Genomic DNA, 111,646 nt, shown 5'->3' on the forward strand with positions numbered 1-111,646 from the left:
GGCAGCTTTTCACACAGCACGGTTGACAGCTCGTCATGCAGTTTTTTCTCCACCTCGGGATAGGTAGCCAGCAAATAAAAAATCCACGACATGGTATTCGCAGTCGTCTCATGACCAGCTACAAAAATGGTCATGACCTCGTCGCGCACCTGCTCATCTGTCATTCCTTCCCCATCATCTTCATCACGCGCAGCCAAAAGCATCCCCAACAAGTCCTTGTGCTCTTCTCCTTCGCTATTACGACGAGCTTCGATCAAGGAGTAGATCGTTTTGTCCAGCAGCTCACTCGACTCCAGGAACTCCCGATTGCTTTTAGTAGGTACGGACAAAGGAATGTCGATAAAAGAGGAACCTTTATTGGCCACGTATTTCAAACCGACATCGATGGCATGCCCAATCTGATCCGCACCTTCCTTGACGGTTTTGCCAAACATAGTCTCCGTAATGATCGCAAGGGTTACTTTCATCATGTCCGAGTGAATATCGCGCAGCTCCCCGGTTTTCCAATCCGACATAAGATCAACTGCTTGCCGGACCATCACCTCTCCGTAGCTGGCGATACGTTCTCGATGAAAAGCTGGCTGCATAAGCCGTCGTTGTCGTAGATGCTTTTTTCCTTCACTGGTGAGAATTCCATCCCCTACGACAGGTCGTGCGGACTGCAATGCTTTTCCTTTTCGAAAATGCGCCTGCTTGCTGACCAAAACCTCTTTGATATGATCCGGATTCGTTAACAGGTAAACATGGCGGGAAGGACCGAAGCGAAAATGGACGACCTCTCCATGCTCTTCTACAGCGTCGCGGATGAACTGAAGCGGCGATCGGCGAAATGCCATCAAGTTCCCTGAGATCGGAAGGCCTTTTGGGCCGGTGATCGTGATATTCATGTGTCTCCTCCTTTTTACATGCAAAATCCTACCGATAGTATCCGGCACGATAAGGAGATTATGCGAAAAAAAGCCACCCGAACTTCGGATGGCTTACGAAATCATTTTGTTTATCGTGTAACAGGTTGATCTGTACGCAACAGACGAGAAGCAATCAGTCGCTCGCGTACCTTGATGCCAATCAGAGAAGCCAGAACTGCTTTGACAACGCCTACAATGAGGAAAGGTGTTGCACCAAATGCGACAGCTTTATCCCATGGAATGTCCATGACGTATTTGAGTTGTACTGTACCAAAAGCGAGTGTGACAAACATGCCAATGATATTGGCGATAATGGCGTTTTTCAGGTTGAATCTTGTTTTCTCCAGGTAGAGTCCGGTCACATAAGCGGTTGCAATAAACCCAAATATGTACCCGCCTGATTTGCCGACCAATATTTGCAATCCACCTTTTGCCTCGCTGAATACAGGCAATCCGACTGCACCGAGCAAAACGTAAATAACCAAAGCCAGTGTCCCGTATCGTCTTCCCAAAATGGTCGCCGTCAGCCCTACTGCTAACGTCTGCGCGGTAATCGGAATCAATGGCAAGGGAATAGTCACCTGCGACAATACCGCTGTCATTGCAGCAAAGATGGCAGAGAGCAACAGCCATCTCAAGCGTTCGTTTCTCATGCGTACTAGCCTCCGTTTTGTTAACTAAAAATATTATAAGGTTAACAAAATAATAATACGCATCTGCCCTTTTGTAAATCCCCGTTCTGTCCGCTTACCTTTTTGCTTGTTGATCCATGTATAGCTGCAGCTTTTGAAGGGACTGAACCGTATAATCGATTAATTCGTTCAGGTCATCGATATTACCTTCATCAATTTTCCGATGAAAGTCCAGCGTCACCTGGTTGGTTATTTGCTTCGGTGGCCAATCGATTCGATGCTCCTCTAGCTTAGCCGATACTTTCTGTGTAATATACGGACGCTGCCCCCAGATGTCATTGAGAATCGATGTGATTTCTCTCGCTTCTGCGGGCACATCTCTGTAATTTTCCATCTGCAAGTAAAAATGGATGCAAATCGTACATCCGATATGATCTGTCAACGGCTGTTCTAGCTGCTCGGCTGCAATATCAGCTAACTGAGTACGAAGCTGCATCTCAGCACGGACAGCTGCGGTATGATCATGTTGATCAGCCAGCTTGAACTGGATCTGAAACTGTCGATGGAATGTAGCCATATCCATGACATCCGAACGGTTCGTAATCGTAATTGCCCCTTCGAAGTCCCGGTCGTATACCGCACCTTCCAACACAACCCTGATATTGTCAAAAACAAGCGGATGAAACATCTCGCGCCCTCCTTATCCCAAGCAATCGGGCCCTTTCTATTTACAGTATATAGCATGCCTGCTTTCTACTTGTTTTGCAAGCAGACCGACTTCCCCATGGCGGCGTCTCCAGGAGAGTGGTACCATGAGAGTGATCCAACCTTTGAGGTGACAGCCATGTTTTTAATCGGAATTCTAATCGTTGTTGCAATTCTTGGTGAAATTATTCATCGTTTGAATCCATGGAAAAAGCCGGAACCAGCCTATGAGGATCTCGTCGCCCAAATCAAGCAGTCAGACTGGTACCAGGAGTTGTCTCGTGATCAGGCGTGTCGCTACGTTTTGGACAACGATCCGCATGTCCAAGCCTACTATGCGAGTACGTATGAAGCCAAACGACTCCTTACACAGGAAGGCTTTCAATTGGGGCTGATTGATTACGTCAAGCAGGAAGCTGCAAAACAGGCCGAGAAACCGCGCTGACATGCGAAAAAGCCGTTGTTATGGAACAGCGGCTTTTTCTTTGAATCAAAAAAAAGGTATACCTGCCATGGCTCATGCCCTGTGGTACACCTGTTTTATCCAGTATTCATGTTCGACTTAGCGTTTTTGATGATAGTACTTGTAAGCGTCAAAGGATGCTTGCTCTTGACATGGTGTGCATTCTGTTGCATACGATTCCGCTTGTTCGTGGATCATCTGACCGCAAGCAGCACAGCATTTTGCTTCGAGATTGCGAAAGAAAGTAGTGATCGGCGTCATGATTAAAACCCCCCGTGTGTTATTATCTGTATTGTATTACAACAGCATCTGTTTTATAAAAGTTTGTTATAATACATTACGCCGATTTATCTTTCTCTCTCGCTCATTCTCTCTTCATTGCTCCTTTTTTCGCTGTATTCATACATTTTTGCAAATTTCGCATCTGTTGTAACACAAGGACCTAAATCAGCAGATTGAACAAATACGGATCATGTGTAATCTCTACATAGCGGATACCGTGCTGCTTCATCCGGCTGATTAATGGCTGATAGTCATCTTTACATTTCATTTCAATCCCAACCAGCGCAGGACCATTTTCTTTGTTGTTCTTTTTCGTATACTCAAAGCGTGTGATATCATCGTGCGGCCCCAGTACTTTTTCCATAAACTCTCGCAAGGCTCCGGCACGCTGTGGGAAATTGATCACAAAATAATGCTTCAAGCCCTCATGCAGCAGGGAGCGTTCCTTGATCTCTTGCATCCGGTCAATGTCGTTGTTTCCACCGCTGATGACACACACTACGTTTTTCCCAGCGATTTGATCCCGGTAGTAATCAAGAGCCGCAATCGACAGGGCACCTGCAGGCTCTACGACGATGGCATTGCTGTTATACAGCTCCAAAATGGTTGTGCACACCTTGCCTTCTGGCACCAGCACGATGTCATCCAGCAGCTCCTGACAAATACTCATCGTTAGCTCCCCCACTTGCTTGACAGCTGCACCATCGACAAACTTGTCAATTTCATCTAAGGTGACAACGTCGCGTTGTTCCAAAGCGGCTTGCATCGAAGCTGCTCCGGCTGGTTCCACACCAATGATCTGTGTGTTTGGGCTGATGCCTTTTACGTACGTTCCCACACCCGCTGCCAATCCACCTCCACCGATACTCATAAAGACGAAATCAGCTGGTTCTTCCATGTCATTCATAATCTCGAGTCCGACTGTTCCTTGTCCGGCTACCACCAATGGATCGTCAAACGGGTGGACAAAGGTCCGATCTTCCTGAATGCAATACTTCATCGCCTCTGCGAATGAATCATCGAAGGTGTCACCGATCAATACAACTTCTACATAGGAGCCACCAAACAACTTGACCTGCGATATTTTTTGACGTGGGGTGGTCGCTGGCATAAAGATCGTGCCTTTGATTTGCAAATGGTTACACGAGTAGGCTACACCCTGCGCATGATTGCCCGCACTTGCACAAACGACACCACGCTCTCGCTCCATTGTCGAAAGATTCCGCATAAAATGATAAGCACCGCGAATTTTGAAGGAACGAACCACCTGCAAGTCTTCTCTTTTCAAATACACGTTGCAGCCGTAGCGCTCAGACAGTACTTTGTTTTTTTGCAAGGGAGTCTTCTCCACCACGTCTTTCAATGCATGATTGGCTACTACGATGTCTTCCACTCTGACCGTATGCATATATATGTTCCTCCTAAGTACCTTCTCTTTTGTAGTAGGGACCAGACCAAACCAAAAAGCCCCCGCCCCAAACCAGCTACGCACAATTTGCGCACGGCTGGCTGAGGCGAGGGCATCGCGGTACCACTCAGCATCTCTGTCTTCCTCACGAAAAACAGACTTAGGAAGTTCACTATGAAACTCCCGTCCGATAACGAGGACGAATTCGTTGTCCTATACTCACTGGCTAAACAAGCTGTTTTTCCAGGACAATGCTCCAAGGTGATTTTCAAAACAGGCTGGCGGCCATTCTTTCAGCACGGGGAACGGCTCTCTGCACGCTGCTTACTGTTTCTACTCTTCCTTTTCAACGCTCATACATACGAACTATTCGAATTAGTTAAACATTCTACGCCAAAACCCACAAGTTGTCAATCTTCTTGTTATTTGGCAGGAAAGCCATGACAAAAAAACGGGTTACCTTTCGAGCTATTACACTCAAAACGGTACCCGTTTTTCTATTCGCTACATCCTATACTGCTTCGTAAATCGCTTCGTAACGCTTGCCGATTTCTTCATCCGTCAAACCAGCTTCACGCAGACGGCCGATCAGTGCATTTGCCCAAATCTCAGTGCGCTGCGCCATTTTTGCGTATTTTTTCGCTTCCTTGATTTTGCGCTTGGAACGTTCTTCACCGTTCGACTTGAGGTTGTCGAGGATGAACAGCATGAGCATGGTATCTTCCTCGTTCAACGTCTCCCAGCTATCGTTTAGAAACGCGGTTACCTTTTTGTAGTAGCCATCAAACTCGTCAAAAGAAATCTCAGTATCCATGTTGAGATATTCTTTCATTTTTTCAAATAGATCTTGCATCTAGCGTCACAACTCCCTCATTATTCTCCGCACTATTTAATACGAGTTCAAAAAGTCGTCTTTTCAGCACCGAGAAAGTGGCGAGAACCTGAAGAAGGAGGAGCGGAGTGTAGGGGAACCTACATGAGCACCGGACTTCGAAGGTGAACGCCTCTTTCGATGTCGCATTAGCCCTCAGAACTACTTCGTGATCAAAAGACGACTTTTTGAACAACCTCTATTATAACAAAAACAAAGCTGGACAGGAAGTTGCCATTATCTGTGAGACCTTCTCGCATACATGCAACGTCTCTCGTAATGCTCTATAATAGGGAAATACTGAATTGCTTGAGGAGAACGGAACAGATGACAATGCAAAAAAAAGAACAAGACGCCAGCATCCGTGTCGGCCAGCAAATGACGCTCACGATCAAGAGCTTGGGCATTAATGGCGAAGGGATCGGCTATTTTAAAAGAAAAATCGTTTTTGTAGAGGGTGCTCTCCCTGGTGAGGTCGTCCATGCAGAGGTGACCGAGGCAAGAGAAAAATACGCGACCGCGCGTCTTTTACGCGTCGTTGAAAAATCAGCCTCTCGCACGAAGCCGCCCTGTCCAGTCTATGCGGAGTGTGGCGGATGCAGCTTGCAGCACATGGATTATGCCGCACAGCTCGCGAGCAAGCAGGAAATCGTCATCGAGTCACTGCGCAAGTACGCTCGAATGAATCAGCCACCAGTCTCCCCTACGATTGGTATGGATAATCCGTGGTCGTATCGAAATAAAGCACAGTTTCAGGTGGGCAAGGAAAATGGCAAGCTCATCGCTGGACTGTATCAAACAGGTAGCCACAAGCTCGTCAATTTGGAAGGCTGTCAGGTGCAGCATGAAGCGACAACGAAAATCGTCCAAACCGCGAAACAAATCATCGAAGAGCTCGGGATTCCGATCTACGACGAGAAAAAACGGACGGGCGTCATCCGCACGATCGTCGCTCGTGTCGCTTTTGCCACGGGTGAAACGCAATTAACGCTTGTAACGGCTACCCCAGAAATCCCACGAGTGAAGGAGCTACTTTTGGAGCTCCGTACGAGACTGCCTGAGCTGGTAGGAATCGCGCAAAACGTAAACACGCAAAAAACATCGCTTGTTTTCGGTGACAAGACATTATCCTTATGGGGCAGGGCTTCCATTGCTGAAAAGCTGGGTGAGCTATCCTTCGACTTGTCTGCTCGTGCCTTCTTCCAATTGAATCCCGAGCAGACGCAAAAGCTGTACAATCAGGTGAAAACGGCTGCTGGACTGATCGGAAAAGAGCTCGTGCTCGATTTGTATTGTGGTACAGGGACGATTGGCTTGTGGCTCGCTCCTTATGCCCGTGAGGTTCGCGGGATCGAGCTGATTCCTGAGGCTGTAGAGGATGCCAATCGCAATGCACAGCGTAACCAAGCAGCGAATGCCAGCTTTCACGTGGGTCGTGCGGAGGTCTTGATGCCGAAATGGGCCAAGCAAGGGACTCGACCGGATGTCGTCGTAGTCGACCCGCCGCGGACTGGGCTGGATGATGCGCTGATTCGTTCCCTGTTGGATGTGCAGCCGAAGAAGATCGTGTATGTGTCTTGTAATCCTTCTACGCTGGCGAAGGATGTTGGGAAGCTGATGCAGCGGTATGAGTTGAAGAGCGTGCAGCCAGTGGATATGTTCCCGCATACGGCGCATGTGGAGTCGGTTTCACTACTCGTAAGGAAAGATAAATAAAATATGTAGCAGTGAGAAAAGCCCCCTTTTCCTAATCAAGGGGGCTAAAATTTAGGGTAATCGAAAAATAGTGTGGAATTGTTTTCTGATAACTCTTTTTCAACAAAAGCGCCTATTAACAGAAGATCATATAACAGTATGAAGAACCTATTGCAATATCTATGATCAATTACCACCAATTACATTTCAGAAACTTTCTTCATCTATGCTTCCTTTAAGTTAGTATGGAAAGGTATCTTCTATTATTGTTTTGGTATTGTTCTCCCAGTCTTCTCTTATCATTGCATACCCAACAGAATCAAATAATTGTCTGCTTTGTCTCCATGATCTACGATTATAAGATTCTTTTACAAATCCGCTATTAAAGAACGTTTTTCTCATCGCAAAATTATCATATCTGGTATGACCTTGGATTCTAATAATATGAGTGTAATTATTGAATATATAAGTACTCAACCAATTAAGGACATCCTTTGCTATTCCTTTGCCTCTAAACTTTTCTTTCAATCGCAAATCGAATAAACATATGGGATCTTCTAAATCAAAAACTCTTATTAAACCAATTTTTGTATGATTATCCATGATCCAAAATGTTTGGTTCCCATTTTCGTTATAATATCCGTTGGCTAAATTTTCTCTTATAGACTCCTCAGTAGGATTCCCCTGTCCATGAAAACTCCATGTTTCTGATGTTAAAAATTCTACTAATTCATCAACCATTTTATTTTCAAACTCTAAATATATGTACATCGTTCTCCCCCTTGAATGGCTACCTTTAATTAATGAAATCCACATATATGAAATTCTTTCACCTGTTAATAGTTAACTAGATGTTTTTTTCGATGAACGTCAGACTATAATTAAAAAGCTTAGCTAGTAACATTAACTTTGTCGATTGGGAAATGGTGATGAAGATAAAGGAAGTGAAGATTACCCAGATTATATAGTACAAGTCCGATTTATAAAGACATCCAATAGAGCTGATAGCATAGACACATATGAAGACAACATAAACTTTCAAGTGAGCAGCGAGGTTTGCGGTGGTATGTTACTTTGTGCTACTTACGGAACAATCTATGCCAATAATGAGCTAGAAGTTACGCATAATTGTTAATAAAAGAGTAACTGCCGCAAATACTCGTAGAAGGCCTTGAGAACTTAGGAGGATACATGTCCTGGAGCAAAGTGAAGAAACAACTGGAGAGCTTTCTCTGTCCTGCGTTAGATGGAAGGGTCGAATACCGTGCAACCGGTTACCGTTATTTACCTGATAAATCCGGAATTTGTTATATTGCCGTAGATAAAAAGAACGTACTTAATATGAGTGATATAACTAGCTCAATCAGATGGTATCAGACGGAGCAGGAAATTAAGAATGATTCAGATATCCAAATTCCTATCAACAATGAAGAAATTGAAGCGGTCAGAAAAGATACCAAGGGGATCGTTCCGGAGGATCGTCTAATAGTAATTGCAAGAAGTAGAAAAATATCAGAATATGCAAAGGAGCTTTTGTCAGCACAGGCATCATTAAGTAAATCAAATTTTATGGTTGTGGCTAATAGATTTTTATCTATTTCTATAGAGGAAAGCATAGAGAGCAATGATATCTTATTGAATATTCTAGCCTTGGTGGACAGAAGAGTTGGAAAAAAGAGGATTTTAAATATGGCCGAGAAGATGACGTTAAAGCATCCAATTGTGCAGTATTTTTATGAATTACGGCTTAGTACATTATGAAAATAAATATCGTGTAAATGGGTATCTGAATAAAATAGGAAAGCACCCAAGCGTGTATGCTTTCGTGCTTTCCTATCAAACCAATCTGTTAGGAGGGAAAGTATCCCTTTTTAAATAATTCGTACCATTGATTCAATTCATCGCCTTCTAATACACCCAATCTCTCCAAGATATGTCTTGAAAACTCCAATGCACCGCTTCCATTCGCAGTGATGAGATTCTCGTCACGGATTGACTGACCGTCTACATAATGTTGATCTCCTCTGTAGTTCGGAGCTCCTTCCTTCAAATAAGGTAACGTATTGCCTGTATGTCTATGATTGTCCAAAAATCCGTGATTCCCTAAAAAAGTCGTAGCGTCACAGATGGCAGCGACAGGAATATCCTTGCTCACACAATACTCAACCACTACTTTTGCTTGCTGATTCTTTTCTTCTCTCCATCCCGTTCCACCAGGTATGATTAACATGGCGATATCAACATCCCGATTGAATTCGCTTACGCTATAATCTGGAAGGACCGTTAAACCACCCATCGAAACTTTCGGTTCCTGATCAATGGCGATTGTCTTTACACGATATCCTGTGCCTGGCTTGTTTAGCTCAGAACTGACGTAACTTGCCTCCCAATCAGCAAAGCCATCCGTAATAAAAATGAACACTTCCTTCAAAGTGATTCCCTCCTTGTCATGTTTTTACAAATCAATTATAAAACAACTTCACTGACAGTTATGGTCAGGAAAGAAAACGGAATTACATGAACATCTTGTAGCGATCAAGATGAAAACAAAAAACGTAAAACCATCACGACAATAATGCCTACGAGTACAGTTACCAATAAACTACGTGTTTTTATCGCAATGAAAAAGGTTGGTATGGCTGCTAAAAGTTCAACGTTATTAGTGGAAAAAGAAATTTTTTCATCATGTTTAAATATCTCTTGAGCTACTAGAGCAGCCATAACAGATATGGGGACATAGCTTAACCATCGTGTTGCCCACTCTGGTAATTGAAAACGACTCAGTACCATAAGAGGAAGGACTCTAGGGATGAATGTAACAATAGCTGTTCCTACAATCACCAAAAAAACATCCCATCTTACTTCCATTTTTCCATCACCATCCCTATTGTTGAAGCAAAAATTGTAGCAACAATAACTCCCATACTGCCAGACAACACTGAACTGGCTCCCACAGCAATAACAACTGCGATTATCGCAACAACCACATCACGTTTCATTTTCCTTCGACTTAACATCGAAAGTACCAAAAGTCCAATAAACATCGCTGTCAAAGCAAAATCCAAACCAAATTTTTCAGGATTTGAAATCCATTGTCCGAAGAATGCTCCGGCTATATTAGCTGCGCACCAGTTTAGATAAGCCGTTATATTTAGACCGTGTATCCATTTTTCACTAATGTAATTCTTTTTTGCAGCTTCGTTGATAGCCACACCAAATGACTCATCGGTAAGTAGAGACCCTACTAGCATGTTCCTAAGCGGAGAAAGATGCCGAAAATATGGTGCTAGGGCCGCACTAAGTAAAAGATGCCGAAGATTAACAAAGAAAATCGTAATAATAATGGTGGTAATCGAACTGCTTGCTGCCATCATACCAGCAGCGATAAATTGGGCTGAACCAGCATAAAGAATTAAACACATCAGGGCTATCTCAGCTATACTAAGACCCGCTGTCCTTTCTATAACACCAGCAGCAAATCCAATACTTAAATACCCCAACAACGTAGGGACACAATCCTTTATACCTTGGCGAAAAGTATCCTTATCTCTTACATCTGCCACCGTTTCGATTCGGTCATTCGCTAAACCCATTTTATCCCTCCTTAATCTCACTCACATTGCAGGAGTTATCATCATAACTACTATGAAAAAGTGAAAGAAAATACGGTTCAAATTACTTGAACCGTTTTCCTGTGACCACATGGAACAGGTCAGGATGGTTAATCCAGACAGCTTCGGCTTTCTCGGGGCCAATTTCCTTAACTAATTGTGCAAACATGATGTCGTGCCTGATGTACTCCATTGCTACTAATACTAGTGCTGGGTCTTGTGTTTTTATAGCCCATGCAGCGGTATTTGGAGCGAAATTGGCTATTAATACTTCTTCATTGTCCCGGGAGACAATGGTTAAACGACCACTCATACGTTCCTCTGCTACTTTAGGAGACATGTAATCATGATGAGTGGTTGCACCTATCTCGGTATCGGGTGCTCCAAATAAAATGGAAAATACAGGGACCCCCTCTTTTACCCGCTTATCTGCATCCTGTTTTATAAAAGAAATCTGTGGTTGCCAAATCGATAACCATAGTTCTTCTCTGGCTTTATTTATCATGTCAACCATTTCTGTGATAACCAGTTCATCACTACTAATGCGTCGAACCACGTCTACTTGCTGTTCACTTTCTAATGCAGATAGATTTTTTTCAAGATAATCAAATGATTGCTCGAAGGAATTACGCAATCGCGTGATTAATTCTTTAGCTGGCAAAGGTGAGTAGGTCAGAGGTTCAGAAGGTACCGTATAAACTGCTCCTTTATCTAACAATTTCCCTAATACTTCATAAATCATGGAACGAGGTACACCTGATCTTTTACTAATCTCATATCCAGTTATAGGAGACTGCTTTAAAAGCCCGATATATGCTTTGCATTCATATTGTGAAAATCCTAATTTCTGAAGTTCTTTATAAATTTCATCCAAAGAAAACCACCACCTTGCATACTTATCTTTAGTGATTATTGCAATAACCTCTAAGTTCTATGGTGGTTATTATAATAATCACTAATAATATAGTCAATAGGTGACATGAGTCATGGATTGGATGGTTATAATCTTAAGGGAACACCCGCCAATGAAAGAAGTGATATACGATGGATTTAGAAACGATCATGCAAGAGCTGGAAGCTCTCGGCAAGGAACGAACCAAGAAAATTTATCTGTCCAATGGTGCTCACGAACCACTTTTTGGCGTGGCTACAGGCGCTATGAAGCCCATGGCGAGAAAAATCAAGATCAGTCAACCCTTGGCTGAGCAGCTTTACGCTACCGGGAACTACGACGCCATGTACTTTGCCGGAGTGATCGCAGACCCAAAAGCAATGACCAAGGCAGACTTTGATCGGTGGATGGATTCAGCTTATTTTTATATGCTGTCCGATTATGTGGTTGCCGTAACCTTATCTGAAGCAGATATTGCCCAAGAAGTTGCCGATCAATGGATCACAAGCGGCGAAGAGCTCAGAATGTCTGCGGGCTGGAGTTGTTACTGCTGGCTTTTGGGTAATCGCCCAGATCGTGAATTTTCCGAAAGCAAAATTGCCAATATGCTAGATACTGTGAAAAATACGATCAACGCTTCTCCCGAACGAACAAAATACGCGATGAATAATTTCATTTACACGGTGGGGACTTCCTATTTACCACTCCACGATAAGGCGATCGAAATCGCAAAGGCAGTAGGTCCTGTAGAAGTCCAAAAAGACAAAGCAAAAAGCAAGTTCCTAAACGCTTTCGATAATATTCAAAAGGCAGTAAGTAAAGGTCAGCTTGGCTTCAAACGGAAACATGTGAGGTGTTAATCACGTTGGTTTAGTCATGATTCAAACGGAGTAGCCCTTCAGAGGGTGCTCCGTTTTTTTGCGAGCAAGTCGAAGCCCTCCTATTTGTAATAGTAGGCGAATGTAAAGGCGATACTGGTCGTGTAGAGGCTTTTTTCTTACAAGCGAGATCAAACTCCTTCTCGAGACCTAGGTCAAAATACATCGACTGCGGGATGTAACTACTCTCCATTGGGATATTATGGTATCTAAGTCTCGAAAATACGGTACGAGGAGATGTAATCAGTGAAGGCATTAATCGAATTCAAAAAAGTAACGAAAGAATACAAAATCGGAGAAGTGCCAATCAAGGCGCTTAATGGTGTTGATTTTTCCATAGCAGAAGGAGAATTCGTCGTTATTTTGGGTGCAAGCGGCGCTGGTAAAAGTACGATTTTGAATTTGCTTGGCGGAATGGATACGGCTACCTCAGGTCAAGTATTTGTTGGCGATCAAGAAATCACCAGATTCAACGAAAAAAAATTAACGCAATACCGCAGTGAAAAAGTCGGCTTTGTCTTTCAGTTCTATAACTTAATTCCGAATTTAAACGCTCTCGAAAATGTTGAGTTTGCTACGGAAGTATGTAAAAACCATCTGGATGCGAAAGAGATTTTACATAAAGTTGGATTACAAAATCGAATGAAAAACTTCCCTTCCCAGCTCTCTGGTGGCGAACAACAAAGAGTTGCAATCGCGAGAGCTGTTGCCAAAAATCCATTGCTTCTACTTTGTGACGAGCCAACCGGAGCATTGGATTATGTGACAGGTAAGTCGGTCTTAAAGCTTCTCCAAGATTTGAACAAAGAAACGAAAAAGTGCGTCGTATTGGTCACACATAATTCCGCCATTGCTCCTATGGCTGACAAAATTATTAAGGTAAAAAGCGGAATGATTGAAAGCGTTACCATGAATCGTGAAAAACAAAGTGTGGAAGGGATTGAGTGGTGATAATGAAATTATTTTTAAAATTAGTAAGGGATATCAAACAATCGATCGGGCAATTTATCGCCTTTGTTTTGGTTATCGCAGTAGGAGCCTTTTTCTACGGGGGGCTAGTAACTTATAGCAATAATCTTAGTACTTATACAGAAGGTTATTTTAAAGAACATAACGTAAGCGACCTACATGTATTTTACAAGCAAATTTCCAAAAATGATGTCGCTGCTTTAAGTGAAATAGAAGGCATTAAAAAAATAGAAGGACGTTATACCTTTGATGCCACGCAAGCCTTTGAAGGTGATAAAGCTTTTTTGAAAATTCATTCCATCCCTGTCAAAAACGAAATAAACACGATTGCTATGATTGAGGGTAGAATCCCGTCAAGAAAGAATGAGATAGTAGTAGATTCCCGTTATGCGAAAGAACATCTTTTTCAAGTCGGTGATGAAATCAGTATTCGTGCGAATGAAAGAAATTTTACATTTACCATTAGCGGCTTCGGTGAGAATGTCGAACATGCAAAAAAGAACGAAATACAAGACCATAAAACCTACGGAGTCGCTTATATTGCCGAAGAGACAATCTCTGAAATCTTAGGTGGCACCTCCTATAATGAAATCATGATCGATGCTACAGAAGGTTACGATATGGACAAATTAGGTCAATCCATTGAAGCACAATCTAAAAGCCTTCCTTATGTAAACCAAGTAAGTAAAGAACGGACTTTCAGCTATTCAAAAATAAAGGAAACGATCCATAATAATAAATTGATGAGTATGGTTATCCCTTTCGTTCTCTTTTTGATAGTAGCCATTATCCTGTTTCTTACCATGTCGAGAATGATTGATTCTCAAAGAAACCAAGTAGGGATTATGAAGGCTTTAGGTGTCAAAAACAGAACCATCATGCTTCATTACATGGGATACCCTGTGCTGGCAGGTATCATAGGCTCAATCATTGGGTGTGCTATTGCCGCTCTCGTATTTGTTCCATTCGTAACGGCATCAAGTGCAAGAGCCTACTCTCTGCCTGGCATTACCTACTCCCTTTCTTTTTATTCTTTCATCCCTCCCATTATTTTCTCCAGTGCTTTTGGAATCCTAGCGTGTTACTTAAGTGGTAGAACCCTATTAAAAGAACGTGCGGCTCAAGCTATGCGTCCTAAACCGCCAAAGCAGATGAAAACGCTATTGATAGAAAGAATTCCGGGTATTTGGAGTCATCTTTCCTATAGCTACAAACTCATTTTGAGAAATATTTTCCTAAATAAACCAAAAGCTATAGCGAGCTCAATTGGCGTTGTTGTAAGCACGGTCTTATTGATAACTGCTTTTGGCACTCAATCTGCCTTGCAACAAGTAGCTAGCCAAATCGAAGATGTTTATACGTATGATTTACGAGTAGATTATACGATCGGAACATCTACTGATACGGTAAAGCTCCCCTCCGTTATGAAAAATCGTTATTCTCTATCCACCTTTCCTGTTGAATTCATAAAAGGTGATGAAAAAGATAATGCCACTCTCGTTGTTACGGAAAGAGAAAACTCTCTCATTCATTTCTTTGACGAAAATGATAATCGGATCACCTTAGAAAATAATGGTGTGCTGGTACCAAAATCCTATGCTGACAAATATCATATTTCAGCAGGAGATATCATCCATATAACGTTCAAAGCACCAGAGCTTACAAATAAATCTGTAGATATGAAGGTTTTACATATATCTACGCAGTATTCGAATCCTTCGTTTTATATCACACCAGACTATTTAAAGAGCTTTGGCATAGACTACAGTCCAACCTCACTTTTAGTTGAAGCAAATAGCTCTGTAGATCTTAATAGCGTTCGTACCTTCTTTGAACAAGATCCTCAAGTAGAAACCATCGCTGATAGAGATGATTTAAAGAAAACCGCTGAATATATTTTGAAACAAAACAGCTTTGTATTTATCATGTTTATCGTATGCGCCGTCATCCTCTCCTTTGGCGCCATCTATACGATCTCTTCCATAAACATTTATGAAAGGAATCGTGAGCTTGCAACCCTTAAAGTATTAGGCTACCAAAAACATAAAATAAACAGACTTATCTTTTTTGAAAACATCCTACTCACTACATTTGCGGTCATTGTCGCTTTACCGATAAGTGGCTATGTTTATGCCATGATTGTCAAAGCACTGTCTAGCACCCATCAACAGATCCCGGATCAGTTACATATTTATATCCTATTGGTTTCTGTTATTCTTGCCTACTTGCTTACGATTCTCTCTAACTTGCTACTTCGGCGAAAAGTAACCAACCTCAATATGATTGAGTCTTTAAAAAGTGTAGAATGAGCTGAGCTGTTTCATCCCCATCCCCCAGCAGAATAGGTCATCATCCGTTTCCATCCTATCCCTGTCTTCATACGATAAACAAAAACAGGGAGGAAACGAGGAATGCCCAAAAAAGTCTCGCTTTGTGAGCAGTTCTCCAGAATTATCAGGGGGCAATCCGGTTTTGCCGGCGGAAAATGCGTCGCGACCATCAATCGAAATCAAATAAAAGCGACCATTTTGGGGAAAAGATTTCGTGTGACGTCTTCTTTTTCATTCGAATCCTTCAATCAAAAAACGGGCAAAGCGCTCTGTTTAGGCAGAGCGGCATTCCTACAGAAAGAGGTCAATCCGTTCATTGCAGCCATTCGGAATCAAGGCATAGAAGTCTCTTCTATCCATAATGAATGGTTATTCGATCGTCCCCGCCTGATATATGTAAATATTGAAGCGGTTGATAAACCTCTTGCTTTCGCAAGAAAAGTAAGGCGAGCATTAGATGCCATTCCTTCATGAGAATAGAAAGAAGCGAGTCCTCTCTGTCACCGCAGGGAGGATTTTTTCGTCTCTAGAACATAACAACTCGATACGCTATAATGAAAAACAACCAAAAATAGGAATTATAGTGAAAATTAGTTCTTACTCACACCTCTTACTAGGAAGGATTGATTCTCTTGAATACACAGATCATCGATATAGGCGTAAACCTGATGCACCGTTCCTTTCAGCAAGATCGCGATGAGGTCGTTACCAGAGCAGAGAAACAAGGAATTTACCCATTAATTTTGACAGGGACAAGCTTGAGAAACAGTATGGATGCCTCCCGATATGCAAGTCGCTTCAAAGGAAAGCTGTACGCTACGGCAGGTATTCATCCTCACGATGCAAAAAGCTGTGATGAATCGACGATCAAGAAATTAAGAGAACTGGCATCTCTTCCCCATGTGGTAGCGATTGGAGAGTGCGGGTTAGATTATAACCGTGACTTCTCCCCACGTGATATTCAAAGAAAGTGGTTCATTGAACAAATTTCCCTAGCCACAGAGCTTCAACTGCCGTTGTTTTTGCATGAACGCGATGCTCATCTTGATTTTGTCTCGATTCTGAAAGAGCATCGTCAAAATGTCAATCGTGCGGTTGTGCACTGTTTTACCGGAACCTCCAAGGAATTGGATACTTATTTAGAAATGGACTTTCATATCGGGATTACGGGATGGATTTGTGATGAAAGACGTGGGAAACATCTTCGGGAGCTTGTCCAAAAGATTCCCTTGAATCGCTTGATGATTGAGACGGACGCGCCATTTTTAACCCCTCGTGATTTGAAAGAAAAGCCTGTGGATGGTCGGAATGAGCCAATGTATTTGAGACATATCTTACACGCGGTCGCACAATGTATGGGGTTGAGCCCTGAGGAAGTGGCTAGCGCTACTACCAAGACTGCGAAAGAATTTTTTAACGTATAGGTAGTTTTCGCAAGAGGGACTCGTGCCCTCAAAATGTGGATCAAGAACAATCAACTGGTCCCACAAGGCTGGGTCATTACCGACAGTACTAGTACTCAATTCGAAATTACATGCGTGATTGGAGCTACGTACAGATCGACACTCTGGATCAAGTACAACCAACGGATTCACGATGGATGGGCTGTTATAGATGGAAGTGGTACTTCTCTGCAAATTATTTATACACAAGGCGCAGGTTACGGAGATAAACTGTGGATGCGGAACAATCAAATCGTGCCGCAAGGATGGGTCATTACAGATAGTACGACGGATAAATTTGAAATTACGAGTATTCAAAGAGCTCCAAAGGGAGCGAAACTATGGATCAGGTATAATCAACAGATTCCAGCAGGCTGGGTTGTTACCGATCGCTTTAACACGCAAATTCAAATCACTTTTATGGGCTAGAGACCGCTACTAGAGTGGGACGCGACTAATCTGCGTCCCGCTTTTTCATTGCGGCTGTTTTTTGACTCATCTATTTTTTTACAACTCGATTACATCCCCATGCTATGCTTTACGGGAGGTGATCCAAAGTGGCAACCATCCTAATTGTCGAGGATGAGATTCCAATCAATGAGCTCATCAAAAGAAACCTGCAAGCAGTGGGACATAGATGTATTTCGGTAATGGACGGAAAAGCGGCACTGGAGGAGATGGACAAGCACGAGGTGGATGAACCGGGGAAAGGGACAATAGCCAAACTGATCTTCCCCGCCAACTAGATCTATGCGAGAGAACAAAGACACCTGACTGATCATCTGAGGTGTCTCATTTTTTTATTTTGAAAGTGAAAGATTGTCAGCAGCTTTTCCGTCTATACAGTGACAAGGAGGTGTAACACCAGTGGAGGATCATAGTGGCGCACGAATCGAGCAATGGTTTCACTCATACAGCCAGGATGTATATCGATTTCTCGTCTATTACACGGGACGAACCGATATCGACGATCTTGTTCAAGAGACCTTTATTCGTGCCCTGAAAGCCATACACGACACAGAGGTTGAGAATCCCAAAACGTGGCTGTTTGCCATAGCACGAAACGTAGCCATCGATGAAAGGCGCAAGACAAAACTGATTAGCTGGTTGCCAGATATCTTCTTGCAGCATCTCGTTTCGCACGACAAAACACCGGAAGAGTCGCTGGAGTTAAGTGAAAACAAGCGTCTGCTTTATGAAATGATCAATCAGTTAAAGTCTTCTTATCGGGACGTGTTGATACTCAGAGGGATCAAGGGATTATCGAGCAAGGAGACTGCGGAGGTTTTGGGATGGACGGAAGCCAAGGTCAATCTCACAATGCATCGAGCGATAAAGTCGATTCAAAACAAACGAAATGTTTCGATTGCGGAGGTGATGAACGATGCCGTCACGTGATGAACAGATTGTTCTGGAAGAATTGAATCAATTCCCTGAGCAACTCCTTTCACGGGAACGAAGCCAAGCAATATTAGAGGGTGTGCGAAAAGAAGGAGGTAGACTTCAAAAAGTGAACAAACGAAGAGTGTACTACGGATGGATGGCAAAAGGATTGATCACCTGCGGCTTGTTGCTCGGTTTTTTCTGGATGAAACCATTTTCTGACCCGGTTGAATCAACCAGCGGTGCAGCTTTAACTCCCGAAGAGCAAAAGTATTTTGCGGCTGCCCAGCAGGCAATCACTACGGCGAGCGGCATTGAGAAGAATTTTACTTTTGCAGAGATCGAGAAAAACGAGGAGTCCTTTGTTGTACTGACAAAGGATGAAGAAGCCTGGGTATATTTTAAGGCCGATACGACAGAGGTGATTGCCGTCAAAGCAACTTTTGCCATCCAAGAATTGACGGAACCTTATCAAAAATATGTAGAGACTGCACGTGAAGCCTATAGGGTTACGAAACAACCGGTTAACTTCGAAACAACAGAATTTTATAAAAGAAAAGACATAGCTATTCTAAGCTTTGACTTGGATCAAGATCAGGATGTTGATGTTGATTTATCTACAAACAAAGTCATTGATTATACCTTGAATTACAACCCTAAGGATGCAGATCAAAAGTCTCTGGACATCGCGCAAAAAGCTTTGACGCGCTTCACCAATAAAAATGATCTCTCCTTCACCCTAGCCGTAAAATCATCAGATGAGAAAGAGGATAGGTGGACGTTTCACAACGAGCAAGAAAGATATGAGGTGGAAGTCGGAGCAAAAACAGGCCAAGTATATGATGTGCAGCATGTAACGGAACACAAGCATATTATCATCAAATCAATCGATGAAGCGATTCCCGTCACGAAGCCGCTTATTCAAGATATTTTTGGCATAGACACTACTGGGTACAAGGCTTATGGCGGCAAGGATTGGGGCGGCTATATATTGAGAAGTGACACTCCTGGGAAACCACGTTTATCCATAAAGCTTTTTGATAGGGATGTTGGAACGATTTATGGGATCGGTATAGAAAGAGACTGACTTTGAGTTCGGAGGTCACAGCAAAGGAGCAACGGGTTCTATATCGAATATGGAACCCGTTTTGTTACACGCTCATGCTTTCATATATTTTTACTTGCACGTATTTCTTCTATTCGGATTCAAAATCAGCGCATCATCTTCCAGCTCAAACAATTTATCCAACAGCGCATCCAAGCCATGCTCCAATTTATATTCCATCTCTTCTTTATACAAAGGAATCAAGAAATAGGCATGAACCTTGTTCCCATCCTTGGTGGGAATGACGCTGATCTCTTCGGATAGCTGAAACAGAACGACTCCATTTAAGCCAGTGCCATCCGCATACGGTACATAGTCCTCATAATTCGGTATCGTATGTCCGTATCCCAACCACGTATTGTACTGGTGAGGAAAACGAGCCATTTGCTTCATCAGCCTGATCGGCCAGTAGTTGTTTTCATCCTGAAGCGATTCTTGTGTCAGCTCCCAGGAAGCCGGCAAAAATATCATCACTTCTGCTCGATCGAAATTCTCTTCCATCTGCTCCTGTATTTCATCCGGGATCGTCATCGGTAAATCACTCATCCCAGTCGTATACAGAACCCAAAATGGTTCTTCTTCTGTAGGGCTCATTACATTCACATCAATATGTATCATATCAGAAATAATTTCGTGAAAAACACTGCTTTCTCTTCCCGCAAATACCGTCTCAAAGTGGGCAACAATTTCTTCTACATATTCCATGGGAGCTGCAGGTTCATAATCAGCTTGTTCGTTATATGTGTAAATCGCAGTGCCGTCCCCTGACTTTTCTCCGTTGTTCGTACCGCCGAATAGCTTCTTGAAAAAATTCATCGCAAATCCTCACCTTCTCATATTTAGACGCTGGGTCCTCTCTATTGTATCGGCAAGAGATACACCCAACATTTACCTTATCTTTGTAATTCTTGCAAGAGAATTTCGAATCAACTTGCACAAAAAAGAGGGGCGCCACTCTAGCGCTCCTCCCATGTCCTTCTTATTTCAGCACAATATAGTACCTGATCTCCTCTTTATCTACCTCGAATCCAACCGATTTGTATAGAGACAAAGCAGATTCATTCGTCGTTTCCACCATGAGATACGCGGATTTCAGTTCATGCGATTTTAGATATCCCAATGCTTGTGTCAGTAAAAACTTCGCAAGCCCACGCTTTCTCCAAGGTTCCTGTACGAAAACATCCTCGACTACTCCTTCGTTTTCCTCCTGCCATGCCATCAAGCTGGCAGCAATCGTGTCGTTTTGACGAATCACCATGGATGTCCAGAGCGCCTTGTTCTTGTATTCAGAAAGTCTTTCAAACCCTAAAGGAGCGTCCGGCCAAATCGTGGCTTCCAGATCCAAGTAATCTTTTTCATCCTGTGCGCTCTCCATTTTCCAATACGAAAAGTGAAAGTTTTCATTCAGCGTTAACGCGGGGATAGGTTCTAGTAAATCACGCTTCATCTGAAACAAGCTATTCCAATGGGTATAGCCCTTTTGGATAAAAAAGCGGTTGTTTTCTAGTTCGGATGAATCGTTACCGACACACAGCATCGTTTGGTATTCACTTGGCAACGTTTCTTTTACTTGCAAGGCTCTTAGAAATAGGTGCTGATACACGTTTTCTAGCAAATCGAAGTCATTGTCTCTTTCCGGTAGCGTCTTCAGATTCAGGTAGATCGAATGCTTATTTGCTGCTGAACGTCCAGGAGGGATAATCGTAATAATACTGACTTGACCCTTCGCCACCATCTTTCCATTTTCAAATGCACAATAGACATTACTCCAGTTTGCTTCTTCACCGACCCACCAAAACGTGGCGTTTTCTTTTGAGGTAACGGCTTGATATAGCTCGCCAAGTAACGAGAAGTCTTCCTTTTGAAAATTCCGAATAATCATGTCAGTTGATAATTGACTCACAATAGTACCCCTTTCATCCTCGGGGAATATCGCGGGTTTGCGGGCTACTTACGCGAGTTCCCCATCAAAAATTTGCCCTTTGTTAGCATGTACCCAATCACAATAAACGCCTCCTTTAACAATTGTTACCATCCGAATTATCATACCGTGTCCCTCCTTGGCTATCAAACCATTTTTCTATCAGGTAAGAATTCATCTTGCGAGAAAATTAAAAACCAAGTAAACTTTATCTCATTTACTGGTGGTATGAAAATTATGGAAGTGATCAATTTCACAGGCGACTTCGAAAAAGTTGGGGAGAAGGAGTTTCCTTATGGACAAGAGAATCCCAGAAAGTGTTAGACCTTTCTTACACGACTATACGCAACGACTCATAGCAGAACTGCCTGATGTCATCTACGGTGTGTATTTGTATGGCTCTATTGCACTGTCAGGTTTCGAGGAAGATAACAGCGATATTGATTTTGTAACGATCTTGCATAGTGGGTTAACGAATGCAGAAATAAAAACGCTCAAGAACATTCATTATGCTCTCCAAAACGCCAACCCACTCGCTAAAAGAATGGACGGCATGTATATCAAGCTGGATGACATCGGAAAAACCAATCCATCCTTGGAGCCTTATCCTTACGTTGACAATGGGACATTCAAATCATCCGGCCACTATGATGTTAATCATGTGACGTGGTGGATCCTCAAGCAACAGGGCATTACCGTTATGGGGAAAAGTATTGAAGCATTACACATCCCTACCCAGTGGTTTGATGTCGGGGAAACGATGAAATACAATGTCCATGATTATTGGTCACCGAAAGGAAAAAGCATGCGGAAATTCTTGCTCGATGGATGGGTAGACTTCGCCGTTTTCACCTTATGTCGAATCTATTACGCGCTCATCCATGAGGACATTATTCCGAAGAGAAAAGCCGTAGAACATGCTCTGCAAGAACTCCCAAATGAATGGCATCTTTTACTGAAAGAATCCTTGCGAATACGCTACCAACCGAACGAACCATCTTTATTTTCGAACAGAATCAAGCGAGCAAAGGAAACCCAGCGCTTTATACACTATATCTGCGAGCTGTCGCCTAGTAAGATGGAATAACACCACACAAAGCATGGCGCACAGATCATCCCAAGACTCCACCTTGAACCAAAGAAAGCGTACAGCGAGCCGAAGCTCTCCGGCAAAGCCGCTTTGCGTAAAGAAGGAGATTTGCTTGTGAAGATCATGGAACATTTGCACCTTGAGCATTTTAGACAGATGGAACAACTCGAGCTTCAATACTATGATGCTGAATTTATTACACCTTATGAAGAGAGCTACAATTGGTATTTGTTTCGTCCCGATTCGGTCGTTGCGATTGAAGAGAATGGGCGCATCATCGCTTTTATGAACCTACTTCCCGTCAAGCCGCATATCTACCTGCAAATTGCGCAAGGGACGTTTAAAGACAGCCTGATGACGACAGCGGATATCGAAGATTTAACTACTTCTCCCGAGCAAGTCTATTATTTTCTGTCCTGTGTCGTTGTCGATCAATCTTATCGGAAAAGCCCTGCCTTGCGCATGATGCTGCATCATTATCTCGATGTACTGGCTCATGTCGAACAGAGTGGCTGCCGCATCCAATCGATCATCATGGATAATATCACAGAAGCTGGCAATCGGTTCGCTCAGCGCCTTTGCATGAAGCATGTCTGTATAAGCGACCACGACTCTCATATACATGCCTCGGACTATGAAGGCTTCAAACAGCATGTGCATGCGAGTTATCCCATGCTTTCCCGCTAAAGGCTTCGCACCGACTTGGTGCGAAGCCTTTTGGCGTATGCTACTTATAGAGTGCCATCCTTTCTCGCAGCCTCTCTTTTGCAAAAGCTCTTAATTCCGCTGGCTCCACTACCTCCATATGTCCGATCATATCCAAAATATCGCGACATGCTCTTTCATAACTGTACAAATTAACCGTCAATTGCTCGTAATCTCCCTGCTGCACAGCGGAAATCACCTCCAGCCTCTCTCGCATGGCCAGCTTTTCAGCATGCAATCTGATCACTACAGGAAAATATTCGACTTCACGACAAGCCTGCTTGAACGCCGCCTCCTGATTCGTCCAATAACCTGCCAACGAAAAGCTCTCCGGAATCTCGCATGCCTCCTCCAGTACATGAACAGAAGGAATCCGCTCGCACTTGAATGTTCGAATCTCCTGGGCGTTTTCACAGAAAGCAACGAGATACCACTCCGTTTTTTTCACGACGAGACCGTAGGGACATACGGTACGTGACGAGCTGCTCCCATCCATTTTGCGGTAGGCAATGACGACTTTGCTTGATCGCCAAACCGCTGCCCGCAAAACCTCCAGATGCGGTATGACTACTCTCTCTTCCCACCACGGCGTCTCATCGAAATAGAAACGCTTCTTCGCTTTCTCGATATCCGGCCGATAAGTCTGCGGCAATGTCTTTTCCAATTTGAGCAAAGCAGACGTTAATTTGTGTCCAGTCTCGGTATCCTGTCCAACATGAATCCCCATCCCGGTCAAATACAAGTGCACGACATCATCGACGTACAGCTGTTTCAGATTGACCGTATATCCTTCCATCAAATAAATTCCACCGCTAGGTCCCGAAGTTGCCGCGATCGGAATCCCTGCCTGGGACAGTGCGTCAATATCCCGATAAATCGAGCGAACAGACGTCTCCAGTGCTATAGCGAGTTCTTTTGCTTTCATTTTTCCTCTTGATTCGATCAGCAGCAAGATCGCAATCAATCGATGCAGTCTCATCCCCAGCCTCCATGACAAAGCGACTACTCTATTTTTCAACGCAGTCAAATTGATGACACAATGCTGTCAACAATACAAAGATATCATAGAGCTATCATTATGGGAGGGATCCAAGATGAACATTGCGGTATTAGGAACCGGCTTTGGTGCGTATCATGCGCATCTACTGAAAAAAATGAATGGTGTAGATAGATTAGTAGTTTTCGGTCGAAATGAATCGAAGCTGCAAAAGTTGAAGGAAGAGCTGCATGTGGAAATTACGAAGCATATGGACGAGATCATGTGCGATCCTACGATCGATGTCGTAGATATATGCTTGCCTTCGCAGCTGCATCGGCAATTCGCAGTAGAAGCACTCGAAAACGGAAAGCATGTATTCTGTGAAACACCGGTTTGCTATACGCTAGACGATGCACAAGCCATGAAGCATGCAAGGGACCGGTCGGGGAAAAAGCTGTTGGTAAATCAGTTTATCAAATTTGATCCGGCGTACGCCTACCTTCGCAGCGCTCAGACAGAAAACAAGTACGGACAGCTCCTCTCCCTCTCGCTCAAAAGAGAAACAGCTCCTTTATGGGGGGATCTAGGCTTGTCCTCCATTACAACCAATCTGATGATCCACGAGCTGGACTTCGTAACATGGCTGTTCGGTCGCAATGCCAATATGAGCGCATGGGGGACAGAATCATCGGATAAAAAACAGTCCATCGTCCACTCGCACTTTCATTACCCTGATGGGCATGCTGAAATAGTCGCCTCCTCGCAGATGCCGACCTCGTACCCATTCACTGTCGGTTACGAGGCGTACTTTGAGAAGGCAAAGCTCGTCTTTCAGGAAGCCGACAGCCATGGTCAGACGGAAACTTTTTTATGGGAATACACGTCCTCAGGCAAGAATGAGCTCGTTCTAGAACCTGTCAATTCGTATGAAGAGAGCTTGCGTCATGCCATTCAATGCTTTGCGGACCATACACAATCGATTATCGATGTTGATCATGCAGTTGTGTCTTTGGAGCTCGCGCTTGCACTACAGAAACAGCTTGCGCGCCAGTAAAGAAAAAAACCGACTCCTTATTAGGAATCGGTTGTAGCCTAACTAAACCTTATATTTTGCAGGAACCATCCACGCAATTGTCGCCGGATTGCTCGTCTTTTTTCTCGTCGTTCTGTACGAATTTCAGCGCAGGAGCGGCGCTTTCTTCTTCCCATACCTGGTTCAATGCACCTAAAAAGACTTCTCCTGGCTGCGCGCCAGAGACTGCATATTTGTTATTAATGACAAAGAACGGTACACCTGTGACACCCAAATCGTTGCCTCTTTGTTTGTCCTCTTGTACTTGCTCTCTGTATTCGTCTCCTGCCAGCATGGCGAGCGTCGCTTCCTTGTCCAAGCCTACCTCAGAAGCAAGCTGTGCCAGCACCTCATGGTCACCGAGATGGAGCGATTCCGTAAAGTACGCCTTCAGCATTCGCTCCTTCATTTCCTTCATTTTTCCATGGGCATGAGCAAAGTGCGTCAAGCGATGCGCATCGAATGTATTGGTCGGAATCATCGTGTCAAAATGATAGTCGAGACCGACGCCTTTTGCCATCTGGGTTACTTGGTCATTCATGCCCTTCGCCTGTGCGAGCGGAATACTATACTTGGCTGCCAGTACTTCATGCATGTCCATATCGGTATCGCGTTCCATCTGCGGGTCGAGCTGGAAACTGCGATATACCACCTCTACTTGATCCTTATGCGGAAATTGAGACAGCGCTCCTTCCAGACGGCGCTTTCCGATATAGCAAAACGGGCAGGCAAAATCAGACCAGATTTCAATTTTCATGTTCCATCCTCCTCTATTTGAACGGTGCTGACCAAAAGACAGCAGACCGCACACTACAAAATTCGTCGTATGCACATTATACAACAACGTACGGTACGACTATGCACTTTGGAGGCTGAAAGCTGCACTTTGCCCTTAGCGAGTCATTCGAATGATACGATCACATATTGTTTCCGCATCTGCTTTGTCATGCGTGACCAGGATCGACGTCATCTTGGCAGCTCGGAGCATTCGCTTCAAGTCATCGCGTATTTTCGTTTTCAGCTCGGCATCCAGATTACTGAACGGCTCATCCATCAACAAGATAGCCGGTCTAGGTGCCAGTGCACGCGCAAATGCGACACGCTGCTGCTGTCCCCCGCTCAGTTCATGTGGATATCGCTTGCCATATCCTTCGAGCTGTACGAGCGCCAACATCTCTTTCAAACGAACCAGACGCTCTGCTTTGGATAAGCGATGCAGACCGAACAAGATGTTTTGCTCGACAGTTAAATGAGGAAACAGCGCATAATCCTGAAAAATCATACCGATCCCGCGTTGCTCTGGCTCCACAAACTGCCCCTGATCGACCAACACTTTCCCATCGATCTGGATGCGTCCGCTCTTGGGCGACTCCAGTCCGGCTATCAATCGAAGCAATGTACTTTTTCCGCAACCGCTATTCCCGAGCAGCCCGACAACTTCCCCCTGCTCCATCTGCAAAGAAAAATCCCAGATGACGCTGCCGTTCCCGCTTGCATAACCAAACGTCAGGTTTTTCACTTCAAAAAAAGTCATTTTGCCTGTCTCTCTCCTAACCAGTGATAGAAAATAACGGAGACGATCCCCACCGCAATAATACAGAGCGACGGAATCGCGGCCTGATGAATTTGTTCATCGCTTGCATATTGATACGCCTTTGTTGCCAGCGTCTCGAAGTTATAGGGACGAAGGAGCAAGGTAAGCGGCAATTCCTTCACAATTTCCATGAACACCAAGATAAAACCAGTGAGCACAGCCCCTTTGATTAATGGTAAATCCACCTTAAAAAAAGTCCGTGTCATGCTCATCCCGAGCATACGTGCCGCTTCTGAATAGCGGTTTCCCGTCTTCTCAAATCCTGCCTCGACTGCATTGAATCCAACTGCAAGAAAGCGGATGATGTAGGCAAACGTCAGCATGAACAAGGACATGCTGAGTACCAGCTTGTTGGCGCCCAAGCCCAGCCAGCTATAGAAGGAACTCAGTTCTTTATCTACGGACATCACCACCGCCATCACACCGATGGACAAGACTGCGCCCGGAATAGAATAGCCCATGGAAATCAAGCGCGTCAGTGCCACTGCGAATATCGAGCCTCGGGAGAATCGGATGACATTCGCTACGATTACCGCAAGCAGCATCAAGATGGTGATGGAGATACAGGAAATGAACAGCGTATTGCTCAAGAGCTTCCAGAAGGTCTCGTTCAACACTTCCCCATACGTCCACGTCGCCCAGACACTCAACTGCGCTACAGGGATCACAAACGAAAACGAAACAATAACCAATCCGAAGATGACGGCAGTGTACATCGGGATTCCGCGCAATTTTCTGCGTGTGAGCGGCGTGCTCCTGTTCGTAGGCGAGCTGTATTTTTTCCGTTTACGCACGAGACGTTCGACGATAAAGATCCCGATGATCAACATCATGAGCCAGGCGGACAAACGGATGGCCGATTCTACGTCATACATGCCAAACCACGTCTTGAAAATCGCCGCTGTAAAAGACTGAATCCCAAAATGCTTCGTCACTCCAAAATCATTGAGCACTTCAAAGGCCACAAGACTGGCCCCACCGACGATGGCTGCCTGCGACATAGGCAGGACGATGCGAAAAAAGATATGCGTTTGGTTTTTTCCGAGCAATCTGGCATTTTCAATGAACACAGCACTCTGCTTTTCGAGAAAGGTTTTCGTAATCAAATAAACGTACGGGAACAAAAACAGAGTAAAAATAAAAATAGCGCCCTTCATCGACATAATGTCAAAGTAGCGTTGATCGAGCGTCAGCCCGAATGTATCACGCAAAATCGTCTGAATGCTCCCCGTGTAGCTGAGCATGGAGCCGTATGTGTATGCCGCGATATACGGAGGAATTGCCAGCGGCAGTACAAAAGCAAATGAAAAAAAGCGACGCAATGGAAAATCGTAGGCAGCGACCAGCCAAGCTAGCGTCACACCTACGATGATCGTACAGGCTCCAGTACCGAGCACGAGCCATAACGATTGCAACGCGTAATCCAGCAGCATGTACTCTTGGATATGCTGCCAGTTTTCATTCTGTTTTTGAAAGAGTCCGAAAAAAATATAAAGAGACGGGAGAAGGGCCAAAAAGGCCCCTATCACGCTCAGCGTTACCCACCCGTTCAGTTTTCGTCTCAGGCTTCTACGCAAAAGTGCTCCCGTCATGCTTATTTCCAACCTGCTTGATTCAGCAGTTCTACCGCTTTTTTGTTATACTCGCCGAGCTTAGCAAAGTCGAGCTTTTGCGTTTTAAATTCTCCCCACTCTTTCAAAAGAGCAGGCTTGTCAGCCTCTGCATTGACAGGGAACTCGTAGCTTCCGCTTGTCAGCATCGTTTGAGCCTCTTTCCCTGTAACGAACTCAATCAATTTCACGGCATTGTCCTTGTTTTTCGCGTGCTTGGTCAAACCAATACCGCTGATGTTCAAGTGTGTGCCTGTCGTTTCTTGGTTCGGGAAGAAAACGCCGATGTTTTGCGCGACTTTTACTTCCTCTGCATCTTTAGAGTTCAGCATTTGTCCAACATAGTAGGTGTTCATGATCGCAACGTCACCGACTTTGGCAACGACAGCTTTTGCCTGATCACGGTCTCCACCTTCAGGCTTGCGCGCGAAATTGTTTACAAGACCCTTTGCCCAATCCAATGCAGCCTGCTCGCCATTCAGCTCAATAAAAGAAGCAACGAGTGACTGGTTGTATAGGTTGGAAGAAGAGCGTACCAATACTTTGCCTTTCCATTTATCTGTAGCCAAATCTTCATACGTAGACAGCTGCTCTGGCTTCACGCGATCCTTCGCATACACGATTACACGTGCACGGGTAGCCATACCGATCCATTGGTTGTCAGGATCACGCAGTTCTTTCGGTACGTTTTTCTCTACTTCGGCAGATTGAATCGGTTGCAGAACGCCATTTTGCTTCGCGTAGTTCAGAACACCACCGTCAACCGTGATGAACAAATCTGCTTCGGAGCTCTCTCCTTCACGCTTCAAGCGCTCAACCAGCTCTTCTGCTGTACCCTTCACTTCATTTACCTTGATGCCTGTTTGCTTCGTGAATTCTGCGAACAGTTTGCTATCAATATCGTAATGGCGCGCAGTAAATACGTTAACGACTTGCTCTGTGGCAGCCGGTTCCTGTGCCTTTGGTGCTTCTGTTTGTGGCTGGGCAGTATTCGCACCGTTTCCGCATGCAGCAAGCAAAGGCAGCGTCAGCATTGTACTCAGCATGACCGCCAGCATCGATTTTTTTCTCATTTTGATTCTCCCTCTCTATCGCACTGATTATTGATAATGAATATCATTGCCAATTGACAAGGCTAATTGTAACGAACAAAAATGAGAAAATGCTGTGAAAATAAAAAACATCCCTAATTATTTTTCGTGATAGGTGGATCAGGTGAAACTCACTGACGAAGCCGTACAAAAACAGTCACAGTCGTTCCTTTCTGTTCCACACTTTGAATTGTTATGCTACCGTTGTAACGCGCAAGCAATCGTTTGGCAATCGCCAGTCCGAGTCCGTGTCCGCTTTCCCCGCTATTTCTCGCTTTGTCTACCCGATACAATCGGTCCAAGACATACGGCAAATCCTGCTCGGGTATGCCGATTCCTTCATCTATGATTTCCATACAGACTACATTTTCTTGCACCTTGGCCCTCACGCAGATTCTTCTGCTCTCCCCGGAATACTTGACCGCATTATCCAAAAGGATCAGTAATACTTGCTCCAGGTGTTCTTCTGATATGGCAAGGATTTTTCCAACGAAAGGCGCAAGTTCTTGCTCGATCGTAAATGTCGGCTGAATCATGGCGAATTTCTTGATCATGTGACAGATAGCCCGATCCGGATCACGGAGCGCGACATCCTCTTCTATCTCCACATGCTCCGCTCTCGTCAAAGCGAGCAGTTCCTGCACCAGTCCTTTTAGTCTGGCGAGCTCTTGAATCGATGTCTGCAAGGATTCCTCCAAAACAGCTGGATCATTTTTGCCCCAGCGCCGTAGCATTCCCAGATGCCCTTCGATAATCGCAATCGGCGTGCGCAGCTCATGTGAGGCATCTTCGACGAATTGTCTCTGCTGCAAAAAGGACCGCTCTACCTGATCCATCATTTTATTGAACATTTTCATCAAGGTCGCAATCTCATCCTGATTATCGTGAAACTGCACACGTTCATGGAATCCTTTTTGCCGGACGTTGCTCATCGTTTCATTCATCGATTGCAGGGGCCTAAGCAACTGTCGCGCGAGCAATCTGCCCCCCAAACCACTTATGATCACAGCGGTCAAGCACCCAATTGCCATGACCTGAAAAAGCGCACCACTCAACTGCTCAAACTCTTTCATATTCTTCAGAATCATGACGGTCCCGTTAAATTGAAAGATCGTAAGCGGACTGCTCATGATCAACAGGTCATCACGCACTTCTTGGGTCTGGGTGCGAATCGACTGAACAGGCGGAAGCGCTGGCAGTGGGATATCTTGAAAGTTTTCCGAGACCACGACAATCGGATTACCCTCTTCGTCCAGAATGCGAATCATCTGGTTTCGTTGATTGATTTTCTCCAGGAAGCTGCGCAATTCTGCGAGGTCCTCTCCCTCAAAAGATTGCTCTTTTTCCAGCGCGTAGTTCAGGAACTCTCGCATCGTCTGTTGCACAACCTGCTGCTCATTATTAAACATCCACTTCTCTACAAAAAAATATTGGAAGCTATTATAGCCAATGAATACGAGAAAAAGCAGAAGTGACGACCAGAGTGTCAGCTTCCATTTAATCGGGAGCTTTAAGAATCTCGATGGTCCTCTCATTTTCTCATTACGTAGCCAATCCCGCGTACAGTCGAGATATAGCTGTCCTCATTGGGAGAATCGATTTTATTGCGCAAATACCGAACGTACACATCGACAACATTGGTCTCGACAGCCGCCTCGAATCCCCATACGGTATCGAGTAGCACCTCGCGAGGCAGGACTCGATTGATGTTTTTCATGAACGTCACGAGCAAATCGTATTCTCTTTTGGTCAACTCAACAGGTTGATTATTTTTGGTGACGATACGCCCCTCCATTTGGACCACCAGTCCTCGGTGCGCAAGCAAGGTTTGGGGGACATTCTCCTTCTGTTCCTGACGGCGAAACACAACGCGTATGCGTGCCAACAACTCCTCGATCGCGAATGGTTTCGGAATATAATCATCGGCACCACTATCCAAGCCTGAGACGCGGTCCGTAATACTGTCTCTGGCTGTCAGCATAATAATCGGCGTTTTTTTCACGCTCCGTATTTTTTGACAAACCGCTATACCATCGAGCCCCGGAAGCATGACGTCCAATAAGATGACATCCCATTCTTCCTGTAAAGCGAGCTCGAGTCCTTTATGTCCATCATGCGCGACTGTAATCGCAAACGATTCATAGCGCAGCTCCAGTTCAATAAATCGGGCCATATTGATCTCATCTTCTATCAGCAGCACTCTTTTCACGTTTTGCCCACCCTTTTGCCCATGCCGGGGAATTCCACCTGATTGTAGATGAAAATAATTATCAGCGTCAATGTTCTCCTACGCAGCCCAGTAACCATGTGCCCATCCCTTACATAAGATATGGCAAACTGGATAAATGTAAGGTGGTGTGTAACATGTACGGATATCAGCCTTATGAATACCCATATGAGCGTGACTTACGAGCCGTATCCTCACAACATGGACGGAGAACAGGACAATCTTTTGCCGAAATTCAGGGTGGTCCACTGGCACCGAACCTGCACGGCTACGTTGTGTTTACCGATGTCCCCTACGGCACCGAAGTGTTCGTGGAAGTCAGCGGTCTTCCCAATTTCCAGCCTGCTTCCGGCAATCACCTGCAAATCGGGCCATTTGGTTTTCATTTACATGAGCATGGCGTCTGTACAGTAGGAAATCCGGAAGATCCCTTTACCGCAGCAGGCAGTCACTGGAACCCCACGCATCAGCCACATGGCAACCACGTAGGCGACTTCCCTGTGCTGTTTTCCAATGACGGCTATGCACGAATGACTTTTTTCACAAACAAAATCAGTGCAGCAGATGTGGTCGGCAGAAGCGTGATCATTCATCAAAGTCCCGATGACTTCCATTCGCAGCCGGCAGGAAATAGCGGAAAACGACTGGCATGTGGATTGATCTACGCTGGATAACGCTTTACTCGAACAGGAAAAGGGGGCAACTCTGCAAGCTGCCCCCTCCGATTATTGAATCAGTTATCGCCGTAATGTCGACAAATCAAATGCTGGTACAAGCCCTTCCTCGGCTGCACGACCGAGCAAAGCCTCGACTGCTGCATAACCATCGTTACCCAAATTTCTCGTAAACTCATTCACGTACAAGTTAATATGTGCTTGCGCTACCTCCAGGGACAGCTCTTGGGCATGGGACATGACATATTGTTGTGATGCGGTCGGATTCGCCCAAGCATATTCCACAGAGGAGCGCGTCCAATTGGTCAGAGCCTCGATGTCCATTGATTTTTTCGCGATGATGGCCCCCAACGGAATCGGCAAATTCGTATCAGACTCCCACCAGTTGCCCAAGTCAGTCATAAGAGACAGCCCGTAGTTTTGATACGTGAAACGCGCCTCGTGGATCACGAGTCCCGCATCGATCTTGCCGTCACGTACAGCAGGCATAATCTCATGAAACGGCATGACGACGATCTCCCCTACACCACCCGGGACATTTTGTGCAGCCCAGAGCCGGAACAGTAAATAAGCTGTGGAGCGCTCACTCGGAACTGCTACAAGTTTGTTGGACAGACGTGCTGGATCGTTCGCACTCTCGCCAGAATTTCCTTGGGTCAAAACGAGTGGCCCGCATCCTCTGCCCAGTGCACCGCCGCAAGGGAGCAACGAGTAGTTGTCCATCACCCAAGGCAATGCCGCATAGGAGATTTTCATTACTTCTGGGCCTTCCCCCTGTGCAGCAAGCGTATTCGTAATATCGATATCTGCGTACATAATATCGAGCTTTGGCGCTCCCGGAATTAAATCATGTGCCCAGGCATGAAAAACAAAAGTGTCATTCGGACATGGTGAAAACGCAATTTTCATGATAGTACCTCCCGTAGTACAGAGCTTCCCTTTTCCAGAGATTCCAACGCATCTTTTATCCGCCAAGCGGATTTATCCCGCGGTCCAATTGCATTCGATACCGTGCGAATTTCCAGAACAGGTCGTCTGGCAGCCTGGGCAGCAGTCGCAACCCCATACCCCTCCATCGCTTCAGCTAGCGCGTCTGGCATCCGCTGTGCCAAAGCCGCCGCTGTTTCCGCTGTTCCCGTCACGGTTGATAGTGTGAGTACAATGCCTTTTTTGGCGACCAAGCCTGCCACCTTCATTGCTTCCGTTACCCGTTCGACCATCTCTTGATCGGCACTTACCCGAGCTGATCCAAATCCCAGCTCGTCCACACTGCAAAAGCCCTCAGGCGTTTCTGCCCCCAAATCCGCACAAATAATCTCTGTCGCGACAACCAGCGACCCAATCTCTGCTTCTCCCACGAATCCACCGCATATTCCTGCACAAATGACCAGATCGTAGTCCGCGCAAGCAAGCGCTCTGGCTGTACTCGCTGCGGCTGCCGCTGGCCCTACTCCCCCAGCGATGACTGTGAAACGCTCATCCCCTTGAATGCCGCGCATTACTGCATCCCGTTCCGCGTCAACGGAGGTCACGATCAGAATGCTTCTATATTGTTGTGACAAAATCATTTGCCCTGGCTCCTTTCAACCGCTTTCCATCTTCCACGTTATCGCTACTTTTCGTTCGTGTAAAGCCGTTTAAAGAGTTTGTCAAAAGACAGGGGAATTATTACAATGATACCTGTTGTGCATTTTCGTTAGATGAGAGGTGACCGATCATGCTTCATCCACCGAATCCAAACACCCATCCCGACTGGCTCGCCCCCCACTCTTTGGCCTGGTACACTCAACTGGGCGAAATGACTGGTGAATACGTATACCCGTGGCGCTCTACCATTACGGAACCGAATGGCGAGTCGCTTTTTATGGAAGAAATTAGTCGCATGGTTCCGAATCAATCCGTTCTCGACATCGGCTGCGGACATGGTGCATTCACACTGCACTGGACCCGTTCTGTCAAAGAAATTGTCGGCTTGGATGTGACAGAAAACTTTGTGCAAAAGGCCCGCACGCAAACACCCGAAAACGTCTCCTTCGTTGTCACCAATACGAAATATACTCTCCCCTTCCATGACGATACGTTCGATTGCGCCTACAATCGCAAGGGACCTACCTCCGCCTATCCAGATATAGCACGCGTCGTTAAAAGAGGAGGCTCCTTCATCGGATTACATCCGGGCGATCAGTTGTCCGCCGAATTATTCGAATGGTTTCCTCATTTATTTGGTTCACGTCCAGTGGACACTCCGATCCTGCAAAATTTGCAAGAGAGACTCAGACAAGCTGCTTTTCAGCGAGTGGATATTCAGACAGTGATCGCCACCGAGTATCTTCAGACCCCGCTCGATGTCATTCGCATGCGTTGCTTCGGACAAAGTCCCACTATTCTCTCGTCCGCCATCGAACAGCACATGAAGAGTGTTATGCCGATTTTTGACCACTATGCGACGTCTGATGGTCTACCAACCACGCACATGTATTACCTCGTTCGCGCGATTGTTTGATTCGTCCTATAAAAAAACCTCCAGCCGCATTTGGCCAGAGGTCTTCACTCCGCTTATCCTTTTAGCAAATAGCTGTTGCCATCTTCATCCTGAAAAGTCGCATAGGTCCCCCACTGCATCTTGTTCAGTTCTCCTTGAAAAACAACACCGTTTGTGCGCATCGTTTCGTACGTCTTTTCAATTTCTGTACATTCAAAAACGATCGAGGCTATTTGTTCCTGCCAGTTGCTCATCATACTTTTCGGATAGAGTACCAAAGCAGTCTGTGCACCTGCTGGTCCTACCTCCAGCCAACTGCTGTTTGGTCCCATCGGGTGCTCTTGCTTGACTTCAAATCCAACCTTTTCTGTCCAGAACACTTTTGCGCGTTGTTGATCTTCTACGTAAACAGCTACCGTTGCCATTTTGGTAATCATCATTTCCTCCTTACTAACTCGAACCTTATCATCCCATTCTAACCGAAAAAAAGTTTACTTATCGCTATCAGCACACCCAAATGTTGACAGCAGCTGCACAAGAATTTATATTTAATTACGAAATGTAAGAAACCATGCATTGAATAAGCTTCTCCCTTTCAATGCATCATGTTAGTGTAAAAACAAGTTGCAGGAGGAATGCAGAGTGGGTAAGGATTTTATTGCAGCCGTAAAAGATAGAAGAACGTACTATGGGATCAGCAAGGAAAATGTTGTATCTGATGAGCGTATTAAAGAAATCGTGCAGGAAGCAGTAAAGTACACACCATCCTCATTCAACTCCCAAAGCGCTCGCGTTGTTGTCCTCTTGGGTGCGGAGCACGATAAGCTGTGGAACATTACCAAAGAAACACTGCGTAAAATCGTTCCCGCTGAAAATTTCGGGGCCACGGAAGAAAAAATGAACGCTTTCGGTAGCGGCTACGGCACTGTTCTTTTCTTTGAAGACCAGAGCGTCGTCGAAAACCTCATGCAGCAATTCGGAGCGTACAAAGATAATTTCCCGATTTGGTCCGAGCAATCTTCCGGTATGCTTCAATATGTTGTGTGGACTGCGCTGGAAATCGAGGGCTTCGGTGCTTCCTTGCAGCATTACAATCCACTCATCGATGAAGAAGTCCAACAAACGTGGAACCTCCCGAGCGAATGGAAGCTGCGAGCACAAATGCCTTTTGGCAAACCAACCGCTCAACCAGGTGAAAAACAATTCCAGCCTTTGGATGAGAGAGTGAAGTTCTTTTCCTAAGTAACAGTTTGTTCAATGTTCGTAATGGACGGCTCTGATTATTTCGTACTCGGGCCGTCCTTTCGTTTATTGAGCGATTGCTTTCCTCTTTCTTCTGTGATAGTATTAGCTTAAACAAAAGATTCTTATTTAAAGCGTTCACATATTGTAAAGGGTTTACACTTATGTTTGAACCTTTTACAATGTGTGAATTTTATTTTATCCATAAATAAAAGTTACATATTCATTTTATTTTGTTGGAGGTAACACCCATGCAAACAGGTACAGTTAAATGGTTCAATGCAGAAAAAGGTTATGGCTTCATCGCAGTTGAAGGCGGAAACGATGTATTCGTTCACTTCAGCGCAATCCAAGGCGACGGTTTCAAAACCCTCGAAGAAGGCCAACGCGTTGAATTCAACGTGGTTGAAGGCAACCGTGGACCACAAGCTGAGAACGTAACAAAACTGTAAATTACACATAAAGCTGCCCTTGCGAATAACAAGGGCGGCTTTTTTTTCCAACTTTTTTTCTTCGCAAAATTCGTTCTTTGTTCCTAAAGAGCAGTTGACAATAGCCATGCCTCCCCATATAATCACTTTATAATGCAGAGTAAAGCAACGGCGCTTTCTAGCATAAGTTTCTAAAATGACACAATAAAATAAACACCATTTGTATTTTTTGTTTATTTTTAGCGAGCTATGAAAGCGGTTCCAGCTGGTTGTTATTGCCATTACCTGTAAACAAGTTCATACAAAGTAAGCAAAGGCGCTTAGGGTCTATCTCATTCATTGATGAGATCCTAAGTGCTTTTATTGTTTACATCCGCAAAAAGGTGGGATATCCATGGAGCACATTGGAAGCGTCATTATTTACATCATCATGTTATGTGCAGTGATTGGTGCCATTGCCGCGATTCGCAACGCCGATGAGGGTCTCGGTAAGGAGTTCATGGAAGGGATTCACTCAACAGGTTACATCTTCGTTCCTGCTGCCGGTATTATGGCATCCCTACCGTACATCTCTTGGTTCGTAGAAAAAGCGGTATCACCCATCTTCAACAAAATTGGAGCAGATCCTGCGATTGCGGCAACTGCGATTCTCGCATCTGACATGGGTGGCTATCAGTTGGCAAACCTCCTGAAGACCTCCACAGAAGGATGGGTTATGGCGATGATCGTCGGTCTGATGGCCGGTGCTACGATCGTGTTCTCCATCCCAATGGGACTTGCTATGTTGGACAAGCGCGACCATAAATACATGGCGCTTGGCGTAATGTCCGGTATTTTGACTGTTCCGATTGGTGCTTTTATCTCTAGTGCCATTCTTGTTTTGACAAATGCAGAGGTTCGTGCTGAAATCTCGACGAACGCTGAATCGACTTATGCTTTTGCCATTGGCTTCGGACAGGTACTTCTGAACCTTTCACCGATTTTGTTCTTCGTACTAGCGATTGCTGCTGGTCTGCGTTTCCTGCCAGACTTGATGATTAAAGGCTTCATGATTTTCGGGAAGACAATGGATGCAGCTATCAAGCTCGTTCTCGTATTCTCGATCGTGCAACACTTTACTGGCATCTTTACAAAGATTTTCGGAGCTTGGGGCTTCGATCCAATCATCGCAGATCCAACCGATCAATACCGTGCGTTGGAGACCGCTGGTTACATCGGTATCATGCTCGCAGGTGCGTTCCCAATGGTTTACATGCTGCGTAAATATGCAGCGAAGCCACTCGAAGCATTGGGTAATAAGCTGGGCATGAGCCCTTCTGGTAGTGCAGGCTTGCTCGCAACTAGCGCGAACATCCTGGCTATGTTCCGTCTCATTCGTTCCATGCCGCCAAAAGACAAAGTTATCAACATTTCCTTCGGGGTTTGTTCCGCTTTCTTGCTGGGTGACCACTTGTCCTTCTCGGCAAACTTCCAACCGAACATTATCTTGCCGGTTATGATTGGTAAATTGGGTGCAGGTATTATCGGGATTGCTTTTGCTTACTGGCTCTCCGTTCCGAAAGCACTTGAACTAGAAAAACAAGATCGTGCTGCGGGAATTATCGGTCCAGATGAGTACTTGGATCATCATAATAGCGCTCAAGCTGAAGTTGCAGCAACCAAACAATAAAAGCAAAAGAGCGGTCCTTCGTGGGCCGCTCTTTTTTCCTTTACACAACCTTCTGGTTCATCTCCCAAATTTCCCATGCAGGTACCGGCCTTTTTGAGCACCCCTCCATCGTTAATTCACGCGCTTCTTTTGACCACAAAAAAGGATAGATCGCGAACATTTCATCCCCTTTTAGCTTGGAAACGTCCTTCTCCCAATCCTTCCAGAAAAATGTCGCATAAAACGTATGGATATCCCCCGTCATTGCCCAGTGCAAAAAGTCGGTATAGCCAATCTCAAGATCCTCCCATGTGAGACTGTCCGGCGCGAAATACCATATGCCGCCTACCGAATCTGGAAACATTCCACCATTAATCGCAAAGAATCCCCCTATGACATCGTCTGCTACCAACAGCATCTGATTCATGGCACATTGCTGATTCCAAGAAGTGATGGAACGGGGTAAATGAGGATGGCCGGACCCTAGAATCCGGAGCCAGCCTTGATGAATCAGAATCCCGCCTGTTTCAAAAGCAACAGCCCCTAGAGTTGACCTCGTCGTTACTTGTAAATCAACAAGCTGTTTTTTCCCTTTCTCCTGTTCAGATGGGAGAAGGGTAATCTTTCGGTCTGATGCTGACTGCCATTTTTTTATCTCTTCGATCGCTGAATCCTTTTCGCAGTACAATTCCTCGAAGCTTTTCATTTCAGCCTCCACTCCAAAGTTATTGGTGCGGCGCCCATAAGATGACGCTCACTCCGATCAGGCAGATAATAGCGCCTACCCAGTCATACAAATCAGGTGTCTTTTTATCCACCAGCCATCCCCAAAAAACAGCAAGAATGATAAAGACCCCTCCATAGGCGGCATATACCCGCCCGAAGGAAGGGAAGCTTTGAAGCGTAGGAATGATTCCGTACAACACCAGGATCAGCGCCCCGACGATACCGTACCAGTATGGCTTGGACTCCTTTAGCCAAAGCCATACCAAATATCCCCCGCCGATTTCGGCCAATCCCGCTAAAATAAACAATAGTATCGATACCGTCATCCATGTTTCCTCTTTTCCTATCAAAACGAGTAAGTGCAAAGATCACGTCTATTATCTGATTGTCCCTCATAGTCTGTATATGTAATCATCACATTGGCTCGCCATGACGGACGAATCTTCAAAATCTACCCTTGATGGGCAGCCTGTGGAGAGCAGCACAGATCTCCTTTGCCCGATTCAAGTGCAGATTTCAGGCTCCCCAAAACATGAGACCAAGCCATTTCGTGCCAGCCCCGAGCCTTTTCCCACTCCTCTCCCTCTTTCCAACCGAAATGCTCGACCAATACTTGCGTTTTCCCCTCTGCTTCAGACAAGGTGACAAGCACGTAAGTCAAGGCATCCTCGTGATTCATGGTATCTGCGAATTCATCCGGTCCCTTCCATGTAAAGCCCAAACGCTCCTTTGGTTCAAAATGGGTAATGATGCACCCTTTCGTCCCCATTTGGTCGCGATTGGCTGGATTGAAGTATAATTCGTACGTTCCGCCCAGATACGGCTCAATCGTTGCATCAGGCGCAAACCACTGAACAAGCCGTTCCTTTCGTGTCCATGCCCACCAAACCAGCTCTATGGATGATGATACTTCTATCTCCGTTTTGAAGAAACCCATTAAACTTCCCCCCAACTATTTTCCTAACAGTTTGAAAATAGCAATTTCTGTATAACCAGTCAATACAAACACTCGCTATCTCCACTTTCACGCCTGAACGAGATTTTAAGCGTATAAATGAGTCTGAACAAGTCTGAATGGAATATTTTTTACTAAAAAGTGTAATTGTGCAGTAATCGCATAAGAATGAATGCTATAATAGCTAAGTAAGTAAAAAATTTCACAATGGGGAGAGGAACGATGGAACAACCACTTGCAAAATCGACTCATCAGAAATTACCCATTGGAAAATTGCTCAAGAGGGTCTTCGGTATCCTGATTGGTGCTTCCCTGTTCTCGGTAGCACTCGAGATTTTTCTCGTACCGAACAATATTATCGACGGTGGAATCGTAGGTATCTCGATTATTACCTCGCATCTGTCTGGATTGCCTCTTGGCGTTTTCCTTTTCGTGCTTAACTTGCCCTTCTTAATCATAGGGTACAAGCAAATCGGAAAAACGTTTGCACTCTCGACCCTCTTTGGGGTTACGATCATGTCAATTGGAACGACACTCCTTCACCCTGTCCCAGGGCTAACGGATGATCCCCTGCTTGCAGCTGTATTTGGCGGCATACTTCTCGGGATTGGTGTAGGACTTGTTCTTCGCTATGGAGGCTCTCTGGATGGTACAGAGATCGTCGCTGTACTACTTAACAAGAAATCTCCGTTCTCCGTTGGTGAGATCGTTATGTTCATGAACTTATTCATTTTGAGCAGTGCCGGATTTGTATTCGGTTGGGATCGCGCGATGTACTCGCTGATCGCCTACTACATTGCATTCAAAATGATCGATCTGACCATCGAAGGCTTCCAGGAGTCGAAAGCGGTATGGATCATTAGCGACAATCACAAGGATTTGGGAGATGCGATTGTTGCTCGTCTGGGCCGTGGTGTGACCTATTTAAATGGTGAAGGCGGCTATACTGGAGACGACAAGAAAGTAATTTTCTGCATTATTACACGATTAGAAGAAGCCAAGCTGAAGCTGATCGTGGAAGAAGTTGACGAGAATGCCTTCTTGGCTGTCGGCAATATTCACGATGTGCGCGGTGGGCAGTTTAAGAAGAAAGCGATTCATTAGAGGGAAAAAAGTGTACCCTATAGAGCAGACTTTTGAAAAAGTCGTTCTATAGGGTATTTTTGTAATTACGTTCTATAAAGAAATGTCTACCATTTGTTTCCACAAGCTGATAAATAGAGTACGATATTCGTATCACTCATGGATGAAGGAGGTTTTCTCAGTGAATCACGCATTCTCGATAGAACGAGTTCCTTTTGAACAGAAGCACGCTCTCAAGCAACTGTTGGAGCTGTATACGTACGATTTCACTGAGTTTGAGCCTTTCGAAGTAGATGACAACGGCTTGTTTGGCTATGACTACTTTGAGAAGTATTGGGTAGAACCAGAACGCCATCCCTTTTTTATCAAGGTAAATGGTAAGCTGGCCGGGTTTGTCCTTGTCCGCATGCTCACAAGCTCTGGTCCAAATTTGCCATCGATCCACTCCATTGCCGAGTTTTTTATCATGAAACGCTACCGTCGGCTGGGGATCGGAAAAACGGCCTCCCATCAAATCTTCAAAATGTTCCCAGGTGCCTGGGAAGTCTTTCAATTGGAAAACAACATGCCTGCTATCGGCTTTTGGCGTGCCAGCATCCGCGATTACACAGCCAATCACTATCAAGAGCGTCAAGAGGATGGCAAAGTCATTCAAACGTTTATTTCGAAACCGTAATACTAGAAAAAGCCAAGGGACAATGCGAATCCCTTGGCTTTCCTTATAGAAACCAGCTAGCTGGTGACCGCAGGAAACGTCATTACGACAACAGTTCCGCTACCTAGCTTGCTGTCCACCGTAATCTCTCCCCCGTGAGCCAAGACGAGCTGCTTGGCTATCGCCATCCCCAGCCCCGTTCCACTGGTATTCTCTCCTGTATGCCCACCTCGGTAGTATCTTTCGAACAGATTGGCCAGTGTCGTCTCATCCATCCCCGGACCATCGTCGGCAATTTTGACCACAAATTGATCTGCTGCAATTGACTGTACCTCTACGAGCACGTGTGTACCTGTCGGAGTATACTTGATCGCGTTTGTCAAAATGTTGACGATGATGCGGCGAAACCAGATTGGATCGACCTCGGCTGTTATCGATTGGACATTCGCCGAAAATTCGATGTCATGCAAAGAAGAGCTCGGATCGTTCACCATATCCACCACAATCCTGCGAATGGTTTCTACGATCGCGACAGGTTGTTTGACCATCGGCAAAGCTTGGTTCTTAAGTCGATAGGTCAAATTCAAATCCTCAATCAGCCCGTTCATGTAGTCTGACTTTTCCCGTATCGTTTTCCCAAATTCGCTGACTTCTTTTCTGTCCCACTCATACTGTTCGGACTCCAAAAAGGTAGCATAACCGTAAATCGAGCTCAGCGGTGTCTTAAGATCATGGGAGAGCCCAGTAATCCATTCCTCTCGCGTCTGCTCGATCTCTCGTTGAAGCTTTTCATTGGAACGCAAGGTTTCACTCAGATGCCGGAGAGCGTCAAACACATCCTTGAACACACGAAATGACTTCTTTTCTTTCCCACGCCAATTCCTTCCGATTGGTTTTCCTTTTTTCCCGATGGGCTCCTCATAGCGACCTTGGGCCAGTCTTTCCAGCCAATTCACCATATGCAAGAGCGGCTTACCTACCCGCCAAGCATACCAGCTGCCTGCGAATAAAACGACCAGGATCAAAACAATACCGATCTGAAGGAACGTTTCCTTGACCATGGCATCCTCAGACGTCTCTTGGACACCAGACTGATAGGTTGGATTCGGAATGCCCACTACGTATGTCAAATCGCTATTTTTGTCATATCTGCTAGTGATATGAACAGGAACATTTTTGGCTGTCTCACCATTCTGAAGAACTTCCGTCATGTCTAACTGGGCGGAAGCGTTCGGGTGATTCCATTGATGGATGAGTTTCCCCGCACGATCGTATACCAAGTACCATGCCTTTTCTTGGGAAAAGCTTTTGTTCAACTCGTTCCATGTCTCCTTGCTCTTTCCCGTTTTTGCTGCGATCAGGCGCTTCATCATTTCTTTTTCGGGAGCGGGTGTTCCATAAAGGATGATAATGTTCTCGTCAAATTGGTTAATGACCCAATGTGTGATGTGATAATGAGAAGCATCACGATTTTCTACATAAGCGATCCACTCCCCTGGCCCAAATTGACTGGGAACATCAGCAGGTGTCCGATAGTTGTACAGAATTTTGCCGTGCTTGTCGATGATCTGCAACCAGCCTTGATGTCTCGCCACGCTCTTCTCGATTTCCGGCTCGACGTGAATACGCTCCCCCTCATAATCAATCTTCAACGTCAAATCAGACGCATCCAGCCTGGACAAATCGATGGACAATTGCTCGTTCATGATCCGCCAGCCTAACCCCAGCATCGCGATAATCAGAAATAGCAGTAAAACGAGGAGAAATCCGAACAGCTGCCGGACATATTGAAAGATCAGCTTATTCCGCAAATTCATGACTGTCTTGCCGGGCTAACCAGCTTGTAGCCCAGCCCTCTCACCGTGACCAGGAGCTTTGGCTGTCCCGGATTTTCTTCTATGCGCTGGCGCAGCTTGTGAATGTGCACCATGACTGTATTTTCATCAAACATCCCGTACTCGTCTTTCCATACATGATCGTATATTTGTTCTTTCGTAAATACTCGGTTTGGATTCTGGCAGAAGAAGACGAGCAAGGAAAATACTTGCGCCGGGCAGTCTACTCGCTCTCCGTTCACGAACAGCTCGGCTGCCTCCGCATTTACGTGAAAACGTCCAAAATCAAAGCGTTTTTCTTCCGTCGATGGAGCAGATCCCCCCAAGGTTCTGCGCAGATGAGCCTTCATCCGGGCAACCACCTCTAACGGATGAAACGGCTTCGTAATATAATCGTCCGCTCCATAAGCGAATCCACTTAATTTATCAAAATCCGTGCCCTTTGCTGTCAGAAAAAAGATTGGTGCCTTTGTTCGCTGGCGCACTGCTCCGCACAGCTCAAAGCCATTTTTATCAGGCAGCATCACATCCAGAATCAACAAGTCGTATGTCTTCTCCTCCACAAGACGAATCGCCTCTGCTGCTGTCGTACATGTATCGATCTGGACAAAGCCTTCCTTTTTCAGCACTGTTTGGAGCATCTGCAAAATCGCTTCTTCATCATCTACCAGCAAGATTCTTGCTTCTTTCTCCATATCCGTTCCCTCCCCTGCTGTCATTCATTCTACCATGAGAAACGACGCCAACAAAAAAGATAAGGAAATGGTAAGGTAGCGTTTTAGTAGGGGAAAGGTCTGGCCATTATGATGAAGGAGAAAGGAGCGGATTCACCTATGTGGGCTATTTGCCAACACGAATTTTTTCGGTTGTTTAAAAGTATCAAATCGTTAATTACCGTTGCCTTTATCGTAGGCATCTCGTACTTGGTTTCTGACCTCGTCAATCAGGCAGCAAGCTTTCTGCCACAACAGGAGCTGGCGCAGGGACATGCGCTTGGTATCTTTGTACTTATCATGCTGTTTGGGCCGTTGTTTGTATTCAGCCTGTCCCATGATGTCATAAATCGTGAGCTAGCGGGCAGGACGATTCGCTTTCTCGTCACCCGGACTTCACGCAATCAGATCATTTTAGGGAAATTTCTCGGAGTGGCGTTCTTCTGGCTAACCTGCATGCTTATTACGTTTGGCGTAGTTTTAGCCACCGTGCAAACGTTTGACGCCAAGACCTTTTACCTCTGCGTATCCCTGCTTATCTATTGCATCTCGCTGGCACTGCTGCTCTCGCTCGTGATACCTCGCCCCAGCTACACAATGTTTTTGGGAATTGTGATCGCACTGATTATGCCAGGTCTCGGTCTGTGGAGCACCTTCTCCAGTCACCCAGCAGCACCATGGATTAAATATTTGACACCCTTTTCATTTATGGAAAAAGGTGGCGCCTGGACCGGCTTCATATGGCTCTATGCAGCAGCTTTTCTAATCGCTTCTATGTACTTATTCCGACGGAGGGATTGTTAATGGCAATGATCGAGACCATACAGTTGAACAAGCGCTTTGGCAATCGCACGGTCGTGAATGACGTCAGTCTTACTGTGCACAGCGGGGAGATTTTCGGATTCCTCGGTCGAAACGGCGCAGGAAAATCGACCTTTATCAATATGCTGACAGGTATTCTGATTCCGACAGCAGGCACCATTCGCATGTTTGGAGAAGATGCCCATACAGAGGGATGGAAAAAACGAATTGGCGTACTGCCGGATTACTCCACCTTCTACGACCATCTCTCTCCTGCGGAGCACCTGCACTATTTCGCTCAGGTAAAAGGCGTCACACTGACAAAGGAAGAATGCATGCGTATCCTGACAGCCGTTGAGCTTGAGGAGCATGCATCCCGCAAAGCCAAAACCTTTTCCTTCGGGATGAAAAAGAAGCTGGGTATTGCCCAAGCATTAGTCGGAGACCCAGAGCTCATCTTCCTTGATGAACCTACTTCTGGCGTAGACGTCGAATCAGCCCTGCATATTCAAAATTTGCTGCGCAAGCTCCATCAACAAGGAAAAACGATCTTCATGACCTCGCACAATTTGAATGAAGTCGAGAAAATCTGTACCCGCATCGCCATCATGAAAAGCGGAAAAATCAGTTCACTCGGCACTCTCGATGAGTTGCAAGCTGCCCATCAGGCATGGAGATCTGTGCATGTGCGCCACTCGGCTTTTGCTACAGAGGATTCTGGAAACCTGCGCACCTTTATTGAGTCACTCGGGCGCAATACGATTTGGGAAGACGGGCGTCTCTCGATCCAGGTCGATGATGATCAAAAAGTGGCAACCCTCGTTCGTGCTCTTGTTCAGGGACGCGTGGATATTTATGGCGTGAACGTTGAAGTACCTTCGCTCGAACGAATCTTTATGGGGGAAGAAGCTCATGATGCTTAATCTCGTTTTTGCCCTGCTTCTATCCGGGATGCTGCTTTTCAACATCTCGATAGGAAAAAGCGTGACCACCGGAAGTATGTCAATCACGATTGGCCTGATTGTCCTCAATCTCATCTTTTTCATCACAAAGTACAGGAAGAGTCAGCATGAAAAAATGAAAGATCAGGTTAGTAGAAACCATCGATAATCAGGCTCATGTAAATGGGGGAAGATTCGCATGGCCAGTAGATATCTGGAGTTTGCCGTTATCCTGACAGGGATGTTACTGTATAAAATCTTTTTTGGAAATCTTACACCGGGAGCTATTGGGATTTTAATTGGGCTGATTATTGTTACTCTCATCCTTTTCATGAGAAAGCAGTACGCAAAACGTGAGGAACAAAAGAAGCAAGAAAATACTTAGAAAAAAGCAGCTTGATTGCCACCGAAAACAGCTATGGGGCAACGGGCTGCTTTTTTCTACAAGATTGCGAGAAGTTGATCCAGTCGTTCAATGACAGCGAATGGCTGATGCTCGGAAGTAGGCTTCTTCCCACCTGGATTGATCCAAACCGCTGAGAAGCCTGCGTCCATCGCGCCTGCTACATCTGCCTCCCACGTATCTCCAACGAACAGCACCTGCTTGCTCTCAACACCGAGTTTTTCACGAACATGTTCATATATGCGTAGATCAGGCTTATGATGTCCGATGATTTCGGAGATAAACACCCGCTCCCGAGGAAAATACGCAGACAAACCCAACCGCTCCACTTTGATAAAAGCCATATCGACAGGGCCATTGGTGACAATCCCTAGCGTATGCTCTTCTGCCAACTTCGCAATGGTAGACTGAACAGTGACATCTGGCTGGACTGCATCCATACATGCCGCCTGATAGGCGCGTTGAAAATCGTCGACCTGCTCCACTTCAATCTGTCGGTTACAATCAGCCATGGCTCGCTGAAAACGTAACCTTCTGTATTGCGTAAAATCGTAGCGTTTGGCAATCACATCGACCCACAAATCATCTCCGTGGCGCCGCAGAGCCTCAAGGAATTTCTCTTGGTCTAGTTCTGCTGTAAGTGCATGGGCCGCGATCGTCTGCTGCATCCCTTTCTCCCAGCAAGCTGAAAAATCGAAGAGAGTGTCGTCGAGATCAAATAGGATTGTTGTAAATTTGGACATGGCTGAGTTGCGTCCCCTTCCCTTTTTCTTGCTGTTTCATTGTGCATATGACTCTGTCTTTTGTTATGATCATTGTAACGGAAAAAGGAGGTGGAAACATGTCTAACGAAAAACTGGATATTTTGATAGAGGGTATGAATGAGTTGCGTTTGGTTGCTCATGCTCTTATGGATCGGCAGGACGAATTGGATGCCAAGATGGAAGCTTTGACTATGGAAGTTCACCAGTTAAAAAACGATGTTGCCGAACTAAAGCAGGATGTTGCTGCGTTAAAGCAGGATGTTGCTGAGTTAAAGGAAGGTCAAGATCGCCATGAGCGTATCTTGGAGACATTGGCGCTGCGTGCTCTCGAATGGAATAATTTCCGCCGCGATTTCATTCGCAAGTCATCCTGATCCCTTTAGCTTTTAGGCAATTCCACAAGCAGTGTCTCTTTTAACTCAACTGGCAAAGAAATAGACTGGCGTGTATTCGCATCGATCATGACCATTGTCACATCGGCGTCCGCCACTAATACATCTACGGCGTTGTACAGCTCCTGGCGGATGACGAAGCTTTTTTCACCCACCTTGATCACCGTAGTAAGCGCCGTTACCTCTTCACGCATCTTCAACTCTTTGCGGTAGTTAATATTTATATTGACCACTACCGGCATGATGGCCCGTCGCCTCAATTCATCCAGTGTAAATCCTTGCTCCCATATCCACTCAAAACGCGCCCACTCCATGTACTCTAAATACTTAGCATTGTTCACATGTCCGATTACATCAATATCAGTAGAATGCACAGTTAAATTATAGCGATGAGCCATCGTTCTCACTCCTTGTTTTTCTTCAGTATAACGAATTCAGCTAGCTGAGTGAACATTCATTCAAAATATTCCGAATGATCATGCTGTTCTTTCCTGATCTTTTTCCTATAATAAAAAATAAACACCAGAAAGGAAGATTGGATGTTCGAACAAGAACTATTGCCGACCTTGCAAACAGCTCGCTCCCGGTATCAGGATGCACTCGTCCATTTGAATGAAGCCGAGCTTGGCTGGAAGCTGGCCCCGGGCTCCAATTCCATCGGATTTTTGATTCATCACATCGCGGAAGTTGAATATCGATTCTGTATGATGTTTTTCGGCAGAGCAATCCCGTCCGAAATCACCCTCACTACAATTGGACCTGTAAAGGATGAAGGAAATTTTACCGACTTGTCTACCTTGCTTGCTTTCAAAGAGGCTGCCTACCATCACTTGCTGGATTCTCTGGCTACCCTGCCAAAAGACGCGTGGGACATCCCCTGTGAAGCACCGATTGCCACGTTGACTCCCCGTCAGGCACTTGGTCGTCTGATCTATCATATGGGCTACCACGGCGGGCAGATTGGACTTATCCGCAAATACGGAGGAACTCAATGAGTCTCATTCTGACAGGTGAGCGGCTCATCATTCGCGAATTGCTGCGCGAGGACTTACCCGACTTACTCGCCACCTACAACAGTAATCCAAAGTACAATCAGCTTCGAAACGACATGAGCACAGTAAGTCTTGCTGATCTGGAAGCCGAATATGACACCACCATACGCATACCTTCCGGGCATTGGCTCGCCATTACTCGTGAAGGTACGATCATCGGAGTCATCCATATCGTCCTCTCCAATGAAAACGATCCAAAAAGCTGGATTAGTCTCTTGCTACTGCATGCCGACTATCAGCAGCAGGGCTTTGGAAAAGAGGCAGTGGCGCTCATAGAAGACTACTGCATCCAACATGGCAGTCAGCATGTTCATCACGGTGTCATTGCGCATAATGAACCCGCTCTTCTTTTCTGGGGGCGGCTTGGGTATGAGCAGTATCGTCAGGTGGAGGCACCAGTCGGTCGTCTGACACAACCGGTGCTGCTGGTAGCCAAGTGGCTAACCCATACAAAGTAAGGAGGTGAAATATATGAACCGTCGCCTTTTTGAAAATGATGTGCCCACCCTCCTCTCCTAGTCGGTGAGGAAGCGGTTCTCTTACTGCCTCCCGGCTACGGAATAACGCTCGAATGATTGATTCATTATTCCGGGAGGGACTTGTTATGTCACAATCACAATGGAAGCAAATGTTTTTGGGTGCTGTCTGCCTAACGCTCGCGGCAGCGATCTGGGGCGGTGTTTATGTAGTCAGCAAGGTCGTGTTGGAAGTAATTCCACCGTTCACGCTATTGATTTTGCGCTTTCTCATTGCTTTAGTCGTGTTGGGGGCATTTACCGTTGCTCACAAGGAGCGTGTCGCGAAAAAGGATTATCCTCTACTGATGGCCATCGCCTTCGTCGGGGTCACGATCTCAATCGCCGCGCAATTTCTTGGTACCAAGCTGTCTACTGCCCACATGGGTGCATTGATTACCTCCGCATCGCCTGCCTTTATTGCCATTTTTGCGGTCTGGCTACTAAAGGAGCGCATCCATCTGAAGCAGGCAGCGGGTATTTTGTTAGCGACGATTGGTGTGATCATCGTCATCGGTGTTCCAGATCAAGCTGACGCCCAGTCTTCCCTGACAGGCAACCTGATTTTGCTCGTAGCAGCCATTAGCTGGGGATTGTATACCGTTCTCAGCAAAAAGGCAACGCAGCGCTATTCGTCCCTGCTAGTCACTACCTACGTAGCATTGTTTGGCATCATCTTTACGAGTCCGCTCATGTTTTGGGAGCTGTCTGTCACGCCTGTCTCCTGGCAATTTGGTTGGGACATCTGGGCAGGCGTCCTCTATATCGGGATGGTTTCTACCGCAGGTGCTTTTTATTTGTGGAACAAAGGCTTCGAGCTGATACCCGCAGGGAGTGGGGCTGGGTTCTTTTTTGTTCAGCCCATTGTCGGTGCATGTTTAGGCTGGCTGTTGCTACATGAACATTTGGGTGTTGGCTTTTTCGCTGGCGGCGCATTTATTTTCCTTGGTGTCGCCTTGTCCACTCTGCGAACACGTGAATCGACGAAGGAACATCCTCTCCCCCATTACAACGAGAAGCAAGGCTAAAAATCATGTATGCTTACATGCTACGAGGACTTCCCATTCGTTGGGAAGCCCTCGTTTTCTTATGCTTATGGACGAAAATATTGCCGGACGCTTCCTTTTTCGAAAGATAGCTCCACTTCAGCAAATGCTCCATTAATAAACGTGATTTGTGGCGGTATATGCCCGCAATCTACATCGTAGAGGACAGGAACTTGCAGCTCAGCAGCCAGCTCCTGATAGACGTCTTCCACGGTATAGCCGTCGACCGCCTGATTCGCTGGACTGCGCCCAAACATGATCCCCGCACAATGATCGAACCATCCGGCCAGCTTCATCTGTACCAAAGATCTGCGCAGATCGGTCGTAGAAAGCTCACAGTTTTCCAAATACCAGATGATCGCTTCATTCCCGATCTGTTCTTTTTGAAACGTTTGCACGTCCCCATACGGTGTGCCGATCACATGCCGAATGGTATCGATACAGCCGCCAAGTAGCCGGCCCTGCATGTTTACGTGGGGAGTAGTCTCTGTGGTTTTCCATACAGTCGGTTCTGTCAGGTGAAAGATATGCGGCGAAGGATTCGTATGCTGCCATTCCTTTTGATACATCGGGGAAGAGTACTGCAACACAGATTCGCCCTCTTTCGTTGACAGAACCGTTTCCCACATGGCGGTCGTCTCATCCATATCTGCTCCACGCAAATCCACCAGATTCGTCCCATGGGCCGTAGCCATCCCCGTTTTTAATGTAATCGCGAGCAACAGCACACTCACATCTGAATAGCCTAACACCCATTTTGGTTGCATGGACTGAAAATCAAGCTTGTCTAAAATCTCAATCAGCAGCTCGCCACCCCAGGGAGGGATGATGATATCGACGTCTTCCTCTTGCATCAGGGAGTTCAATTCGGCTGCGCGTTTTGTGGCAGGAGCTGACTTGGCTTTTTCCTGTGTCCAGACTGTATCTTTGCAAACGATGGAATACCCCCTGCTCTCCATACGACTACATGCCAGTCTGATTAGTTCATGCAAATACGCTGGTACACCAGATGATGGCGCAGTTACCCCTATAGTAGCGCCCTTTTTTAACGATGGATACGTGATCATGCTTCTCCCTCCCGCTCGCTCTGTATGATTTTGGATAATCATACCACATACCACCAAAGTATCTTCCAGGCTCTCATCACTACGACTACTTTTCTTAGACAAAAAAAAGACGACCTATGGCCGTCATCAAGTTATATAAAACGGGAGGGAAGTAGAGGAGTTCAAACGAACGTGTTTCGAGTTCGTGAATGATTACTTCTTGCTGGCGTCAGTCGTTGCAGCCTGTCCAGTGGAACCGCTGTTGTCAGTTCCCGCAGCACCAGGCGATCCAGTGCTGGTACCTGCATCAGAATTGGCATCTGTCGCAGGTGCTTCCGTAGACGAACCTTTGTCCGCAGAGGCATCCGTTGTAGACTGATCTTGCGAAACCGAGCTATCGGTCGATTGTCCGCTATCAGTAGTGGAGGAGCCCGGAGCGGTTTCGCTTGTCGTGCCCTCTGGTTGTGTCGCCGGTTCAGGTGTTCCTGTTGTGTCAGAGCAGGCAACCAAGCTGCCAGACAGGAGTAATGCGACAGTGGCAATGGAGAACCATTTTTTGTTCATGTTCATTCCCCTTTCATTCCTTGGCTTCGTGACCTTCTCGCTGTCACACCTATATCGTAACGGGCAAAGATAACCATTCTGTAAGGAAAGTGGGAAAAAACGATGATCAAAATATGAAAAAAGTATGACCATGATCATTTGGAGTGGATCATGCTTTAGTTCTCCGGCTTAATCCTTGGAAGCCATATCGTAAAAGTACTGCCTTTCCCAGGCGTACTCTCTACTCTACATTTGCCATCATGCAGTTCTACCAGCTCTTTTACAATGGCGAGTCCAAGTCCTGTCCCTTTATTGTTCTTGGAACGTCCCCGATCCACTTTGAAAAAACGTTCCCAGATGCGATCCAGGTCATCTGCGGCAATCCCCATCCCTGTATCGATCACTTGAATCTGTACGTATTCCTCTTCCAGCGAAGCACACATGCGAATTTCACCTGTAGTCGTAAACTTGAGCGCATTCTTCACCAGATTTTTCAGAATTTGCGCGATCCGGTCCTTGTCAGCATAAATTCGCGGAAGCTCGTCCTCTACCTCTACTCCCATGCGAAGCCCTTTTTCCTCTACTTCTTGATGGAAGGAAAAAGCAACCCGATTCATGACATCTGCCACATCGACAGGGAACTTGGCCAGATTTACTTCGTTGTTCTCCAGCTTCATCAAGTCCATCAGGTCATCCACCAAGCGATTCACTTGCATCGTTTCGGTGTACATCACAGCGTAATACTTCTGTCGCGCCTCTTCTTCTTCTACCAAGCCGTCTTGCAACGCCTCGAGAAAACCCTGGATCGCGGTGAGAGGCGTCCGCAATTCATGGGAGACATTCGCCAAAAAATCATTGCGCACTTGCTCCAGATGATGACGCTCCTGCTCTACCTTCTCCAGCTTCTGTGCCATTGTATTGATCGTCTGCGCCAAGTCGCTGATCTCGTCAGACGTATCGACCTGAACGCGCTCTGCATAATTCCCGCGACCAATTTCAGCCGCTGTTCTCTCAATGGTTCGCAATGGGCGGGAGATTGACCATGACAAATACGAAACCATGATCGTAGAAAGAAGCACCCCAAACAATGTCGCCCACAGAATCGACTCGCGCATTTGACCAAAGGTTTTCTCAATTCCTTCAATCGGCGCGTGCAAAATAATTCCGCCATAGACGTTTTCGCCCTCGCCCCACGGGACGGAGACCGACAACATCGGGTCATCCAGACCTTCGATTTGCAGCTCGGTTACCGCGCTTTTTCCGTGAAGCACGTTACTCGCGATGGAAACTGCCACGGACTTGCCCGTAAGCATCTCATCCTTCATCGAAGTCGCGACGATTTTTCCTTTCGTATCAAATAACCAGATGCGGGTATCAAATGACTCGTCCAGCATCGCCAGCTTGTCCAAGAGCTGTTTGTTTACTTCATTACTGTTATGGATAGCGGCATTCACTTTTTTCGCCATCCGCAAAAGCTCTTCTTCCTTGGCATTGTAGATGTACTCCTTCGTAAAAAAGGAGAGAACGATACCGGTAATCCCCAGCCCCACCAAAACGGTAGCCAAAAAGCTGACCAGCAGTCTACGATAGATACTTTTCGACATGCCTAGCATCAGTTATCCACCCCAAACTTGTAGCCGATCCCCCAAACTGTTTGAATGCATTCATAAGGGAGCTTATCTAATCGCTGTCTGATCTTTTTAATATGAACATCGATCGTTCGAACATCGCCAAAATAATCGAAGCCCCACACTTGTTCCAGCAATTGCTCCCGTGACCATACACTTCCCGGAGATTTGACAAGTTGAACTAGCAGATCAAACTCCTTCGGGCGAAAGCTCACTTTTTCCCCGGCAACGATCACTTCTCGTTTATCCAGGTCAATCGTCAATTGATCAAAAGCAAAGGTCCGAAGCACTGCCTCATCTTCTACTCTTGGCTTTGGCTGCAATCTGCGCATAATTGCGCGGATACGAGCAACGATCTCACGTGGACTAAACGGCTTCGTTACGTAATCATCCGCTCCGAGCTCCAAGCCGAGTACACGATCAAACTCCTCATCCTTTGCCGTCAGCATAATAATCGGCGTATCCCACTTCTTGCGGATTTCCCGACATGCTTCAAAGCCGTCCACCTGTGGCATCATGACATCGAGAATGACCACATCCGGCTGTTCCTTTTCCATCATCTCAAGAGCTTCTCTTCCATCTGTTGCTGAGATGAGCTCGATTTGTTGTTTTTCAAAATAAAGGCGAATAATTTCGCGTACGTTTGGATCGTCATCGGCAACCAAGACTTTCATCGTGGACATAGCCAATAACCTCCCTTCTTTCAAAACGACATAGAATGAAACATGCCGTTCAGACAATTTACGTTTTTCCATGGTAACATAGATCACCTGTGTTGTGGACGGATAGAAGTCCTATCCAGCTGGTAAAAGCAGGACAAGAATTGTTTGCGACATGAAAAAAGCGAGTGGACCTAAAGCCCACTCGCTCTTTATTCTTTACTTCGTTTCTCTTACAATCGGGACACTGCGTGTGAGGCTAGCCCACAACAATCCTAACAGTGCGCCTGCAAAGGCTGGCACCAGCCAACCAATTCCTACTTTGTACAGTGGCAATTGTTCCAAGATTGGCGTCAGCGAGTCGATAGACAATCCAAGCTGAGATGCTCCATCCAACAGACTGATGACAGCCGTTGCCGTGATCGCGCCTACGTATACAGCACGATGTCCATTGAACATCCGATCACAAAACGTCAGCAGCATCAGCACGATCGCCAGCGGATAAATCGCCATCAAGACAGGCACAGAGAAGGTAATCAGCTGCGTCAAGCCTACGTTTGCTACCGCAGCGCTGAACGCACACAGGATCACAGCCATTTTCTTGTAGGAGATGCTAGGAATACGACTCGAGAAAAATTGACTGCACGCTGTGACGAGTCCAACAGAAGTCGTGAGGCAAGCAAGTGTAACAGCTGCTCCCAGCAGGAGTGAGCCTAATGGACCGAACAGTTGCAGCACAACCCCAGTTAAGATCTGACCGCCGTTTGCCGATTTCGCAATCGAAACACTCGTCGCTCCCAGATAGCTGAGGGCAAGGTATACGAGTCCGAGACCCGTAGCGGCTAGGATTCCGGCTTTGATCGTAGACCACATCACTTTTTTGCGATCGATGATACCTCTATCCTGAACAGCCGATGTTACTACCAGACCAAATACCATCGCAGCCAACGCATCGAGCGTCAGATAGCCTTCGATAAATCCTTTGAAAAATGCTGTATCCTGATAGGCGCCTGTCGGCTGTCCTACCTCACCCAAAGGCGAAATGAGTGATTTGACAAACATCAGACCAATGATGATCAAAAGAGCAGGTGTTAAGATTTTACCGATTCGATCCACCAGCTTGCTCGGGTTCAGACTCAACCAGAAGGTGATGGCAAAATAGACGATCGTGGTCACAAAAAGCGGTACCCAACTGCCTTTCATGGATTCAGGCAAATACGGCAACACGCCCATCTCAAAGGTTACTGTACCTGTCCGCGGAATCGCCATGAATGGACCAATCGACAGATACACAATAAAGGTGAACACAACTGCAAACATTGGATGGACTCTTGACGCCATCGTCTGCAAATTACCACCAGCCAAGCCTACCGCAATGATTCCCAGTAAAGGCAGACCTACACCGGTAATCAAAAAGCCGGCCATCGCGACCCAAACATTATCTCCTGCAGCTTGTCCTAGAGCTGGCGGAAAAATCATGTTCCCTGCTCCAAAGAATAGGGCAAACAGCATCAAACCAATTGTAATTGTTTCTTTCGTTGAAAGTTCTTTCATATGAATCCTCTCAATATTGTTTAATAAAATAAAATTTTCATTAGTATAACTTAAAATTAACTCACTATTCAACCTTTAATTTTTTAAAATTATTGAACTTTTGTTAAAAATGAAAGTTTTTACAGGTCAAATACCTCTTTTCTCTTGATCGCCCCCACTGCTTCCCATACGTAGAGACAATAGATACTACGCCATGGAGCCCACTTTTCCCCTATCTTGCGAATATCGTTTTCATTTGGCTTTGAATTCATTCCATAGAGGTGAACAATTCCATTTCGCAAACCGATGTCAGCAGCCGGCAACAAGTCTGGACGCCCCATCCCAAACATGAGAAGGCACTCTACTGTCCACCGTCCAATTCCTCGCAGCGAAGTGAGGTACGTAATGATTTCCTCGTCACCCATTGTCCATAGTCTTTCCAAATCTACCGTTTCATTCACAATGGCACGGGCGAAATCGATAATATACTCTGCTTTTCGCTGACTAAATTGCAGTGTACGCAAATCCTCTACAGTCAATCTCGCTACCGCGTCAGGAGTCGGAAAAGCGATGATGCCCTCGCCGTTTGGTTTTTCTACTGGGTCACCTGCCAGTGTCACCAGCCTCTCGGTCAAATTGGCTGCAAAGGTCAGATTGATCTGCTGCCCGATAATGGTCTTGACCATACACTGAAATAAATCTGCATCCAGCATAAGACGAAGACCGCGAAACCGCTCGGTCAGAATGGCGAGTTCCTTTTCCGCCCTCATTTGCTCGTAAATAACGGATAGATCCAAATCGGCACTAAAAGTACGGCGGATCATTTTTTCTAGCAGCTGCTGGTCTGTCGTGGACAAAATCGCCTGTGTCTCGTAGCGCAATGCGGGTTCTTCCAAGCTGCCCACAAATTGCATATGGACCAGAACAGGCCGTAAGCCAATACGAAAGACGCGCTCTAGGCTATTTTTTTCTTTATTCACACGTATCTGCGTATCTGGATGTGTCTCAAGACGCCGAAGCAACCGGTCAAAAGAATACGGGGGAGTAAGCGAAATAATCGAACAATTCACAAGACTCTCACCTTTCCAGATAAAATAAAAACCTCCGGAGAATCCTCCGAAGGTGTCAAGTATACTTCGCAAAGCTTATTTCGTAAACATCCCTTTGAGAACAAATTTTACGTTAGCCGGACTTTCTGCCAAACGGCGCATGAAATATCCATACCAGTCGTTTCCATACGGTACATAAACACGCATTTTATAGCCTTCGCGAGCCAAGTCAATTTGGGACTGCGTACGAATGCCATACAGCATTTGGAATTCAAACTGTGTGCGCGGGATGTTGTGTTCCTTTTCCAGCTTTTTCACAAAATCAATGATGTTGTCATCATGGGTTGCTACAGCAGCATACCCGCCGTTCAACAGATGCTGCTTGATGATTTTTTTGTAGTTCTCATCTACATCTGGCTTGTTTGGGTAAGCGACTTCAGGAGACTCCTTGTAAGCTCCTTTTACGAGACGGAAGTTCACTTTTTTGTCCTTCAGGCTGTCGATATCATCCGATGCTTTGTAGAGATACGCCTGAATAACGGTTCCTACGTTGTCGTACTCTTGCAGTAATTCGTTCAGAATCTCCATGGTCACGTGATTGTGTGCATAGTCCTCCATGTCGATACGAACGAAAATGTTTCCGTTTTTCTTAGCCGAATCCAAAATGCGTCTCATGTTGTTCATGCAGAGCTCACGACTGATGTCCAGACCGAGCGAAGTCATTTTCAACGAGAGATTGCAATCGACACCGGATTGGTGGATCGCTTCCAGCGTTTTGATGCAATAGTCAGCAGACTCGTTTGCTTCCTCTACACTGAACACGAATTCGCCCAGATGATCCAGCGTGCACACGAGACCTTGCTGATTCAGCTTACGTACGGCGCTAATTGCCTCCGCAATGGTTTGACCGGATACAAAGCGACTCGCTCCAAAGCGCAGACCCCACTTTTTCGCGGCAGAATTTAAGGTTTTGTTTTTAGATAAAAATAGAAAGAAATCCTTCATAGCTTGTTCCATCGTTGACTGTCTCCTCCTCAACGTACTCTGTCTACTTCTACTAGCATGAATCGTGCCAACTTATTCTCGTAAGCGCTATCCTGATGTCTCTACGTCGCTTTTAACACATATGTACATTGCGTGTTTATTCTTGTACACTTTTGATTAGATGTACAACAGGGACGATCCCTTTTCCTGTTAGTTTGGATAAGAGGTGACAATTTGAAACCGTTATTTTCGTTGGACAGTACACTCTCTTCCTTTGCGATTCCGATTCCACCTGATATTGTCAAAATACGCGCAGGTGAAACCCTAGGTGAATGGGTTGATAAAGAACAAAAAGGCAGAGTCGTCATCGTCTCTCCTACAACTACGCTCGAACAAACCATCAGCCACATTCTCGCTGGCCCAGGCGTTTCCGATCTGCCTACACTCGTCATCGTGGATGAACAAGGGACTCCGACGGGAATGGTTGAGCCATACCAGCTCATGACTGCCTTTGCCGTGTTGACCCAAAACCAGTCTGCCCTGCTCAGTACGTTGATGGGTACGATGAGTGAGGCCGTCACTATCGTGGACTCCCGCAATGTTGTCCAACACTGGAATCGGGCAGCAGAAATAATTTATGAAATCGATCGCGAGCAAGTCGTCGGAACTTCTCTCGATGAGCACTTCGCCAGTGAATCGATCCGCCTGCTCGATGCCCTGCGTCAAGGGACATCTGTTCAACGTGTCTATCACATTCCTCGTCCTGATAGTCATGTACTCATTAATGCGGCACCGATTCGCCGCGAGGGTGAAATTATCGGCGCGATTTCCATTGAACAGGATATTACTGAGCTGGTTCGTCTCAATGAAGAATTAGCACATACGACGGCCCATCTCCACAATTTGCAGCAAGAGATGAGTCGGTTTCAGGCAGCAGACGATCCTTTTTATGCAATCAAGGGGCATTCCGCCTCGATACAATCCGCTATTGGTTCCGCAAAAAAAGTGGCGCAGACGGATGCGACTGTACTGATTTATGGAGAAAGCGGCGTAGGGAAAGAACTGTTTGCCAAAGCGATTCATCAGGCAAGTCGCCGACATGAGAAGCCTTTTATCGCGATCAACTGCGGTGCCATTCCTGCTGCGCTGTTCGAAAGTGAGCTGTTTGGCTATCAGGGCGGTGCTTTTACTGGAGCCGAGAAAAAAGGCAAGCCTGGCAAGCTGGAGCTGGCGCATGGCGGGACGCTTTTCCTCGATGAAATTGGGGAGCTGCCGCTAGAGTTGCAGGTCAAGCTGCTTCGTGCCTTACAGGAACGGCAATTTTACCGCGTAGGCGGAACAGAGCCGATCACCGTTAACACACGGATCGTAGCGGCGACAAACAGACAGCTGGAGCAAATGGTTGCAGACGGTCGTTTTCGCGAGGATTTGTATTATCGGCTGAACGTCTTTTCTCTGGAAATCCCGCCGCTGCGTGAACGACGCGAAGATTTGCCAGAGCTCGTGCAAATTTTCATTCATGAGTATTCCGTAGCCCATGACCACTCCGTACCACGCATCTCTCCCGAGGTCATGCAAGCGTTGTTCGAGTACAATTGGCCTGGGAACATCCGACAGCTTCGCAACGTCATCGAACGTCTGTCGATCCTGCAAGAAAACGGTGTTATATTGCCTGAGCATCTTCCGTCTGTCATTCGCAGTCACGCAGAACCCACTCATGTTTCTGTGCACACACCGATTGGGGGAACGTATGCGCCGCCGACTCCGACACCGCCGTCAATCCTACGTCCGTCGATTGCGTACACTGCTCCACCTGTGAACGAAAAAGAGCGCATTCTGGCAGCATTGGAGCGCACGTATGGCAACAAAAAGGCAGCAGCCGAGCTGCTCGGCGTATCTCGCGGAACCCTTTACAATAAAATGAAGAAGTTCAATATAAACGAGGAGTCTTTCAAATGGGATTGATCACATGGTCGGATGATAATACGTATCAAATCCATTATGCCGGGGAAACGATTGTCCTTTTGCCGAAGGAATACGCCTTGTTTCAATTTCTGTACACGTGGAAAAATCGGTCCTTTTCAAGGAGTGATTTGCTGGATCGCGTCTGGCCGCTGGAAGAGCCTACTGACCGTACTGTCGACGATCACATTTACCGCTTACGGAAAAAATTACAAAAGTGGTCGCATCTGCTCACGATTGATACGGTCCGAGGAGTCGGCTATCGGCTTACGCTAAAAGAGCAGCAATCACCTAGTCCAACGATATTGAACAGCAATTTCTCAGAAACCATCAATAAAATGCTGAGCACCTATCACGGTATGGGAATGGGGGCCGCGTTGCAGACCCTTTATACTCATCAGAAGGTACTGGGCATTCAGATGGACCCATTTTACGCTACCTTTTTGCGATTTGTTGTCGGTGACTTCAACTGGTTTGTAGAGGATAAAGCTACACCCATTTCCGACAAGCTGTTTTATATGTTCCATTTGTACCATATGACGGAACTTGACTCGCAAAAAACATTAGAAATTTTACAATGGGCTCTGAAAAACGCGAAAAGTATGCCTGAAAATTATCAGGATGAGCTACAGATCACCGCAATCAGTGTCTACGCCCAAGCCAAAGAGTGGGAGCGAGCCAAAAAACAGCTAATACCTGCTAGAGAGGTTGTCGACCGAGTCAATTCACCCGGCTTTCGACTCTTTTTTCAAGCAGAAGAAGCCCTCCTGTATCTACTCATGGGTGAGAGTGACGAAGCTGAGAAAGTCATTCAACGCTCTGAGGAAATCTTGCAAGAACTCCCTATGCAGCGTGAGCTCGGCAGCTTTACCATTGCGCGCGGTCTTTGTCTGTACCATCGGCTGGAGATAACCAAGGCGCGCCGATTGGTCGATGAAGGTCTGGAAGTAGTACGAAGCACCAAGTTCGTCCCCCATCTGATTTATGGCGTACAAATGATCTTGTTGTTCTTAAAAAACTTCGGCTACGATGCGGAATGGGAGCGCAAATACCAGAAAATGTGGGCGGAATTATCCGAAGAGTACAAGTTCGACTACTTGCAGAAAAAGATTCGTGCCATCATCCCATCGACTATCTGATATTCCTCTGACAAATCCCTTTTATCATCGAGTTAACAGATCGATGGAGGGATTTTTTTGTTAAAGGAAAATAGAACGTTTCGCACACTGTTCATCTCTTACGGACTGTCTACGCTTGGCGATTGGTTTGATTTTATTGCGGTATCCATCCTGTTAGGGTTTGTGTGGAAGGTTGATCCGATGACCATGGCTCTCCTGCCGGTTGCCTATGCGGCTCCAAGCATTTTGCTCGGGCAGTTTGCCGGGGTGCTTGCAGACCGTGTGAACAAGGTACGTATGATCATGACCATGAATATCATTCAGGCTGCTCTCACTCTGCTCCTACTTGCCATGCCTACTCCACTCTGGTTCCTGGTGGTCATTGCCCTGCGTTCAGGTGCCTCTGTCTTCAATGATCCAGCGCAACAGACCTTGACGCGTCAAATCGTACCTGAGAATCAATTGTTACAAGCCTCTGCCTTGAATGGAGCCGTATATCAGATGGGGAAATTGATTGGTCCACTTGCCGGAGGATTGGTAGCGGCCGTTTTTGCACCTGCCATTTGTCTGATGATTAATGCTTCGACCTTCCTTCTCTCTACTGGATTTCTGTTCACGATTCGGAAAGTGGAGAATACGTTGTCTCGTACATCCGTAGAAGAGCAGCCTCTCCCTTACCGTCAAGCATGGCAAGAGGGCTGGCGGATCTTTTTGCAAAACCGTGTCCTGTTGTTCAGCACGATCTTCGCAACCGTTACCTCGTTGGCGATTCAATTGGCGGATACACAGTTTCCTGTGATCTTCCGCGAGAAGCTGCCCGACAATCCGGAAATGCTCGGGTTTACAGTCAGTGTCATTGGATTAGGCGCACTTGTCACCGTCACCTGGCTACATCGTTTAAAAGAGATGCGTTCCTACGGGTGGGTGCTGGGCGGTGGCGTTTTGCTCATCGGAATTAGCTTTTCGTGGATTGGATTTTTCCAGGCTGGTGCTGGCATGTATTGGCTGCTGATTCCCGCTTTATTGGCAGGAATCGGAACAGGTCTGACTTCGGTCGGCGCCAATTATCTGGTACAAAAAGAAAGCCCTCCGCAAGCACTGGGCCGTGTGAGGGGAATTATCGATTCATTGACGAGCGCTACTTTCATTATTGCTCCGTTGCTCGGTGGCGTCATTATGACCATCTGGGGTCCAAACACTGCTTTTTTATGGGTCGGAATGTTAATCGCTACGATTGGTGGAGGCGCAGTTCTCTTACAACAATGGATTTGGGGGAAACGAACAAAAGACGTGGCTGTTGCTACCGCTACGGCTGGATCGGAACGAGTCGGATAATTTTATCGTCCCCTTCTCTCGGATTTCCACGACCATCGCGGTTGTTGGTCAACAAATAGAGTGCGCCGTCTTTTCCTTCGACCACATCGCGCAATCGTCCGAACTCGTCTTGGAACAAAGTAGCAGCCTCCAATACCGTATCAGGTCGAGTAGCGTCTAAGCTAATTTTCTGAAGCTGCGTACCCCTGAGGTTCGCTACGAGCAGTTGTCCTTTCCACGGCCCTTTGGATACAAACGTCATGCCAGAAGGAGCCCATGTCGTATCACCGCTTTGCAGGAGGGGGGGTTTCATCCCCTCTTTTTGCTGTTCACCAGAAATGACCGGCCAGCCGTAATTTGCGCCTGGCTCGATCCGATTAATCTCATCATGTGCAGTCTGGCCGTGCTCCGAGCTGTAGAGTATTCCTGTATCCGGATACCATGCGATGCCTTGCGGATTACGATGTCCATAGCTGTATACAGGTGAGCCGGAAAAAGGATTGTCGGCAGGAATGGTTCCATCCAGATTGATGCGCAAAATTTTTCCGGCGAGACTTGCCCGATCTTGCGCAAGTATCGGCTCATGCGCATCGCCTGTCGTAATATAAAGACGCTGATCCGGACCGATTTTGATCCGTCCTCCGTTGTGGATCGAGCTTCCCGGGATTTTATCGAGGAGTACCTTGTCAATCTGTGCTGCATGGTTTGCTTCTCTCAGTCGCAGAACACGATTGAAAGTAGCCTCTCCCTCTTTGTATGTATGGTAAACGTACAAGTAGTGGTTATTCGCAAAATCAGGATCGAGCACAAGGCCCAACAGCCCGCCTTCTCCCTCGCTGATGAACGGGGCAGGGAACGAGATGAGCGGATCCGGCAACAGCTTGCCTGACTGGATCACTCGCACTCTTCCTGGTCGCTCTGTGAAAAAGATTCGACCATCCGAGGCTATATCCATCGCCCACGGCACATCCAATTGATCAGCCACTACCTCCATCCGATATGGAAGAGTCTGTTGAGCTGGCTGCGACTCTGGAGCAGGATTCGCCTCGCAGGCCACAACCGGCATACTCAAGATCAAGGTAAGCACACATACCATCCATTTTTTCCACATCTCACGTTTTCCTCCCTGTGCGATTTGTCCAGTAGGAACCAGGAAGCATTTAGACAAAGTTTCGCTTATGTACGCTTATGTTCCTCTTTTCGTTGTGCAAAAAATCTGTTTGGATGCCCTCCAGCAGTTGTGCCGGGGCCGAAGCCCGGTGACATGTTTTCCAGTCGCCTGTATCCTCTCTCCGTTCGGGCGGTCTCCTTCCAAACATATCACCGTGCTTCCACAGCTGAGGTTGGGCGTCCAGCTTTTTAGAACATTTGTGTAGTTAATCAGAGAAGTCTTTCCGTTTTTCTTTATCTTTTTTTCCTCTTTTATGCCTTTAAAATGTTGACTGAAGCCGCGTAGGAAGAAGCGGATTTCCAGTCCAAGCGCCTCTGGAGCCCAACCCAGCGAAGGAATGAATGTCGGGGGTTTTCAGCTTCACTTATGATATACTCCCTTGAAACTTCAACGTTTGAAGCGCTCCCGACATTCATTCCGTAGCGGACAGCCCCCGCCTCCCGGCAGGGCGTAGGTTGAAGCGTAGACTGGAAATCCGCTTCTTCCCCCCACTACAGCCCCTCCTAATCTACCCCGGAAAAAAGACAAAAAAAAATTGGTCCCCATTGAACCAATTCACGAAAAGACCTACTCGATATTCACTTGTCTTCGTTCCTCGATTTGCCGATGCAAAATGTACTTTCGCAAATTGTGAAAATGACGTGCATTGATTCCTTTGATCGTACAGCCGTAAAAATAGTTCGGACCTTCTATTCGTTCATGAATGATAACCAGGTCAGTTTTCACTACCCCATCCGGGCGATTTCGACCATACAATTCAAAGGAAAAAACAATTTGCTGATCCGCAGGAATATGTTTGTCTGAGCGGAATGCCAAGCCTCCCAGGCTCAAATTCACCAAGTACACCATTTGACTATAAACGGAAAAAAATGAGTCTGGCTCCTGCGTCGGATACTGGATCCAGCCCTTAACCTCCATGTCGAAACGGGGATAGCGTCTGCGCTGTTCCCGAAACTCAGTAGCTGTTGGAGAGTGGAACAAAAACAAGCGATTTTTGTCTTTAGCCACGACTACGGCTTCAAACGTATTGATCGTTTCATAATCAGCCGTCAATAGACAAGGGATCTGATCCCCTACAGTGACATCCAATGGGCTGGGAAATACGGCTTCGATCAAGTCTCCTTCTTCATAGGTAACATGACCTTCTATCACTCGATTCCCTTTTCTAATTTGTATTATGCTTTCCATCTGCGTTCTCCACCACTTCGCACAAATATATTACCGGGATTTCCGAAATCTTTACCTGGATGCTTTTCGCGGAAAATAAGGTATAATGGGAACATTGACAGATAGGAGGTTACAGACCGATGAATCGTTATCAATTGGTAACACTGGCTTTGGCATTTTTGGTAACCGCCTGTCTCATCGGAGTTGGCATTGCCATTGGGGAAAAAAGCCCCCTCGGTATCCTTGGCTGTATCGTTGTTGCCTTCTCGTTGATGGGATTTGGCTTTTCGTACAAGCGCAAGCATATGCGCTAACCTCTTCTCCGTTATCGCCGTACAAGTAAACTGTTCACATAAAACAGGACAGAGGGCAAGCCCTTTGCCTGCTTCAGTAGTTGTCTAGCGATAGTATAAATGTGTGGCTGGCTCCGATTCACCTTGCGATCCGCGAGATAAAACGCGACTAGCCCGTCCACGATCATACGGTGAAATGCAGGATTTGGCAAGCGTTTAACGCTTGCCTTTGCTTGTTCTATGAAAAGCTTCAAGCGTTCAGTCGCTATCCGTTCTGAATCGTAATAGCTCACAAAGTTTAAATCTCCACCCATTTTATCTTCTTCCAGGTCAATTAAATAGTCTAATAAAATATGTAACCCGCACAGCCATGGAAAGTAAGCTTCACTTACCATTTGAATTTGCTCTTCCCCTACATCTGGATCAGTCGACAAGCAAAAAAGAGCGAATATCCCGATGGTCGAGCCTGTGACAGCCGCAAATTCTTGCCAGTACAAATCATGATAGCGTTCCTTATACTGATCCCACCACGTCAACAAGTGATCCTCACGCAAATGGGGAGCAATGTGCTTGTATACTTGCAAATCGCTATACAAACAAGAAAACTCGAGTATCTTTGCCTGGATTTTTTCATAGGCTGGCAATTGTGCGACATGTTGTTGACAGGTCTGAACCAGCCCAGCCAAAAAGCCGCCGTCATCCTTATCCTCGCGGTACAAATAATAGTCGCGCAATGGCGCGCCTGGTGTCAGTGCATCCTGCATCGACACGTGAAGCTGACGGAAGTCTTGCGGGTCTAATGACGTGCTGCGATCACACAGATTATCCAAGTAGTCACTGATCGTTTGGTAGGCGACAATCAGCGGGACAATTGTCTCTACATGCGAGATGACCTGTGCAGCATAAACACATCCCCCTTGGCAGTGAAACTTTTTGGAGTTCATGCTGTCTTGTGCCTGTTTTCTCAGCTCGGGATTGGGAATCGCCTGTGCTCTTTTGTACCAGGCCGCAAACTCTCGCTCCAGAACAGGTTGCACATGACGATAGACTCGGTAAAGTAGCTGCCATGGATTACGTAGTTCGCTCACTTACTTCCCTCCCAAAACAAATGTAAAACGGAGGCATTCCCAAGCTTTTACCAGCTTACATCGAAGCCCTCGCTCATAACCAATAGAAATATCTTATCACATTTGGATGCCCACTCCAAAAATCAGCCCTGAAATACACCAATTCGCCTTTTTGACTCCATATAGAGTACAAAAATAAATTTTTTGGCATTGATACGAGTAGAAGAGATCGTCATTTCCATCTGATTCTCCAGCTCTAGCATGCGTTTTCGCACCTCGGTAAAATCGAAGAATGTGGTCGCGTAGCTCTCGAATTTGGGATTGCTGTAATCGGTAAGCCCAAGGGAAGCCAGATGGGTTAATGCCTGATAAATGGATCTGCGAACCCGTTGTTCAGCGGCCTTCGTTTCCTTTTGGATCAAGACAGTCACTCCCTTCCCCAACTTGCGGGCAGCAATCGCCCAAAAAATATCGCGTAAAGGTGGGAGATTCACTTCCCCATCCCTTTCCTTCTCCCAGTGATACAGCCACTCCATCATGTCGAGTAAATCTTTGCTGCCTTTTTCGCTAATCATCCCCAGTTCGGTTAAGAGAAACCGTGCGGAAGACAAGATGCCCTTTTCATGATACGTTATTTCTTTTGAAAGAGCTGCCGTTACGTTCATACTGCCGGACAAAACGGAAAGCGACCGCTGAATACCCTCGATGGATTGCTGCAACAATATGCGTTCCCGTACCTTTTGCAGAACACTGATGACCTCCAGTCGATTCACCGGTTTGGTCACGTAGTATTCGATCCCTGTCGCATACGCCTCTGCGATTATCTCCTTCGTTTCGATTTGCGAGATCATGACAATCTTGCCTGTAAAACGCCTCAGTTGGCGCACTGTTTCAATGCCATCTCGATTCGGCATCAAAAGATCAATCAACAAGATGTCTACTTGCTTCCAATTCAAAAAATCGTGGTCAATCTGTAAACCATCCTCTGCTTCCCCACTTACCTCTCCCAAATCAGCATCCTCAATGATCTGAGCGAGCATGAATCGAATCGCCGGATCGTCGTCCACGATGAAGTAGCGCATTAGGTCACCCTTTCTGAATCAGAGTTGCGATTGGCAGGCGAATGCAAAATTGTGTGGTTTGTCCGCACGAGGCCTCGGCTATATCAATCCTTCCTTGGAGATTGTCTGTCACTTCCTTTACGTATGAAAGTCCTATCCCCGTGGAAGGCCTGCCTGATACGTCGTATTTGGTCGTGAATCCAGGCATGAACAAGAGCTCCTTGTCCTCTACCACTATGCCTGGCCCATCATCGGTCACATCAAAATGAATCCACTCCTGACTCTCGTCAATCGAGGCAATGATCGAGACCATCCCCCGGTCGCGGATTGCTTCGACACTATTGCCGACCAGATTGTTGATGAGTGAGAGTGTCGTGTAAATGTGGCAAGCGAGATAGGGCACCTCCACATTCGTTTCAAACTGAATGTCCTTCTCCAACAGTCTCGCGTACTTTCGTTGCACCTGAACTATAATAGCAATCAATTCGCCCAGTGGCATATAATCTCGTTCGTTCTCGTCAGAAATCAGCTTGGAAAGGCCTGCATATATGCGTTGATTGTCCTTTTTCACTTCATGCACTTGTCCGGCAAGGGACAGCAGCCGCTTTGCATATCGCTTGCTCGTCCCATCCTTGTGCTCCACCTCGTTCATCTCGCGATACAACTCATAGCAGCTGCGCGTGATTTCCTCAACCTGATGCAATGTCTTTTTTAGATGAACAGATTCCTCGTACAAGTTGGAAATGAGCATCAACATCTGCTCGTTTCGATTGCGCTGTTGCTTTTCCATCCATTTCGCCTGACGCAGCTGAATCATATTGAAAAAACTAAGGACAAAAAAACTGCGTATCAAAGCAATGACGGCAATCGGCCCTACGACCTCCAGCTGAAAGACTCCCTCCCAGGATACAGCACGAAAGGACAGCTCTACCAAATTGGCAGCTATTTCTGAGACTGTCCCCAACAGTCCCACCCAAAGCGGTCGATGATGTAGTGTATTAACGCGAAAGAGCGAGAATAGACAAGCAAAGGTAGCGTAATAGCAAAAGGCGGGGAAATGCATCTGAAGAGAAGGCAGAAACGAAAAGACATCTCCATACAAGAAATCTAAGATTATTCGAAATAGAACAACAATTAATCCAGTTACTATCCCTGCCAAGAAAGAAGGACGCAGCCACAATAAAAAAAAGAAAAAAGCCGTTGTACCAAAGCTAATACGGAAATCATCTTGAAACGGGTGGAATTTGAGCTCCCCGGCAATCGGGACAGCAATGAGCATAAGCAGCAGGATCGAAAGGGTCTCTCTCATAAAATGTTGCCCGCACTTCCTGTTTATTTCTTAGTTTACTATATTTTTCTATAGATTTTTGTAGTTTTTTATAGACCTCCCCTTACAATGCCAAGGAAAGTTATATAAACAGAACATTTAGACTAGGGGGAATTATCTTGAAGAAGCGTCATTTTCTTCTCTCGCTCACACTACTTCTGTCCATGTCGCTCATCACGGCATGTGGTGGTGGCAACTCTTCACAAGGAGGTGCAGGTGGAGGCGCCGATCCCTCCCAATTAATTATTGCAACAGGCGGTACAGGCGGCACTTATTTCCCACTCGGTGGCGGCATGGCTGACCATATAACGAAAAACGCTGGCCTCACTGCTACAGCACAAGCCACAGGCGCTTCAGCAGAAAACATTCGCCTCCTTCGTGATAAAAAGGCGGACATTGCCTTCACGCAAAATGACATTGCCGAGTATGCATCAAAAGGAACGAACATGTTCCAGCAAGACGGTAAAATTGATTCCTTTCAAGCATTGGGCGCTCTCTACGATGAGACCATCCAAGTCGTCGTCTCTGCTGACAGCAATATTAAAAGCGTTGCCGATTTGAAAGATAAGCGCGTATCTGTAGGCGCTCCAGGAAGCGGCACAGAAGTGAACGCTCAGCAAATTTTAGAAGCATATGGCATGACCTTTGAAGACACCAAGCTCCAGCGCCTCTCCTTTGCTGACTCGGCCAAAGCCATTCAGGACGGCCAATTGGATGCTGCCTTCCAAACTGCTGGTACGCCTACCGCAGCAATCACGGAGCTGGCAGCGACAACTGGCGTAAAAATCATTCCCATTGACGCGGACAAAATCGATGCGATCATCGCCAAATACCCTTACTACGTGAAAACAACCGTCCCAGCCAATACGTACCAAACCGTTCCGGAAGAAGTGACCACCGTCTCCGTCAAATCAATGCTTTTGATTCGCTCCGATCTCAGTGAAGGCCTCGTGTACAAAGTAACAAAGGCGATCTTTGAGAACAGCGACAAGCTCGGTCACGCCAAAGCCAAAGAAATCAAGCTGGAGAACGTGAAGAACGGCGTCAGCATCCCTGTTCACCCGGGCGCCCAAAAGTACTTTGACGAAAAAGGCGTGAAGTAACGCCAGATGGTTTTTATCCATGAAGTATCAAAGCGAAGAGGGCGGACGTTGTTCCGCCTTTTCTCCTTCTTTCTTCTCGTCATTGTCATTTATGTGGGCATCGCCACTCCGCTGATTCCCGCTCTGGTTATCCGGGATACACAATCGAATCAGGTAGTTTGGCGTGCAAACATACACAATGAAGCAGCCTTTGGCATCCGCTGGACTCATTCCATTCATCGGTCGACAATAGAGGAGCAATACCGGATTGTAGATGGTCAAATTATTTTGTCAGAGATGAGCTTTCACGACTACGGTATCGGCATGGAAAATGAATTGGCTCCTGGCGAGGAGCTGATTCTGGCCGATGGACGATTCCACGTTCGCAATATGCAGCGCTCTTTTCCTGCCCTACGGCTTTTTATCGGGCAAGTACGGGCTAATCATACGTTGCTTTTCGCTGGACAGGATATTCCGTTGAGCTTGATCTACAAGCCGGGAGAAGCCATCACGATTCAGGCAGAAAAGCGATCCATTCTGAGCGAGTTAGGAGGTTACTAGATGAGTACAACAACGAATATGAACCAGCAAGAGATGGATAAGCTGATCGCGCAATATGACAAGGAATCAGCCACACGCCAGCTTGCGGGTCCCATGAAGTGGATTTCTTTTGGTCTACTTGTCCTCTTCTCCCTGTACCAGTTATCCAGCACGCTTTTCTTCACGCTGCCTCCCCAGATTCATCGTCCGATCCACTTGGCCTTCGGTCTGGCACTTGTCTATCTGTTATATGCAGGAACACCCAAAGGCAACCATAACAAAATCGGACTCGTGAACATGATTCTCGCCTTGTTGGGTGTCTTCGTATCGCTATATTGGGTCATTGACTATGAAGGACTCGTGACCCGAACAGGTAACTATACGTCGATGGATATGGTGGTCGGCGGTATTGCCATCGTGCTCGTCCTAGAGGCTGCACGACGAGTCGTCGGAATTCCAATCGCTCTCATCGCCACTATTTTTCTTTTATACACCTACTTCGGACCTTACATGCCAGGCTTTTTGGAGCATCGCGGCAGTGATGTCGAACGGATTATCGGGCACAGCTACTACACACTAGAGGGTATTCTCGGTACTCCGCTCGCCGTTTCCTCTACCTTCATCTTTTTGTTTGTGCTGTTTGGCGCGTTTCTCGAAAAAACAGGGGTCGGTGAGTATTTTAACGATTTGTCGCTGGTCATTGCAGGCAGACGAATCGGCGGCCCTGCGAAGGTGGCCGTATTTTCCAGCGCCCTGCAAGGGACAATTAGCGGCAGCTCCGTTGCCAATGTCGTTACCTCCGGCGCCTTTACCATCCCGATGATGAAACGGCTCGGCTATCGCTCCGAATTTGCCGCGGCGGTGGAAGCCTCGTCCTCTACTGGTGGACAAATCATGCCGCCTGTCATGGGGGCTGCTGCCTTTTTGATGGCGGAATTCATCGGCGTTCCTTACTTGGAAATCGCCAAATCTGCAATCCTTCCTGCGATTTTATTTTTCGTGGGCATCTGGATTATGACGCACTTCGAAGCAAAGCGCCTCGGGTTACGCGGACTCTCTAAGGAAGAACTACCGAACAAAAAAGAAGTTTTGAAAAAAATGTACTTGCTCCTCCCCATCGTGATCATTATTACCGCTCTGATGATGAACATATCAGCCGAGCGCTCCGCGATTATCGGCATCATCTCCACCATTATCGTGGGCGCCTTCCGAAAAGAAACCCGCATGTCTATTGCTGATATTTTAGAAGCACTTGCCTCAGGTGCCAGAATGGCTCTCGGTGTCGTGGCCGCAACTGCGTGTGCCGGAATTATCGTCGGTACGATTACGTTGACTGGGATCGGATTGAAGCTGGCAAATGGCTTGATTGATTTGGCTGGCGGTCAGCTTTTCCTTACGCTGTTTTTCACGATGATCGCATCGCTTATCTTGGGCATGGGAACACCTACGACGGCGAACTACATCATCACTTCTACCATCGCTGCCCCGGCGCTCATTCAATTGGGTGTACCAGCTATCGCTGCTCACATGTTTACGTTCTACTTCGGAATCGTTGCAGACATCACGCCGCCAGTTGCGCTTGCTGCCTTCGCTGCATCAGGCATTGCCAAGTCAAAGCCGATCAAAACAGGTGTAGAATCCACGCGGCTATCAATCGCTGCTTTTATGGCTCCCTATATTTTCGTCATCTCACCAGCCTTGCTGCTGATTAATACCACCTTGCTCGAATCGATTTGGGTTATGCTGACTTCAACGCTTGGGATGATCGGGGTGGGAGCAGGGTTGATCGGCTATTGGATGTCCAAGCTAAACGTCTTGGAGCGTATCCTCGCAGTTGCAGGTGGCGTGCTCGCGGTCATCCCTGGGATCGAAACGGATATCGCCGGTTTTATTTTGCTAGGGCTCGTTTTTTCCTTATCGTATTACAAAGCTCGCAAACAAAAACAATCTGTGCAAACGACAATATAAGAAAACAAGCAAAAACCCTCCCAAGCATTCGTTTCCTTTTGCCAGGAAGCTCTTTTGCTTAGGAGGGTTTTCTTCTTTTATTCTTCTTGTTCGCTTCGAATCATTTTGGTCCAGCCGTCTACTTGCTCCACGCGGCGTTCCTTCATCAGCTTGCCGAGTGCCCGCTTGAAGCTGGACTTGCTCATTTGGAATTTTTCTCGGATGACTTCTGCTTCTGTCGAATCGGTATAAGGCATGGCCCCGTCACGATTGATCATATAGCGCAGCAGCTTGTCCGCATCTTCGCCATACTGCACTTCTTTGCGCTCTTTCATAGAACCGTTCAGACGGCCATCCTCACGTACAAAGCTAATTCGGCAGCGCACAGTTTGTCCGAGGCGCAGACGCCCTACCATTTCATCACGATGAATGAAAAGGATATGCTCGTCCTCCGTCAACAGGAATGCACCTGCTTGAATCACTTTGTAGACCGTACCTTCTACAGACTGGTTTTTCATACTCTGATCTGCCATTGCTGCGATCTTGACAATTTCGTTTTCAGTGACTGGCTTGGCCAAGAGTCTGCCGAGCTTGTCCTGCTTCAGCGCTACCAGCATTTGATCCTTGGGACGCGGCCATTCATCAGTATGCTTGGGCAGGTCATCGATGAACAAGAGCAGATCCTTGTTAATGCCGTTGTCCAGGAATACGCCCATGCGCGGAGAAATGTCCACGACTTCCAGCCAGCCGTATTCACCCATACCGACATGAGGCATGTCCATGGTCGCAGCCAGTCGGTTTTCGTGATCATGGTACAAAAACACTTCGACCTCATCATCGATATGTAAACGCTCGTGCGCTTCATTGGCATGGAGAAACACTTCATCTTTGCCATCGCGCAAAAAATAGCCGATTTCCGTTTTTCGCGCTACCGTCATGGTAAGCGTCATCCCTGCCTCCAAATTGCCGTTCTGAATGATTTGGGGCTCACGCTTTTCACGCATTTGTCTTTTGTACATATTTATTTTTTCCTCGCTCTCTACCATTGTGCACACTAACTATACCCATCCCCCGCAAGAAAATACCACAACTTTTTTCTAACAAAATAACGATGCGAAACGAAATAGGCAAGTCTTCCATTCACGGACATACATATGACAGTAAGACTGGCTTGGCCCTACTTTTCCAAGACTGGAGTGACTCTTGCCTATGCTGTTGTTGCTTGAACATATTTTTCTCGGCATTGTACAAGGCTTGACTGAATTTTTACCGATATCAAGCACGGGTCATCTCGTCCTGTTTCGCAAAATGTTTGGTATGCAGGAGGTAGGCCTTTTATTTGACACGATGCTTCATTTCGGTACGCTGATCGCTGTCGTTATCGTCTTTTGGCCACAGGTTCGTTTTATCATCATGAATCCGATGAGCAAGCTGACAAAACTATTGGTCGTAGGCACGATCCCTACTGCAGTGATCGGACTCGCCTTTGAAGATTATTTTGAAGAAATCTCCCAGACAGGCATTACGATCGGGTGGGAATTTCTTGCGACAGGCGCGATCCTCTGGGCAGTGGAGTCCATGCGCCGTGGAAATCGGAGATTCGAGGAAATCAACTACACGGACGCCCTCATCATCGGAACACTGCAAGGTGCAGCGATCCTACCTGCTATTTCCCGCTCAGGGCTGACGATTGCCGGTGCTCTCCTGCGCGGAATCGACCGTGCTGATGCTGCGCGCTTTTCGTTTTTAATATCCTTGCCCGCGATTCTGGGTGCTTGTGTCTTGCAAACAGCCAAGCTCGTAGAAACACCGCTTGAAACAGCTTTATGGATCCCGATGCTCGTGGGCACCATGTTTGCCGGACTAGCTGGATATGTAGCCATTCGCTGGATGCTTACCATCATCAGTACAGGCTCGATGAAAGGCTTCGCTATCTACGTCTGGGTATTAGGTGGGTTAATTTTACTCATGCAGCTCGTGGGCTGGTAATGCGAAAAAAGCCGGCTGCTTGCTCGCCGGCTTTCATCTACTTTCTTCCTTGTCTGGATAACGGCTGGCAATTAATTTGCCTACCAATAAAATGATGCCATAGAACGCTGTTGCCAAAAGCGAAGTAGCCAGCCACGTCGCCGTCCCCAGCACCAGATAAAGTGCGGCATGAGCAACAAAGATACCTACCAGCCACACCATAATGTTCATTCGATTAAAAAACGTCATCAAACTACGCAATTACCTCGCACCTCCACCATTCCATTTACTACTGTTATAGCCGATGAAACGGTGTTTTATCCCCTTACCGCTCTCCAAGATCAGGATGAGGCACAATAACCGCAAAGCCTGCTTGCTCCAGAATTTCTGCCAGTACGAAAAGAGGCGTGTCGGCAACCTCTCTGTACATTTTCGGCGTATGCAGATGGATCGCATCAGGAAAGTCTTCACTTAAATGGGTTCGCAATTTTTTCCCGCTGTCATCTTCATCGGTAAATAGGTATACCTCATCTGCATCTGCTGCTTCAGTTTGGGCGAGCAACTTCTCCCCCTTTTCCAAGCTGTAGGAACCGTATGTACAAAGAATAGTGACAGGCTCAGCCAGCACCCGAAGCAAGCGTTCTTTGTCTGTCTTCCCCTCCACGATCATGACACACCCTGCCATCCGTTCCCATCCTCCTGACGCACGCACGTTTTGTTATAGTATACCTCAACTCTCACCTAGGAAAATGAGGATGACTACTCCCTTTCGAAACAAGACATCTTAAGAAAGCATCCATTAACAAACAGGGGGTAGTAACATGTCCAAATTCAAAAGTGCCAAAAACCTGAATCAAAAAGGATTAGCCGTAGCAGGACTAACCAGTAGTACGGTTGCGGATGATACACATACCGAAGACAACCAAGGATCTTCCTATCAGCATCAACACAACAACGAAAATAGGAAGAATCAAAAATAAAAGGAATGAAATGGTTGCCTGGATAGAGTTTCCTTAGTAAGATAGTTTTATGAATATTGAACAACTTGAACTAACCGAAAAGCGAATCAAGATTTTTAAAGCGTTGGCAGATGAGACAAGGCTAGCCATTTTAAAGACCTTGTATCATTCCGGCAACGAGCTAAATTGTACAGAAGTGGGCTTTACCTGCGACACCTCCAAGTCCAATGCCTCCTATCATTTCAAGACACTTCGAGAGGCAGGACTGATCAAAGTCAGAAAGGATGGGCAAGCACGGTACATGAGCATATATAAAGAAACCTTCGATCAAATATTGCCTGGCTTTTTAGATACCTTGTGATTGGTATCCTTTTTTTGCTCGTTAGTTCAAAAGTTATTTAACTATATAATTATAAAACAACGAGGAGAGATTTTTTATGGAACGCCTATTTTTGATGATCTTTTTCTTCACCATGTTTTTGATCGGTACGAATACATTTATCATTAGCCCACTGCTGCCAACCTTGCGAGAGTTATATCACGTATCCACTAACCAGGCAGCCTGGCTGATCGGAACGTATGCTCTCGGATTTGCTTTGACCGCTTTAGTCGCCGGTCCGCTATCCGATAATCGAAACAGGAAACATGTGATGGCATTCGGTATGCTCGGATTTGCACTTTCCACACTTGCATGCGCCTTTGCACCTAATTTCGCCGCGATGCTCTTCTTTCGCTTTCTTGCCGGGACCTTCTCTGCCTTTATCGGTCCTCAAGTGTGGGCTGCCATTCCTGTTTTGTTTCCCCCTGCTCGTATCGGAAAAGCTATGGGGATTGTCATGGCAGGTCTTTCGGTTTCCCAAGTGATCGGTGTACCTATAGGCAGTTTTTTGTCCGCTTATCATTGGTCGTTTCCTTTTTTGGCTGTAGGAATTGCTTCTCTCGGAGCTTTTGTACTCATCATCCGAAAACTTCCTGATTTATTGCCTCCTACCGCCATAGCCGGACTTGGAACAAACAACGCCCGGGTGGCTATTTTTGCACGTTACATGGATCTGTTGCGACTGCCTCAAGCTTCACGCAGCTTTATCGGCTACTTCGTTTTCATGACGGGTGTCTATGCAGTCTTTTCATTCTATGGCGTATGGCTTTCCGATCAATATCAGCAATCCGTTACCCAAATTGGCTTGATCACTTTCGTTATCGGGCTTGGCAACACCGTTGGCAGCTTACTCAGCGGTTGGTTACTCGAGCGTTGGAAGACAAATACGATTTTGACCGTTGGGTTTCTGGGCAGCGCCCTGCTCTATCTTGTTTTGCCTTACATACCGGGAGTCGGCTTTTTGCAGGTTGTCCTCTTCTTCATGTACTGCTTCGGCGGTGTACTCGTGCCTGTCCTGATGGGGTACTTGCAATCATTGTCCGACACCTCGCGCGGTACCATATCGAGCTTGACCAACGCCTGTATGTACATCGGAACTTTCATTGCCTCTTCTTTCGCAGGCAATTTGTATTCTATTTTTGGATTCGCGGGGGTCAGCACTTTCGCCACCTTCACTTTTCTTATCGCCTATCTTCTCTTTGTTTTGAGGACGGGTAAATTAAATGTAACCTCTCAAGCTTGAGTTCTTTACTTTCCCTCTTCGCCTTGCTACGCTATGGTCACATTCATTTTATCGCAGTCAGCAGGACGGAGAGGGTCAACGTGGATTCATCCCCATCTTTATGGAAAAACAGTTCGTTCCTCAAGCTTTGGCTTGCGCAAATGACAGCAAGCATCGGTGATCATTGCTACAGCTTCGCATTACTCTGGTATTTGCTCCAAGCAACCAAATCGGGTACGGTGCTCAGCCTGCTCGCAATCCCGGAAATGGTGGCGGGTCTCATGTTTTACCTCGTCGGCGGAGTCATGGCTGACCGGTACAGCCCGCGTATGCTCATGGTGGGTGCGGATGTTGCGCGAATTCTTGTCGCGATCACGGTTGGCATCCTGGTCTACATGGGTGTAGAAGAGTTTGCTTTTTTTCTGGCAGCCCAATTCTTGTTGGGTTTGTTCTCCAGTCTGTTTCAGCCAGCGCGAACCGTTGCACTCAAATCAGTGGTTCCCCAAGAGCAGCTAGGGCGAGCAAATGCCATCTTGGATACGACTTTCCGAACGATTCGGATTATTGCGCCAATGTCAATTGGACTGGTCGCTTCGATTATGCCGCTGTCTACTTTGTTTTTTGTGAACGCAGGCAGCTATTTGATTTCCGTCTTGTTCCTTTATGCCATCCGTATTTCGTTGACCGATCAACAACAAGTATCTCCTACGAAAATGACACCCAGGCAGTACGCCCGGGATATTGCCGCAGGTTTACAGGAGCTAAAACAAAATCGTGCTCTGTTCTTGATTCTTCTCTTTAGCAATATGGGCTTTCTCGTCTGGCAGGTCACTTACACGGTGGGCTTCCCATTCATGGCCGAACGCATGCAGCAAGGAAACGGAAGTACATTAGCTGTCTTGTTGGGCTTTTACGGGATCGGGAACTTGCTAGGCAGCTTGTACATGGCACGATCGTTCTACACTCGCTATTTGTTCGTGATTATGATTGGTTGGGTGTTTCAGGCAGTCGGATTCCTGTTGCTTACGGCAGGAGGTACCGCTCACTGGATTGCCTTCCTCGGAGCAGCCGTGGCAGGGATCGGAGGGCCGCTCATTGGTATCCCGACCGTGACTGCCATTCAAATCAAAGCATCCAGCAACAGTACAGGCAAAATTTTTGCGATCAACATGCTCCTGTTCACTTTCTTTTGCACATTGTCCAGCAGCCTCGGTGCAATCTGGATGGGCAAATGGCCCGTTGAGCAGCTTTTCCTCGTTAGTGGACTATTCCTCGCTGTCATGAGCTTCGCAGGCTTCCTGATTGAAAAACGAAAACCAACGGAACAACACCAATCCTCGTCTGCATAAGTAGCTTTTTTCATACCAAAAAGCCGTTTTTTCCTCCTTCAAGGAATCAACGGCTTTTTGTTTTCCTACATTTCAACTGGCTGCTGTTGTGTCACACAATGAATCATCCCACCATGTTTATAAAGCTCTCTGACATCAATGCCAATCACTTCACGGTCAGGGTATAGCTTTTGGATGATCTCGTTTGCGATTTTGTCATTCGGATCATGATAATTCGGCACAAGGACAACGGTATTCCCAATATAGAAATTCACATAGGAGCCTTTGTATCCCAAGTCCTTTCCATTCTCTAAAATGACATTGTGCTTACTGATTGGTAAATTCACGTACTTATACGGCTTGCCCAAGGCATTCTTCGCCTTCAGCAATGTTTGGATATCCTTATTCGGGACACCCCATTCCTCTAAATCATTTTCCTTCATCGTAATAATCGTTGACTGATCATAAAATTTGGCAAAATCATCAATATGAAAATCTGTAATATCGAGGCCTGGTACACCATCTAGCCAAATAAAATTCGTCGCCCCAAGATATTCTTTCATATACTTCTCAACATCTGCTTCTGAAAATTTGGGATTTCTATTTTGGGATCATCAATTCAATATTACTGTTGTCAGGGGTGAATTCTTCATCTAAAAACAAGACAGACGGCGCACCAAGTAACTGAATATGATTTTCTTCCGCCTTCGCGTATATAGAATCAATGTACTTGTCCATGTCCGCAATATGAATTTGCAAGCTTTGACTGATGATACTTACTTCATTTCTCATTCCGAGCAATATATCGTACGTTCTTCTCTTTCCTCGAATGATCTCTTCCTTTTTTTCAATCATCTCCTGCATTTCTGCAATGATCTGTCTATAACGATTCACCTCATTGGACAATTCATTTATTTTCGAGTGGATGAATTCGATAAAAAATTTCCTGTCTGATGTCTGAAGGATCGTTTTAATCTCCGGTAGAGAAAATCTATATTCTTTCAACTTATTGATAAGTAATGCCGTTTCTAATTGACTCTTTTCATAGTATCTGTATCCATTCGTTTCATCGACATGCAAGGGCTTCAAAAGTTCTTCCTTGTCATAGTGTCGCAACATGCGCGGACTCATTTTGCAAAGCTGAGAAAATCTGCTAATTGTGTACATGTGTCTCCCTTACCCTTTGTGATGATTTCAAGAAGCTATTATATCATTCAGTATCGAGACTCTGGTGATACCTACATCGTTATTTTCTTATTATTTGCAAAAAAACAATTGCAACCGGAATTTTCATGTCATATAATCTGACATAACTAAAATAGTGTCAGGTTATATGACACAGATAAGAGGTGGATGGATGGAACCTACTGTCGCAAGTCTCTCGTCTGCCATTGACGCCACATGGGTCATGGTCTCGGCCATTCTGGTCATTCTCATGCAGGTTGGATTCGCCCTACTGGAAGCTGGCTCTACTCGCATGAAAAACGCTGGTCACGTCGCAGGCAAAACGGTCCTTACCTTCGGCATCTGCTCGATTGCCTTTTGGGCGTTTGGCTTTGGTCTGACGTTTGGAGACGGCAACTCTTTCGTCGGACTTTCCGGATTCTTTTTTGATGGCATGCAAAAAGACGCTTTCTCCGCTTTTTCCGCTGCAACTGTGCCTATCTCGATACTCTTCCTCTTTCAGCTCGCTTTTGCAGCCGTTTCACTCGCGATCGCCTGGGGTGGTTTCGCCGAACGTGCCAAGCTGTCCATTTATTTTATTTTCAGCGTACTGTTTACTGTCCTCATCTATCCTGTCGTCGGCCACTGGGTATGGGGCGGCGGTTGGTTGGCACAGCTCGGGATGCAAGACTTCGCTGGTTCTACAGTTGTCCATCTCCAAGGTGCCATCGTCGCACTTGTCGCCACTATCCTTTTGAAGCCTCGCATTGGAAAATACAATCGCGACGGCAGCTCCAATCTGATTCCTGGTCACAACCAAGTCTACTCTGTCTTAGGTGTCCTGTTTCTTTGGATCGGCTGGTTCGGCTTTAACGCCGGCTCCACGCTCGGCAGTACATCTGGATTTTTCGGCTATATCGCCGTCACAACCAATCTCGCTACCGCAGCAGGCGCTGTCGCCGCTCTTGCTATCTCCTGGATCGTCATGGGAAAAGCAGATATTCCAAGCATGCTCAACGGCGTCCTCGCTGCTCTCGTCGCGATTACAGCATCCTGCGCCTTCGTCGATCCGTGGGCAGCTGTTGTGATCGGTGCTGTGTCAGGTATTCTTACATTTTATACATCCATTTGGTTTGATCGTATGGGGATTGATGATCCTGTCTTCGCTTTTTCCGTACATGGGGTGGCTGGTATTTGGGGAACGTTGTCCACGGGTTTATTCGCTACTCCAGAGCTTACCGAAAAGGTCGGCGTAGGCGGTCCTGGGCTGTTTTATGGCGGCGGCCTGCATCAATTAGGGGTTCAGGCGTTGGGCTTGGCTGGCTCCGCGCTCTACGTTTTCGTCGTAGCCTTCATCATTTTGTATGTGTTAAAAGTAACCATTGGCCTGCGAGTCACTGAAGAGGAAGAGGTGGTTGGTCTTGACCTTAGCGAACATGGGGGATACGGCTATCCCGAACTACTCCAGCCTGAACGCGTACGACCGGCTACATCTACCCAAAGCAGCACCTCTCACTCTCTCACCTGAACAAGTGGAAAAAATACGGAATGTTGACTCCTTTGACGAGCTGGCCTTATTGCGACGAGAATTGTTGGACCCTTCTCCGTTGCGTTCATTGAATCGCGCAGGGGAATTGGCCCCTTTTTCCATCGTCGTCAATCTGATTCACGACAATCTTATCCGACAAGGGGTACTCCTCGCAGTGAACGACCTTGCCAAAAGGGGCTTGGGTACCCCTCCCGTCCCCTTTGCCTTTCTGCAATTCGGCAGTGGCGGACGGTCAGAGCAAGCACTCATCAGCGATCAGGATAACGGCCTCGTCTATCAACTGCCAGATCACCTGGGCGAACAGGAAACAGAAAAGATACATGGCTACTTTCAATTGCTGGGGGCGACGATCGTTGCTGGTCTGGAGGTAGCCGGCTATCCTCCCTGCCAAGGGAATGTCACTTGCCTCTCCCCAAAATGGCGAGGCAGCACCGAACAATGGCTGGACCAAATAGACAGATGGGTCTCTCACCCCATCTGGGAGAACGCTCGTTATTTACTGCTCGCAAGTGATGTGCGTGTCTTATGGGGCGAATCGGCCATTTTTACTCCCGTCCACGACCGCTTCCGTCAATTGCTTGCAGGGAACGCCTTTTTGCTGAATCGACTGGTAAGCAATACGTTGCATTATCGGGTGCCACTCGGAATATTCGGCAGAGTTTTACCCGAAGTCCATGGACGCTTCCGCGGCGCCATCAATGTGAAGTACGGCATTTATTTGCCACTAGTGAATTGCGTACGGCATTTCGCCTTGGCGCATGGCATCTTTGCCAGCTCTACCTTGGAACGATTGGATCTACTCGGTGAAAAAGGAGTCTGGAGCAAAGGCCTTTGTGACGAGGTGGCCGCATACTTCCGGCAAATTCAAGGTTTGCGCCTGATCGCTCCCCTCCATTGGGAAGATGGGCAATACACGAGCAATAGCTATATCAAGCTAGGGGAGCTTTCTCCTGACACCCAAGTGATGGTACGGCAGTCAATGAAGCTGGCGATCCGCCTGCAAAAAATGACAGAAAAGCTCCCGTCCGTTTTTGGGGGATAGGAGGAGATTGCGTGGCAAAATGGGACTTATTCGGTCGCATTTGGCATATGAGCCGGGCTATGTCAGATATAGCAGATGACAAACAGCACATCGCCTATTTGCGCTCCATCTCCAAAACGAATAAACCAGTCGATTCCAGTGCCGATATTCCTTTGCACGATCTGGAGGTTGTCGTCGTCGATCTGGAAACGACCGGTTTTTATCCCGATCACGGAGACGCGATTATATCGATGGGAGCCGTCGCCATGAGAGGAGAGCACCTCCTCCTCGGCGATTCTTTTTATACGTTGGTCAATCCCGGTCGGGCGATTCCTCCTCATATCCGCGCTCTCACCGGGATTACCGATGATATGGTTGCCAATGCCCCTGAGCTGTTAGAGGCTTTGTCCCGTTTTTTTCAATTCGTTGGAGATCGTCCGCTCGTTGCCCATCACTCTCGCCATGAGCGTGAATTTTTACGATCTGGACTCTGGAAAACGAGCCGACGTCCGTTTACCCACCGTATGCTGGATACGATGCTGCTCATCCGCTTGTTGAGCAATCCGATTGGCAACGGTTCGCTGGACGCCCTCTGTGCAGCACACGACATCCCGATCTCACGCAGGCATCACGCTTACTGTGACGCTGTTGCCGCTGGTACGCTCTGGGCGAAGTATTTGGTGAAAGCAAAATCACATGGATTTACAAACCTGCGGCAGGTTTACGAGGCCGTACGCTAGAAGAAGTTCGAACAAGTTCAACAAGTCCTACCAACCAACATGAGGAGAGAATATCATGCTACAAATCAGAGACGCAGTTGTGGGTGACCTACCTGCAATGCTCGCTATTTACAACTACGCGGTGGAAAATCTGGTTGCGACATTTGACTTGGAGCCACAGACCTTGGCCCAGCGCGAAGTGTGGTTTCACAAGCACGGTGACAGACATCCGATCATCGTCGCCGAATCCAAAGGGAACGTGATCGGCTATTGCAGCCTGTCCGTTTTCCGTGAGAAGCCCGCCTATCAAAAATCGACCGAGCTGTCTATTTATATCGCCCCCGATCAAAGCGGGAAAGGTGTCGGCACGACCTTGATGAGTGCGATTTTGGAGCGTGCGAGACAACTCGAATACCATACGATCGTGAGCGGAATCGTAGGGGGCAATGACGCCAGCGTGAAGCTGCATGAGAAGTTCGGGTTTTCATTGGCTGGGAAGTTTCAAGAGGTGGGATATAAATTCGGAGAGTGGCACGACGTTCATTTCTATCAATGGATGGTCAAGTAACAGCATACGAAAAGCCGACACCCTTTTCACAAGGAAGTGTCGGCTTATTTGTTATGTAGGAAGCGAATACCTAAAAGTGGCACATCTTAAGCCAGGGTCTAATCCCTTAGCCCTTATGATATTAGTGTAACTGACGGATGATTATAAGTCTATATCTTTTTGAAAATTTGCACTAAAGTAGGTGTACCTGGCCAGGGAATCAAAAACAGGAGGTAACCCTGCTGTGCAATGGCTGTCATGGGATCTGAACCTGAAGACCAGATTGATCGGCGAGACGCTTTTCAACCTATTGTTTTGGATGTACTTTCCCTTTCTTACTCTCCACTTTAGTGATACCTTTGGCAAAAATGTTGCCGGGTTACTCATGACAGTGCCACCGATTATGAGTATGATCGGCAATCTTTTTGGCGGCTATTTGGCTGACCGATTTGGTCGTCGATATGTCATGCTGTCAGGAGCGTTTTTGCAGGCAGGCATGTTTGTCCTGTTTGCCTTCTCCCTCTCTTCTTGGATCGATTATCTTGCTTTTATTGGAATCGGGCTTGGCAAAGCAGTATACAGCCCGGCGAGTTCTGCGATGGTCGCTGATCTCACCTCCGAAAAAGACAGACGCAGAATATTCGCTACCTTCGTTACAGCCATGAACATTGGCGCCGTATTGGGACCCGCGTTGGGGGCCATCTTTTTCTTTCAATACCGCAGTGAGCTGCTATGGACTTGTGCGCTTGTCACTTTTTTGTATTCGATTGCGATCTGGCTCCATGTGAGAGAGACACTACCACAGTCCGTAAAAAGCTCTGTCGCCTCCATCCATTTCCCTTCTGTTATGAAGGAGCAATGGCAGAGCTACACCGTCATTCTACGCGACAAAGCCTTTGCTATCTATATTTTCGCAGGCATGCTGATTACGATCGCAATCGTACAGCTCGATTTATTTTTGGCAGTCTATGTAAAAGAATTCGTCCCAGCGCAGACACTGCTATCGTGGAAAGCATGGTCGCTCTCGCTTAGCAGTACGGAAATTTTCGGATGGATGCTGGGAATAAGCGGCCTTCTGTTTGTTCTGTGCGCCCTGCCTGTTACCAAATGGTTTGAGAACTGGAGCGACCGGAATGTCTTCCTCTTGTCCTCCCTGCTGTTTGGCATGGGCATGTTTTTGGTGGGATTCACGACGAATGCATGGCTATTGTTCGGATGCGTGGTCATTTTTACAGTAGGGGAAGTGATGCGAACGCCGGTCGAACAGAGCTTCGTCAGCAAATACGCACCAGAACATGCACGAGGCCAGTACATGGGCGCCTCTAACCTGCAGTACTCGCTCGGCCGCTTCCTCGCTCCCGTAACCGTCATTCTTTCAGAGTGGATCATGCCTATTGGTGTTTTCGCGTTCATCTTGCTATGCTCTCTGTTGAGTGCCGTTTTTTATATGAAGCTATTCCAAATCGTTCAGAAACGCGAGTCAGTTCATTACGGATAAGCTATAGCCGAAAACAAGAAGTGGTTGAGCAGCGATAACCTCCTGCCAACCACTTTTTTTCGTTCAAGATTATAATTTTTTCGGAGCTTCTAATTTCACGGGGTCAACCATTACTTTTATTTGTGCTGGCGTTCCTTCGATCGTTACTTTCACACCGGAAACAACCATTTCTTTTGGTGTTTTTGCAACGTTGGTATTTGCAATGAACTGATCCAACTCCGGAGTCCAGGTAAGTCCAGTCGCTTGAATCATCGCCTTCACTGTATGAACGTCTGGAGCCCCTTCATACATGATACCGTCTATTGTTTTTTGATCACCGCTCAGCATAACGCTTACCCATATCGCTTTTTCGTTTGCCGAATTTTCTTGCTTTGGATAATAAAAGCGGTAGAAGTTTGTTTTCTTCTCTAGTTCAAGCGCAAATGGCAACGTGTGAATACCCTTTTCAGCTAATTCGTCTCTTATGCTGTTGTAATTACTCAGGTACGTTTTGGTTGTCATATTTTTAAACGCAGAATCAGAATGGTTCATTTTTTGTTCTTTCTCATGTGAAATACTGTTTTCAATTGCAGTCGTTTGGTTAGAACCTCCGAATACGGTAAGACCCGCGACTACGACTATTGCTGCTACTGAGATAGAGACTGCATATTTTTTCATTCTGGTTTCCCTTCTGGCGAAGCTGCATCGATTTCCTTCGCCCCTGTCATTTTTAGCAATGCCTCATAAGTGACTGGCAAAAGTGATTCTGCGATACCTGCCGCCGTATAAACCACAGAAAAGCGCTTCAAGGAGCGATCCACATAAACAGGCACTTCCTCCTGCAAAGCAAACGGACAAACTGCTCCGACACGGAAGCCCGTCATTTTTTCTACCTCTTCCGGCGTAGCCATCTTTGGCTTTCCTTGACCAAACGCCGCCTTCACTTGCTTGGGATGGACACGTACATCTCCTGCTGCCACGAACAAGGCAAACTGCTCATCCACCCGAAACAAGATCGACTTTGCGATTTGGCCGATCTCGACACCTAATGCCTGTGCAGCCACTTCGGACGTAGGCAACGGCTGTTCAAACAATATCGGCTCGATGCTCGAGTCATAGCGTTGTACGTAGCTACGAACCTTTTCCAGAGGGCTTGCGATCATTCCCCTTCACTCCCAATCTCAACTAAAAAAACGTCATCGCCTTGCGACACACTGCCTGTCTTGACAACTGAAGCATAGACGCCGAAGTGATTATTGTGACGCTTGACGCATGCCTTCAGTACGGCAGGAGTCATCGCCAGCGTATCTGGGTCGATATTGACATATACACAGCGCTCGCAGTGCTTGTTGACTTGCAAGGTCACATCATTGATTTTAATCTGTTTGCCCAACCATTTGTCTTCCGCAAACGGCTCATCATCCTCCAGGACAACGACCAAATTCCCCCGAAAGCGTCGTGGATCTACCTGCTCTGCGCCAATCTGCCGCGCGATCTCTCTAAGAGACGCATCCGTAACCAGGAGAATGTGGTCTTCCCAGTTCACACCGCCTTCTTGCGGACTACTAATCATAGGTGTAATGGAGCGATTCGCCGTCTCCGCGACATGGGCAAATAAAGCATCATCCCACGTATGTACACTGCCATCCCGGGCTTCGATCCGAATCGGCGGATACGCTTCTTTTCCTGTCCCTTCGGTCATGCTGGCATGATACCCTATGAGAGCGGGCACGACATCCGCACTGAGATACTTACCTTGCCTGGCATTGTCCCAAAAATAATAGGCACGGTCTCCATACAAGCCAAATTCATCGACCGTACTTGATGCTAGCTCTTCCCCCCGCATTGCTTTGACAGGATGACGGAAAATGGTTTGTAGTGTTCCTACTTTTTTCATTTGGCTTCCCTCCCCAACGCTTTCTCTATCCGGAAATAAACGAATTGCGAACCCGCCCCCAAAACGTCAATCGTTTGTAGCGAGCGAATTTTACTTTGTCTGGTCCCACTCGGCACCGAATGGAACGCACATCTCTCCATACCGCCTGCTCGCGGTCCAATCCAATCATAATCTCGGGATTCATGACAATCAGCTCTACTTCATGATGCTTCGGCAAGACGAGCGAGCTGTTGATGGTCCGATACGCTTGGTTATTGATCGAAGCGATCTCGGACAATTGAATCGCCTCAATGGACGGATGAACAATCGCTCCATCCACGGCTTTGTTATAAGCTGTACTTCCTGACGGTGACGATACAATCAAGCCATCACCACGAAATGTCTCCAGCTCATCGCCGTTTATATAGACACATGTCACCAATGTAGACAAATTCGCGTTGCGCAAAACCATTTCATTCAGCGCCCACTTTTCGTACTGCTTACCTTCCCTTGTGCTGATCCTGCATTGGACCGTTGGATATTCCGCGATCAGAGGCTCTTCGTTTAACAGTCGCTCGACGAATTCGTCCAGCTCCTCGGGACGCCAGTCCGCATAAAAGCCAAGATGTCCCGTGTGAATCCCTACATAGGACGGCTCGATTCCGTATTGATGTACGGCCTCCAAAAGCGTCCCATCTCCCCCGATGGACAACACCATATCCGGTTGTTCAGCCGGCCCCTTGACGAAGGTAAACGGGCTATTGGCTGCTTGCAGCTTTTCTTTCAAGGCATGTTCCACTTCTCGTGTGTAATCATCATTTCGCAGTACAGTCGCAATCTTCATGCTGGTCTGCCCTCACTTTTATCCTTACAAGCGGTCTTGCACGCTCTGTTGTTTGTCTTCACTATACCATAGGAAAAATCGACTTGCATAAAATCCCACTTGTCACCAGCGGTCACTCTGAAAAGACTGCTTGCGAAATTGAGATAAACGCCTCTCTGTAGCTGGTGATATTTCCCGAGGAAGCTCATCCCAAGCAAAAAAGCGCATTTCCGCTACTTCTTTGTCATCCTTACTCAATTCTTGACCGGATGTGAGGTCAAAATGATACAAGGCAATGTGGTCTCGTTTCCCTTCCCGCTCACTGTAAAAAAGATGGCATAGGGTAAGTCCGTCCGCTCGTATTCCGCACTCCTCCCACAACTCCCTGCGAGCAGCATCCCCAAACGACTCTCCTCGCTCTACTCCTCCTCCCGGCAAATACCAGCCATGGACATACGTATGCCGAATTAACAAGACTCCCTTTTCTACATCCGTTACAATGACACGGACACCTAAGGTGAGCGGCTTGCGGATTTTCCAATACCATTTCGCCACTGCATGGTACCAGGCCATATTTCCACCTCGCTTTTTCCATGTGCTACCATTCTTTGGCCACCTATATTTTCCCTGCCATGGTCAAGAAAAAAACAGGCCTTTCGACGGCCTGTCTCACGCGAGGCGATTCTCCAGCTCTTTGACAATTGCCTCTGCTTTTCGAATCCATCTCGAATCAATCTCTGCGTCCTTGTCTACCGGCTCCTGAAACTGATTCATCAAACCCGAAGCGAGCGGCTCCATGTAGCCGATATCTTCCTCTACCCCAGTCTGGTACACATGCCTGATCACAAACGGCCGTCCGAGTTCCAGCCATGCATCCGGGCTGTCGAGCTCACCTTGCAATACTTTGACAGGCAAGCGCAAAAAGACCGTGTTCTTGCCATCCAGCGCCCGGTCGAAGTACCCTTGCTCATAATCCCAGTTGGATAATGTAAAGTGCGGCTGAAGCGCTTCACTAAAATAGCCAAATGTCGCCCGCGTGCCTGGCAAGCTGCTGTTTATTTGTTTCATCGTCGATCCCTGCCTTTATTTATTCTGTGAGAAACGTTCACCGTTTTGTTCGTAGTGTATGACAAAAGGCGAGGTTGTACTCTCACATCTACAAAAAGCAGCAAGCCTCCTAAGCCGTGATGGCCTTGAGAGGCTTGTAAATTTCCCACCATTAAATCAAGACAATTGTCAGGAGCGTAAAGAGCGCCAATGGAATGATTTTACGTCCGTTCCGGCATCTTTTCCGTCTTCTCCCTTGAACTTTTGGCAAAACATAGGGCGGTGGAGGTGGCGGCGGCGGACAAAAAAAGGGCGGATACGGCGGGAATGGTGGAAATGGCGAAATATTTTGCTCCCAAGGACTCACCTGTGGCTTCTGCTCGCTATACGGACTGACTTGGGGTGGACGATTGCTGGTGCTATACGGGCTGACTTGGGGGGCGGGACGATTACTGCTGCTATACGGGCTGACCCGCGAGTTGTTGGAACTGCCGAAAGGACTGACCTGACTGTATGGATTGTACTCATCGCCGTAGGGACTTGCCTGCGAAAAATATGGATTACCTCCATAAGGACTGAGATCGCCATAGGGAGGATAACCTGCATACGGATTATAGCTCACATACTGAAAGTAATAATCAGGATAGTGCCCCCATCCTCCATACGGCTGCCGATTGGCCACTTCCATTACTTGATAAGGATTGTAGTCCTCATAGTCCTCATAATTCTCATAATCATACTCTTCGAAAACTTCTTCTTCCTCCGCATCCTGATCTACAACTTCTACGTATACGTTTTGATCATCATAATCGACAATGACGCCTTCAAACACTTGCCCGTCAATTGCTTCGATGCGCACTTTTTTCTCCACGTGCTCCTTGCAGATGTTGTGCACATTTTCTCGCATATCCTTTAACAGGCTGACAAACTGAATGTCAGCCTGATACAGGTTTTTATCAGAATCAGACTGCATGGTAACTCCTCCCCTTCTGGTGTTTCTTTATTACCATATACAAGTGCCCATGGGGAGGTTACCGGAATCTAGGCGAGACTAGCCCAATTTACAGAAAGCGGGCAGGTAAAAATGGCAAAAGGCGCTCCGTCTCCCCTTTTTCCACAAAGTCCGCCATCGATTTAGCCGTGACGGGGGAAAGCAGGATACCATTGCGAAAATGTCCACCTGCGATCGACAGACCTTCCCAACCAGGAACGGGGCCCAAGAGCGGCTTGCCATCTCGTGTCGCAGGTCGAAGTCCGCCCCAAGCCTCCAAAAAGGTAGCGGAGTGTAGCGCAGGAACATACGGCATGGTCCCTTGCAGGATACTGGCTAACCCCGCCATTGTGACGTCACGCTGGAAGCCACTCTCATCCTCAGTCGCACCAATGACAATTTTTCCATCCTTTTTCGGAGTGATGTAGCCTGTCGTTCCGAAAATCACTGTTCGCAATGGGATGCCCACGGACGAAACGGCCGCAATCTGTCCGCGTACAGGGCGAATCGGCACGGAAATGCCCAGCATCTCCAGCATCATTCCAACCCACGCTCCCGAGGAAATCACCGTCTGTGCGGCACGCAGTGACCCTGCAGAAGTCTCGATTCCGATCACTTTTCCACCTTTTACCGCAATGCCGCTCACCACGCAGCCAGATAACAGCTTCACTCCTTGCAATTGGCAAGCAGTAGCCAAGGCGCGAAGAAGCATTCGATTGTTAATGTGTCCTTCGTACGGCGAATAGATGGCCGCTTGCACTTGATCGGTCAGAAGTGGCTCTACTTCTTTCACTTGCGCTGTATTCGAGAGCCAATGCACAGCATGTCCCGCTTCTTTTTGCCAACGGTACTTGTCGGCGAGCTGTTGGACTTCCTCCTCATTTAACGCGACGGTCAGCAACCCCTCCAGGCTTAGCTGTACGTCTCCACCAGTCAATTCCTCCAGCTCCGCTGCCCATTCCGGGTATAGCGCAAGTGACTCCATGCCCAAATCGAGCATCGGTCCAGGTGCCGTGAATTCCTTCAAAGGAGCAAGCATTCCGGCCGCAGCAGAAGACGCCTGACCTCCCCATTCTCCCTGCTCGACCAAGGTAACGCTCACCCCGCGCCGTGACAGCTCGTATGCCAAGCTCAATCCGATAATTCCTCCACCCACTACCAGACAATCACTCATCTTTTTTCTCTCCTCACTAAGTTGCGATTACTTCTAATAAAAAACGTCTTGTATGTTGCTGTTGTGGTGTGGAGGAAACAGGAGAAAACGCTCAGCTTCTAGGGCCACCCCCTGCGGGATTGACGGCACGACTCCATGCAAAAAGCGAAACCGCGTCCAAAGTGGTCTCTTCAGGATGCATTTCAGAGGTGGACGCTTAAGAGCGTGTTTCGCTTTTTGCATTCCGTCTCGGTCGGTGTCCCTAAGATCTTCGCTTATTTCTCCTGTTTCCTCTACGAGCTTTTCGTGTTATCCGATTTTTTAAAGATTTTTAATTAATGAAGAACGCAATCAGTTACGCCAGAGAAGAATATTTCCAGACGTAGCGACTTGTGGAGTCCTACTGAGCGGAGAAGGGATGAGCGGGCAAAAGAAACGCAACGTGCCCGGACTACGAAGCGGCTACCACTTTTGCGTTTCCCCGTGAATCCCTTCGGAGCGGGCAGTCTTGACCCCCAGCAGGACGGAGCCTGGAGCCTAGACTGGAAATATTCTTCTCTCTACTACAGCCACATGTAATCTCCATAACAAAAAGCCCACCCATTCCAATAGCAGGAAAAGGTGGGCTACATACGCATAGGTAACTATCAAGAAAAAAGCGCAGTCTGCCGGCAACCGTATCCCTGCGCCGGCATGATCCGGATCAGGTGCAATGGGTCGATGGTCGATTGCTTCCATCCTCTCAGCCCCGCATGAAGGACTCCCCAAGTTGCTTGTTTATTATGATATTCCTTTGTAAGTATAGTCCTCTTTACAACCATCTGACAAGCACGTCCGCTGGTTAATCCTCATCCTTCACATCGTAGCTCTCTGGAATCGGGTCATGACGCGCGGCATCCTCGAACTCTCGGAGCTTGCGAATTTCCTCCAGATGATGATTGAATTGCTCTTTGTTGATGATGTACTCATTGCCGTCATGGACAGCACGGATGCGACCCTGCTTGATTTTTTCCATAATAAACGTCTCGGGAAGCTCCAAATAAGCAGCTGTCTCCTCGACGGTCAAATACGTCTTATTCTCGCGCAATCTAGCCTCCAGTTCCGCTTTCTGCCGCTCGTAGCCTGGCTTGCCCAGCAAGGCAAACATATTGGCTTTGTACGCCTCCACCCCTGGCTGATCAAACGGATTGACGCCCAGCAAATAGCCGCTGATTCCGCATGCCTTTTCAAAAAAGTAAATCAGTCCACCGAGATAGTAAGCTGTCGCCTCCGGTATTTCCACAAGCAGATTCGGTACACCGCCGTCCACATGGGCCAGCACCGTTCCCTCGAAAGCTTTTTTATTGACATACCCCATTCGTTTGCCAGTCAAAAAATTCAACCCATCGACGTCAGCGGGGTCCTCCTGGACAGTCAAATCCACTGCGGGCTTCATCACAGACACAACGGTCTCAAACAAATGCCTCATGCCGTCCTGTATGTATTGGCCCAACGAATGCAAGTCCGTTGAAAACTCGGCAGAAGCCGGAAAAATTCCTTTGCCATCCTTACCCTCCGATTCCCCGAAGAGCTGCTTCCACCACTCCGCAAAGTAGCGAAACTGCGGCTCATAGCTAACCAACAGCTCCACTGTCTTGCCTTTTCGATAGAGTGCATTGCGAATCGCCGCATACTGATAGCACGGATTATCGCGCAAATCCATGACCATGTAACGTTCGCGTGCATCCTTTGCCCCTTGCATGAGTGCATCCATGTTTGCCCCGCTTACAGCGATCGGCAACAATCCAACCGCGGTCAGGACTGAATATCGCCCTCCGATATCATCTGGAATGACAAAGCACTCATAGCCTTCGTCATCCGCCAGCTTTTTCAGGGCTCCCCGCTGTTTATCGGTCGTAATGTAAATTCGTTTTTTGGCCTCTTCACGTCCATATTTCTTTTCCAGCCATTCCCGAAAAAGTCGAAATGCGATAGCTGGCTCTGTCGTCGTGCCCGATTTTGAGATGACGTTGATAGACACATTTTTTCCTTCTAATACGTCCATCAGATGAGAGATATAAATCGGACTAATATTGTTGCCCACAAAATAAATCTCTGGAGAACGTCGCTTGGACTTCGGCAGCAAATTGTAGAAGCTGTGGCCCAAAATGTCAAGCACCGCTTTTGCGCCTAGATACGAGCCTCCGATGCCAATCACCAAAAGCACATCCGAATGCGATTGAATCCGGGCTGACGCTTGGCGAATTCGTTCATACTCGTCCCGGTCGTATTGTTCCGGCCAATCGACCCACCCAAGATAATCTTTTCCAGGTCCAGTCCTTGCATGAAGCATTTGATGCGCAATTTCGATCGCTGGAGAAAGCTGCTCCCACTCATGCTGTTTGACAAAGGCTCGAGCGTTGGCGTAATCAAAACGAATCGTTTTGTTCATAGCTCCCCTCCGAGGAACGTCATCTCATCTTTATCTATGATATCACGGCAAATGGCGGCAAAGAACTTTCCGACAAAACGTATCAAAATGCGCTTAATTATGTCCAAAATGTGAACATTCGGCATTTCATGTTACCTTTTTCCAGTACTACCGTAAAAACCTTTCGAGCAATGAAATAATATGGTTCTTACCAAAGCAAGGAGAATGAACATGAAAAAACGATGGTGGATCATCGGTTCCGTCGTAGTCCTCCTGGGCATCGGGGGCGTTGCGTTTTCCATGATGGGATCGCAACAAGCTATGGGAATGCCTGTCAACATCGGCGCACCAACGAAATCAGCTTTGGAAAGCAAGGTTTTGACATCAGGGCTCGTCACCGTAGAAGACAAGCTCAAACAGTACGCCAACGTCACCGGAACCTTACGCGAGTTTGTCGTCAAAGAAGGCGACAAGGTGAAAAAGGGACAAGTGATCGCGAAAATCGACACGTCCGATGTCGATAGCCGAATCCTCGAGATGGACGCGCAAATGGAATTGGCCAAAGCCAACCTCGCCAAGGCACAAATCGGCAACGAGCCGGAAGAAGTCGCACAGGACCAAGAACGTGTCTCCCAAGCCCAGCGTGAATACGATGCGGCAAAGCGAGAATATGATCGGATGAATCAATTATTCACTTCTGGGGCTTCCACCCAGCAAGAGCTGGACAAGTTGAAATCACAAATGGATAGCGCTCTATCTACGCTGAATGTCGCCAAGCAACAGCTCGCTCTCAAGCAAAAGGGGCCACGTAAGGAAGACATTGCCGCTCAGCAAGCCCAAATCAACAAGCTGAATGTAGAAAAAGCACAGCTGAATAAAGAACGAGTCCAAAGTGTCGTCGTGGCACCTATGGATGGAACCGTCATTGGCGTTGCAGCTGATAACGGTCAATACGTCAACAAGGGAACGGAAATCTTGACCCTTGCCAATCTAAACAATCTGTTGATTGAAGCAGACATCAACGAATCCGATGTCAACAAGCTCAAAATCGGTCAATCTGCCACGATTGAAGGCGTGACACTCGGAAAGAAAAAGCTGAATGCGGCAGTAGCTCGCATCTCTCCAACCGCGACCACTACTGCCACCAAGTCGGGGCAAGGTGAAAAAACACGCGTCAAAGTCACCCTCAAGCCAGCTGGAGATCTATCTGCTTTGAAGCCGGGCTTCCATGTTGACATCAACATCTCCGTGGAAAAAATCGATAATGCCATGCAAGTGCCAATCGAAGCGATACAGCAAGATGCTGACGGCAGTACCTTTGTCTGGGTATCTGCTAATGGTGTTGCGAAAAAGCAAAAGGTCGAAACTGGTATGGAAAATGAGTTGTTCACTCACGTCAAGTCTGGACTTAACGGTGATGAGCAAGTGATTTTAGGCCCTGTCGAATCCCTGACTGAAGGAGCTCCTATCATGCCAATGAGTGGCGGCGGCGCACCAATGGGTATGTAACACGTAAAGAAGGAGGTCAGCCGACGATGCTTCATGTAGAAGGCTTGACGAAAGCATACAAGACGGGTGATACCGTACTGCCCATCTTAAAAGGTGTCTCCCTGCTGGTGGAACAAGGCGAATTCGTTGCCATCATGGGGCCATCAGGATCAGGGAAATCGACGTTTATGAACATGCTGGGCTGCCTGGATCGTCCAGATTCGGGTTCGTACATGCTAGACGGCATTGAGGTTAGCAGTCTGAAGGATACGGAGCTCGCCGTCGTTCGCAACCAAAAGATCGGCTTTGTGTTCCAATCGTTTAATCTACTCGCCCGCTCTAGCTCCTTGCACAATGTAGAGCTGCCGATGATGTACGCGAATGTCAGCCGCTCAGAACGGCGCAAACGGGCTACAGAAGCGCTCAAACGGGTGGGGTTGGCTGAACGCATGGACCATAAACCAACCCAGCTATCCGGTGGTCAAAAACAGCGTGTAGCGATTGCCAGAGCACTAGTCAATAAACCCGCCATCCTGCTGGCAGACGAACCGACGGGAAATCTGGACAGCCGCTCCGGGGTCGAAATCATGGCCATGTTTCAGGAACTGCATGCGCAGGGCGTTACGATCATTCTCGTTACCCACGAATTGGATATCGCCCAGCACGCTGAGCGGATTGTGACTTTCAAGGATGGCGTGATCATTCGCGATGAAAAGGTTACGGAGCGGATATTCTCCAAGCCGTCTGACGAGGTGATTGTCACATGAATTTTATGGAAAGCTTTAACACCGCCGTGGAGGGTATCTGGGCGAATAAAATGCGCTCGATCTTGACCATGCTCGGGATCATCATCGGGATTACCTCCGTCATTGTCGTCACGGCACTCGGTGAAGGTGGACAGAGAGCCATCAACGAAGAGATGGAAAAGTTCGGGCAGAACACGTTTAACGTCTTCATCAATTGGGAGACAAAAGAAGAGATAGCCTCAGAAGATATGACCGTAGAAGATACCGAGGTGCTCGGCAGGATTAGTCCCGCCATCGAATACATCGTGCCTTCCAACTCCAGTACGATTGATTTGAAGGGTCCGAAAAAAGAAGAGCGCGTCAACCTCACTGCCTCCACTGCTGATTATTTTTCGATGCAATCAACATTGAAGGTGGCAAAAGGGCGACTTTTCACCGAGGTCGATGACAAAGAGCAACGCGCCGTCATCGTCCTAGAGGAGGCTCTTGCCCAAAAGCTGTTCGGTCAAATGAGCCCGATTGGTCAGCGTGTTCGCTGGGGGAATCAATCTCTCGTCGTAATTGGGACGTACACGGAAGAGAAGTTCAAGTTCGATATGGCAACGAGCTATGGAGCGATTATTCCCATCCGTTACGAAATGAGCCTGCAGGAAGAGCCTTCTGTCCAAATGATCATGGGAAAAGCGATCGACAAAGCCTCTGTCGAACCAGCCATGCAGCAGGTCAAACAGTACTTGAGCCGCAAGCATCAAAAGGAAGACCATTACAGAGTTCGCAGCATGCAAGAATCGATGGATCAGTTTAATCAAATGACGGGCACCTTGACACTGATCTTCAGTATCATTGCAGGAATCTCCCTCGTGGTTGGCGGCGTCGGCGTTATGAACATCATGCTCGTATCCGTGACAGAGCGTACTCGCGAAATCGGGATTCGCAAAGCATTAGGGGCACGCCGACGAGATATTTTGATTCAGTTTTTGATTGAATCGGTCATCGTCTGCTTGATCGGTGGATTAATCGGGGTGTTGTTTGGCCTTGGTATTGCTTCGATCATCGCCTATTTTGCACAGTTGCCGCCGCTTATGTCCTGGAACAGCGTGTTTATCGCATTCGGCTTCTCCAGTGCCATCGGTATATTCTTCGGCCTTTATCCGGCCAATAAGGCAGCCAAGCTCGATCCAATCGAAGCACTGCGTTACGAATAAGGAAAAAACAAGCACCTGTAAGCTCTCTAGCTACAGGTGCTTGTTTATGTTGGCAACGTATCTGTTACCAGCTTCAAAAGAAAAAAAAGCGCAATCCCCACGCTCGCGACTGTCCACCAGAGCGGCTTGCTGTCAGCCTTTTCTGCCTTGTAGATCCCGATTAACTTCCAGGTACCCACCGCCACGCACAAGAGGCTAAACAGGAGCAGGATTGTCCCCATGACCTCCCTCCCCTCACTCCTAGCTATATGGGGATGAGAGGGAAAAAATCACTTCTTCGGGTCCTTTTTGCCCAATCGACCGAGGACCATTCGGCCCCGTTCCTTGATGGATTCGTCCTTGATATCTTGTTGACGCTTTTTCATCAAACCGTTTTTGGAAGTATCCGGTCGGTCCGTTTGCCGTCCATCTCGCATTAGCTGTACTTGCCTCCGCTTTTTTTCTCGTAATCGTCCAAAAGCTCAGCAAAGCCCTTGTTGCGCTCGCGTTCTTCCTGCTCCCGGCGCTTTTGTTCGGCTGCTTCCTTCTCTTTGCGCTCGCCTTCTGTCTTCATGTCTTTTTCAAGCTGCTTGAGTGCTCCGAGCGCATCTGCATTCAGCATATCCTTCAAACTGTTCAATCCACTTTTCGCGTCTACCGTAGTTGTTGTCTCTGCTTGACGCTGTGGTTTTCGTTGTTTTTTCGCCATTGAAATTGCCACCCTTTCCCTATCCTCATTCTGTCCTCATTCTCTGGCCCCATCCGGGTCATACTATCTTCATCTTTCACAAAGAGGAGGACATCACATGGTTCGCAACAAAGAAAAAGATTTTGGAAAAACTGCTGAAATCCGAGGACCCAAAGCCCAATCCGAGGCTGTCCGCTCTGACGGCTCCATTAATAGTGAACCACAAGAAAGGCTAAAAGAAAACCGCTAACAAAAAAACCGCCGGGCAGCCATTATGCTCGGCGATTTTTATTCTTTCTAAAGTTTGATGAGTCTAGGGTGAGTGTAATCTCATGAGAATGAAACTAAATCAATTTGGAAAAGCGGAAACAGTTCATTGGAGAGCTACGCGAAGAAATTATACAGCAGGAGAGAATCATCAAATTAATCGAGTCCTATAAGCCTACAAATTGAGGATTCGGGCGTTTGTTTGCATAATATTGTGACAGACGAAGATGAGGGTTTGCCACTCACTGGCTGGCTGCGTTACTGTATACAAAAAGCCGATTGCAAAAACAATCGGCTGAGAGAAACTCTGCGCGTGTCGTGAAGACTAAAAACTCATAGGTGGTGGATTGTACCATGACACAAGTAATTGTAGTTCTGATTATATTTACTTTTGTTGCCCTGATTGCCCGAATTGTATTCCGATCAATCAAGGAGAAAAGACTTCCAAATCCGCCTAACTATACCCCTTACGATGATGTAATGTCTGGAAAAGTACGCTCGGATGAAACCCGTGAAACAAATAAGGAAAACTAGACGGGTGCCACTTCATTTATTCAATCGATTTTAGATCGATTGAATATGACTTTGTTAATGTTTTTACAAATTCTTCCCAAGCTTCGTTTCTCTTAGCCTGATCCTCAATGCCTTCTAAAACCTCACTACGGAGCTTACTGATCGTGTTTTGCTTCATGTATCCTTTAACGACATAGTCAGTCCAATATTCCTCTTCAGAGATTCCCAGACCTTGAATCAGATCATCAGTTCAGGCTAAACAAGGTATACAGAAGCTGATGAGCTGCATCTCTCACGGGAATGATCACACTCGTTACCATCAGATCTTCCCCCTTTTTTAGCATATGCAGCTGGGTCTCATTTGGGCTGAGCGCGATCTCCCCTCCAAAACCGAATAAGGGGTTAGTGACTGATGCATGCTATGGGAAAAAAGGAGGTCCAGATGATGGATAACGATAAGCAAAAGAACGACAAGACGAAGGATATTTCCCTCGATGGGACGCTGCCGCACCAAATCAGTGCTCCTGACTTCAAAAACTCGTCCCGTACGATTCAAAAGCCATTCGTCAATGAGTTCGGAGTCGTCATCGGTGACAGCTTGTACGAGTCCCAGGAATCTCCCTTACACAACTGGAGCACGGAAACCGATCCCTCCATCATGGCAGGGGACCAGTGGGTACATCCGACCAACGACATTGGCTGGAACTCGATAGAAAATCGTGAGCTTCTTGAGGATCAAGAAGAACAAGATGGAGCGCGTTTTATGCACCCGACCTTTGATGTGAGCAAAGGCAAGGACTAATGCCAGCTTTTTCATGCAGCCCGTTCGGCAGAAGCACTTCTGACCGGACGGGTGTTTTTGGATTGCGCTTGACCTGGAGCCTCGGGACACTACTCTGACTTGTGTTACAATGGAAGACAAGTAGCAGAAAGGAGCTAGTCCATGAGTATCACACTTGCAATAGAGCCAGCGTTTTCCCTTGCCTATCAACGTTATGCCGGCTTTGTACCGGGGGATACGCTTCGATTGTATGTACGAACAAGCGGCCCAGGGACCGGTGGTATGTTTTATGCGATTGAAAAAGATGAGGTCCTCACCGATGATGCTGTATTTGAAGTAGAGGGGTTGCGATTTGTCATTCGTCCAACGGATTTCTGGTATTTCGACGGGGGACATCTGAGCTACAATCCGCTCTATGGCGAGTACGGCTTTCACTTCACCAACACTCGTCTGGATTAGCACTAGACAGAAACTTCTTTTGGCTTGATTCGTAAGAAGGAATATCTGCCTATATCTTCTGGGAGGAAAAACGATGAAAAAAAGCCGTTCAGTCCTTTTGGCGATCGGTGCTTTCTTACTTGCCAATTTAAAATGGATACTTAGCATACTGAAGTTTTCAAAATTCGGGACCACCATTATATCCATGGGGATTACTTTGTGGGCGTATGCCGTTTTTTACGGATGGAAATTCGCCGTGGCTCTCGTCTATCTGATCTTCGTCCACGAAATGGGGCATGTGATTGCTGCCAAACGAAAAGGAATCGCGACCTCACCCGCTGTCTTTATTCCTTTTGCCGGAGCCTTCATCGCCATGAAAGACATGCCGCGTGATGCAAAAACCGAGGCATACTTAGCCTACGGCGGACCCTTGGCAGGAATGATTGCTTTCTTGCCTGCCCTTCCGTTGTATTGGTATACGCAGGACCCTTTCTGGGGGTTGGTTATCTACTTGGGTGCCATGCTTAATTTATTTAACCTACTGCCCATCTCCCCGCTAGATGGGGGCCGCATCGTTTCGGTATTGTCGACGAAAATTTGGTTTATCGGGTTAGTCGGTCTGGGCGTTATGCTGTTCGCCAACCCAGGACCGATTACCGTGTTTATTTTCATCATCGGCTTGATCACGTGGTACAACCGCCTACGTGGCGGCTATCAACAAAAGCTCCTGAAATATGAGCGCGAAAGAATTGCAGACTTCCAGCAAAGCATAGCTAAATGGCCCGCGTTGGAATCGACATGGGATATCCGCACGCAAATGAATGCCGAGGTAAATGCAATCAATCAGGAAGATTTGAAGAAATTTTATGTTCCGTTTTTGCAGGACAAACAACGCCTTCAGCGTGACTTCAAGCGACTCGATAAAGTGTATGTGAACAGAAAATGGGAACTGTTCAGACTGTGGGAACGAGAGCCTGTTTTGTTTTACGATTCGGACCCGAACCGACCGATCCCATCGGATGCGCTTCGGGATGGGGAACGTGCGGCACAAGAGAGATTAGCCGAACTGGATGAGCAAATGCACCAGCTCACTACGTATTACGATGCACCTGCCTCTACGAAGTGGAAAGTGTTAGTTGCCTATCTCGGCCTAGCTGCTGTACTGTCAGCGTTTTTCGTCTACGCCCAACAAATTCTGCACAGGTAACCGCTTGCACTTTGCGTTGCGTGACAGAAATGGATGCCTATCTGCGGCCTTCTCCGAGCGCAAAAACGTGCGCTACGGTTATCTGAGGGTCGCTCTTCCCGACCAAAAGGGCAGAAACGCCCCCTACGGTGGTATATCGCTTTTGTGCGTTCCACCCAATCAGAGTAAAATAGAAAATAGTACTTTCATAAAATTCCAGAGAGGATGACTTTTTACTTGGACACCGTCCCGATAGTGCTCAACCTACTGCTTGTTATATTTCTTGTTTTTCTTAACGGCTTTTTCGTAGCCGCAGAGTTCTCACTCGTGAAGGTGCGGCAAACGCGCCTGACACAGATGGTGAATGAGGGTAACAGACGTGCAGTCTATGCCCAAAAAGTAACGCATAAGCTAGACGCCTACCTATCTGCCTGCCAGGTCGGGATTACTCTCGCCTCGCTGGGACTGGGTTGGGTCGGGGAACCGGCCATTGCCCATATGATTGTGGAGCCTTTGCTTGGATCTTCAGGATTGCCTGAATATGCAATCTCCGCGATTTCTTTTGGTGTAGCCTTTGCGATTATTACGTTCCTCCACATTGTCTTGGGTGAGTTGGCTCCGAAATCATTGGCCATTCAAAAAGCAGAAATGACCTCGTTGTGGGTTGCCGCGCCATTGATGTTTTTCTATAAATTGCTTTACCCGGCTATCTGGTTCTTGAACGGAACAGCCAACGCTCTCATGAGACGACTCGGACTCGAAGCCATCTCGGAACATGAAGCGGCACATACCGAAGAAGAAATTCGCCTGTTGGTCAACCAAAGTCACCAAAGTGGCCATATCGACCAAACCGAATTGGCTCTTGTGGAACAAGTTTTTGACTTCTCCGAAACCGTTGCTCGGGAAACCATGATCCCGCGCATTGATATGGTTTGCTTATATACGACGAATACCTTTGAAGAAAACCTGGAGATTATCCGCTCGCAACGCCACACGCGTTTTCCAGTTGCAGCTGAAGACAAGGACAACATCATCGGTTTTGTCCATGCGACAGACTTCTACCTTTCTGCGTTACAAGACGGAAGCGTGGAGCTGGATTCGTTGCTCCGCCCTGTCCTGACCGTACCGGAAACCATGGAAATCAGCACGGTATTGCGTCTGATGCAGAAAAACCGTTCACAGCTCGCGATTGTCATCGACGAATACGGCGGAACAGCCGGTCTCGTGACGATGGAGGATATTCTGGAAGAAATCGTTGGGGATATCCAAGACGAGTTTGACGAGGAAAGACCAGAGATTGAGAAGCTGGACAATGGCCTCTCCGTATCCGGTATGCTCGTGTTGGCTGACCTGAATGACCATCTTCCGTTCGAACTCGAATCCGAAGATGTAGACACAATCGGCGGTTGGTTGTACAGCCAGCTCGAAGAAGACATCGCTGTTGGCGCGATAGTAGAATGGGAAAACCACCTGTTCACCGTCAAGCAGATGGATCATCACCGTGTCACACGCGTCCTGATTACGCGTTTGGAAAAAGATGAATCGGAGCAACAAGAACTGTTGACCGTCTCCTAATCATCACACCTCAGTACAAACTAAAGCCCCACACCTGCTTACTTGGCTGGTGCGGGGCTTTTTTATTTCGCAGGTGAGTTTCGTCGTTCTCGTTCGTCTACGTGGTCTCCTGGCCCGTGAGTGGCTTCCAGTCGTCCACGCCGTTGTCCTCCAAAATTCCCATCGTCACATCGCTAATATCCGGGTCGGTGAGCAAGCTGTCGCGAATGCGGTATTTAATATCGTCTGCCACAGCAAGACTCAGTCCTGTCCGCAACTCTACATAGCACTCCACATGGTAAAAACGCCCTTCCTGTACAATCCGCATCCGGTTGATATCCGTCACATCCGGGTCAGCAAAAATGACTTTGGCTACCCGATCCTCGATTTCTTTGGGAGCTGCAATACCAATCAAACCGACCATGTTGTCGTACCCTACCTTGAATGCCACACCCACCATGAGAATCCCGATCAGAATGGTGGCAATCCCGTCCAGCAAGGCAAAGGAAGTAAATGTAGTGACGATAACGGCAATCAGCGCCAATAACGCACCGAGGGTTGCCACGATGTCTTCGTAAAAGACAAGTCGTGTCGGTGGAGCCGCACGTCCTACATTCCGAAAGGCTGCCGGGATGACAGCAAAGCCTTTCGCTTCCACCCTAGCTTCATGAACGATTTCAAACATCACTTTTACCAGCACGTATCCATCCACGATGACTGCCAGAGACAAAATGATGAAATTCAACCAAAAATGGCTGGATTCTGCTGGCTCGGAAATGAGATGGAAGCCTTTGATAATGGTTTCGTAGGCCATGATGGTTACGACGATCACCGCGACCATACAGAAAATGTTAATGACACGACCAAAGCCTGTAGGGAACCTCGGTGTCGGTTTTTTCTCTGCGAGTACGCTGCCAAAGAAAACGAAGAACTGGTTGACCGCATCGGCTACCGAATGCATCGCCGACGCAAACATGGCTCCACTCCCACTATAGACAGCCGCAAAGCCTTTTGCGATAGCAAGCCCCGTGTTCCCCAAAGCCGCTGTCGCCGAGGACATATTTCCCTTTTTTAGCGTTGCCCAAAAAGAGCCCATGGTGTTGCCATTCCCTCCTTGAACGAGACGATTTCCTTTACTATTCCCTATTCGTAAGGAGTGTTTCTAATGAGAAAAAGAAAAGACAGACATCCGAAGTGGATTATCTGCCTTTCCTTGTTACCGCTACCTTATGCTACTAATTTCAATCCTGCTACTGCTATAATCACCACAGCGATGCACAAGATCCGCAGCTTGTCTTTTGCTTCTCCATAAAACATCATCCCGACAAGAGCGCTACCTACCGTACCAATCCCTGTCCAAACCGCATAGGCCGTTCCCATAGGGATTTCTCTCATTGCAAGAGACAGAAGAAGAAAGCTGATCGAAAAACCGCCGATTAGTACCGTAAAAGAACGGAAAGAAGGCTTCGTGTTGACCTGTGTAATCCCCATCACGCCTACGACCTCAAACAACCCTGCAAAAATTAAGGCTACCCATGTCATGCCACTTCACCTTCCTTTTGCGGCTTTTCTTCATGATCCGGTGTAACCAGCTTCAAACCAAGGATTCCCCCCAGAAGAAGCGCGATCAAGCCTACTTTTGTCCAGCTGAACGGTTCTCCAAACAGGACCATTTCGCTAATAACCGTACCGGCCGTACCCAAACCGACGAAGATCGCATAAACCGTACTCGTCGGCAGCTTTTTCCCTGAATAGATCAAAACACCAAAGCTGATAATAATCGCTAAGACGGTCAATGCCCACGACCAAAAGCTATCGGCGTGCTTCAAGCCCGCTACCCACATGACTTCAAATACTGCTGCGACGACAACCATCAACCAATATTTCCCCATGCTCTGGCTCCCTCCTCTTTCTTTTACGCTCATGGTAACGGACGTATCCGTTTTTATCGTTCCCCAAAATACATACTCATCCAAGATGGCTCAGGCTTTTTCCGAATGCAAAAAAAGCCTCGGGTGAATACCATCACAGATATTCCTCCCGGGCTTTTATCCCTCCGTGTACACGACCGTGGTCGTGGGTTTTCTCTCGGTCCTGACCGGCCAGATGACTGACCGCGGAACCCTAGAAAACTCAGTACATATGCAGTTCTTTTCTTGGGGTAACTGTCCTTATCATATCAAAAAACGCCGCGTTTGGCAATGAACGTGCGACACTTCGTCAAAGGACCACCTTATGGTATTCTACAAAGAGAAGCATGATACAAGGGAAGAGAGGAACGTACGTATGACGAAAGTGTTGTTTGTTTGTCTGGGCAATATTTGTCGCTCGCCCATGGCCGAAGCCGTATTTCGACATCTCGTAGAGGCGGAGGGATTGGCAGGGGAAATCTCCATCGATTCAGCGGGGATCGGTGGTTGGCACGCTGGGGAACCTCCACACAAAGGTACACAAAAGGTGTTGACCGAGAATGGGATTGCGCATGATACACTGCGTGCTCGCCAAATTATCACACAGGACTTCTCGGCGTACGACTATATCGTCTGCATGGATGAGGAAAATTTGTCCGCACTCAAGCAGATGGCGCCGTCAGGGAAAAAGGTGGACCGCCTGCTCGACTTTGCCGATTCTGCCCAGGAACAAAATGTGGAGGACCCTTATTATACGGGGCGATTCACCTATGTGTATGACTTGGTGAATGCGGGTTGCCGAGGGCTGCTGAACGAAATCAAAGCCAATATCGCAAAAAAGGGATAGCCCGTCATCTGGGCCATCCCTTTTTCTTATACGGCAACCGTCTCCTTCTCCTGCAATCTTGCCAACCAGCTCTTCGTACTCGCAATCAAGCGTTTGTAGCTGTCCCCAGATGAAAAGGTATGGTCTCCGCCGACTACTACTTCTGTTTCGCAGCTCCCCCGTCTCCGAAGGTGTAGCTCTCGTTCATAGTGGAACATGGCATCCACCGCAATGACGTCATCCCGATTACCGTGCAGGATTAACACATCTCCCTCAAACTGCTTGGCTTGACGCAGCGGAAGAGCCGTGCCTAGTGACTGGAAAAAGCGCTTCTCCAATCCGTAGCCCAAATGATCCGTTTTGCCATATGAAAGTGCTTCCTTGTATTCCTTCTCCCCCACGATCCGAACGATATCATCGAAGGGTCGCGCTACCGGTGCCCATAGGATGAGCGAGTGTATGCGTTTATCCTGGCTCGCTGTCAGTACACTGACTGCACCACCCAAACTATGCCCTAACAGGCACACGTGCTCCTGATCTACCTGTTCCAGCGTGAAAACATGGTCGAGGACATCACGTGTTTGCGCAAGCAGGACATCCAAACCACCTGCACCATAAACGCCGTCACTTTCCCCGCAGCCTCCGTAATCGAAGCGCAATACGCCAAAACCGTGTGAAGCCAGTTCTCTGGCAGCTTTTACAAACAAGCGGTTCACTCCAATCCGACTGCCGATAAAGCCATGGCAAATGACAACCAACGGGTATTTCACTCTGGTCTTGCCTGTGGTGCATGTAGGTTCATGCAGGGTAGCCGTCAACGAAATCGTTTCGCTAGGTATTTGCAAAATCCGTTCCAAAGAACTCACCTCTTTTATTTTTAGTATTCCGAGTTGTTTACTTAGTTATTATGCTTATTATCTTCATTTTCATGAACGCTGTCAAGATGAACCAGAAAACTCAATGAAAAATCATCCCACACCGTTTATGATGGAAGGGAGCGAGGCGCAACATAAGAATGCTTGCTTTGCTGGAGCTGTTGCATCGAAGATAGAATTGTGAGGAGAAAACTATGTCCGACTTGCGAAAAGAAACTTTGGAAAAAATAAAAAACGGTGATTTCACCTGTTCCAAGGAGCTGACCTTGTCTATGTTCAGCGGAAAATGGAAAGTCGTGATCCTGTGGCATTTAGGGGTAGAAGGCCCGCATCGCTTTAGCGAGCTGCAACGGCTGTTTCCAAAAATCACACATAAAATGCTCACGAATCAGTTAAAAGAGTTAATCGAAGACGGGATTGTTCACCGGGAAGTATACCCTGAGGTTCCACCGCGCGTGGAGTATTCTATGACGGAGCTGGGGATGACTTTGTTGCCCATTGTGGAAATGATGTATGAGTGGGGCGAAATGCGGATGGGGCAATTGAAGCTGGCGTTGGGGGAAAACAAAGAATCAAGTTCTGTCTAGCTGTTGTGGTGGGGAGGAAACAGGAGAAAACGCTCAGATTCTTGGAACACCTGCAGGGAAGCTGGGGGTGCCCGGCTCCGTGAAAAAAAGAGAAACCGCGTCCAAAGTCGACTGTTCAGGAGGCTTATCAGAGGTGGACGCTAAAGGCAGTTTCTCTTTTTTTCACTGCGCCTCGGTTGGTGTGTCCAAAGATCTTCGCTTATTTCTCCTGTTTCCTCTACGAACTGTTGTGATTCCACCTTCTTTTTATAGACAACATGAATGCTACTTTCAAGATGAATACAATAGCCATGTGGGAAGAAGCACATTTCCAGTCCTAGCGCCTCTGGAGCCCGACCAAGCTCCGAAATGAATGGCGGAGGTTTTCAGCTTCAACCTCTGCGAATACATCCTCGAAACTCTACTTTTGAAGCGCTCCCGACATTCATTTCGGAGCGGACAGTCCCTACCCTCAGTAGGGCGTAGGCCGAAGCGTAGACTGGAAATGGGCTTCTTCCCCTCCACTACAGCTACTATTAACAAAGAAAAAGGATAGCACCCAAGGCGCCATCCTTTTTCTTTGTTACGGATTCACACTATTTTTCGGAGGAGAAGCCAGATCACGCAGGATCGCTACCTCTACCCGTCTGTTTTTCGCTCTGCCTTCTGCCGTTGTATTCGGCGCTACCGGATGGTATTCTCCCAAGCCTGTTGCGCTGAACTTCGTCGGGTCTAGGTTCTTGTTTTCCAGAAGCACCTTCAAGAAGTTCACCGAACGTTTGGCACTGAGATCCCAGTTGGATGGGAACTCTGCACGGCGAATCGGCACATTGTCCGTATGACCAGTTACAGTCACTTTTTTCGGGTGAGGCACCAGCATCGCTGCCATTTCAGAGGCAAGCTTTCTCGCTTCCGGTTTCAGATCAGCTTTACCAGAGTCAAACAACGCATTGTCCAAAATGGTGATCAGCAGTCCTTCTTCGGTCAGCTTGGTTTGGAGCTTGTCCTGCAGCTTGTTTTGCTGAATGTATCCGTCCAGCTTTGTCTGCAGCTTTTTCAAGTCCTCTGTTTCTTTGCGGACCGCTTCTTCCAGACGCTTCTCTTCTTCTGTCTTCTGTTTTTCTGCTTCCTGTGCGCCTTTGTGCAAGGTCTGCTGCTGAAGTTCCGGGTCTAGCGGAACCGGACTCGGGTAGTTCATGACACCCACACCGCCGTTGATTGCAACATTGAAGGACCGAACCATTTGGTCGAACTTCTTCGCATCCATCTCGCTAGAGGCGAACAACACGATAAACAAAGCGAGCAGAAGGGTGAGCAAGTCCGCGTATGGAATTAGCCAAGACTCGTCCATATGCTCTTCATGATGAGCATGTCTCTTTGGTCGCTTAGCCATTTACCGCAGCTCCTTCCTCCCTCTTCTCTTCCTTCATTTCTTCTTTCATTTCTGCACGCTCTTGGTATGGGATGTATACCAGCAGCTTTTGTTCAATCGCAGTCGGAGATACACCCGCTTGAATGGAAAGCAATCCTTCGACCATGATTTTTTTGATTTCGATTTCTGCCTTTGATTTCCGTTTGAGCTTGGTTGCGAACGGGTGCCATAATACGTAACCCGTGAAAATACCGAGCAAGGTAGCTACGAACGCCGCCGCAATCGATATACCCAATGCATCAATGTCACTCAAGTTACCCAAGGCGGCAATCAGACCGACAACGGCACCCAATACCCCGAGAGTCGGAGCGTAGCTTCCCGCTTGGCTAAAGACGAGTGCCCCTGCCTGATGGCGCTCTTCAATGGCGTGAATTTCTTCATTCAGAACATCGCGAACAAAATCCGGTTCCCCACCATCAATGATCATCTTCATGCCGTTACGTAGAAATGGATCTTCAATCTCATCAGAAGTGTTTTCCAGTGCAAGCAATCCTTCGCGACGAGCGATGGAAGCCCAGTTCATAAACTGACCGATCAATTCTTTTTTTTCAGGGAGCTTTTCTTCTTTAAAAATTATCTTGAAAAGAGCAGGAATACGTTTGATTTCCGACATAGGAAATGCGTTACAGATAGCAGCAACCGTACCTACGATGATGATCATAAACGCTGCTGGATTCAGTAATGCCATCGGACTCGCATGCTTCAAGATCATTCCGACCACTACTGCGATAATACCTAAAACTATACCTATCAAGGTAGACTTTTCCATCGTGACACTCCCTACTTCCATAATCGAAATCTATCTATATATGGTTTCGGAATTTTTGCTCTCACTTGTGAGGCTTTTTGAAAAAAACCGCTCATCCGAACGACTGAACTAGTCCAATCATGACCAAAAGTCCTAGAATGAACGAAAAAGTCGCGGAACGAGCATGACCATCTCCATGGCTTTCGGGGATGAGCTCCTTGTAAACGATGAATAACATCGCGCCTGCGGCAAAGGAAAGTCCATATGGCACCAGCCCTTGTACCACAGAGGTCAGGTAATAGCCACAGATCCCAGAGACGATTTCGACTGCTCCGGTCATCGTAGCCAAAATAAACGCCTTGAGACGACTAACCCTTTGATTGATCAGGAAGAGAGCGACCAGGAAGCCTTCTGGTGCATTTTGCAGACCGATCGCAAAAGAAATCAGGCCACCCAAGCCCGACTGTTCACTCGAATAACTCACGCCAACGGACAAGCCCTCCGGAATATTGTGCAAGGTAATCGCGGACAAAATCAGCAGCGATTGCGAATCCATCGAAATGTTGATTCTCGTATGCTCCAGATCGATATGCGGGACAATGCTTTCCAACACCGTAAGCAACAATGTTCCAGTAAGCACTCCCAAACAGACGATAATAAATGGCGCGCTATGAAGTGCCTGTGGGATCAGACTGAATGTCGAGGCAGCCACCATAATTCCAGCCGTAAACGCCAGCAATATATCCCGCCATCGATGGGATACCGACTTGAAAAAAAGGATAGGCAAGGCGCCCACTCCAGTAGCCATGGCAGAAAGAAAGCTACCTATCAGTAGTTGTTCCATGTGTGTTCCTCCACGTAATAATGCCGCTCTTCAGATGATACCATTTAGGTTCACGTAAAAAGATATCCGGAACAAACGGCCTTCTACTATTCATATTTCCCGAATGGAGACGGTACGCCTTTTTGTTAGGCCTTTTTTGTTAAGCGGATCACATCCAGCAAATCGATTTTTTGTCTTGTTTTTTCATGATACAGCCATTTTTCCTGAACATGATCCACGAATAAAATTCCGTCTAAATGGTCGATTTCATGCTGCATACAAACAGCAAGGAATCCGTCTGCTGCAAGGATCATTTCCTCGCCTTGTCTGTTCAACGTCTTTACCTTTACATGCTCGGCTCTCTTTACATTGCCATAGTAACCCGGAAAAGATAAGCAAGCTTCCATTCCAATTTGTTCGCCACTTTTTTCTATGATTTCCGGATTAATGAGCTCCATTAATCCATCTCCACAATCCATGACAATCACTCTGCGAAGAATTCCTACTTGAGGTGCGGCAAGGCCAGCACGGCCGTCCGTGGCATATAAGGTTTCAGCCATCTCATCCAGTAGCTTGAATGTTCTTGCATTCAGGTCATCCACTGGCTTGGCTACTTTGCGCAAGATCGGGTCTCCAAAAGGCAAAATCTGTTTCACTGCCATCTTCTTATGCTCCCTTCACTCTATTAGGCGGTGTATATGCCCACAAGTCATTTGGTGTACACTCCAGAGCTGTACAGAGTGCATCAAGTGTCTCGGCTTTCATTTGTTTGGGTTGACTGGTTAGTAAAGCACTGATGGAGGCTGGAGACAGACTATAATTTGCTTTCTCTTTCAACAACCTCGCTAATGCGGCTCCCGTCCAAACTCCTCTTTCTGCCATTACTTTTCGCAACATCCAGACAAGCATCTTTTCACCCCTCGACCTTTAGGTGTTAGCTAACTTTATTAGGCAACACCTAATATACCATATTTTCCTACAGAAATAAAAAAACGCCAAATGCTTGGCGTTTTTGACGTTCTACGTTTCCGATCGATATGTTTTTCCTAACTGATCACTCAGACCAAAATAATGGCGGAAGTTGTAGATCAGCGGATTCCATGCTTGAGGGTTCACGTGATGAGCACTTTGGACAATCTGTTTGTCTGCATGGACGTGACGTACTTCTGTCTCCACAATCGCAAACATGTCGGCATATTCCGGAAAACGGATTGTGCGGACAACTGCTTCGAGTTGAAGCGGGCATTCTCCCACTCGCTTTGGACGAACGATATCAGAGTCAACAGGAGTCAGCTTGGCTGCCTGAAACTTATCTGCTTCATAGCGGAAGCCCAGTTCTTTTTTATAAGCGGGTACGGGATTGCGGCCTGTTAGCGGAGCCAGCGCTTCCACTTGCTGCCACATGGAGGCATCTGGCAAATTGATAACACACTCGGGCCGCTGACGCAAATTTTCCAATCCATGCGAACCAAACCCGAGTCCCAGAATAACATAATTCCCCAACGCCCATGACGATGAAATGGGGCTGATATTCGTTGTTCCATCTTCATTTTCAGTCGTCAACAGGACGACGGGAGTTCCGTAATACAAAATCTTCGGTTGGATGGTCGTATGGCTAGTCATGAACATAGCCTCCTTTGACTAGAATCACTCTTGCTACGACTTATTCTAGTCGAGGATTATTTCCATCGCGCTCGAAGTATGAATGTATGCTTACTTCCGCAAATTAGCGTGCTCCAGCTTTTTGCAGGATTTGTACAATCTCGTCATAGCCACGTTCTTTTGCACGATACAGTGGCGTTTTTCCTTCGCTATCCGGGATGTTCACATCAGCACCGTGGTCGATTAACAGTTGGACCATCTCTTGTTGTTTTTTTCCACCATCATTCAATACGATGGCTTCCATCAATGCTGTCCATCCCGGATTGTTCACATGGTTGACGTCTACATCCGTCCGGGTAAGAAGTTCCTTTGCTACTTCTACATACCCATGTTCTGCCGCTGGAATCAAAGGAGTACCTCCGAAGCGGTTGTAAATCTTCGCATCTGGACCTGCATCGATAACCAGCTTCAAGATTTCTAGGTATCCTTCTGCTCCCGCATACAAAAACGGATTATCTTGCCGGTCGTCCTGAATGTTGATGTCAGCTCCTGCTTCAATGAGGACTTTCACGGTTTCCACATGGTTGCCGTGTGTAGCTGCCATCGCCGCTGTTCTTCCACGATCATCCTGTGCGTTTATCTCAGCCCCTGCTGCCAAGCTAGCCTTGACTTCATCGGTTTTGCCCTCAGCTGCGGCTGCGAGCATTTTATTGTTCCATGCTTTTATTTCCTCTTTAGACAGAGACGGCTTTTTACTTGTTTGGGACTGTTGGGTGTTTGTGTTGATTGCTGCTGTTGTTGCTGTGCTGTCGTGACTGTCGGAGATGTTGTTGTCGGTTCATCCATGCAGCCAGTCAACAGCATGCCGAATGGGATCGCAGTGAGAATGAGTCGATACATATGGTACATTCCTCCTCGGTTCGTCATTGTGATAAAGGTCTAAGCCCGGTTAAACACCGAGCTTAGATTGCCTGTTAGAGGTTTTGTTCGTTGTTACTTTGTCGTGAAGGTAAGACCTGCCCATTGCCCTACAGGCGTAACGGAATACATGGTATTTGGTTCTAGCTTGCCGCCATTCATCATTTCGAAGATTCCGGTAGAGCCTTTGCGTGTTGTTACTTTGTATTGAGCAACCAGCTCAGTCCCATCCGGTGCTGTTAATTTGATTTGGCGGGAAGCAAACAGTTCATCGCGCGGATCACTGTTCAATCTTACTTCCAGCGTAGTTGGGTTTACTTCATTTACGGAGCGAATCGTCAGTGGGTTGATCGCTTTCGCTGTAAACTTGGAATCTTTGATATCAGCCCAATCCGTTGTAACGGTATACTCTACGCCTGGAATCAGTGTCTCACCTGCTGGCAAACGAAATTTTGGTTCCTGACGACCATCTGTCGCTTGTGTAAATGGAACGTACGTCGCAACGATTGGCTCGCCACCTTCTGGCGTGATGTACACTTGTGCCGTTCTCAGCGATGGAATGATTTCATAGTTCTTTCCCCGATATTGATTGTTTTGATCTAACACAAAGTCTAGACCATTGCGCTTGCCGACATAAGACGCAATCACATTTTCATAGTCTGTTACGCCAGCGCGCAGGCTTGATTCAATCTCAATCGTATCGTACGCTACCTGACGTGCTTCAACCATATCAATCAATTCACTGTTCGTTTCAAA

129 protein-coding genes, 2 pseudogenes, 2 riboswitches and 1 other annotated feature (2 of these 134 only partly in view) are annotated in these 111,646 nt (G+C 47.0%); of the genes and pseudogenes, 58 read left to right on the forward strand and 73 right to left on the reverse strand.

From position 1 onward, the window contains the following. The 3 genes from POF51_RS09130 to POF51_RS09140 all read right to left on the reverse strand — a co-directional run. A protein-coding gene (locus POF51_RS09130) for a cytochrome P450 (protein ID WP_017250116.1) crosses the window boundary here: on the reverse strand, positions 1-887 show its 5' portion. 454 nt of this gene lie to the left of the window's left edge; the window shows 887 of its 1,341 coding nt (coding positions 1-887); it begins with the start codon at positions 885-887; its stop codon lies beyond the left edge, outside the window. 110 nt (positions 888-997) lie between these two features. Beyond that, positions 998-1,561 carry a biotin transporter BioY gene (locus POF51_RS09135; RefSeq protein ID WP_017250115.1) on the reverse strand — a complete coding sequence of 188 codons (564 nt, stop codon included), beginning with the start codon at positions 1,559-1,561 and terminating at the stop codon, positions 998-1,000. 94 nt (positions 1,562-1,655) lie between these two features. After that, entirely contained in the window at positions 1,656-2,228 is a 573-nt protein-coding gene (locus POF51_RS09140; protein WP_017250114.1) for a hypothetical protein, read from the reverse strand. A gap of 96 nt (positions 2,229-2,324) precedes the next feature. On the opposite strand from POF51_RS09140, the gene POF51_RS09145 reads away from it, so the two are divergent. Further along, the gene (locus POF51_RS09145) at positions 2,325-2,690 is read left to right on the forward strand and encodes a hypothetical protein (RefSeq protein WP_244521725.1); all 366 of its coding nucleotides are present in this window, start codon (positions 2,325-2,327) and stop codon (positions 2,688-2,690) included. A 117-nt stretch (positions 2,691-2,807) separates the two neighbouring features. Here the strand turns inward: POF51_RS09145 and yhfH are convergent, their stop codons facing one another. The 3 genes from yhfH to POF51_RS09160 all read right to left on the reverse strand — a co-directional run bounded on the left by yhfH (position 2,808) and on the right by POF51_RS09160 (position 5,251). Further along, positions 2,808-2,969 (reverse strand): protein YhfH, encoded by a 162-nt coding sequence (gene yhfH, locus POF51_RS09150; RefSeq protein ID WP_017250112.1) that lies wholly within the window; start codon positions 2,967-2,969, stop codon positions 2,808-2,810. A 181-nt stretch (positions 2,970-3,150) separates the two neighbouring features. Next, positions 3,151-4,398, reverse strand: coding sequence for a threonine ammonia-lyase IlvA (gene ilvA, locus POF51_RS09155; RefSeq protein WP_069846702.1), 1,248 nt, complete (start codon positions 4,396-4,398; stop codon positions 3,151-3,153). A gap of 99 nt (positions 4,399-4,497) precedes the next feature. Then, positions 4,498-4,757 (reverse strand) — a binding site (T-box leader). Positions 4,758-4,909: 152 nt separating this feature from the next. Further along, complete coding sequence (locus POF51_RS09160; protein WP_069846705.1) at positions 4,910-5,251, reverse strand: hypothetical protein; 342 nt, start codon at positions 5,249-5,251, stop codon at positions 4,910-4,912. A 345-nt stretch (positions 5,252-5,596) separates the two neighbouring features. Here POF51_RS09160 and rlmD point away from each other — a divergent pair, with 345 nt between their 5' ends. Further along, complete coding sequence (gene rlmD / locus POF51_RS09165) at positions 5,597-6,985, forward strand: 23S rRNA (uracil(1939)-C(5))-methyltransferase RlmD (protein WP_069846707.1); 1,389 nt, start codon at positions 5,597-5,599, stop codon at positions 6,983-6,985. Positions 6,986-7,204: 219 nt separating this feature from the next. On the opposite strand, the gene POF51_RS09170 is transcribed toward rlmD, so the two are convergent. Further along, positions 7,205-7,735, reverse strand: a complete 531-nt coding sequence (locus POF51_RS09170) for a GNAT family N-acetyltransferase (RefSeq protein ID WP_069846710.1) — start codon at positions 7,733-7,735, stop codon at positions 7,205-7,207. 420 nt (positions 7,736-8,155) lie between these two features. On the opposite strand from POF51_RS09170, the gene POF51_RS09180 reads away from it, so the two are divergent. Then, complete coding sequence (locus POF51_RS09180; protein ID WP_069846712.1) at positions 8,156-8,725, forward strand: SF0329 family protein; 570 nt, start codon at positions 8,156-8,158, stop codon at positions 8,723-8,725. A gap of 88 nt (positions 8,726-8,813) precedes the next feature. On the opposite strand, the gene POF51_RS09185 is transcribed toward POF51_RS09180, so the two are convergent. The 4 genes from POF51_RS09185 to POF51_RS09200 form a co-directional block, all read right to left on the reverse strand. Then, positions 8,814-9,395, reverse strand: coding sequence for a type 1 glutamine amidotransferase family protein (locus tag POF51_RS09185; RefSeq protein ID WP_069846715.1), 582 nt, complete (start codon positions 9,393-9,395; stop codon positions 8,814-8,816). 104 nt (positions 9,396-9,499) lie between these two features. Beyond that, a complete protein-coding gene (locus POF51_RS09190) occupies positions 9,500-9,832 on the reverse strand; it encodes an AzlD domain-containing protein (protein WP_017250096.1) in 333 nt (110 codons plus the stop codon). Next, a complete protein-coding gene (locus tag POF51_RS09195; protein ID WP_069846717.1) occupies positions 9,823-10,557 on the reverse strand; it encodes an AzlC family ABC transporter permease in 735 nt (244 codons plus the stop codon). Before POF51_RS09195 ends, POF51_RS09190 begins: the two co-directional genes overlap by 10 nt. Before the next feature lie 82 nt (positions 10,558-10,639). After that, positions 10,640-11,449, reverse strand: a complete 810-nt coding sequence (locus POF51_RS09200) for a TrmB family transcriptional regulator (protein ID WP_069846719.1) — start codon at positions 11,447-11,449, stop codon at positions 10,640-10,642. 170 nt (positions 11,450-11,619) lie between these two features. Between POF51_RS09200 and POF51_RS09205 the strand changes: the two genes are divergently transcribed. From POF51_RS09205 to POF51_RS09245, 9 genes are all read left to right on the forward strand, one after another. Continuing rightward, complete coding sequence (locus POF51_RS09205) at positions 11,620-12,327, forward strand: DNA alkylation repair protein (protein WP_069846722.1); 708 nt, start codon at positions 11,620-11,622, stop codon at positions 12,325-12,327. 264 nt (positions 12,328-12,591) lie between these two features. Then, the gene (locus POF51_RS09210; protein ID WP_069846724.1) at positions 12,592-13,296 is read left to right on the forward strand and encodes an ABC transporter ATP-binding protein; all 705 of its coding nucleotides are present in this window, start codon (positions 12,592-12,594) and stop codon (positions 13,294-13,296) included. Between the two features lie 2 nt (positions 13,297-13,298). After that, a complete protein-coding gene (locus POF51_RS09215; protein WP_069846726.1) occupies positions 13,299-15,623 on the forward strand; it encodes an ABC transporter permease in 2,325 nt (774 codons plus the stop codon). Between the two features lie 102 nt (positions 15,624-15,725). Continuing rightward, a complete protein-coding gene (locus POF51_RS09220) occupies positions 15,726-16,118 on the forward strand; it encodes a DUF1259 domain-containing protein (protein WP_069846728.1) in 393 nt (130 codons plus the stop codon). Positions 16,119-16,267: 149 nt separating this feature from the next. After that, complete coding sequence (locus POF51_RS09225) at positions 16,268-17,068, forward strand: TatD family hydrolase (RefSeq protein ID WP_083261612.1); 801 nt, start codon at positions 16,268-16,270, stop codon at positions 17,066-17,068. 33 nt (positions 17,069-17,101) lie between these two features. Continuing rightward, positions 17,102-17,515 (forward strand): hypothetical protein, encoded by a 414-nt coding sequence (locus POF51_RS09230; RefSeq protein WP_271755194.1) that lies wholly within the window; start codon positions 17,102-17,104, stop codon positions 17,513-17,515. A gap of 128 nt (positions 17,516-17,643) precedes the next feature. After that, positions 17,644-17,832 carry a hypothetical protein gene (locus tag POF51_RS09235; protein ID WP_271755196.1) on the forward strand — a complete coding sequence of 63 codons (189 nt, stop codon included), beginning with the start codon at positions 17,644-17,646 and terminating at the stop codon, positions 17,830-17,832. A gap of 121 nt (positions 17,833-17,953) precedes the next feature. After that, entirely contained in the window at positions 17,954-18,484 is a 531-nt protein-coding gene (locus POF51_RS09240; protein ID WP_069846736.1) for an RNA polymerase sigma factor, read from the forward strand. After that, the gene (locus POF51_RS09245) at positions 18,471-19,556 is read left to right on the forward strand and encodes a hypothetical protein (protein ID WP_069846738.1); all 1,086 of its coding nucleotides are present in this window, start codon (positions 18,471-18,473) and stop codon (positions 19,554-19,556) included. The genes POF51_RS09240 and POF51_RS09245 overlap by 14 nt, the downstream gene beginning before the upstream one ends. Before the next feature lie 90 nt (positions 19,557-19,646). Here POF51_RS09245 and POF51_RS09250 read toward each other — a convergent pair whose 3' ends face one another. Then, the gene (locus POF51_RS09250) at positions 19,647-20,390 is read right to left on the reverse strand and encodes a suppressor of fused domain protein (RefSeq protein ID WP_271755201.1); all 744 of its coding nucleotides are present in this window, start codon (positions 20,388-20,390) and stop codon (positions 19,647-19,649) included. Between the two features lie 163 nt (positions 20,391-20,553). Beyond that, positions 20,554-21,477: a GNAT family N-acetyltransferase gene (locus tag POF51_RS09255; RefSeq protein WP_271755203.1), complete on the reverse strand. Its 924-nt coding sequence runs from the start codon at positions 21,475-21,477 to the stop codon at positions 20,554-20,556. Between the two features lie 313 nt (positions 21,478-21,790). Here POF51_RS09255 and POF51_RS09260 point away from each other — a divergent pair, with 313 nt between their 5' ends. Together POF51_RS09260 and POF51_RS09265 are read left to right on the forward strand one after the other, a co-directional pair. After that, positions 21,791-22,582, forward strand: a complete 792-nt coding sequence (locus tag POF51_RS09260; RefSeq protein ID WP_271755205.1) for a nucleotidyltransferase domain-containing protein — start codon at positions 21,791-21,793, stop codon at positions 22,580-22,582. Between the two features lie 126 nt (positions 22,583-22,708). After that, on the forward strand, positions 22,709-23,272 hold the full coding sequence (locus POF51_RS09265) for a GNAT family N-acetyltransferase (protein ID WP_244521739.1): 564 nt from the start codon (positions 22,709-22,711) through the stop codon (positions 23,270-23,272). A 40-nt stretch (positions 23,273-23,312) separates the two neighbouring features. Here POF51_RS09265 and POF51_RS09270 read toward each other — a convergent pair whose 3' ends face one another. Then, positions 23,313-24,269 carry a helix-turn-helix transcriptional regulator gene (locus POF51_RS09270; RefSeq protein ID WP_069846749.1) on the reverse strand — a complete coding sequence of 319 codons (957 nt, stop codon included), beginning with the start codon at positions 24,267-24,269 and terminating at the stop codon, positions 23,313-23,315. Between the two features lie 115 nt (positions 24,270-24,384). Between POF51_RS09270 and POF51_RS09275 the strand changes: the two genes are divergently transcribed. Beyond that, complete coding sequence (locus POF51_RS09275; RefSeq protein ID WP_271755208.1) at positions 24,385-25,323, forward strand: Gfo/Idh/MocA family protein; 939 nt, start codon at positions 24,385-24,387, stop codon at positions 25,321-25,323. Between the two features lie 49 nt (positions 25,324-25,372). On the opposite strand, the gene POF51_RS09280 is transcribed toward POF51_RS09275, so the two are convergent. The 6 genes from POF51_RS09280 to POF51_RS09305 all read right to left on the reverse strand — a co-directional run bounded on the left by POF51_RS09280 (position 25,373) and on the right by POF51_RS09305 (position 31,845). Continuing rightward, positions 25,373-26,098: a DsbA family oxidoreductase gene (locus tag POF51_RS09280; protein ID WP_271755210.1), complete on the reverse strand. Its 726-nt coding sequence runs from the start codon at positions 26,096-26,098 to the stop codon at positions 25,373-25,375. Positions 26,099-26,233: 135 nt separating this feature from the next. Then, positions 26,234-26,875 (reverse strand): ABC transporter ATP-binding protein, encoded by a 642-nt coding sequence (locus POF51_RS09285; protein ID WP_271755212.1) that lies wholly within the window; start codon positions 26,873-26,875, stop codon positions 26,234-26,236. Further along, positions 26,872-28,527, reverse strand: a complete 1,656-nt coding sequence (locus POF51_RS09290; RefSeq protein ID WP_069846758.1) for an ABC transporter permease — start codon at positions 28,525-28,527, stop codon at positions 26,872-26,874. Before POF51_RS09290 ends, POF51_RS09285 begins: the two co-directional genes overlap by 4 nt. A 2-nt stretch (positions 28,528-28,529) precedes the next feature. Continuing rightward, positions 28,530-29,618, reverse strand: a complete 1,089-nt coding sequence (locus POF51_RS09295) for a Fe(3+) ABC transporter substrate-binding protein (RefSeq protein WP_017250073.1) — start codon at positions 29,616-29,618, stop codon at positions 28,530-28,532. A gap of 149 nt (positions 29,619-29,767) precedes the next feature. Next, entirely contained in the window at positions 29,768-31,171 is a 1,404-nt protein-coding gene (locus POF51_RS09300) for a sensor histidine kinase (protein ID WP_069846761.1), read from the reverse strand. After that, a complete protein-coding gene (locus tag POF51_RS09305; RefSeq protein ID WP_069846762.1) occupies positions 31,168-31,845 on the reverse strand; it encodes a response regulator transcription factor in 678 nt (225 codons plus the stop codon). The genes POF51_RS09300 and POF51_RS09305 overlap by 4 nt, the downstream gene beginning before the upstream one ends. A gap of 155 nt (positions 31,846-32,000) precedes the next feature. On the opposite strand from POF51_RS09305, the gene POF51_RS09310 reads away from it, so the two are divergent. Then, a complete protein-coding gene (locus POF51_RS09310; RefSeq protein ID WP_069846763.1) occupies positions 32,001-32,537 on the forward strand; it encodes a superoxide dismutase family protein in 537 nt (178 codons plus the stop codon). A 63-nt stretch (positions 32,538-32,600) separates the two neighbouring features. On the opposite strand, the gene POF51_RS09315 is transcribed toward POF51_RS09310, so the two are convergent. After that, a complete protein-coding gene (locus POF51_RS09315) occupies positions 32,601-33,446 on the reverse strand; it encodes a 1,4-dihydroxy-6-naphthoate synthase (protein ID WP_069846765.1) in 846 nt (281 codons plus the stop codon). Next, complete coding sequence (locus POF51_RS09320; protein WP_069846767.1) at positions 33,443-34,105, reverse strand: futalosine hydrolase; 663 nt, start codon at positions 34,103-34,105, stop codon at positions 33,443-33,445. The genes POF51_RS09315 and POF51_RS09320 overlap by 4 nt, the downstream gene beginning before the upstream one ends. 149 nt (positions 34,106-34,254) lie before the next feature. On the opposite strand from POF51_RS09320, the gene POF51_RS09325 reads away from it, so the two are divergent. Further along, on the forward strand, positions 34,255-35,040 hold the full coding sequence (locus tag POF51_RS09325) for a class I SAM-dependent methyltransferase (protein ID WP_069846769.1): 786 nt from the start codon (positions 34,255-34,257) through the stop codon (positions 35,038-35,040). Positions 35,041-35,093: 53 nt separating this feature from the next. Here the strand turns inward: POF51_RS09325 and POF51_RS09330 are convergent, their stop codons facing one another. Next, entirely contained in the window at positions 35,094-35,456 is a 363-nt protein-coding gene (locus POF51_RS09330; protein WP_069846772.1) for a VOC family protein, read from the reverse strand. A gap of 205 nt (positions 35,457-35,661) precedes the next feature. Between POF51_RS09330 and POF51_RS09335 the strand changes: the two genes are divergently transcribed. From POF51_RS09335 to eutH, 3 genes are all read left to right on the forward strand, one after another. Further along, complete coding sequence (locus POF51_RS09335; protein ID WP_069846774.1) at positions 35,662-36,261, forward strand: nitroreductase family protein; 600 nt, start codon at positions 35,662-35,664, stop codon at positions 36,259-36,261. Between the two features lie 251 nt (positions 36,262-36,512). Next, a complete protein-coding gene (locus POF51_RS09340) occupies positions 36,513-36,713 on the forward strand; it encodes a cold-shock protein (RefSeq protein ID WP_007725380.1) in 201 nt (66 codons plus the stop codon). A gap of 373 nt (positions 36,714-37,086) precedes the next feature. Then, positions 37,087-38,361, forward strand: coding sequence for an ethanolamine utilization protein EutH (eutH, locus tag POF51_RS09345; protein ID WP_017250064.1), 1,275 nt, complete (start codon positions 37,087-37,089; stop codon positions 38,359-38,361). 40 nt (positions 38,362-38,401) lie between these two features. On the opposite strand, the gene POF51_RS09350 is transcribed toward eutH, so the two are convergent. The 3 genes from POF51_RS09350 to POF51_RS09360 all read right to left on the reverse strand — a co-directional run bounded on the left by POF51_RS09350 (position 38,402) and on the right by POF51_RS09360 (position 40,003). Beyond that, positions 38,402-39,046 carry a DUF2625 domain-containing protein gene (locus tag POF51_RS09350; protein WP_069846777.1) on the reverse strand — a complete coding sequence of 215 codons (645 nt, stop codon included), beginning with the start codon at positions 39,044-39,046 and terminating at the stop codon, positions 38,402-38,404. Positions 39,047-39,065: 19 nt separating this feature from the next. Continuing rightward, entirely contained in the window at positions 39,066-39,392 is a 327-nt protein-coding gene (locus tag POF51_RS09355) for a YnfA family protein (RefSeq protein ID WP_069846779.1), read from the reverse strand. Between the two features lie 125 nt (positions 39,393-39,517). Next, on the reverse strand, positions 39,518-40,003 hold the full coding sequence (locus tag POF51_RS09360) for an SRPBCC family protein (RefSeq protein ID WP_069846782.1): 486 nt from the start codon (positions 40,001-40,003) through the stop codon (positions 39,518-39,520). A 240-nt stretch (positions 40,004-40,243) separates the two neighbouring features. On the opposite strand from POF51_RS09360, the gene POF51_RS09365 reads away from it, so the two are divergent. Both POF51_RS09365 and POF51_RS09370 read left to right on the forward strand, forming a co-directional pair. After that, the gene (locus POF51_RS09365; protein ID WP_017250060.1) at positions 40,244-41,125 is read left to right on the forward strand and encodes a YitT family protein; all 882 of its coding nucleotides are present in this window, start codon (positions 40,244-40,246) and stop codon (positions 41,123-41,125) included. Positions 41,126-41,285: 160 nt separating this feature from the next. Next, positions 41,286-41,780 carry a GNAT family N-acetyltransferase gene (locus POF51_RS09370; protein WP_069846785.1) on the forward strand — a complete coding sequence of 165 codons (495 nt, stop codon included), beginning with the start codon at positions 41,286-41,288 and terminating at the stop codon, positions 41,778-41,780. Between the two features lie 56 nt (positions 41,781-41,836). Here POF51_RS09370 and POF51_RS09375 read toward each other — a convergent pair whose 3' ends face one another. Further along, positions 41,837-43,576, reverse strand: a complete 1,740-nt coding sequence (locus tag POF51_RS09375) for a sensor histidine kinase (RefSeq protein WP_069846788.1) — start codon at positions 43,574-43,576, stop codon at positions 41,837-41,839. Beyond that, positions 43,573-44,289, reverse strand: a complete 717-nt coding sequence (locus POF51_RS09380) for a response regulator transcription factor (RefSeq protein ID WP_069846790.1) — start codon at positions 44,287-44,289, stop codon at positions 43,573-43,575. The genes POF51_RS09375 and POF51_RS09380 overlap by 4 nt, the downstream gene beginning before the upstream one ends. 108 nt (positions 44,290-44,397) lie before the next feature. Here POF51_RS09380 and POF51_RS09385 point away from each other — a divergent pair, with 108 nt between their 5' ends. The 4 genes from POF51_RS09385 to POF51_RS09400 are packed head-to-tail and all read left to right on the forward strand — an operon-like array spanning position 44,398 to position 46,434. Then, entirely contained in the window at positions 44,398-45,111 is a 714-nt protein-coding gene (locus POF51_RS09385; protein ID WP_083261613.1) for an ABC transporter permease, read from the forward strand. Continuing rightward, positions 45,111-46,031 (forward strand): ABC transporter ATP-binding protein, encoded by a 921-nt coding sequence (locus tag POF51_RS09390; protein ID WP_069846793.1) that lies wholly within the window; start codon positions 45,111-45,113, stop codon positions 46,029-46,031. The genes POF51_RS09385 and POF51_RS09390 overlap by 1 nt, the downstream gene beginning before the upstream one ends. Then, positions 46,021-46,218 (forward strand): hypothetical protein, encoded by a 198-nt coding sequence (locus tag POF51_RS09395; protein ID WP_069846795.1) that lies wholly within the window; start codon positions 46,021-46,023, stop codon positions 46,216-46,218. Before POF51_RS09390 ends, POF51_RS09395 begins: the two co-directional genes overlap by 11 nt. A 30-nt stretch (positions 46,219-46,248) precedes the next feature. After that, complete coding sequence (locus POF51_RS09400; protein ID WP_069846798.1) at positions 46,249-46,434, forward strand: hypothetical protein; 186 nt, start codon at positions 46,249-46,251, stop codon at positions 46,432-46,434. Positions 46,435-46,490: 56 nt separating this feature from the next. Here the strand turns inward: POF51_RS09400 and POF51_RS09405 are convergent, their stop codons facing one another. After that, the gene (locus POF51_RS09405) at positions 46,491-47,195 is read right to left on the reverse strand and encodes an HAD family hydrolase (protein WP_069846800.1); all 705 of its coding nucleotides are present in this window, start codon (positions 47,193-47,195) and stop codon (positions 46,491-46,493) included. Between the two features lie 98 nt (positions 47,196-47,293). Here POF51_RS09405 and POF51_RS09410 point away from each other — a divergent pair, with 98 nt between their 5' ends. Next, positions 47,294-47,590 carry a hypothetical protein gene (locus POF51_RS09410; protein ID WP_069846802.1) on the forward strand — a complete coding sequence of 99 codons (297 nt, stop codon included), beginning with the start codon at positions 47,294-47,296 and terminating at the stop codon, positions 47,588-47,590. 5 nt (positions 47,591-47,595) lie between these two features. Here the strand turns inward: POF51_RS09410 and POF51_RS09415 are convergent, their stop codons facing one another. After that, positions 47,596-48,006, reverse strand: a complete 411-nt coding sequence (locus POF51_RS09415) for an acyl-CoA thioesterase (protein WP_069846805.1) — start codon at positions 48,004-48,006, stop codon at positions 47,596-47,598. Between the two features lie 141 nt (positions 48,007-48,147). On the opposite strand from POF51_RS09415, the gene POF51_RS09420 reads away from it, so the two are divergent. The 3 genes from POF51_RS09420 to POF51_RS09430 all read left to right on the forward strand — a co-directional run bounded on the left by POF51_RS09420 (position 48,148) and on the right by POF51_RS09430 (position 50,203). Continuing rightward, entirely contained in the window at positions 48,148-48,603 is a 456-nt protein-coding gene (locus POF51_RS09420) for a DinB family protein (RefSeq protein WP_069846806.1), read from the forward strand. After that, positions 48,600-49,118 carry a GNAT family N-acetyltransferase gene (locus POF51_RS09425; RefSeq protein WP_271755241.1) on the forward strand — a complete coding sequence of 173 codons (519 nt, stop codon included), beginning with the start codon at positions 48,600-48,602 and terminating at the stop codon, positions 49,116-49,118. The genes POF51_RS09420 and POF51_RS09425 overlap by 4 nt, the downstream gene beginning before the upstream one ends. 146 nt (positions 49,119-49,264) lie before the next feature. Continuing rightward, positions 49,265-50,203 carry a DMT family transporter gene (locus POF51_RS09430; protein ID WP_069846809.1) on the forward strand — a complete coding sequence of 313 codons (939 nt, stop codon included), beginning with the start codon at positions 49,265-49,267 and terminating at the stop codon, positions 50,201-50,203. Positions 50,204-50,268: 65 nt separating this feature from the next. On the opposite strand, the gene POF51_RS09435 is transcribed toward POF51_RS09430, so the two are convergent. The 7 genes from POF51_RS09435 to POF51_RS09465 all read right to left on the reverse strand — a co-directional run bounded on the left by POF51_RS09435 (position 50,269) and on the right by POF51_RS09465 (position 57,696). Then, complete coding sequence (locus tag POF51_RS09435) at positions 50,269-51,288, reverse strand: S66 family peptidase (protein WP_069846812.1); 1,020 nt, start codon at positions 51,286-51,288, stop codon at positions 50,269-50,271. Positions 51,289-51,480: 192 nt separating this feature from the next. Then, positions 51,481-51,831 carry a hypothetical protein gene (locus POF51_RS09440; RefSeq protein ID WP_017250046.1) on the reverse strand — a complete coding sequence of 117 codons (351 nt, stop codon included), beginning with the start codon at positions 51,829-51,831 and terminating at the stop codon, positions 51,481-51,483. A 155-nt stretch (positions 51,832-51,986) separates the two neighbouring features. Next, positions 51,987-53,423 carry a sensor histidine kinase gene (locus POF51_RS09445; RefSeq protein WP_069846814.1) on the reverse strand — a complete coding sequence of 479 codons (1,437 nt, stop codon included), beginning with the start codon at positions 53,421-53,423 and terminating at the stop codon, positions 51,987-51,989. Further along, positions 53,423-54,121: a response regulator transcription factor gene (locus POF51_RS09450; RefSeq protein ID WP_017250044.1), complete on the reverse strand. Its 699-nt coding sequence runs from the start codon at positions 54,119-54,121 to the stop codon at positions 53,423-53,425. The genes POF51_RS09445 and POF51_RS09450 overlap by 1 nt, the downstream gene beginning before the upstream one ends. 195 nt (positions 54,122-54,316) lie before the next feature. Beyond that, positions 54,317-55,651 carry a branched-chain amino acid transport system II carrier protein gene (gene brnQ / locus POF51_RS09455; RefSeq protein WP_069846816.1) on the reverse strand — a complete coding sequence of 445 codons (1,335 nt, stop codon included), beginning with the start codon at positions 55,649-55,651 and terminating at the stop codon, positions 54,317-54,319. 119 nt (positions 55,652-55,770) lie between these two features. Next, a complete protein-coding gene (locus POF51_RS09460; RefSeq protein ID WP_069846819.1) occupies positions 55,771-56,700 on the reverse strand; it encodes a DNA-3-methyladenine glycosylase family protein in 930 nt (309 codons plus the stop codon). A 75-nt stretch (positions 56,701-56,775) separates the two neighbouring features. Continuing rightward, on the reverse strand, positions 56,776-57,696 hold the full coding sequence (locus POF51_RS09465; RefSeq protein ID WP_069846822.1) for a proline dehydrogenase family protein: 921 nt from the start codon (positions 57,694-57,696) through the stop codon (positions 56,776-56,778). 201 nt (positions 57,697-57,897) lie between these two features. On the opposite strand from POF51_RS09465, the gene POF51_RS09470 reads away from it, so the two are divergent. The 3 genes from POF51_RS09470 to POF51_RS09480 are packed head-to-tail and all read left to right on the forward strand — an operon-like array spanning position 57,898 to position 62,078. Continuing rightward, positions 57,898-59,628: a sigma-54 interaction domain-containing protein gene (locus POF51_RS09470; RefSeq protein WP_069846825.1), complete on the forward strand. Its 1,731-nt coding sequence runs from the start codon at positions 57,898-57,900 to the stop codon at positions 59,626-59,628. Further along, the gene (locus POF51_RS09475; RefSeq protein ID WP_069846827.1) at positions 59,619-60,764 is read left to right on the forward strand and encodes a winged helix-turn-helix domain-containing protein; all 1,146 of its coding nucleotides are present in this window, start codon (positions 59,619-59,621) and stop codon (positions 60,762-60,764) included. Before POF51_RS09470 ends, POF51_RS09475 begins: the two co-directional genes overlap by 10 nt. 57 nt (positions 60,765-60,821) lie before the next feature. Further along, positions 60,822-62,078, forward strand: a complete 1,257-nt coding sequence (locus POF51_RS09480; RefSeq protein ID WP_017250038.1) for an MFS transporter — start codon at positions 60,822-60,824, stop codon at positions 62,076-62,078. On the opposite strand, the gene POF51_RS09485 is transcribed toward POF51_RS09480, so the two are convergent. Together POF51_RS09485 and POF51_RS09490 are read right to left on the reverse strand one after the other, a co-directional pair. Further along, positions 62,050-63,168: a PQQ-dependent sugar dehydrogenase gene (locus POF51_RS09485; RefSeq protein ID WP_083261614.1), complete on the reverse strand. Its 1,119-nt coding sequence runs from the start codon at positions 63,166-63,168 to the stop codon at positions 62,050-62,052. The genes POF51_RS09480 and POF51_RS09485 overlap by 29 nt on opposite strands. A gap of 627 nt (positions 63,169-63,795) precedes the next feature. Beyond that, positions 63,796-64,416: a PilZ domain-containing protein gene (locus tag POF51_RS09490; RefSeq protein ID WP_069846830.1), complete on the reverse strand. Its 621-nt coding sequence runs from the start codon at positions 64,414-64,416 to the stop codon at positions 63,796-63,798. A gap of 119 nt (positions 64,417-64,535) precedes the next feature. On the opposite strand from POF51_RS09490, the gene POF51_RS09495 reads away from it, so the two are divergent. Continuing rightward, positions 64,536-64,709 carry a YlaF family protein gene (locus POF51_RS09495; protein ID WP_007722723.1) on the forward strand — a complete coding sequence of 58 codons (174 nt, stop codon included), beginning with the start codon at positions 64,536-64,538 and terminating at the stop codon, positions 64,707-64,709. A gap of 11 nt (positions 64,710-64,720) precedes the next feature. On the opposite strand, the gene POF51_RS09500 is transcribed toward POF51_RS09495, so the two are convergent. The 3 genes from POF51_RS09500 to POF51_RS09510 form a co-directional block, all read right to left on the reverse strand. Beyond that, positions 64,721-65,776 carry a tetraprenyl-beta-curcumene synthase family protein gene (locus POF51_RS09500; protein ID WP_069846833.1) on the reverse strand — a complete coding sequence of 352 codons (1,056 nt, stop codon included), beginning with the start codon at positions 65,774-65,776 and terminating at the stop codon, positions 64,721-64,723. A 122-nt stretch (positions 65,777-65,898) separates the two neighbouring features. Next, positions 65,899-66,837 carry a response regulator gene (locus POF51_RS09505; protein ID WP_069846835.1) on the reverse strand — a complete coding sequence of 313 codons (939 nt, stop codon included), beginning with the start codon at positions 66,835-66,837 and terminating at the stop codon, positions 65,899-65,901. A gap of 4 nt (positions 66,838-66,841) precedes the next feature. Then, entirely contained in the window at positions 66,842-68,125 is a 1,284-nt protein-coding gene (locus POF51_RS09510; RefSeq protein WP_069846837.1) for a sensor histidine kinase, read from the reverse strand. A gap of 137 nt (positions 68,126-68,262) precedes the next feature. Between POF51_RS09510 and POF51_RS09515 the strand changes: the two genes are divergently transcribed. The 3 genes from POF51_RS09515 to POF51_RS09525 are packed head-to-tail and all read left to right on the forward strand — an operon-like array spanning position 68,263 to position 71,733. Next, positions 68,263-69,246 (forward strand): TAXI family TRAP transporter solute-binding subunit, encoded by a 984-nt coding sequence (locus POF51_RS09515; RefSeq protein WP_069846839.1) that lies wholly within the window; start codon positions 68,263-68,265, stop codon positions 69,244-69,246. A 6-nt stretch (positions 69,247-69,252) separates the two neighbouring features. Further along, the gene (locus POF51_RS09520) at positions 69,253-69,786 is read left to right on the forward strand and encodes a DUF1850 domain-containing protein (RefSeq protein ID WP_069846841.1); all 534 of its coding nucleotides are present in this window, start codon (positions 69,253-69,255) and stop codon (positions 69,784-69,786) included. Continuing rightward, positions 69,787-71,733, forward strand: coding sequence for a TRAP transporter permease (locus POF51_RS09525; RefSeq protein ID WP_069846844.1), 1,947 nt, complete (start codon positions 69,787-69,789; stop codon positions 71,731-71,733). A gap of 77 nt (positions 71,734-71,810) precedes the next feature. Here POF51_RS09525 and POF51_RS09530 read toward each other — a convergent pair whose 3' ends face one another. Continuing rightward, positions 71,811-72,731, reverse strand: a complete 921-nt coding sequence (locus POF51_RS09530) for a CvfB family protein (RefSeq protein WP_069846846.1) — start codon at positions 72,729-72,731, stop codon at positions 71,811-71,813. 190 nt (positions 72,732-72,921) lie between these two features. On the opposite strand from POF51_RS09530, the gene POF51_RS09535 reads away from it, so the two are divergent. Beyond that, complete coding sequence (locus POF51_RS09535; protein ID WP_069846848.1) at positions 72,922-73,701, forward strand: undecaprenyl-diphosphate phosphatase; 780 nt, start codon at positions 72,922-72,924, stop codon at positions 73,699-73,701. Positions 73,702-73,734: 33 nt separating this feature from the next. Here POF51_RS09535 and POF51_RS09540 read toward each other — a convergent pair whose 3' ends face one another. Continuing rightward, a complete protein-coding gene (locus POF51_RS09540) occupies positions 73,735-73,941 on the reverse strand; it encodes a hypothetical protein (protein WP_017250027.1) in 207 nt (68 codons plus the stop codon). A gap of 64 nt (positions 73,942-74,005) precedes the next feature. Continuing rightward, the gene (locus tag POF51_RS09545; RefSeq protein ID WP_017250026.1) at positions 74,006-74,365 is read right to left on the reverse strand and encodes a toprim domain-containing protein; all 360 of its coding nucleotides are present in this window, start codon (positions 74,363-74,365) and stop codon (positions 74,006-74,008) included. A gap of 136 nt (positions 74,366-74,501) precedes the next feature. Here POF51_RS09545 and POF51_RS09550 point away from each other — a divergent pair, with 136 nt between their 5' ends. From POF51_RS09550 to POF51_RS09565, 4 genes are all read left to right on the forward strand, one after another. Then, the gene (locus POF51_RS09550) at positions 74,502-74,660 is read left to right on the forward strand and encodes a hypothetical protein (protein WP_017250025.1); all 159 of its coding nucleotides are present in this window, start codon (positions 74,502-74,504) and stop codon (positions 74,658-74,660) included. 49 nt (positions 74,661-74,709) lie between these two features. After that, the gene (locus tag POF51_RS09555) at positions 74,710-75,000 is read left to right on the forward strand and encodes an ArsR/SmtB family transcription factor (protein ID WP_017250024.1); all 291 of its coding nucleotides are present in this window, start codon (positions 74,710-74,712) and stop codon (positions 74,998-75,000) included. A gap of 76 nt (positions 75,001-75,076) precedes the next feature. After that, a complete protein-coding gene (locus tag POF51_RS09560) occupies positions 75,077-76,261 on the forward strand; it encodes an MFS transporter (RefSeq protein ID WP_271755274.1) in 1,185 nt (394 codons plus the stop codon). An 80-nt stretch (positions 76,262-76,341) separates the two neighbouring features. Then, a complete protein-coding gene (locus POF51_RS09565) occupies positions 76,342-77,589 on the forward strand; it encodes an MFS transporter (protein ID WP_069846853.1) in 1,248 nt (415 codons plus the stop codon). 65 nt (positions 77,590-77,654) lie between these two features. Here the strand turns inward: POF51_RS09565 and POF51_RS09570 are convergent. Beyond that, positions 77,655-78,179: pseudogene (locus POF51_RS09570) on the reverse strand (agmatine deiminase family protein); the annotation flags it as partial. Continuing rightward, the gene (locus tag POF51_RS09575; RefSeq protein WP_271755277.1) at positions 78,169-78,735 is read right to left on the reverse strand and encodes a MerR family transcriptional regulator; all 567 of its coding nucleotides are present in this window, start codon (positions 78,733-78,735) and stop codon (positions 78,169-78,171) included. The gene POF51_RS09575 and the pseudogene POF51_RS09570, both read right to left, overlap by 11 nt. Before the next feature lie 190 nt (positions 78,736-78,925). Between POF51_RS09575 and POF51_RS09580 the strand changes: the two genes are divergently transcribed. The 5 genes from POF51_RS09580 to POF51_RS09600 all read left to right on the forward strand — a co-directional run bounded on the left by POF51_RS09580 (position 78,926) and on the right by POF51_RS09600 (position 84,066). Continuing rightward, complete coding sequence (locus tag POF51_RS09580) at positions 78,926-80,260, forward strand: ammonium transporter (protein WP_271755279.1); 1,335 nt, start codon at positions 78,926-78,928, stop codon at positions 80,258-80,260. Beyond that, positions 80,154-81,323, forward strand: coding sequence for a DUF294 nucleotidyltransferase-like domain-containing protein (locus POF51_RS09585; protein ID WP_244521729.1), 1,170 nt, complete (start codon positions 80,154-80,156; stop codon positions 81,321-81,323). Before POF51_RS09580 ends, POF51_RS09585 begins: the two co-directional genes overlap by 107 nt. An 11-nt stretch (positions 81,324-81,334) precedes the next feature. Further along, positions 81,335-82,042 carry an exonuclease domain-containing protein gene (locus tag POF51_RS09590; RefSeq protein ID WP_271755283.1) on the forward strand — a complete coding sequence of 236 codons (708 nt, stop codon included), beginning with the start codon at positions 81,335-81,337 and terminating at the stop codon, positions 82,040-82,042. Positions 82,043-82,097: 55 nt separating this feature from the next. Further along, positions 82,098-82,589 (forward strand): GNAT family N-acetyltransferase, encoded by a 492-nt coding sequence (locus tag POF51_RS09595; protein ID WP_069846861.1) that lies wholly within the window; start codon positions 82,098-82,100, stop codon positions 82,587-82,589. Between the two features lie 223 nt (positions 82,590-82,812). Further along, a complete protein-coding gene (locus POF51_RS09600; protein ID WP_017250015.1) occupies positions 82,813-84,066 on the forward strand; it encodes an MDR family MFS transporter in 1,254 nt (417 codons plus the stop codon). Between the two features lie 69 nt (positions 84,067-84,135). Here the strand turns inward: POF51_RS09600 and POF51_RS09605 are convergent, their stop codons facing one another. The 10 genes and pseudogenes from POF51_RS09605 to POF51_RS09645 all read right to left on the reverse strand — a co-directional run. Next, the gene (locus POF51_RS09605; RefSeq protein ID WP_271755286.1) at positions 84,136-84,723 is read right to left on the reverse strand and encodes a hypothetical protein; all 588 of its coding nucleotides are present in this window, start codon (positions 84,721-84,723) and stop codon (positions 84,136-84,138) included. Beyond that, positions 84,720-85,208, reverse strand: coding sequence for a YbaK/EbsC family protein (locus tag POF51_RS09610; protein WP_069846867.1), 489 nt, complete (start codon positions 85,206-85,208; stop codon positions 84,720-84,722). Before POF51_RS09610 ends, POF51_RS09605 begins: the two co-directional genes overlap by 4 nt. Continuing rightward, positions 85,205-85,942 (reverse strand): MOSC domain-containing protein, encoded by a 738-nt coding sequence (locus POF51_RS09615; protein WP_069846870.1) that lies wholly within the window; start codon positions 85,940-85,942, stop codon positions 85,205-85,207. The genes POF51_RS09610 and POF51_RS09615 overlap by 4 nt, the downstream gene beginning before the upstream one ends. Before the next feature lie 25 nt (positions 85,943-85,967). Beyond that, positions 85,968-86,765, reverse strand: coding sequence for an NAD kinase (locus POF51_RS09620; protein ID WP_017250011.1), 798 nt, complete (start codon positions 86,763-86,765; stop codon positions 85,968-85,970). Between the two features lie 102 nt (positions 86,766-86,867). After that, a complete protein-coding gene (locus POF51_RS09625) occupies positions 86,868-87,317 on the reverse strand; it encodes an NUDIX domain-containing protein (RefSeq protein ID WP_069846871.1) in 450 nt (149 codons plus the stop codon). 96 nt (positions 87,318-87,413) lie between these two features. Further along, positions 87,414-87,812 (reverse strand): YugN-like family protein, encoded by a 399-nt coding sequence (locus tag POF51_RS09630; RefSeq protein ID WP_271755292.1) that lies wholly within the window; start codon positions 87,810-87,812, stop codon positions 87,414-87,416. Positions 87,813-87,963: 151 nt separating this feature from the next. Then, a complete protein-coding gene (locus tag POF51_RS09635; RefSeq protein ID WP_017250008.1) occupies positions 87,964-88,764 on the reverse strand; it encodes a hypothetical protein in 801 nt (266 codons plus the stop codon). 88 nt (positions 88,765-88,852) lie between these two features. Further along, entirely contained in the window at positions 88,853-89,956 is a 1,104-nt protein-coding gene (thiO, locus tag POF51_RS09640) for a glycine oxidase ThiO (protein ID WP_271755296.1), read from the reverse strand. Positions 89,957-90,595: 639 nt separating this feature from the next. Continuing rightward, positions 90,596-90,712: riboswitch (TPP riboswitch) on the reverse strand. A 64-nt stretch (positions 90,713-90,776) separates the two neighbouring features. After that, positions 90,777-91,022, reverse strand: a complete 246-nt coding sequence (locus POF51_RS32100) for an excisionase family DNA-binding protein (RefSeq protein WP_318533228.1) — start codon at positions 91,020-91,022, stop codon at positions 90,777-90,779. Continuing rightward, a pseudogene (locus POF51_RS09645) lies at positions 91,017-92,366 on the reverse strand (glucose-6-phosphate isomerase); the annotation flags it as partial. The pseudogene POF51_RS09645 and the gene POF51_RS32100, both read right to left, overlap by 6 nt. 210 nt (positions 92,367-92,576) lie before the next feature. Here POF51_RS09645 and POF51_RS09650 point away from each other — a divergent pair. The 3 genes from POF51_RS09650 to POF51_RS09660 are packed head-to-tail and all read left to right on the forward strand — an operon-like array spanning position 92,577 to position 95,784. Continuing rightward, complete coding sequence (locus POF51_RS09650; protein WP_271755302.1) at positions 92,577-93,854, forward strand: efflux RND transporter periplasmic adaptor subunit; 1,278 nt, start codon at positions 92,577-92,579, stop codon at positions 93,852-93,854. 26 nt (positions 93,855-93,880) lie between these two features. Next, positions 93,881-94,600, forward strand: a complete 720-nt coding sequence (locus POF51_RS09655) for an ABC transporter ATP-binding protein (RefSeq protein ID WP_007724719.1) — start codon at positions 93,881-93,883, stop codon at positions 94,598-94,600. Beyond that, positions 94,597-95,784 carry an ABC transporter permease gene (locus POF51_RS09660; RefSeq protein ID WP_017250003.1) on the forward strand — a complete coding sequence of 396 codons (1,188 nt, stop codon included), beginning with the start codon at positions 94,597-94,599 and terminating at the stop codon, positions 95,782-95,784. Before POF51_RS09655 ends, POF51_RS09660 begins: the two co-directional genes overlap by 4 nt. 44 nt (positions 95,785-95,828) lie before the next feature. Here POF51_RS09660 and POF51_RS09665 read toward each other — a convergent pair whose 3' ends face one another. The 3 genes from POF51_RS09665 to POF51_RS09675 are packed head-to-tail and all read right to left on the reverse strand — an operon-like array spanning position 95,829 to position 96,472. Further along, positions 95,829-96,005, reverse strand: coding sequence for a hypothetical protein (locus POF51_RS09665; protein ID WP_007724726.1), 177 nt, complete (start codon positions 96,003-96,005; stop codon positions 95,829-95,831). 48 nt (positions 96,006-96,053) lie between these two features. Then, a complete protein-coding gene (locus tag POF51_RS09670) occupies positions 96,054-96,200 on the reverse strand; it encodes a hypothetical protein (protein ID WP_007724729.1) in 147 nt (48 codons plus the stop codon). Further along, positions 96,200-96,472 (reverse strand): DUF3886 domain-containing protein, encoded by a 273-nt coding sequence (locus POF51_RS09675; RefSeq protein ID WP_271755305.1) that lies wholly within the window; start codon positions 96,470-96,472, stop codon positions 96,200-96,202. The genes POF51_RS09670 and POF51_RS09675 overlap by 1 nt, the downstream gene beginning before the upstream one ends. Positions 96,473-96,569: 97 nt before the next feature. On the opposite strand from POF51_RS09675, the gene sspK reads away from it, so the two are divergent. From sspK to POF51_RS09705, 6 genes are all read left to right on the forward strand, one after another. Next, positions 96,570-96,701, forward strand: a complete 132-nt coding sequence (sspK, locus tag POF51_RS09680; RefSeq protein ID WP_007724732.1) for a small acid-soluble spore protein K — start codon at positions 96,570-96,572, stop codon at positions 96,699-96,701. A 371-nt stretch (positions 96,702-97,072) separates the two neighbouring features. Continuing rightward, positions 97,073-97,252, forward strand: coding sequence for a hypothetical protein (locus tag POF51_RS09685; RefSeq protein WP_007724734.1), 180 nt, complete (start codon positions 97,073-97,075; stop codon positions 97,250-97,252). Positions 97,253-97,676: 424 nt separating this feature from the next. Further along, positions 97,677-98,033 (forward strand): DUF3905 domain-containing protein, encoded by a 357-nt coding sequence (locus POF51_RS09690; protein ID WP_069847490.1) that lies wholly within the window; start codon positions 97,677-97,679, stop codon positions 98,031-98,033. Between the two features lie 141 nt (positions 98,034-98,174). After that, entirely contained in the window at positions 98,175-98,471 is a 297-nt protein-coding gene (locus POF51_RS09695; RefSeq protein ID WP_017250000.1) for a (Fe-S)-binding protein, read from the forward strand. 73 nt (positions 98,472-98,544) lie between these two features. After that, positions 98,545-99,657 carry a site-2 protease family protein gene (locus POF51_RS09700; protein ID WP_271755306.1) on the forward strand — a complete coding sequence of 371 codons (1,113 nt, stop codon included), beginning with the start codon at positions 98,545-98,547 and terminating at the stop codon, positions 99,655-99,657. A 216-nt stretch (positions 99,658-99,873) separates the two neighbouring features. Then, a complete protein-coding gene (locus tag POF51_RS09705) occupies positions 99,874-101,211 on the forward strand; it encodes a hemolysin family protein (RefSeq protein ID WP_017249998.1) in 1,338 nt (445 codons plus the stop codon). A 97-nt stretch (positions 101,212-101,308) separates the two neighbouring features. Here the strand turns inward: POF51_RS09705 and POF51_RS09710 are convergent, their stop codons facing one another. The 3 genes from POF51_RS09710 to POF51_RS09720 all read right to left on the reverse strand — a co-directional run bounded on the left by POF51_RS09710 (position 101,309) and on the right by POF51_RS09720 (position 103,082). Next, entirely contained in the window at positions 101,309-102,286 is a 978-nt protein-coding gene (locus tag POF51_RS09710; protein WP_069846890.1) for a cation diffusion facilitator family transporter, read from the reverse strand. 131 nt (positions 102,287-102,417) lie between these two features. Further along, the gene (locus POF51_RS09715) at positions 102,418-102,732 is read right to left on the reverse strand and encodes a DMT family transporter (protein WP_017249996.1); all 315 of its coding nucleotides are present in this window, start codon (positions 102,730-102,732) and stop codon (positions 102,418-102,420) included. Further along, complete coding sequence (locus POF51_RS09720) at positions 102,729-103,082, reverse strand: DMT family transporter (protein WP_069846893.1); 354 nt, start codon at positions 103,080-103,082, stop codon at positions 102,729-102,731. The genes POF51_RS09715 and POF51_RS09720 overlap by 4 nt, the downstream gene beginning before the upstream one ends. 143 nt (positions 103,083-103,225) lie before the next feature. Continuing rightward, positions 103,226-103,329: riboswitch (guanidine-I (ykkC/yxkD leader) on the reverse strand. A 147-nt stretch (positions 103,330-103,476) separates the two neighbouring features. Here POF51_RS09720 and POF51_RS09725 point away from each other — a divergent pair. Beyond that, positions 103,477-103,947 (forward strand): low molecular weight protein-tyrosine-phosphatase, encoded by a 471-nt coding sequence (locus POF51_RS09725; RefSeq protein ID WP_069846895.1) that lies wholly within the window; start codon positions 103,477-103,479, stop codon positions 103,945-103,947. A 26-nt stretch (positions 103,948-103,973) separates the two neighbouring features. Here POF51_RS09725 and POF51_RS09730 read toward each other — a convergent pair whose 3' ends face one another. After that, positions 103,974-104,792, reverse strand: a complete 819-nt coding sequence (locus tag POF51_RS09730) for an alpha/beta hydrolase family protein (RefSeq protein ID WP_271755307.1) — start codon at positions 104,790-104,792, stop codon at positions 103,974-103,976. 203 nt (positions 104,793-104,995) lie between these two features. Here POF51_RS09730 and POF51_RS09735 point away from each other — a divergent pair, with 203 nt between their 5' ends. Further along, entirely contained in the window at positions 104,996-105,388 is a 393-nt protein-coding gene (locus POF51_RS09735) for a winged helix-turn-helix transcriptional regulator (RefSeq protein ID WP_271755308.1), read from the forward strand. Between the two features lie 562 nt (positions 105,389-105,950). Here the strand turns inward: POF51_RS09735 and motB are convergent. The 9 genes from motB to POF51_RS09775 form a co-directional block, all read right to left on the reverse strand. Beyond that, the gene (motB, locus tag POF51_RS09740; RefSeq protein ID WP_017249990.1) at positions 105,951-106,760 is read right to left on the reverse strand and encodes a flagellar motor protein MotB; all 810 of its coding nucleotides are present in this window, start codon (positions 106,758-106,760) and stop codon (positions 105,951-105,953) included. Further along, positions 106,753-107,568 (reverse strand): flagellar motor stator protein MotA, encoded by an 816-nt coding sequence (gene motA / locus POF51_RS09745; RefSeq protein WP_017249989.1) that lies wholly within the window; start codon positions 107,566-107,568, stop codon positions 106,753-106,755. Before motA ends, motB begins: the two co-directional genes overlap by 8 nt. A 91-nt stretch (positions 107,569-107,659) precedes the next feature. Continuing rightward, positions 107,660-108,391 (reverse strand): ZIP family metal transporter, encoded by a 732-nt coding sequence (locus tag POF51_RS09750; protein ID WP_017249988.1) that lies wholly within the window; start codon positions 108,389-108,391, stop codon positions 107,660-107,662. Positions 108,392-108,516: 125 nt separating this feature from the next. Then, complete coding sequence (gene def, locus POF51_RS09755; RefSeq protein ID WP_017249987.1) at positions 108,517-109,032, reverse strand: peptide deformylase; 516 nt, start codon at positions 109,030-109,032, stop codon at positions 108,517-108,519. 4 nt (positions 109,033-109,036) lie between these two features. Next, positions 109,037-109,279 (reverse strand): helix-turn-helix domain-containing protein, encoded by a 243-nt coding sequence (locus POF51_RS09760; protein ID WP_007722000.1) that lies wholly within the window; start codon positions 109,277-109,279, stop codon positions 109,037-109,039. Positions 109,280-109,390: 111 nt separating this feature from the next. Continuing rightward, positions 109,391-109,993: a flavin reductase family protein gene (locus POF51_RS09765; RefSeq protein WP_069846903.1), complete on the reverse strand. Its 603-nt coding sequence runs from the start codon at positions 109,991-109,993 to the stop codon at positions 109,391-109,393. A 103-nt stretch (positions 109,994-110,096) separates the two neighbouring features. Next, positions 110,097-110,678: an ankyrin repeat domain-containing protein gene (locus POF51_RS09770; protein WP_069847492.1), complete on the reverse strand. Its 582-nt coding sequence runs from the start codon at positions 110,676-110,678 to the stop codon at positions 110,097-110,099. A gap of 17 nt (positions 110,679-110,695) precedes the next feature. Further along, on the reverse strand, positions 110,696-110,872 hold the full coding sequence (locus POF51_RS32105) for a hypothetical protein (protein ID WP_334312662.1): 177 nt from the start codon (positions 110,870-110,872) through the stop codon (positions 110,696-110,698). A 93-nt stretch (positions 110,873-110,965) separates the two neighbouring features. After that, positions 110,966-111,646 carry the end of a hypothetical protein gene (locus POF51_RS09775; RefSeq protein WP_271755309.1) on the reverse strand. It continues 1,338 nt past the right edge of the window, so the window shows 681 of its 2,019 coding nt (coding positions 1,339-2,019); its start codon lies off the right edge, out of view; it ends in the stop codon at positions 110,966-110,968.

The organism is Brevibacillus sp. AG, assembly GCF_028369215.1.
GTDB lineage: Bacteria > Bacillota > Bacilli > Brevibacillales > Brevibacillaceae > Brevibacillus > Brevibacillus porteri.

What these genes read in the sequence shown, in the direction of transcription:
- POF51_RS09760 (WP_007722000.1), bottom strand. Translation starts at nt 109,279, where the DNA reads ATGCTTGTCTGGATGTTGCGAAAAGTAATGGCAGAAAGAGGAGTTTGG.
- POF51_RS09365 (WP_017250060.1), top strand. Translation starts at nt 40,244, where the DNA reads ATGGAACAACCACTTGCAAAATCGACTCATCAGAAATTACCCATTGGA.
- POF51_RS09610 (WP_069846867.1), bottom strand. Translation starts at nt 85,208, where the DNA reads ATGATCGCAAGCCCTCTGGAAAAGGTTCGTAGCTACGTACAACGCTAT.
- POF51_RS09265 (WP_244521739.1), top strand. Translation starts at nt 22,709, where the DNA reads ATGGAACATTTGCACCTTGAGCATTTTAGACAGATGGAACAACTCGAG.
- POF51_RS09190 (WP_017250096.1), bottom strand. Translation starts at nt 9,832, where the DNA reads ATGGAAGTAAGATGGGATGTTTTTTTGGTGATTGTAGGAACAGCTATT.
- POF51_RS09325 (WP_069846769.1), top strand. Translation starts at nt 34,255, where the DNA reads ATGCTTCATCCACCGAATCCAAACACCCATCCCGACTGGCTCGCCCCC.
- POF51_RS09485 (WP_083261614.1), bottom strand. Translation starts at nt 63,168, where the DNA reads ATGTGGAAAAAATGGATGGTATGTGTGCTTACCTTGATCTTGAGTATG.
- eutH (WP_017250064.1), top strand. Translation starts at nt 37,087, where the DNA reads ATGGAGCACATTGGAAGCGTCATTATTTACATCATCATGTTATGTGCA.
- POF51_RS09735 (WP_271755308.1), top strand. Translation starts at nt 104,996, where the DNA reads ATGTCCGACTTGCGAAAAGAAACTTTGGAAAAAATAAAAAACGGTGAT.
- POF51_RS09445 (WP_069846814.1), bottom strand. Translation starts at nt 53,423, where the DNA reads ATGCTAGGCATGTCGAAAAGTATCTATCGTAGACTGCTGGTCAGCTTT.
- POF51_RS09180 (WP_069846712.1), top strand. Translation starts at nt 8,156, where the DNA reads ATGTCCTGGAGCAAAGTGAAGAAACAACTGGAGAGCTTTCTCTGTCCT.
- rlmD (WP_069846707.1), top strand. Translation starts at nt 5,597, where the DNA reads ATGACAATGCAAAAAAAAGAACAAGACGCCAGCATCCGTGTCGGCCAG.
- POF51_RS09275 (WP_271755208.1), top strand. Translation starts at nt 24,385, where the DNA reads ATGAACATTGCGGTATTAGGAACCGGCTTTGGTGCGTATCATGCGCAT.
- POF51_RS09490 (WP_069846830.1), bottom strand. Translation starts at nt 64,416, where the DNA reads ATGGAAAGCATAATACAAATTAGAAAAGGGAATCGAGTGATAGAAGGT.
- POF51_RS09630 (WP_271755292.1), bottom strand. Translation starts at nt 87,812, where the DNA reads ATGAAACAAATAAACAGCAGCTTGCCAGGCACGCGGGCGACATTTGGC.
- POF51_RS09675 (WP_271755305.1), bottom strand. Translation starts at nt 96,472, where the DNA reads ATGGCGAAAAAACAACGAAAACCACAGCGTCAAGCAGAGACAACAACT.
- POF51_RS09440 (WP_017250046.1), bottom strand. Translation starts at nt 51,831, where the DNA reads ATGAACAAAAAATGGTTCTCCATTGCCACTGTCGCATTACTCCTGTCT.
- POF51_RS09270 (WP_069846749.1), bottom strand. Translation starts at nt 24,269, where the DNA reads ATGAGACTGCATCGATTGATTGCGATCTTGCTGCTGATCGAATCAAGA.
- POF51_RS09475 (WP_069846827.1), top strand. Translation starts at nt 59,619, where the DNA reads ATGGGATTGATCACATGGTCGGATGATAATACGTATCAAATCCATTAT.
- POF51_RS09395 (WP_069846795.1), top strand. Translation starts at nt 46,021, where the DNA reads ATGATGCTTAATCTCGTTTTTGCCCTGCTTCTATCCGGGATGCTGCTT.
- POF51_RS32105 (WP_334312662.1), bottom strand. Translation starts at nt 110,872, where the DNA reads ATGTATCGACTCATTCTCACTGCGATCCCATTCGGCATGCTGTTGACT.
- POF51_RS09580 (WP_271755279.1), top strand. Translation starts at nt 78,926, where the DNA reads ATGGAACCTACTGTCGCAAGTCTCTCGTCTGCCATTGACGCCACATGG.
- POF51_RS09300 (WP_069846761.1), bottom strand. Translation starts at nt 31,171, where the DNA reads ATGAGAGGACCATCGAGATTCTTAAAGCTCCCGATTAAATGGAAGCTG.
- POF51_RS09220 (WP_069846728.1), top strand. Translation starts at nt 15,726, where the DNA reads ATGCCCAAAAAAGTCTCGCTTTGTGAGCAGTTCTCCAGAATTATCAGG.
- POF51_RS09545 (WP_017250026.1), bottom strand. Translation starts at nt 74,365, where the DNA reads ATGGCAGGGTGTGTCATGATCGTGGAGGGGAAGACAGACAAAGAACGC.
- POF51_RS09690 (WP_069847490.1), top strand. Translation starts at nt 97,677, where the DNA reads ATGGATAACGATAAGCAAAAGAACGACAAGACGAAGGATATTTCCCTC.
- POF51_RS09385 (WP_083261613.1), top strand. Translation starts at nt 44,398, where the DNA reads ATGATGAAGGAGAAAGGAGCGGATTCACCTATGTGGGCTATTTGCCAA.
- POF51_RS09715 (WP_017249996.1), bottom strand. Translation starts at nt 102,732, where the DNA reads ATGACATGGGTAGCCTTAATTTTTGCAGGGTTGTTTGAGGTCGTAGGC.
- POF51_RS09510 (WP_069846837.1), bottom strand. Translation starts at nt 68,125, where the DNA reads ATGAGAGAGACCCTTTCGATCCTGCTGCTTATGCTCATTGCTGTCCCG.
- POF51_RS09765 (WP_069846903.1), bottom strand. Translation starts at nt 109,993, where the DNA reads ATGACTAGCCATACGACCATCCAACCGAAGATTTTGTATTACGGAACT.
- POF51_RS09560 (WP_271755274.1), top strand. Translation starts at nt 75,077, where the DNA reads ATGGAACGCCTATTTTTGATGATCTTTTTCTTCACCATGTTTTTGATC.
- POF51_RS09695 (WP_017250000.1), top strand. Translation starts at nt 98,175, where the DNA reads ATGAGTATCACACTTGCAATAGAGCCAGCGTTTTCCCTTGCCTATCAA.
- POF51_RS09215 (WP_069846726.1), top strand. Translation starts at nt 13,299, where the DNA reads ATGAAATTATTTTTAAAATTAGTAAGGGATATCAAACAATCGATCGGG.
- POF51_RS09550 (WP_017250025.1), top strand. Translation starts at nt 74,502, where the DNA reads ATGTCCAAATTCAAAAGTGCCAAAAACCTGAATCAAAAAGGATTAGCC.
- POF51_RS09465 (WP_069846822.1), bottom strand. Translation starts at nt 57,696, where the DNA reads ATGGAACAAGCTATGAAGGATTTCTTTCTATTTTTATCTAAAAACAAA.
- POF51_RS09360 (WP_069846782.1), bottom strand. Translation starts at nt 40,003, where the DNA reads ATGGGTTTCTTCAAAACGGAGATAGAAGTATCATCATCCATAGAGCTG.
- POF51_RS09530 (WP_069846846.1), bottom strand. Translation starts at nt 72,731, where the DNA reads ATGTACAAAAGACAAATGCGTGAAAAGCGTGAGCCCCAAATCATTCAG.
- brnQ (WP_069846816.1), bottom strand. Translation starts at nt 55,651, where the DNA reads ATGAAAGAACTTTCAACGAAAGAAACAATTACAATTGGTTTGATGCTG.
- POF51_RS09620 (WP_017250011.1), bottom strand. Translation starts at nt 86,765, where the DNA reads ATGAAGATTGCGACTGTACTGCGAAATGATGATTACACACGAGAAGTG.
- POF51_RS09720 (WP_069846893.1), bottom strand. Translation starts at nt 103,082, where the DNA reads ATGGGGAAATATTGGTTGATGGTTGTCGTCGCAGCAGTATTTGAAGTC.
- POF51_RS09330 (WP_069846772.1), bottom strand. Translation starts at nt 35,456, where the DNA reads ATGATTACCAAAATGGCAACGGTAGCTGTTTACGTAGAAGATCAACAA.
- POF51_RS09555 (WP_017250024.1), top strand. Translation starts at nt 74,710, where the DNA reads ATGAATATTGAACAACTTGAACTAACCGAAAAGCGAATCAAGATTTTT.
- POF51_RS09290 (WP_069846758.1), bottom strand. Translation starts at nt 28,527, where the DNA reads ATGACGGGAGCACTTTTGCGTAGAAGCCTGAGACGAAAACTGAACGGG.
- POF51_RS09430 (WP_069846809.1), top strand. Translation starts at nt 49,265, where the DNA reads ATGTCACAATCACAATGGAAGCAAATGTTTTTGGGTGCTGTCTGCCTA.
- POF51_RS09295 (WP_017250073.1), bottom strand. Translation starts at nt 29,618, where the DNA reads ATGAGAAAAAAATCGATGCTGGCGGTCATGCTGAGTACAATGCTGACG.
- yhfH (WP_017250112.1), bottom strand. Translation starts at nt 2,969, where the DNA reads ATGACGCCGATCACTACTTTCTTTCGCAATCTCGAAGCAAAATGCTGT.
- def (WP_017249987.1), bottom strand. Translation starts at nt 109,032, where the DNA reads ATGGCAGTGAAACAGATTTTGCCTTTTGGAGACCCGATCTTGCGCAAA.
- POF51_RS09170 (WP_069846710.1), bottom strand. Translation starts at nt 7,735, where the DNA reads ATGTACATATATTTAGAGTTTGAAAATAAAATGGTTGATGAATTAGTA.
- POF51_RS09495 (WP_007722723.1), top strand. Translation starts at nt 64,536, where the DNA reads ATGAATCGTTATCAATTGGTAACACTGGCTTTGGCATTTTTGGTAACC.
- POF51_RS09420 (WP_069846806.1), top strand. Translation starts at nt 48,148, where the DNA reads ATGTTCGAACAAGAACTATTGCCGACCTTGCAAACAGCTCGCTCCCGG.
- POF51_RS09635 (WP_017250008.1), bottom strand. Translation starts at nt 88,764, where the DNA reads ATGCAGTCTGATTCTGATAAAAACCTGTATCAGGCTGACATTCAGTTT.
- POF51_RS09160 (WP_069846705.1), bottom strand. Translation starts at nt 5,251, where the DNA reads ATGCAAGATCTATTTGAAAAAATGAAAGAATATCTCAACATGGATACT.
- POF51_RS09665 (WP_007724726.1), bottom strand. Translation starts at nt 96,005, where the DNA reads ATGGGGACAATCCTGCTCCTGTTTAGCCTCTTGTGCGTGGCGGTGGGT.
- POF51_RS09390 (WP_069846793.1), top strand. Translation starts at nt 45,111, where the DNA reads ATGGCAATGATCGAGACCATACAGTTGAACAAGCGCTTTGGCAATCGC.
- POF51_RS09595 (WP_069846861.1), top strand. Translation starts at nt 82,098, where the DNA reads ATGCTACAAATCAGAGACGCAGTTGTGGGTGACCTACCTGCAATGCTC.
- POF51_RS09195 (WP_069846717.1), bottom strand. Translation starts at nt 10,557, where the DNA reads ATGGGTTTAGCGAATGACCGAATCGAAACGGTGGCAGATGTAAGAGAT.
- POF51_RS09575 (WP_271755277.1), bottom strand. Translation starts at nt 78,735, where the DNA reads ATGTACACAATTAGCAGATTTTCTCAGCTTTGCAAAATGAGTCCGCGC.
- POF51_RS09415 (WP_069846805.1), bottom strand. Translation starts at nt 48,006, where the DNA reads ATGGCTCATCGCTATAATTTAACTGTGCATTCTACTGATATTGATGTA.
- POF51_RS09750 (WP_017249988.1), bottom strand. Translation starts at nt 108,391, where the DNA reads ATGGAACAACTACTGATAGGTAGCTTTCTTTCTGCCATGGCTACTGGA.
- POF51_RS09260 (WP_271755205.1), top strand. Translation starts at nt 21,791, where the DNA reads ATGGACAAGAGAATCCCAGAAAGTGTTAGACCTTTCTTACACGACTAT.
- thiO (WP_271755296.1), bottom strand. Translation starts at nt 89,956, where the DNA reads ATGAGTGATTGTCTGGTAGTGGGTGGAGGAATTATCGGATTGAGCTTG.
- motA (WP_017249989.1), bottom strand. Translation starts at nt 107,568, where the DNA reads ATGGAAAAGTCTACCTTGATAGGTATAGTTTTAGGTATTATCGCAGTA.
- sspK (WP_007724732.1), top strand. Translation starts at nt 96,570, where the DNA reads ATGGTTCGCAACAAAGAAAAAGATTTTGGAAAAACTGCTGAAATCCGA.
- motB (WP_017249990.1), bottom strand. Translation starts at nt 106,760, where the DNA reads ATGGCTAAGCGACCAAAGAGACATGCTCATCATGAAGAGCATATGGAC.
- POF51_RS09710 (WP_069846890.1), bottom strand. Translation starts at nt 102,286, where the DNA reads ATGGGCTCTTTTTGGGCAACGCTAAAAAAGGGAAATATGTCCTCGGCG.
- POF51_RS09405 (WP_069846800.1), bottom strand. Translation starts at nt 47,195, where the DNA reads ATGTCCAAATTTACAACAATCCTATTTGATCTCGACGACACTCTCTTC.
- POF51_RS09435 (WP_069846812.1), bottom strand. Translation starts at nt 51,288, where the DNA reads ATGATCACGTATCCATCGTTAAAAAAGGGCGCTACTATAGGGGTAACT.
- POF51_RS09340 (WP_007725380.1), top strand. Translation starts at nt 36,513, where the DNA reads ATGCAAACAGGTACAGTTAAATGGTTCAATGCAGAAAAAGGTTATGGC.
- POF51_RS09355 (WP_069846779.1), bottom strand. Translation starts at nt 39,392, where the DNA reads ATGACGGTATCGATACTATTGTTTATTTTAGCGGGATTGGCCGAAATC.
- POF51_RS09535 (WP_069846848.1), top strand. Translation starts at nt 72,922, where the DNA reads ATGCTGTTGTTGCTTGAACATATTTTTCTCGGCATTGTACAAGGCTTG.
- POF51_RS09605 (WP_271755286.1), bottom strand. Translation starts at nt 84,723, where the DNA reads ATGAAAAAATATGCAGTCTCTATCTCAGTAGCAGCAATAGTCGTAGTC.
- POF51_RS09615 (WP_069846870.1), bottom strand. Translation starts at nt 85,942, where the DNA reads ATGAAAAAAGTAGGAACACTACAAACCATTTTCCGTCATCCTGTCAAA.
- POF51_RS09230 (WP_271755194.1), top strand. Translation starts at nt 17,102, where the DNA reads ATGTGGATCAAGAACAATCAACTGGTCCCACAAGGCTGGGTCATTACC.
- POF51_RS09280 (WP_271755210.1), bottom strand. Translation starts at nt 26,098, where the DNA reads ATGAAAATTGAAATCTGGTCTGATTTTGCCTGCCCGTTTTGCTATATC.
- ilvA (WP_069846702.1), bottom strand. Translation starts at nt 4,398, where the DNA reads ATGCATACGGTCAGAGTGGAAGACATCGTAGTAGCCAATCATGCATTG.
- POF51_RS09625 (WP_069846871.1), bottom strand. Translation starts at nt 87,317, where the DNA reads ATGGCCTGGTACCATGCAGTGGCGAAATGGTATTGGAAAATCCGCAAG.
- POF51_RS09520 (WP_069846841.1), top strand. Translation starts at nt 69,253, where the DNA reads ATGGTTTTTATCCATGAAGTATCAAAGCGAAGAGGGCGGACGTTGTTC.
- POF51_RS09350 (WP_069846777.1), bottom strand. Translation starts at nt 39,046, where the DNA reads ATGAAAAGCTTCGAGGAATTGTACTGCGAAAAGGATTCAGCGATCGAA.
- POF51_RS09380 (WP_069846790.1), bottom strand. Translation starts at nt 44,289, where the DNA reads ATGGAGAAAGAAGCAAGAATCTTGCTGGTAGATGATGAAGAAGCGATT.
- POF51_RS09135 (WP_017250115.1), bottom strand. Translation starts at nt 1,561, where the DNA reads ATGAGAAACGAACGCTTGAGATGGCTGTTGCTCTCTGCCATCTTTGCT.
- POF51_RS09410 (WP_069846802.1), top strand. Translation starts at nt 47,294, where the DNA reads ATGTCTAACGAAAAACTGGATATTTTGATAGAGGGTATGAATGAGTTG.
- POF51_RS09285 (WP_271755212.1), bottom strand. Translation starts at nt 26,875, where the DNA reads ATGACTTTTTTTGAAGTGAAAAACCTGACGTTTGGTTATGCAAGCGGG.
- POF51_RS09700 (WP_271755306.1), top strand. Translation starts at nt 98,545, where the DNA reads ATGAAAAAAAGCCGTTCAGTCCTTTTGGCGATCGGTGCTTTCTTACTT.
- POF51_RS09650 (WP_271755302.1), top strand. Translation starts at nt 92,577, where the DNA reads ATGAAAAAACGATGGTGGATCATCGGTTCCGTCGTAGTCCTCCTGGGC.
- POF51_RS09315 (WP_069846765.1), bottom strand. Translation starts at nt 33,446, where the DNA reads ATGAAAATTGCGTTTTCACCATGTCCGAATGACACTTTTGTTTTTCAT.
- POF51_RS09250 (WP_271755201.1), bottom strand. Translation starts at nt 20,390, where the DNA reads ATGAATTTTTTCAAGAAGCTATTCGGCGGTACGAACAACGGAGAAAAG.
- POF51_RS09400 (WP_069846798.1), top strand. Translation starts at nt 46,249, where the DNA reads ATGGCCAGTAGATATCTGGAGTTTGCCGTTATCCTGACAGGGATGTTA.
- POF51_RS09145 (WP_244521725.1), top strand. Translation starts at nt 2,325, where the DNA reads ATGGCGGCGTCTCCAGGAGAGTGGTACCATGAGAGTGATCCAACCTTT.
- POF51_RS09140 (WP_017250114.1), bottom strand. Translation starts at nt 2,228, where the DNA reads ATGTTTCATCCGCTTGTTTTTGACAATATCAGGGTTGTGTTGGAAGGT.
- POF51_RS09685 (WP_007724734.1), top strand. Translation starts at nt 97,073, where the DNA reads ATGACACAAGTAATTGTAGTTCTGATTATATTTACTTTTGTTGCCCTG.
- POF51_RS09660 (WP_017250003.1), top strand. Translation starts at nt 94,597, where the DNA reads ATGAATTTTATGGAAAGCTTTAACACCGCCGTGGAGGGTATCTGGGCG.
- POF51_RS09725 (WP_069846895.1), top strand. Translation starts at nt 103,477, where the DNA reads ATGACGAAAGTGTTGTTTGTTTGTCTGGGCAATATTTGTCGCTCGCCC.
- POF51_RS09525 (WP_069846844.1), top strand. Translation starts at nt 69,787, where the DNA reads ATGAGTACAACAACGAATATGAACCAGCAAGAGATGGATAAGCTGATC.
- POF51_RS09425 (WP_271755241.1), top strand. Translation starts at nt 48,600, where the DNA reads ATGAGTCTCATTCTGACAGGTGAGCGGCTCATCATTCGCGAATTGCTG.
- POF51_RS09245 (WP_069846738.1), top strand. Translation starts at nt 18,471, where the DNA reads ATGCCGTCACGTGATGAACAGATTGTTCTGGAAGAATTGAATCAATTC.
- POF51_RS09320 (WP_069846767.1), bottom strand. Translation starts at nt 34,105, where the DNA reads ATGATTTTGTCACAACAATATAGAAGCATTCTGATCGTGACCTCCGTT.
- POF51_RS09770 (WP_069847492.1), bottom strand. Translation starts at nt 110,678, where the DNA reads ATGCTCGCAGCCGCAGCTGAGGGCAAAACCGATGAAGTCAAGGCTAGC.
- POF51_RS09655 (WP_007724719.1), top strand. Translation starts at nt 93,881, where the DNA reads ATGCTTCATGTAGAAGGCTTGACGAAAGCATACAAGACGGGTGATACC.
- POF51_RS09450 (WP_017250044.1), bottom strand. Translation starts at nt 54,121, where the DNA reads ATGTCCACGATGAAAGTCTTGGTTGCCGATGACGATCCAAACGTACGC.
- POF51_RS09375 (WP_069846788.1), bottom strand. Translation starts at nt 43,576, where the DNA reads ATGAATTTGCGGAATAAGCTGATCTTTCAATATGTCCGGCAGCTGTTC.
- POF51_RS09310 (WP_069846763.1), top strand. Translation starts at nt 32,001, where the DNA reads ATGTACGGATATCAGCCTTATGAATACCCATATGAGCGTGACTTACGA.
- POF51_RS09505 (WP_069846835.1), bottom strand. Translation starts at nt 66,837, where the DNA reads ATGCGCTACTTCATCGTGGACGACGATCCGGCGATTCGATTCATGCTC.
- POF51_RS09205 (WP_069846722.1), top strand. Translation starts at nt 11,620, where the DNA reads ATGGATTTAGAAACGATCATGCAAGAGCTGGAAGCTCTCGGCAAGGAA.
- POF51_RS09670 (WP_007724729.1), bottom strand. Translation starts at nt 96,200, where the DNA reads ATGCGAGATGGACGGCAAACGGACCGACCGGATACTTCCAAAAACGGT.